This is a genomic window from Nostoc sp. FACHB-888 (assembly GCF_014696655.1).
Lineage (GTDB): Bacteria > Cyanobacteriota > Cyanobacteriia > Cyanobacteriales > Nostocaceae > Nostoc.
This window is the reverse complement of the sequence record NZ_JACJQM010000018.1, coordinates 1-115,343: the sequence shown is the minus strand read 5'-3', so window position 1 is coordinate 115,343 and position 115,343 is coordinate 1. Positions and strand designations below refer to the sequence as shown.

The window sequence follows — 115,343 nt, the reverse complement described above, 5'->3', positions numbered from 1 at the left end:
GCTGGGTAGCTATACTTCGCAGACGAATACTTTCAACTGCAAAAAACACAGTTGTGCCAACTAAAAGCAGTTGACCAAATTGCAAAATCGGATCTAAGCGCCATCCTTGAAACACGAGAATAAAGCCGCAGAGCAAGCCGACTGCCGCAAAAAAAATATCTTGATCCCGTGACAATTCTGGACGCACAGTGCGGAGAAAATACAGTGCTGCCCCAGCCACAGCCAGGAAAATTCCTAGAATACTGGCTGAGTTTGCCCCAAAATTTACCTGAGCCAGAAAACTGGCTGAGTTCAGCCCAAAATTTATCATTGCTGTTTTCCCAATATCAAATCTATGTTAGCGAGTCACAATTAAAATCACTACTGTAATTAGTCACGATATATTAAAGCTTCAAAGCCTCTGGCAAAGAAGCTCTGAAGCTGTTCACCGAAAAATAAAAATACCTATGTCTGTAATCTACAACTACCAGTAGCGGCAAATACTGCTGTTTTTAGTGCAATCATAAATAGCTGACAGACAATAGGTTATGAGAGTTGAATTAACTCTCACAAGCATTATGAACGCTGGATTTTATCTTTTTGGCTAATGAAAATTAGACCAACTGTAGCGGGGATTACAACAATTGCAGTACCCCATAGCAGACTCCAAAGAAAATTTGCTAAAGAAGGCGTCATACTTCTAAACCTTTTTTTTACACACTTCATCTTAATTTTAATAGTGTATTACTTTCTTGAGAAGCCTCTAAATCTGAACTGCCAAACTTGTTAAGTGCTGTGAGGAAGTTTGCTTTTGTATTCCACAAGGAAGTGGCAGCATTTGGTTAAAATGATGATGAGAGTGCTTTACAAAGCTTCAAATTTTTTGGCGTGAGCGAAGCGCGGCTTGCCGTTGCCTAAGTTTTTCTTTACAGATAGTACCTTAAACCGATGACTGGTGTTGACCTGACTGCTTGGATTCTTGGCCCTGTATTAGGGCTGATGACATTTTTATTTATATTTCGGATCATTCTCACTTGGTATCCGCAAGTGAATCTGAATCGTTTGCCCTTTAATTTAATAGCTTGGCCCACCGAACCATTTTTAGTGCCATTGCGAAAACTAGTACAACCTATAGGCGGAGTGGATATTACACCTATTATTTGGGTTGGTATCTTCAGTCTGGTGCGAGAAATATTACTAGGTCAGCAAGGATTGCTGACTATGCTGGCTCGTGTAAATTAGGCATGGGGCATGGGGCATGGGGCATGGGGCATTGGTTCCAGTCCATCTCCCTCATCTTCTCCCACTCCCCACCCCCTAGTACAGGTTGGTGGAAATAAACCTACCATTTCATTACAGCCAGAAAGCCCAAAATTAAAGCTTTTTGACTTTTGACTTTTGACTTCCGCCTTGCGGTACTAGCCGTTCATTTCCTGGACAAAACTTGTGTAGACATTACCCTGCAAAAATTGTGGAGTTTCCATAATTCTTTGATGAAACCCGATGGTGGTGGGTAGTCCAGTGATGGCACATTCCCGGAGTGCGCGTTTCATACGGTTAATAGCAGTGGCTCGGTCTGGGGCCCAAACAATTAACTTCCCGATCAAAGAATCGTAGTAAGGCGGGATTTGGTAATCTGTGTAAACGTGGGAATCAATGCGAACACCAGGGCCTCCAGGGGGAAGATAGCCACTTATGCGTCCAGGAGAAGGTCGAAAGTCATGATCTGGGTCTTCAGCGTTGATCCGGCACTCAATTGAATGGCCCCGCAAAACTACTTGCTCTTGGGTAAGCTTGAGTCTTTCTCCTTGAGCAATCCGAATTTGTTCGGCAACCAAGTCTATTCCAGTAATCATTTCTGTTACAGGATGTTCTACTTGAATCCGGGTGTTCATTTCCATAAAGTAGAATTTACCGGATCTATCCAAGAGAAACTCGATAGTACCCGCCCCACTGTAATTAATGAATTGGGCAGCTTTGACAGCAGCTTGTCCCATTTTCTCACGCAGGTCTTCGTCGAGAGCCGGACTTGGTGCTTCTTCTAGTAGCTTTTGATTCCGGCGCTGAATTGAGCAATCCCGTTCGCCCAAGTGGATAACATTACCGTAGTTATCCGCCAAAATTTGAAATTCGATGTGGCGGGGACGTTCAATAAATTTTTCTATGTAAACACCAGAATTACCAAAAGCTGCTCCTGCTTCCCCTTGGGCTGCTAAGAAAAGTTTGACAAATTCATCTTCAGAACGCACCAGGCGCATACCCCGTCCACCGCCACCTGCTGTGGCTTTGATCATCACTGGATAGCCGATTTCCTTGGCGAATTTTAATCCTTCTTCCTCGGATTCTACTAACCCCTCACTACCTGGTACTGTCGGGACTCCAGCTTTTTGCATGGTTTCTTTGGCAGTGGATTTATCCCCCATCAGCTTTATAGCTTCTGGAGTTGGGCCGATAAAAGCAATATGATGGTCGGCACAGATTTCCGCAAACCGGGCATTTTCTGCCAAAAAGCCATAGCCTGGATGAATCGCAGTCGCATTGCGTGTCAGTGCGGCAGCAATAATATTGGGAATATTCAAATAACTTTTACTGCTAGCAGGTTCGCCAATGCAAACCGCTTCATCAGCAAGCTGGACGTGGAGAGCATTCCGGTCAACGGTGGAATGAACCGCGACTGTCGCAATCCCCATTTCTTCACAGGCGCGGAGAATACGAAGGGCGATTTCTCCCCGATTGGCAATTAATATTTTGTCAAACTTCATTTTTTAGTTTCGATATCATTACCAGTAGATTGACATTTTCTCCGATCCAACTTGAAACGATGCTTTCGCATTATTTCAAATTATCACAGGAGATTCGCCACCCTGATTACTAAGCAAACTCGCATATTGCAGGCTTGCTGCCTCTACTAGTCTTACTAGACTAACAACATTGCTGCTGTAAATCTTGCCTAGCTTACTAAACTGGGCTTTTGTGTAGGCGTATCCCGTTGTAGACATCGCCTACGGCGGGCGGGTACGCCATCGCACCGCACCTCCCACAGTCGCTCTACCCTTTTTAATATCACTTGTGCATCTGCTAAATTTCTGTCAGTCTGATACCGCCTTGAGGAAATTTATATTTTTGAGAAATATAACTTAGATATCACCTTACTATAATTATTTTCTTATGCTATAGTCTATGTTTAGACAAACCGTGCGGATGTGGCGGAATTGGTATACGCGCACGCTTGAGGTGCGTGTGGCTTTGCCTTGCGAGTTCGAGTCTCGCCATCCGCATATTTTGTTTGTTAATAAAGGGTCAATAGTCATAGGTCAATAGACCTTAGACTTTTGACCCTTAAATCTTGGTATAGCTCAGGTTTTTTATGCTTTTATAGAGATACGTGAAGTTTTGTAAAAAGCATTGAGTATTACTTTTACGCCGACAAACAACTTAACACTGCCAGCAGCTTGGCATCGCCTCACTCCGATTTGGCAAGGAGGGGAGGAAGTGATTCAAAAAAGTTTACCTCATACTCAGCTAGCACCTGCTTGGCAGCTAATGCTTTTGGGTGACGGCTCTCCAACACGTCATCTAGAATTGCTTACAGGTGAGCCTGTAGAAGTAGATGTCATTGATATGTCATTAATTGGCATGGACTTGGATGCTGCACCTGACTTGATCCAAGCTGTACCAGGGCCGCGGCTACGGCGACAAGTGTGGCTACGAACTGCTTCTGGTCAACGATTAGCCTATGCTACCTCGTGGTGGGAAGCCAGTCATGTAGATGAGTATTTGCAAAATCGTTCATTACCAATTTGGGCAAGTTTAGCTCGTCTCCGCACAGAGTTATATCGGGATGTTCGAGGGATTTACTATGGTGACTCATCGGCGCTAGAGTCTGGTTTTGATGTAACTGGGCCTTTTTGGGGTCGCCACTACTTGTTTTGGCATCATGGACAACCACTAACCTTAATTTATGAAGTTTTTTCGCCTTATTTAACTAAACATTTGGGAGCGATGCAATTAAATTCCCAAAATCAGTAAAAAGCCATGATGTGGCGCGAATGACTGAAATCGTACAATAAAGTTATCAAAGGAACGTTGAGTTATTGTTGCAGCGATCGCTTCTGGTAGTAGTGCCGTTAAACTAATGAGTTTTCGGTGATTGTTTGCCGTTGTTAGGCAAAACCAAATGTGGTACTGATAGTTGAGAATATTACTTATTTGAAAGGTTAAAAATTACACCCCAAGAAATTTTACAATAAGCAAGAATTTCCTACTGATGGTAGCAAGAAGGACACGAGGAAAGGTTTAATGAATACTGTTGTGCTAAATCTAAAACCAATTGCTCATTTAAGCGATGAGCAATTTTATCAATTGTGTATTGCCAATCGAGATGTCAGTCTGGAAATGAATGCAGCCGGAGAATTAATAATTGTGCCACCAGTAGGAGGAGAAAGCGGAAATCAAGAAGCTGGACTGATCGCTGATTTAGAAATTTGGAATCGTCAAGCGAAATTAGGAAAAGTTTTTAGTTCTTCAACTATCTTTATACTTCCCAACAATGCAAAACGTTCTCCTGATGCTGCTTGGGTAAAACTGGAGCGGTGGGAAGCTTTAACACCAGAACAACGAAAAAAATTTCCGCTACTTGTACCCGACTTTTTGATTGAACTGCGATCGGAGACAGATCGCCTTGCACCAATTCAAGAGAAAATGCAGGAATACATTAAAAATGGTCTGCGTTTGGGTTGGCTGATCAATCCTCAAGATCGTCAAGTTGAAATTTACCGACTTTTGAAAGCTGTAGAAGTTGTGCAAATGCCAGCGATTGTTTCTGGAGAAGATATATTACCTGGATTTGAGTTGCAAGTATAGGTCAATACAATTAAGTTAAGCATTTGTTTCTTCTCTCTGTATTCTCTGCGTCTCTGCGATAGCGTTCGGCAAGCCTCTTTTCGTCTACGTTTAAAAAGAATTTTATTAACCCAAGCGGATTGAAGTATAGGTAGGCAATAAGCGTGACAGCATGGCTTTACTACCGCATTGCCCTAAAAAATACTGTACTTGTGAAGTAGTGCGATCGCAACCGAGCAAAGCCAAGTCGCTGAAATTGACTTGCAGCTTTGTCCAGTTAGTTATATTCTCAAATTGCTTGGAATAATAGATTTACTTGCGGAAACTTCCCGACAGAGGAATTAATCTCAGGGAAACGTCCTACGAAATTCAACAAAGCGTGTTAAAAATGGTAACTGAGCCAAAAACATCCCTTTAAAAGACTAGGAAAACTTGATTACCAAGTACCATAAACATTTAGGGTGGAAAAATTTAATATAATCAGCTGCCCTAAGGGATGGGTAAACCTGTGAGTGTACTTGACTAATCAAGCAAGTAATAAGTTTGCAAGTATAAGGTATAGATTTCAATGGCACCGCCTCTTGTGTCTGTTCCAATGAAGAAAACTAAAAAACCCTCTCTGGTGCTGACGCTCTCGGCTGCTGGGCTATTGATTGGTGCCGGAAGTGTAACATACTGGTTGTTAAGCCAGAGACAAATATCTTCTAGCGATTTGCTAGTAGGTGCAAATATTATTCCTGGTGATGCCCTATTTGCGGTTTCTCTGACAACAGATCCCCAGCAGTGGCAGAAATTGCGGGAGTTTGGCACAAAAGAAACCCAAGCAGAACTGGACAAAAATTTAATAGAATTGCGCGATCGCTTTCTAACTAATAATGGTTATGACTTTCAAAAAGATATCGCTCCTTGGGTAGGCAATGACGTTACGATCGCAATTCTTGCCCCAGCAACAGTGAATAAAGCTTTACCTAAACCAGTTACCACTAATCAAGATGCTGCAAGTAATCAGCAGTCGATGGTAATGGTATTGCCAGTCAAAAATCCAGAAATTGCCAAAAATATTTTGGCACAACCCAAAACCCTTAAACAAGGCAAATGGATTGACCGTACTTATCAAGGGATCACCATTAAACAAATTGAAGGACAAGCAGGCGAGAACTTATCAGCAGCATTATTAGATAGGCGTTTTTTAGTTATAACTGATAGTCCTAAAGCCACAGAAAGAGCGATCAACGCCTACAAAAATCAAACATCCCTAGCCACAACAGGGGGCTTTGCTGAGAATTTTCCAAAAATTGCGAACTACCAACGCTTTGGCCAGTTTTACGTAAATGTGCCTACAGCAGCCAAAATAGCCGCAGCTTCTCCAAATCGCCCTTTACCTGCTCAAGTTCTGGCTCAACTGCAAAATAATCAAGGTTTAGCGGGGACAATGACTTTAGAGGCAGAAGGAATTCGCTTTAAGGGCGTTTCTTGGTTAAACCCTAATAGTCAACGGGTGCTGGCGGTAGAAAACAAAGCTGGGACAATGCAAAGCCGGGTACCAGCAGAAACCTTGATGATGTTATCTGGTGGTAACTTACAGAGATTATGGGAAGATTACGTTTTAACATCTCAGAGAAATCCGCGATCGCCGATCGCACCAGAACAGATCAGAGGTGGTATAAAATCGCTTACCGACCTCGATTTAGATAAGGACTTGCTCAGTTGGATGAAAGGCGAGTTTTCCTTATCACTGATTCCGACTACTCCAAAACAAGGTTCACCAGATGATTTTCTTGTGGGTTTGCTGTTCATGGTACAGGCAAGCAATCGCCAATCAGCTGAAGCATCCATAAAACAGCTCGATGAAGTGATGAGAAGTCAATACCAGTTCCAAGTCCAACCGGCGAAAGTCGCAGGGCAACCCGTTGTTAACTGGGTTTCACCCTATGGTACGTTAACTGCCACCCACGGCTGGTTAGATGGAGATGTTGCCTTTTTAGTAGTGGGCGCTCCCATCACTGATAAAATTGTTCCCAAACCCAACAACATATTAGCTAGCACTCTTCCCTTCCAACAAACAGTTCCTACAGAACCAAATCCGACAAATGGTCAATTTTTCCTGGATGTGGAACGAACTGTGAAAAATTTCCCTTTACCAACTCTAATTCCTAATCAACAAACTTTGCTAGCTGCAACGCGCTCAATTGGGATGACATCTGGTGTCAGCGACAATCGCAGTAACCGTTATGACATTTTTATAGCACTCAAAAAAGTTAGAAACTCTACTGCCTTGCCTAGTCCAGAAAGCAATAAAAGCAACTCTGTTAGATAGGGGAATGGGGAGCAGAGGGAGCAGGGGAAACAAGGGGACAAGGGGACAAGAGGTGAGAACTTGAAACAAGTCTTTCCCCTTGTCCCCAAGTTCTCTTGCCCAATGCCCAATGTACATTTCCCATTTCTCCTGTCCCATGACCCACTAAGCATATAGGATCAGAACAGTCAGAATCCATATTTTAATTCATCCACGGAGAGAAGACTTTATGAATCTGGTTGTACTCCAGAACTGGCTGGACAATGCGTCCTTTGCCATATTATTCCTAACAATGCTCGTGTATTGGGGAGGAGCGGCTTTTCCAAATCTGCCTTATCTAGCCGCTTTGGGGACAGCTGGGATGGCGATCGCAAATTTATGCATGGCGACTCTACTAGGAGCAAGATGGATAGAAGCTGGTTACTTTCCTTTAAGTAATCTCTATGAATCCCTATTTTTCTTAACTTGGGGAATTACCACCGTCCATCTAATTGCTGAAAGTAGTAGCCGTAGCCGTTTAGTAGGAGTTATTACAGCTCCAGTGGCAATGTTGATCGCTGCTTTCGCTACCATGACATTACCATCCCAGATGCAAGCGTCAGAACCTCTAGTACCTGCCTTAAAGTCAAATTGGTTGATGATGCATGTTAGCGTCATGATGTTGAGTTATTCTGCTTTAATGGTGGGTGCATTATTAGCGATCGCTTTTCTGATTGTCACTCGTGGTCAAAACATTCAACTACAAGGTAGTTCTGTAGGTACTGGTGGCTATCGCAGCAACGGCTACCGCTTGCACAAAGCAGCTGAACTAATTTCTCAACCAGCAGCCCCTTCTGCCGAAAATAACGGTTTTACCCGTTTTGAAACTAGTAGCAACGGCAACGGGAACGGTAGCACTGCTGTTTTGGGTTTAGTCACAACAACCCCAATCCAAAATCCACAAGACGCTCGAGGACTCGCTAACGCTTCGCTATCCGAAATCCAAAATTCTGAACCTCTTTCACCTCAGCGCCTTAGCCTTGCCGAAACCCTCGACAATATCAGCTATCGCATCATCGGACTAGGATTTCCCTTATTGACAATTGGCATCATTGCCGGTGGCGTTTGGGCAAACGAAGCCTGGGGTTCCTACTGGAGTTGGGACCCCAAAGAAACTTGGGCATTAATCACCTGGTTGGTGTTTGCCGCTTATCTACACGCCCGAATCACTCGTGGTTGGCAAGGTCGTCGTCCCGCAATTTTAGCCGCTACTGGCTTTGTTGTTGTTTGGATTTGCTATCTCGGTGTGAATCTTTTGGGTAAAGGTTTGCATTCTTACGGTTGGTTCTTTTAAAAACTAGACCTCTTGCATAAATTAAAAATTAAGAACCCCACCCCGCCAAAGCGTAGCTTTGTCTCCCTGCCCCTAATCCCCTGAGCAAGCAAGTGAGGAGGGGTTGGGTATGGGGTGTTAGGGACTTTTGCAAGAGGTCTAATTCTATAAACGCGATCGCTTCGGCTTTTGGGTAAGGCGCATTTAAACTATGATACTTCGCCACTTTTAAGTCACAGCGATAGGCTAAAAACGGCATTTTATTATCCTGAAATGCACGCAGCACCAATGGTGGTGTTTCCAGCCGGATGGTAACTTGAGACATGACTTAGCATCAAATAATTACTAGTTTATAAAAAGCGATCGCTTATTTATGAAGTTACGTTCATATATGCTTATCGGGTTTTTTCTCAGTCTTATCCTAAGTATCGTATCGTTTTCGGGCAATTTCACTAATGCTGCAACACCAACAGCAGTCGCGCCTGTATCTGCTGTCTCATTCACCCAAGGGGTGCAAAAAATGGTGTTGGACAACGGCTTAACGGTGCTTACAAAGGAAGTCCATACTGCTCCAGTGGTGAGTGTACAAGTTTGGTATAAAGTTGGTTCACGTAACGAGGTTAAGGGAGAAAATGGCATTTCTCACCAGCTAGAACATTTGATGTTCAAGGGTACAACTGCCCGTCCAGTACAGTTTGGAAGGTTATTTAGTGCCTTGGGTAGCCAGTTTAATGCTTTTACTAGTTATGACGAAACAGCTTACTTTGGCACAGTACAACGGGACAAACTCGAAGCACTGCTGACACTGGAAGCCGATCGCATGGAAAACTCTTTAATTGGGCCGGAACAACTCACAAGCGAAAAGCGGGTGGTGATCTCCGAGTTACAGGGGTACGAAAATTCACCAGGCTATCGTCTGAGCCGAGCAGTGATGCGAGATGCTTTTCCTAACAGAGCATACGGCTTACCTGTGGGAGGCACAAAAGCTGATGTAGAAAAATTCACGGTGGAGCAGGTGCGGAATTATTACCAAACCTACTACAGCCCAGAAAATGCCACCTTGGTGATTACAGGAGATTTTGCCACAGAACCTGTACTCAAAGTTGTGAAAGAAACTTATGGAAAGTTGGCAAAACGATCAAAACAGGACACGGTGAGGGAAAATCTCGCCACGTCTTCTCCAGTTGCTCCTGCTACTAAAAAAGAACCGATTATTTTGAAGCAACCTGGAAGCGCGGCACTACTGCAAGCTGTGTATCCTCTGCCAGATATCAAGCATCCAGATGTCCCGGCAATTGATGTGATGGATGCCATCCTCACAGGTGGGCGTAGCTCTAGACTTTACCAGGCTTTGGTAGAATCTGGACTCGCTAGTTCAGTTAGTGGTGGTGCTGCCGAACTCATCGAACCAGGTTGGTATGAAATTAATGCTACGGCGGCTCAGGGTAAAGAGTTGGGGAAAATTGTCCAAGTACTCAAAGAATCTTTAGCAAAATTGCAAGAACAGCCAGTTACTACTGAAGAATTGAACCGGGCGAAGACACAACTGCAAGCCTCCTTTGTTTTGGGGAACCAAGACATCACTAGTCAGGCAACCCAACTGGGATATAACCAAATTGTGGCCGGCGATTATCATTTTATTGAACAGTATCTGGCTGCGATCGCTAAAGTTACCCCAGATCAGGTGCAGCAAGCAGCAAAAACTTACCTCAATCCGGCTAAACAAACCATCGGCTTCTTTGAGCCAACTCAACCAGATGGTAAACCAGGGACTTCTAGCGCTGGTTCTGGGCGCACTGTGGAAAATTTCAGCCCCGGTAAACCTGTAGATCCAGCAGAACTGGCTAAATATCTGCCACCTGCCACATCAGCTACAGATTCGGGCAAACAATCACTACCAGAAGAGTTTACCTTAAATAACGGTTTGCGGGTTTTGCTCTTGCGCGATCGCAGCCTTCCCACCATTAACCTGAGCGGACAAATTGACGCTGGTACTGAATTTGACGGCAATCAAAAAGCTGGATTAGCGAATCTCACTGCGACCAACTTAATGAATGGGACGCAGACTAAAAATGCTCTTACCCTAGCAAAAACTTTAGAAGACCGGGGAGCCGATTTGAGCTTTAGTGCCAGCCGCGAAGGAGTTAGCGTTAGCGGTGAGGGACTTTCAGCAAACCTGCCGATATTGATTCAAACTCTGGCAGATGTGTTAGAAAATGCTACTTTCCCCGCTGAACAGTTAGAACTGAGCCGCCAACGGGCGTTAATAAGCCTCAAAGTCCAGCTAGATGACCCCAGAGGTTTAGGAAGACAAGTATTTCAGCAGGCAATCTACCCAGAAAATCATCCGTTCCATAGCTTTCCCACAGATGAGAGTTTAAAGAGCATTACTCGTGATGATTTACTTGGGTTCTACCAGACACACTACCGACCAGATAGCACAACGATCGCAATAGTTGGAGACTTTGAGCCAGTTAAAGTAAAAGCTTTGCTAAATCAGGCGCTTGGCGAATGGTCAGCCACAGATAAGCCACCTGTTCTCAAAATACCCTCCGTGCCATTACCAAAAACTTTGACACGCTTGAACAAAGTTATACCTGGTAAATCCGAAGCTGTTACTTACATAGGCTACAACGGTATCTCTCGGAAAGACCCGCGTTTTTATGCAGCATTGATAATGAATCAAATTTTGGGTGGTGATACCTTATCGAGTCGCTTGGGTACAGAAGTGCGCGATCGCCAAGGTCTAACCTACGGTATCTATAGTAGTTTTGCCGCCGGAATCAATCCCGGCCCGTTCTTGATTCAGATGCAGACTGCTCCTGGTGATACCCAAAAAGCGATCGCCAGTACTCTCGCTTTACTCAAACAGTTGCGCGAACAAGGAGTAACTGAGGCTGAATTCAACACGGCAAAACGCTCAATTACTAATAGCTACCCTGTGGATTTAGCTAATCCTAGTAATGTATCAAGTATCATTTTGGATAATGCTGTCTTGGGACTTTCACGCTCAGAAATCCGAGACTTTCCCCAGAGGATTGAAGCAGTAACTATGGCTCAGATGCAACAGTCAATTGAAGATTTAATTAAGCCGGAAAGTTTGATAATTGTCACTGCTGGCCCTGGAGAGACTGTACCCAAGGGCAGCTAATTACCTCAAGCCAAAACACAAAGGTGCTAAAATTTGCTTTACGCCTTTGTGTTTTAGCTTAAAGCTATTTCGTTCTGGACATAATACTTATTTGAATGAATTATTTTTTTGAAAAATGATCATGAAAATTCGTATAAAATCCCTCAGCAGAAAGCCTATTATTCCACAGGTTTCGGCACTCATGCTGCAAATTTAAGAATTCTTGGTTTGAAAGATTGCTATGGAATTCAGCTACTTTCTCTGCAATATGTGGTATTTCCTTCTCATCTATCCATACGCAATATTTTTTCCAGTCTATTATAGACTCCTCAGGTAAAACGCAGTCTGTATCAATAAAAATTGGAATACGACCACAACTGAGAATTTCATATAATCGAATGGAATAGTTTGCAGAACCACGACAACACAAAATGTAGTCGCTCTCAACCATATTTTTCACATATTCAGCACGAGCCTTCTGTCTTTGCTCTATATCTTGTGTATTTAGAAATACTGTTTCGCCTTTGATGATAAAGTTTGTGTTTACTAAAGAGGGGCTTTCTGCAAGTATTTTCAGAGCCTGACTACGCAGAATTTGCCCCTTGTAAGGCGAAACTCCAAGCTCTAATGATTTGGTTAACATCGCCCCGTGAAATAAAACCGTTTTTAGTTTCTTTTCCCATGAATCCGGTACTGCTAAACCACAAAATCCAACAACAGGTTTATCAGATTTCTGCCTGAGAGATATTTCACCCCCTAAATATTCTTCAACAAAATCTTCGGTAAAAGAAGGCATAATAATATCCTTTTGCCCCTTTTTAGACCGATATACTGCCATTCGGAATACTGTTGCATTCTTAACAGGAATTTCTTCGGCACAACAATCACCTGCAAAAAAAACAACTATTTCTTTGCCGCTATTAGCTACTTTATTTGCAAATTCAATAGATAGATTTTCTGCTTCTTTATTAACTTTACTTCTCCAACTATCTCCTCTGATCAATCTCCAGTTTGTAGGCATAACAACTATATCAGCTTCTTCTAACGAAGTCATTTTAAAAAGGGAATTACTTATTTCTATATACTTGCCATACGCTCTAGACCAAGGGTATTTTTCACTAGGGATAAATTCTTTCCAAAAAGGATAAAGTATTATCACTGGTTCCATCCCTTCTGGAAGGTAATTTCTATCAGAATAGATATTTAATTGCATATCTTAACGTGACTTAAGCTAGTTGAATAACTGAGGGATTATACAATAAATTTAATTGATTTAAAATAACCCTTAACCATGCATTTTTTATACATACTATAAATTCGGGTCTTACACCAATCAAAGCAAACCTAGCATTTATATAGGTACGAGCCTCACCTATCAATTGCATGACTCCCGCATCCGTAGCTCCATCCACAACATAAGCCCCTAAACTTTCGGCTATGGGGGCTAAAACTTCTGTAAATAACCGTTTTTCATTTGTCAAAAATACTGACTGCTTAAGTTTTCCAGGGTAGAACTTCGCAGCCATATTCTGCAAGTGCTGTATTACGCACAATTAATTGCTGAAGCGTTGAGCTTTTTGTCCTACAGAGGAGCGATGTCTCCGACGGGCTACGCCTACGCAACAAGCTTTATTTAGCGCAGCTTCAAAAAGCAACGTTATGATAATTAATCTGTCTAATAATAAATTAAGTTGGCACAACTAAACCCCAATAGTACGGATACGATTAATCGCCTCCGTAGAGCAGTCAAAAATCATTGAACTATAGACTTTGGGCTATGGACTCTTGAGAGTAGACTGTTAGGTGCTGCGCCCAACCAAAATCAGCCGTTGTACAAATTTCCACAAGGATAATTGAAGTGACTAAGACTAACTCAGACTTTCTTACCTCCACCGATCCAGCGATCGCGGAGTTAATCAACGACGAACTACAGCGTCAGCGAGATCACTTGGAGTTGATTGCTAGCGAAAACTTTACCTCTGCTGCGGTACTAGCAGCTCAAGGTTCAGTACTGACAAATAAATATGCCGAGGGATTACCTGGTAAACGCTACTATGGCGGTTGTGAGTATATCGACAAAATCGAGCAACTGGCGATCAATCGTGCTAAACAGATATTTGGTGCTGCTCATGCGAATGTGCAACCTCATTCTGGCGCACAAGCCAATTTTGCAGTGTTCCTGTCGCTGTTGGAACCGGGAGACAAAATTATGGGGATGGATTTGTCTCATGGGGGACATCTCACTCACGGTTCACCTGTAAACGTCTCAGGTAAGTGGTTCCAAGTTAGCCACTACGGCGTTAACGAACAAACAGAACAACTTGACTACGATCAAATTCGGGAGCTGGCGCTGAGGGAGCGTCCTAAGCTGCTAATTTGTGGTTATTCGGCTTATCCCCGTATAATTGACTTTGAAAAGTTACGTAGTATTACTGATGAAATCGGCGCTTACTTACTTGCCGATATTGCCCATATCGCTGGTTTAGTTGCTAGTGGTCTTCATCCTGATCCCATTCCTCATTGTCATGTAGTAACAACAACTACACACAAGACTCTACGCGGCCCTAGAGGTGGTTTAATTTTGACCAGCGACGCAGAATTAGGTAAAAAGCTAGATAAATCTGTTTTCCCTGGCACCCAAGGCGGGCCATTGGAACACGTTATTGCTGGTAAGGCAGTAGCTTTTGGAGAAGCCCTAAAGCCTGAGTTTAAAACCTATTCTGCCCAAGTGATTGAAAATGCTCGTGCTTTGGCAGAACAATTACAAAACCGGGGTTTAAAACTAGTGTCAAATGGCACTGACAATCATTTAATCCTCGTGGATTTACGTTCTGTCAATCTAACTGGTAAGCAGGCAGATCAGTTAGTCAGCACTGTAAATATTACTGCTAATAAAAATACTATTCCCTTTGATCCGCAATCGCCATTTGTTACCAGTGGGCTGAGGTTGGGTTCGCCTGCAATGACCACACGGGGCTTGGGAGTAGCAGAATTTACGGAGATTGCAAATATTATTAGCGATCGCCTGCTTTCTCCAGATTCGGATGTAGTAACCCAAGATTGTCGGCAAAGGGTAGCAGCATTATGCGATCGCTTCCCCTTATATTCTCACCTGGAAATTCCTGTACCAGCACTAGCATAATTGGGCATGGGGCATGGGGCATGGGGCATTGGTTATTTCTCCCCCTGCCTCCCCTGCTCCCCCTGCTCCCCCTGCTCCCCCATCCCCACTCCCCTTTCCCAATCCAATGAGTGCAGAAATTATTTGTGTTGGTACTGAACTGCTGCTAGGAGATATCCTCAACGGCAATGCTCAATTTTTGGCGCAACAATTAGCGCAACTCGGAATTCCCCACTACTATCAAACAGTGGTTGGGGATAATCCAGAACGGTTGAAGCAAGTTATAGAAATTGCTATTTCCAGAGCGCAAATTCTCATTTTCACTGGTGGACTAGGCCCGACACCAGATGACCTCACTTGCGAAACGATCGCCGATTTTTTTAAGGTTCCCTTAGTAGAACGTTCTGACATCATCGAAGACATAACCCAAAAATTCACCCAACGTGGTCGGGTTATGTCACCAAGTAACCGCAAGCAAGCTTTAATTCCCCAAGGTGCAGAAATTCTCCCCAATCGCACTGGAACAGCGCCCGGTATCATTTGGCAACCCCGCCCTGAAATTACGATTTTTACCTTTCCCGGCGTTCCCAGTGAAATGCATCTGATGTGGGAAGAAACAGCCGTGCCATTTCTCAAAAATCAAGGTTGGGGTAAAGAAATTATTTACAGCCGGAGTTTAAAGTTCTGGGGAATTAGTGAATCTGCTTTGGCTGAAAAAGTTTCTTCCTATTTGAAGTTACCAAATCCCACAGTAGCCCCTTATGCAGGTAAGGGAGAAACAAGATTGCGAGTTTCTGCTAGAGCAACTTCAGAAGCAGCAGCAGAAGCCCTAATTGCGCCTATTGAGAAACAAATTAAAGAAATTGCCGGACTAGATTTTTACGGCGTTGATAATGATACTCTCGCTTCCGTGGTTGGTGAGTTATTGCGAGCATCAAAAGAAACGCTTTCGGTGGCAGAATCTTGCACTGGCGGCGGTTTAGGGCAAATGTTGACTGAGATTTCTGGGAGTTCTGATTACTTTTGGGGTGGAGTAATTTCTTATGACAATTCAGTGAAGGTTGGACTATTGGGGGTTAACCAGGAAGATTTAGATAAATTTGGGGCAGTAAGTGCGATCGTTGCAGAGCAAATGGCTATTGGGGTAAAAACTCGCCTGGCAACAACTTGGGGATTGAGTATTACTGGTATTGCTGGCCCAACTGGAGGGACAGATACGAAGTCAGTGGGTTTAGTTTACATTGGTTTAGCTGGGCCAAAAGATGAAGTGACAAGTTTTGAGTATCAGTTTGGTACAGTGAGAGGTCGAGCTTTAATTCGTCATGTCAGCGCGAATGCAGCGTTAGATAATCTGCGGCGGAAGTTGTTGGCGAGGTAGGAGGTATGTTATCTCAAACGAACCTAGCGATGCGAATTAATGCGCGATTAGATGACGAGTATGCTGACAAACTAGCCTTTATTCAACAGCAGACTAATCAGGCAGTAACAGATGTGATTAAGTCTGCTATTGAATTGTATTACCAGCAGCTTCAGCAGGAGCAAAAGAATCCTTTCTCAATGCTCACCCAAACAGGCTTTATTGGTTGCGGTGAGGCACATTCGGATCTATCTGTAAATTACAAATCAATTTTGAGAGATGGTTTAAAAGCTAAGTATGGTTATCGTTGATACTGGCTTTCGGTTAGCATTGGCAAATCGCAATGACTCGTACCACACTCAAGCAAGAACAGTACTTGCCAATGTCAACGAACCTCTGATTACGACTTGGGCTGTCGTTACAGAGACTTGCTATCTACTGTTAATAAAGATGGGGAACCATGCCCAAGTAAGTTTCATTAATAACTTATTTTTAGGGGCGTTTACGGTTTTTGATTTGCAACCCCATCATGGTAAACGCATTTGTGAACTGATGGAAAAATATGCGAACTTACCAATGGATCTGGGCGATGCTTCGTTAGTAGTTTTAGCAGAACATCTGGGGGATGGAAGAATTTTGTCTATAGATTTCAGAGATTTTAATGCTTACCGTTGGAAAAATAAGTATCCGTTTGAAAATCTGATGGTATGTTAAAAAAATCAATTATGAATTACGCAGCTATGAGCAAAATTCCTATTCTTAAACCAAATCAATCATACACTTTTAGAAGCTATTTTGAGATGTCATTTGAGCCAGAAGATATACTGGCTGAATTTGGCTATTCTTTAAAACGTTCCTCTCTCAATCAACTAAAGTCCAGCATTGAATTAGACAGACTTGCAAATCTAAAATTTAGAATCGAGAAAGTAAACAAATAACTTAAGACCTAAATTTATATCGTGTTCCTGCTGACATAAACGACTTGTTTCGGATTTTGGTGGCGATACTGAGCTAAAGATGAAACACTATCACATTAATATTTTCTATAGTGAAGAAGATGATAGCTATATTGCTAATATTCCTGATCTGAAATACTGTTCAGCATTTGGTTCAACTGAAGAAGAAGCACTTCATGAAGCGATCGCACTTATTTAAAAGGTAGTAAAATAAGTGCGATCGCTGGCTCTGTATTTAGTCCAAAATAACTTGTTTGACAGTGATACTTATAGTTTCAAGTTCAAAGTCCTAAGAAATTTGGCTTAGGATTAGTGACACCATTACGACCAACTGCGGGTATTTCCACTAGCTGATCTGTAGCAGTAGGAGTTCCATTAGTATTGCCACTGGCAGTCACTGAATTTTGATTGCCGGGATGTCCATTGGGGATGAACAATTGCGGATGGTCAAAAGGTGCTTTTTCAAGGAGGACTCGCTGATCAGTAAGTCCGTTTTTTAAGAAAGCGACCAAATCAGCTTTTTGAGTATCGGTTAAGTTTAATACTGGTGCGTTACGTCCACCGTCATCACCTCGACCACGATTGTAAAAGTCTACTACTTGCTCTAGAGTTGCCATCCCACCGTTATGCATATATGGAGCTGTCAAGCCGATGTTACGGAGGGCAGGTGCTTTGAACACTGATCTGGTACTGTCTTTTCCGGCTCCTGGGTCATTTGACGCAGGTGTGACACCGAAGTTAGGGAAGAAGCCGTTAGTTGGATTATTAATTAGCGGATCAGTTGAATCAGTTGAAGCTACTCCTGTGGTTCTTCTCACCGAAGCGGTGGTGAATTCTGGAATTGCATGGCAGACGTTACAACTACCACCACCATTAACCCCATTATTGACAAAGACACTCAGACCGCTTTTTTCCTGATCGGTGAGAGCATTGGTATTTCCCGCTTGGAATTGATCAAAAGGTGTCTTGTCAGACACAAGAGTAGATATATACTTTTGCATTGCTAACCCAGAGAATAAAGAGAAATTCCAATCTCTGAGCGAAAACTGATTGGCAGGTAAAGTCTGTCCTTCCTCACTCTCATTACCATCATCATTTTTAGCGAGGATTGTTGGTGTTCCTTTACTGTCAACTTGAATGATTGAATTTGATTTCCACCATTGCTTCTTAAAGGCTTTCCGAATCAGCTGATCATAAGATGCGATTTTCAGCCCGGGCTGACGGGATCGACTGTCAGATCCTAAAACACTGTCTTGCGGATCTACAAGTTGTTTAGCTAAGGGTCTAAGGCTTTTGATCTTCTGACCTTTTTTTCGCAGAAACTTAGCACCGATTTGAGGTAAGGTACGACCATCAGCAGATGTCTCAAATTCACTCAATAGTGGCCCGGTTACTAAAGAAGCTATAGAGGAATTGTTGAGTGAAACGGAAACAGCAGTTAGTTCCTTTGGTTTTGTAGCTTTGTAAACTTTCGCACTAAGGTCTGTTGCTCCTTTTGGATTCACCCCATTGAAGATTTCCTTGGCGCGACCATCCCAAAACTGGAGTTTGTTGAAGATTGCATTAATTACCGTTGGGCTATTACGCGGCGCAACTCGACGCACATTAATTCCATTGACTTGAAAGCCGTCTGGATCAGGCTCAGATGTAGTCGAATCCACTGCTTGACCCGGAACAGTGTTCTTAAGAACACTGTTAAATACACCTTGGGATGAGGCGATATCGTTAGTGTCAGAAATAACTGTACTGGTTCGATCATTAGGATCTGCCAGTTTGTGAAATGGAAAATCTGCCGCAGTGAGTTGATAGTTTGCACCACCACCTACCTGGAAAGTTATATCTTTCAGCGATTCTAAAAGACCACTACCAGGATTGATTTGATTCTTTGATCTGTTATCAGCTCCGGCATGAAAGTGACAACTAGCACAAGACTGAACGCCATCACTACCAAGTTGCATATCCCAGAATAGGGCTTTTCCTAGCTTGAGTAAAGCTGTTTGGTCGTCAACAAAGTCTGCGAGATTGCTTGGTTGAGCCACTGCCGTCAAGAGTGGTGGGTTCGCCGGGTTAGGGTCTCCAGGTGTAGGCAGTGGTAAACTCGTTATGTTATTTAGGGGTGCTGGGTTCGGTGTTACTTGTGCGGATACAATACCTCCACCAGCGATCGCCACAGAAACTATGACGAAAATTGCCAGAGGACGTAAATATCTTGATATTATCGTGGTTTTATACCTTAAATAAATCCACAATAATATCAAAATTAGCATGAATAATATTGCTAATGCAGTATTTGAGCGTATCATTAAGACCTCAGCATACGTATGGAAACCATGAGGTTGAAGCTGACTTAGTAAAGATTCAGCCGTCCTCTATGTAGTATAATAATACTATTAATACATTGCAACAATATAAATAATGCTTTTTAATCGCATAAATGATGGATTGTAACAATATACAAAATACCACACCGCAGTAATGCAATTCTCTATGGATTTCAAGAACAACAAGGTGTCTCGTATCAAACGATACCTTTTTGAAGCATATTATTTAATCCAATCTCTCAAGCTAGTACAACACGGCGGAAATAAATTTATTAGGTAAAGATTGTATAATCATGTAGTTAAATTATTATTTTTAATAATATGTAGTCTTGAATGAATGGCAAAAAAAAGCTGATTCAGGATGTTTAAATCATATATTTTGTTAGGCAAGCGATGTCTACGACGGGCCGCGCCTACGCAGCTTGGTTAAAAGTCGAACTTGACTCTCAAGGATAGGTGTTTACTCTAAAGTCTTTAGCCCATAAACTTCAACGTATGATTGCTAATGCTATGAATGCTGCGACGTTCTCCCTACTTAAATGATTTTGTAGTATTTAATACATAAAGATGTTAACCATCAGTCATCCTATGTCTACCTATCAGTACAATTAATCACGGGATCGCTTGCTGTATTCTTCACAGTTTGTTACAAAAGTACAAAGAACTTCTAGAGACTAAAAACCACATGTTCGGCGGACTTACTGGTTTACAAAATCCTAAAGGCACAGATTGGGGAGAGCGGATGCTCAACACGGTCGCCAGCCAAACGATTCGCCACCTGTTTACCCAAAGCGAGTCAGTAGAAGTCTTTGTGCGCTGCTATCCCTCCAGCAAACTGTTGCAAGGCAGCATTGATAGCTTCAAAATGAGCGGTCGTGGCTTGGTGATTCGGAAAGATTTCGCGGTAGAGGAAATGTCTTTTGAAACCGATGCGGTTGCCATTGACTTCGGCTCGGTCTTAAGTGGCAAACTCAGTCTCAAGCAACCTACTCAAGCGGTCGCACAAGTAATTTTATCAGAAGCAGGCATAAACCAAGCCTTTAACGCGGAACTGGTGAAAAAGCGCCTGCTTAACCTCACCGTACCATCACTGACAGAATTATCTGGCGGTGAACCAGTCTCCTTTACGGAAGTTGAGATACAGCTATTGCCGGAAAATCGCTTACAGCTTGTAGCAAAAGCAGATTTAAATAATGGCGAACTCGTACCCCTGAGCATGATTTTAACTATAGCCATTGAAAGGCGGCGGCGGGTTTCTTTCAAAGATCCGAAAATCCAACTTGATCAAGTGCCAGAAGCACAAAGGGAAATCTCGCAAACCTTGAGTGTGGCGTTGGTAGAAATTTTAGATAATATGGTCGATTTGGATCGTTTTGACCTTGATGGAGTAAAAATGCGGCTCAATCGATTGGAAACTGAAGGTCAAAAACTTATTTTCAGTGGATATGCTGAAATCGAACGTATTCCACATAGCGCTTGACATTAAATTATCACGTAAAAACACAAAGTAAAGTAAAGCTTTAAACAAATTAAATACCGCCTAGAGTATTCTAGGCGGTAGTTTAAATCTTTAGGTTTTGAAGGAAGTTAGGAGTTATTGATTATGGGTTGTAATTAATTTTTATTGATGACTCCTAACTTTTAACTTTCTATCTTCCCACCCCTACATATTGGAATCCAGCCCGGATCATTACTTCAGGGTCGAGAAAGTTACGACCGTCGATGATAACAGGGTTGGTCATCAATTTTGCCATCTTCACATAGTCAAGAGTGCTGAACTGCTGCCATTCGGTGACAAGTACCAAGGCATCGCAGCCATCAGCTAGTCTTTCGGCATCGGTTTCTACTAGCACCCCAGAAAGCCCATGACGTAAACCTGTTTGAGAAACAATCGGGTCAAAGGCTTTAACTTTGGCTCCCAATCGGTTGAGCTGCTCAATTAGGTTGAGGGCTGGGGCGTCGCGCAAGTCGTCAGTATCGGGCTTGAAGGTCAGTCCGAGTAGCCCAATTGTTTTGCCTTTGAGAATTTTCAGAACTTTTTGGAGTTTTTCTAAAGCAATCAATCGCTGGCGTTCGTTGACACTGACAGCAGCTTTGAGTAATTGAGCTTCATAGCCATAATCATCAGCAGTGTGAATCAGGGCGGAGACATCTTTGGGGAAACAAGAACCACCCCAACCAATACCAGCTTGTAAAAATTTGTTACCAATACGGGAGTCTAGACCGATACCTCTAGCTACTTGGGTGACATCAGCACCGACGCGATCGCAAATATTAGCAACTTCGTTAATAAAACTAATCTTAGTGGCTAAAAAGGCATTAGCGGCGTATTTAATCATCTCCGCCGAACTCAGGTCTGTTGCCAGAATTGGCACAGGGGGTAAAGATTGATCCTCAGCGTACTTGCGTTCCACAATTGGGGCATAAAGTTGCCGCATTAAGGCTACTGCTCTTTGACTATTGCCTCCTAGTACAATGCGATCGGGGTTGAAGGTGTCGTGAACTGCCGAACCTTCGCGCAAAAACTCTGGATTGCTAATTACATCAAACTCGGCTGCAAACTCAGGTAATTTTTCATTACTCGGAACCCCTCCTGCGGGTACTAATATTTTCTGCCGTTCAGCAACACCATCTAGAACAAGCATCCGCACCCAGTCACCTGAGCCAATGGGTACTGTAGATTTATTCACTATGACTTTATAACCACCGTTGAGATTTTCCCCAATCCCACGGGCTACAGCTTCAACATAACGAGTATCACTTTCACCCGTGGGTAAAGGTGGCGTTCCCACAGCAATAAACAGAATTTCGCCGTGGGAAACTCCAGCAGCGAGATCGCTAGTAAAATGAATTTTCTCTGTTTGAATGGCAGACTGGATAATTTCTGAAAGTCCCGGCTCAAAAATTGGCGACTGCCCAGACTTCATTAACTTAACTTTTTCTTCGTTGTTGTCTACGCAAATTACATCATGCCCAATATGAGCCAAGCAAGCACCTGTAACTAAACCAACGTAACCAGTACCAATCACGCAAACACGCATTTTTTAAATCCTCACTTTTTTTGGGGTTAGTCTTCAAAAAGAAGTATCAAGATGACACTTGGACACTGGCAGTAAACTCAGCCAATAAGCATACTAGGTACCGATAGGGCGAGCCTGCATGAAAATTTAGAGCAACGCTAGCTGCTGCTTAGGTGGCTGAATTATTTAGATCGCTTTCAATGCGAGCGCGAAAATCTTCTATTGTTAGTTTTAATCCCTCTTGCAGAGGAATGGTGGGTTCCCAATTTAACCAAGTCTTTGCCTTTGTGATATCAGGCTGGCGACGCCGGGGATCGTCCGAAGGTAGCGCTTCAAATTTAATCTGCGCGTCCGGGTTAATCATATTTTGCACAGCTTGTGCCAATTGTAAAATTGTATATTCACCAGGATTGCCCAGGTTGACTGGGCCAACGTAGTCGCTATTCATTAGGCGGATGAACCCTTCTACTAAATCGGAAACATAGCAGAAACTGCGAGTTTGCGAACCATCACCGTACACGGTTAAAGGATTACCCCGCAAGGCTTGAACTATAAAGTTGCTCACTACCCGACCATCATTTTCTAACATTCTCGGCCCATAGGTGTTGAATATCCGAACAACCCGAATATCAACTTTATTTTGCCTATAATAATCAAATGCTAGTGTCTCAGCAATTCTTTTACCTTCGTCGTAGCATGAACGTATCCCAATAGGATTGACGCTACCCCGATACTCTTCAGTTTGGGGATGAACTTCTGGATCACCATATACTTCACTGGTTGAAGCCAAGAAAAACCTAGCTTTCACACGTTTAGCCAGCCCCAACATATTGAGTGTTCCCATCACGTTAGTTTTAACGGTTTTAACTGGGTTGTACTGGTAATGTACTGGTGAGGCAGGACAAGCTAAATGATAAATTTGATCCACTTCTAACCGAATTGGTTCGGTAATATCATGGCGGATCAGTTCAAAGTACGGATGACCTAACCATTTAAGAATGTTCCGTTTGTGACCAGTGTAAAAATTATCCAAGCATATTAATTCATGCCCATCAGCCATTAATCGGTCGATGAGATGGGAACCAATAAACCCAGCACCGCCCGTCACCAAAATTCTCATAGTTTCCTAGTTACTTACAAATATTTTCAGTAGCTATTGCACTTACTTTTAGATTACCCAGCTTGGGGGCAAAATACAAAACTCAAAAAAGAACAAAGTTTAATCAAAAAGTGTTGTTGAACTTACCTATTTCCCTACAGTTATATTTTTATTATATTTTTACTTGGTTACTTAACAATTTCACTAGTAAAAAAATAACAAACATTGTCTAAAAAATGTCGGTTTTCCACCTAAAATTCATCAAATCTTCAACAATATAAAGTGTTTTTGCAGTTATTACTATTTTTAGTTGGATGCATAAATAGGCTGACCTCTTTGCACTTCAAGGTCTTACCATTACCGATATTTTTGTAATAGTCAAGTTGTCGCATTTAACAACATTTCATTTTGTATTTAATTGCAGAGGCTCATATCATTTCACGAAATGAAATTCCTGCTATAAATACATAAGTTTTTAGGAGCGTACATCTGTATATTCCTATAGGCGATTCATTTGTTGCAAAGATTTTTGTCAATGCGATGCTTCTGGCAGAATATACCAACGAGTAGCCTAATTCCACGTAAGTGAACTTAACTATGCTTCATATCATACAGCAGACGTAATGCTGGTAACCGTGTTAGACATAACTACATTTGTGGTTTGAGTGTGTTGCGGTTCTCCAAGCATGACAATGGAGCAGGTAAGTTGTCTGGCTAACTGAGTTGTGACATCACTAATGGCTAATCCTCCAGGGCTAGTACGATTACGTATAAAAGGTAAAACGACTAAATCATATAATCGTGCTGCCTGTAAAATTGCTTGGGCAACATTTTCATGAGCAATAATTTGAATTTCTGGGGTATTGGCCAAAGCTAAATTAGATACTAGTAGTGAGAGATGCGATCGCCTCCAAGCAATTTTACTCGAACTAGTGCGGCGATCGCACACATTCAGTACAGTAATGTGGCTCTGATTTGCCTCTGCCAGCATTTGGGCAAATTGTACAGGCTGTAATGTAGGTGCTGTTAAGTTTTCTACTGGTACTAAGATACGCTGAATTTTTTTTGGTGATTCTACTAAACGTGTCACCGCTACTGGACAATGGGATGCCCAAAGTACACCATCAATCACATTCCCAAATAAACGCGCTCGCAACCCAGTCCGTTTACCCCAACCCATAACAATTAAATTAGCCTTTTGTTCACGAGCAGCTCTGCTAATTCCTTGAGCAAAAGCATCATCAATTCGCAGCACTGGCTCTGCGGCCATACCCAATACTCGACTGTATACTGTGGCTTTAGTTAATAACTGCTCACTTCGTTTTAGAGAAGCTTCTAACTGAGGTGCATCCATCTGAGCAGCAGCATTAGCGATCGCAAGTGGTATAATTTTGCCCTTAGATTGACGCGCTAATAACGCCGCCATTTCAATCAAATACTGCTCGGTGTGAGGATTATACACAGGTACGATTATAGTAAAAGCACTGTTTGTTCTTGGTGCGTTTTGGTCAGGTAAGGGTGGTGCTGGCTCTTCGGCTGGTGATGAATTCAAACCAACAGCTATTCTACTAGTCATCAACGGCCCCAAGGTTGATGTGACAGCCATTAAGACAATGACGCTGTGTAATACTTCTAGTGGCAGCAACCCAGCCCGGTATCCCACTAACGTTGCTGCTAATGTTGTACCAACTTGAGGAAGTGATAGCGACCACATGGTTAGCATTTCTTGCCAGTTATAGCGGTAAATCAGTTTTGTGAACAAAGCTGCAACCAATTTACTGCCAATCAAACCGATTATCATCAACAGCGTTAACTTGAGCGTGTCCAGGTTATTCACAAAGGCGGGTAGATTGATCAGTAAACCCAGATCAACAAAGAAAATGGGAATAAATAGCACACTGCCAATAAATACCACTTTTTCTTTGACTAGTCCTTCTCCTACAGCTTCATTTACCGCCAAACCCGCTAAAAAAGCACCAACAATTTTTTCTATCCCAATCAATTGAGCGCCCACAGCCGCCAGAAACACAGAAAGCAACACAAACAAAAACTTGTTTCCTTCATCGTCTCCAGACCGTTTGAAAAATTCTTTGCCTGCCCAATCAAAGCCTGTAACAACGGCAACAGAGTAAATAGTTAACCGACCGGACAAGGTGAGTAGTTCAGCAAAGCTGAATGCCCTATCATCAGCCATAGCTACACAAACAGCTAAGATCAGCACTGCGCTAATATCTGTAAAAATCTTAGCTCCAATGGTGACAGTAACAGCTTCGTTGTTTACTACTCCCAAACGACTGATTATGGGATATGCCAAAAGGTTATAGGAAGCAAATAAAGAGCCAATTAAGATCGAAGTATTCCAGCCATAGCCTAAAATCAGCCCTAGTAAGGTTCCCATCACCAGGGGTACAGTGAAAGTTAAGCTGGCAAACCCAAAGGCGCGGGTTTTTTGCTGGCGAAACTGTTTTAGATCAACTTCTAGCCCTGCGACAAACAGCAAGTAAATTAACCCAATTTCTGATAGCAGGTTAATCATCGGCGAGTCAGACTGAAATAGATTCCAGCCTGAGGGACCAAGTACCAGCCCTGAGAAAACCAAGCCCAGTAATCCTGGTAATCTTAGTCGCTCAAACATGATGGGTATAACTAAGATGACCACCAGCAAAATAGCAAAGGGAACAATTGGTTCTTTGCCAAGAACTTGGGAAGTTGGTTCCAGAACAAGAACTTGTGATATGAGTTCCATAGGTAGGAATTGAAGGGGCTATGGTAAAACAGCGATTACCTTAAGGGCATCGCTTAATCGATATAAATGGATGGAGAAGCCACCTGAGGAAAAATTAAAAATATTAACTTACACTAACTAGGTAATTGTTTAAGAACTAACTACCTACGGATGGATTTGGCTCAAAATGAACCGCAAGCGATCGTAGTCATCTTTGAGTAGCACACTCAGGCTACGTCCAGCTTTAATTAGCCATTCTCGGTCAGCTTTGCGTAACTGGTATATATCTCGAATGGCTGCTGCGGTCAAAGACTCGACTGGCGCACCGTTAATACAAAGCAATGTTCGCAAAAAATCTAGTTCTTCAGTAAATTTAATGATAGCTTCTGATTCACATCGATAAACAGCTTGATGAATTTGCGGGGGACGGGGTGGTAGATATTGATATACTCTTTGGTTATAACTTTGATTTTGCGAAGATAGTTCAAATCCGACGATCGCAGCTCTAAATTCTGTTCTCAACATGGCAAATATCTGGGGTTGTTCTTCGCGTAAGTCTTGTAATGACAGCCCCAAAGCTCTGGCCCGGTGTACGGAATCTATTGGCATAGTAGTGGCATAATATACCACAGCATAAACTTGATTACCCGATTCTTCGTCTACAGAACAGACCCAACTACCAAAGGGCGGCATAGAAGGAAAGCTCAAATCCTCTGGTTCCAAACACTGAGCTAAAAATTCAGTACTGGTAGTCTCAATCACCTCCGCAATGTGATTGGGATGGCGATCGCCAGTGGCAAATTGTGGTAAGGGGAGGCGCATAATAATTTAGTCATTAGTCATTGGTGAGCCAGCGCGGTCTTCTCCCACTCGTGAGAGGCTAGCGCCTTCGCGGAGCGTCTCGTAGAGAAAGGGGGTTTCCCCCATGAGTGACTGGCGTTAGCGCAGCGCTAGCGTTCGCGCAGCGTCTCGTAGAGAGGCATAAGCGTCACCCTTAAGGGTCATTAGTCATTAGTTTTTGCCAAATGACAAAGGGCAAATGACTAATGACTAATTTTATTTGGCTTTTTTACGTCCGGCTGTAGTCTCTACGAGTTCCAATTCGCTCAGGCGGAAGGTAATTAATTTATCCCAGTTACCACCTTCAAATAATACGGCTACCTTGCCATCACTCACCCGTTGCACGAGTCCTTCGGAGCGATAATAGGTATCTGCGGGATTCTTGACGCGAACAGTTGCTCCAGGCAGAATCATGTTTTTAGCCTCGCTTGTTTCCTTTTAATAGCTTAATACTTGTTAATAGTCATTTGTCATTTGTCATTTGTCATTGGTGAGCCAGTGCGGTCTTCTCCCACTCGCGAGAGGCTAGCGTAGCGGTAGCGTTCGCGCAGCGTCTCGTAGAGAGGTACGAGCATCACCCGAAAAGTCATTAGCAAAGGACAAATGACTAATGACTAATGACGAATCAATAATACTTCTGCTTTTGTCGAAAATTTGCTACCGATTCTACTATTCCCAAGGAAATGAAGTTGGTCAGCATAGCAGAACGCCCATAACTCATCCAAGGTAGGGGAATGCCTGCCACAGGCGCTAAACCAACTGTCATCCCAACGTTCACAATTAGTTGAAACACAATCATGGATAAAACCCCAATAGCCAACAAGGAACCAAAGTTATCTTTGGCGGTTTGGGCAATATGCAGTAGACGGAAGCAAATTAAGCAGAAGACAAACAGCACTACTAAACAACCAACAAAACCGAATTCTTCCCCCACTGCGGAGAAAATAAAGTCTGTATGCTGTTCAGGTACAAAATTCAGTTGCGTCATTGGCCCTTTGAACAGACCCCATCCCCAAATTTCACCAGCACCAATAGCAATGCGAGATTGAATTAGGTGATATCCAGCACCGAGTGGATCGTGATCGGGGTTCATGAATACAGTTAGCCGATCTTTTTGATATTCTTTCAAAATATGGTTCCAAGCGAAGACTCCTAATTCGCCACCTAGTATATTAAGAGTCCATGCACCGATAGCACCTAAACCAAATCGACGCCAGGGAAGAGTTTGCCAGCCCACAATAGCCATCACCACTGACCAAACTATCCCTAATGGGCCAAAAGATAGTTCTTTGAATAAAACTATCGGCTCTGCTAAAGGCCAAGAAATACTAAACAAAATTGCGGCAACCACAGGAGAAATCATCAGAATTAACCAGCCTGGGTTAGCATTTGCCCAGTACAGCATTCCTAAAACGATCGCACCAAATACCAGTGATGTTGCTAAATCTGGCTGTAAAAATATTAATCCCCAAGGTATAGCGGTGATTGCCAGAACGCGGAAAACACCTTCGAGGTTAGAAGCTGTACGCCTATGTAGCAAAGCTGCTAAGGTGATAATCATGCCGACTTTGGCAAATTCAGAGGGTTGGACATTGAAACCAGCAATAGGAATCCACCTCTGTGCCCCTTTGGCGCTAGTGCCAGCAATCATCACAGCAATTAAGCTGAAGTTCGTTAGTGCGTATGTTACCCAGTGCCACTGCATTAAAACTTCATAACGGATACGAGATAAAAACAGGGCTATAAGCACGCCGATACCCGCTACCATCCAGTGCCACCACCAGTCAGTTACTGGCTGCTTCAGTTCCGTACTGAGAATCATGAGTCCACCAAAGATACTGACAGCAATTGGCAAACAAAATAATAGCCAATCTACATTCTGCCAGGGCTTAACCCAAGACTTCCAGCGAATTTTGGGGAGCGATCGTTTTAATAACATTTTGCCAGTTTAGATTTTAGCTTTTAGATTTAAGTGTTGGGCATTGGGAATTGGGCATGGGGACAAGGAGAATTGGGGACAAGGGGAAAGACTTGTTTCAAGTTCTCACCTCTTGTCCCCTTGTCTCCCCTGCTTCCTCATCTCCCTTATCCGCAATCCCCAATCCCTATTATTCCCAAGCTCTAGCCCAGGAAGAAGATTGAAATTAAAATTAATTATGTCAAGGCAGCAACTGATACTTTACCAGCAATGGTAAGAGCGATCGCAGTTAATGCTTTTGCTGAAGCTGAATCTGGATCACCGACAACTATCGGCACACCACTGTCACCGCCAACTCGTGTGGAAATCTCTAGAGGTACGCACCCCAACAGTGGCACTCCCAATTCAGCAGCTGTTTTAGAACCACCACCGGAACCAAAGATGTCATACTGCTTATCTGGTTGATCGGGGGGTATAAAATAGCTCATATTTTCTACGATTCCCAATACCGGGACATTCATCTGCTGGAACATCCGCAATCCCTTGCGAGAATCTAACAGGGCTACGTTTTGCGGTGTAGTGACAATTACCGCCCCTGCCATGGGCACTGCTTGGGTTAAAGTTAACTGAGCATCGCCTGTTCCCGGTGGCATATCTACAATCAAATAATCCAGTTCTCCCCATTGCACTTGATAGAGAAACTGGCGAATTACACCATTGAGCATCGGCCCCCGCCAAATTACTGGCTGATCTCGGTCAATCAAAAAGCCCATTGAAACTAATTTGACGCCGTGATTAAAAGCAGGTTCTAGGATGTCACCTGTTTCAGTGGAACGTACTGAAATTTGGGCATCAGCTAGACCTAGCATGGTGGGGTCATTGGGGCCATAGATATCAGCATCTAGCAAGCCGACTTTCGCTCCAGTTTGGGCTAGAGCCACTGCTACATTCACCGCTACCGTACTTTTACCAACGCCACCTTTGCCACTGGAAACAGCAATGATATTTTTCACCCCAGAAATACCAGTGCGATCGGGCAAACTTTTCTGTTGCGGTGTTTCTGCCGTCACTTCTATACTGACATCTATAACGCCTGGTAGCTTTTTGACAGCTTTCTTACAGTCTTCAACAATAAATTCACGTAAAGGACAGGCGGGAGTAGTCAACACCAATGTAAAACTAACCTTGCCACCGTCAGTTTTCACGTTACGAATCATATTCAGTTCCACCAGACTTTTGCGGAGTTCTGGGTCTTCCACTGGTCGCAATACTTCTAAGACAGAGCGAGAATCGAGAACATCGTACATAAAAATTCAAATTCAAAATGAATAAATACAGTTGCGGAGAACATCTTAGCTATTAACTAGACGCTTTCTTAAGCAAGGTCAGCTGAGTGTTTTCACTGTTACTGCCGTAATAAAACTTAGTAAATGGCATTATTACCTAATAGAATCTTAACTTTCTTTGGGTATTGGGAATTGGGTATTAGTCATTAGCCATAAGTTATTCTTCTTGCCCCCAATCCCCTTTGCCTAAAAATCAAAACAACTGTCATTAAGAGATTTTTTCTTACCAGATACCGCTGGCAATGCCGTCTTTTCTACCGCCTCTACTAAAGACCGTGCTACGCGGTCTGCATAAGGACGGGATAAAGACCAAATCAGGGGCGATAACCATCCGCGTAGCGTTACAGAATAAGACAGGCAAGTACCACAAACCGTTGACTCTACTTGATAAGTTACCCGTTCCTCTATCCCAGGAATCGCCAGCACTCGGATACTCAGCATCTCTTTATGATTGACGCGTTCCACAAAAATACGGATGGGAATCGGTGAAAAGCGTGTTACAGCATGAAAAATCAATCCTGGTTTGGGTACTAATCCGTAGGGTACGTTAGTACTCTTAAGTAGTGGATGCCAGGAAACATCCGTTAAGTCAGCGACTTTTTGCCACAGTTCATCTACAGAGGCAGAACTAATCTCTCTATACGTTCGCACCAGAGAAGCGCAAAACCGACGACGTTTGCGGTGGATGAATTTGGATAACCAATATTGCATTTTCCTAATCCTCCTCCTCGCTAGACACTTTCTGGTAACTCTGGTATTGTGGGCAACTATGCTTAAATCCTAAATTAAAACTTTCTCAGAAATGCTTTAAATATAGCCAGCTACGATTCGGCAAAGACGCCAACAGCCAACATAATAAGGCAAAGAAGCTTTTAACAGGCCAGTCAAACCCTTGATACTTCCAGGTTACGACTAAAGTCTACTGTTTATACCAGAATGTTCCAATTAAGAATTTCAAAAAAAACTCAGTCAATATACAAGCCTATACGTATTTGAGGGAAAATAACTCTAGTGATGCCCATCAATCGTATAAATGCTTAACCAGTAAGAAAAAGCGGGTTGGGCAAATAGAGCTTGATTGTTGGCGCGTATTTCCCCCAAATTTTAAGATAAGAAATTTGTGGCTTTCTAGAAATTGTAATTTAGGTTCGGGAATCTATGTTGACCAACTCGCAAATACCAACTGTACCAGCAGAATCATTCAAGTCTTTACCAGTACCTGACGCTCAGACTAGAGTCAGTCAGTTTATGAAACAACTGCAAGACGAAATTTCCGAATCATTGGCAAAACTAGATGGTGTGGGTAAGTTTCATGAAGATAGTTGGGAACGCCCAGAAGGAGGTGGAGGGCGATCGCGCGTGCTGCGAGAAGGTGCAATATTTGAACAAGCAGGTGTAAATTTTTCTGAAGTTTGGGGTTCCCACTTGCCAGCCTCAATTTTAGCCCAACGCCCGGAAGCCGCAGGGCATGGCTTCTATGCTACGGGTACTTCAATGGTGTTACATCCTCACAATCCTTATGTACCCACAGTTCATCTAAATTATCGCTACTTTGAAGCGGGGCCAGTTTGGTGGTTTGGTGGCGGTCTTGACTTGACGCCTTATTACCCTTTTGCTGAAGATGCAGCACATCTACACAAAACATTAAAACAAGCTTGTGACCAACACCACCCAGAGTATTACCCAGTATTTAAGCGGTGGTGTGACGAATATTTTTACCTCAAGCATCGTGATGAGACACGGGGTGTAGGTGGTCTGTTTTTCGATTACCAAGATGGTCAAGGTGGTCTATATCGTGGGCCAAATCCCAATGGGGAAGCGGCTACTTATAGCAACCAGGTGGGAACACCAGAAACCCGCAATTGGGAAGATTTGTTTGCCTTTGTGCAAGACTGTGGCAAAGCATTTTTACCAGCCTACGTACCAATTGTAGAACGGCGCAATGGGATGGAGTATGGCGATCGCCAACGAAATTTTCAACTCTACCGCCGGGGACGGTATGTAGAATTTAACTTGGTTTATGACCGAGGCACTATTTTTGGTCTACAAACTAACGGACGCACTGAATCAATTCTCATGTCTTTACCACCCTTAGTGCGCTGGGAATACGGCTATCAACCAGAACCCAATTCCCCCGAGGCCGAGTTGTATGAAACTTTCCTTAAGCCTCAAGATTGGATCAACTGGACATCACCTCAATAGGAACTGGGGATTAGGGATTGGGTATGGAAAAGAGGCAGGGGGGCGGGGTGCGGGGGGCAGAGGGGAAAAATCTTCTCCCTGCTTCCTGCTCCCTGCTCTCCACTCCCCATTTAAACTTACTACTCAGTACTATTTTGGTGAGTTAAACTACCAAAGGTAAGCACTTAGCAGAAAAAGGTGACAGTTTTAGCTATAGCTTGTTAATCTCAAGTGACAGCATTAGACAATTCTGTAAGTAGCTAATTTTAAGAGAAATGCCACGGGGAGGGCTTTAGTGATTCATATAGAGCAAAAAAGTTATACAACCCAAGACGGAAATACCGTTATTGTCCTGACGCCAACAGGTCGCTTAGACATTACCACTGCTTGGCAATTCCGCCTGAAATTACAGGAGTGTATTTCCAAACTCAGCCGCCATGTAGTTGTAAATCTGGCTCAGGTAAATTTTATTGATAGTTCTGGTCTTACGTCTTTGGTGGCTGGAATGCGTGATGCTGATAAAGTTAAGGGCAGTTTCCGCATCTGCAATGTACACCCAGAAGCCAAACTCGTGTTTGAAGTAACGATGATGGATACTGTCTTTGAAATCTTTGAAACAGAAGAGGAAGCTTTAGAAGGTGTACCTCGTAGCATCGCTAGCTAAAAAAGAGTTAGAAGTTAGGAGTTAATTGAAACTTCATAACTCGTAACTTATGATTCATCAGTTTATTTTATTAAATACTGATTTTGCTTGGTGTAGCGATAAGGCCCCATAATCGCTCCCCAAGTTGCTTTTCCAGTTGCTGGATCAATTCCTTTGTCGTAGCTGTGAAATTCTATCGCAGTGGCTTCAAATCCCAAAGAAACAAAGATGCTATTTCCAAGATAAGTAAAGCTGCAACGATTTTCTGGTAGTGGGGTAGCAGTAAACTTATAGCGATCGCCTGCTTGTCTTTCGTGCGTAACTGTTAGGATGCAACCTGGTAGTAAATCTAATTGTTCGGGTGTCAGTGTGTTCAGTAGAGCAGGGTTATTACCTGCGCCTCTTAATGCATCTGGATCTTGAGGCATATAATATTGTACTTCCAGAGATGCATCAGAGTTGCTGCACTGGCGCAACCGCATAATTCGCTGACGGTAAGGTTGATCTCGGTTAATGACGTTAGCCTGTTCGGCAAACAGTGTGATGCTATCTTCTGTAAACAGATTAACTGGTCTTTGCCACAGGCACAGGTGGACATACCAAGCTGGTTCTGCTATGGCTTGTTCCTGATTATCAAATTCACCAGCTAGGTACTCACCTAAAGCAATTAACTGTGGCGAGAAGTTCATAAATGCAATAAACGAATCATTAAGGATAAAAATTTTTGGCTAGTTTTTTTGGAATAAACCGTCTTATCCCCTGTGGCTACCAGCTTATAAAATACTTTTGATTTGTCTATATTGTAAATGAAACCGTCACCAGTCAAAAGCTAAACTTGGCAAAGTAGCCTTTAAGCGAGAAAATAGAGATACGTTGCCCTTAACATTTTCTTTGTGAATAACGTCCGTACTGTCTCTGATACAAAACGAACTTTTTACAATCTTCACACTCGTCCGATTAACACTATTTATCGTCGAGTAGTAGAAGAATTGATGGTGGAAATGCATCTGCTGTCAGTAAATATCGATTTTAGCTACAATCCAATTTATGCCTTGGGCGTCGTCACTACTTTTGACCGCTTCATGCAAGGCTATGAACCAGAACGGGATCAAGAATCAATTTTTAACGCCCTATGTCGGGGTATAGAACAAGATCCGCAACATTATCGACAGGATGCTGAAAGATTGCAAGCTGTAGCTAAAGGTTTGCCAGTTAAAGATTTAATTGCGTGGCTGGGCCAGACTACTTACTTAGATCGAGATGCTGACTTGCAAGCACAACTGCAAGCGATCGCCAACAATCCTAACTTTAAATACAACCGTTTGTTCGCAATTGGTGTATTTTCATTATTGGAACAGTCAGATCCCGAATTAGTCAAAGATGAAAAGCAACTCACGGAGGCGCTAAAAGTGATCGCTGCTGGCTTGCACCTTTCTGATGATAAACTCAACAAGGATTTGGAGCTATACCGTTCTAACCTAGAGAAGATGGCGCAAGCACTGGTGGTGATGGCAGATATGCTCTCAGCCGATCGCAAAAAACGCGAACAACGTAAACAACAATCAACCATCACCGTTGCTCCGCCAAGTTCTAACGAATAGTTAGGAGATGGTAGATGGTAGATAAAAATTAAAAGTTAGGAGTTATGAACAACTCCTAACTTTTAATTTTTAGACGCCCAATAACTTATAGATTAAGCTGTTAATTATAGTCAGCGTAAATGCCCCAATAACAGCACTCCAAATACCGTAACGCAAGCGAAAGCCCTCTACTAACCAAGCAGCAATACTAAAACAAACTACGGCAATCATAAATGTGAAAATGCCGGATAGCAAGTCCAGGGTGAGTAAATTTGGTACTGCAAAAACGATACTTAAAATCGGTCTGACTATTGCCGTCACGATACCAAGCACTGCGGCAGAAAGAAAGGCTTTACCAGGAGTATCAATTTCAACTCCTAAAGGTAATTTACTAATTATCAACAAGCTGATAGCTGTTACTACCCAAACAATTAAAAGCGTCACGAAATTCATGCCACAACCCCTGAAACGTGAATGGCAATTGGTTATAAATTACTTTAGTTTATCGGTGGAAAAATCTTTAAAGCTCAACCAATTATTTGTAAATTACCAGAAATGTTATTGCTAACTGAATTTTGTTTTAGATATCTTTAGGATTGGGGATAAGGAGACAGGGGAGGCAGAGGAGGCAGGGGTAGAAATACCAATGCCCTATGCCCTATGCCCCATGCCCCATCCCCCATACCCCTATCTCATCTTTTAAGAGGAGGTTGGGGTTGTTTGGGTGGTACAGGCGCTTGAGATGCTGGTGGGTTGGAAATACCAGGGTTGATAGGATTGATGCCTTGCCCAGTTGGTGGCTGACTTACGCCAGGAAGAGGTACAGGATCAGGTGCTAAGGGAAATTTAGGGGCAAGATTCCCTTCGGGATTGATTCCTGGAAATGGTGCAGTTGTGGGTATCGGTGCAGCACCAGGATCGATTGGGAAAGAGGGGATATTAGGCTGGTTGAGTAAGTTTGCGGGTGGTTGAGATGGGCCAGGAATAATTCCTAAAGAAACGCGATCGCCTCCTACTTGCCGTAGCAAGTCTAATGTTTCAATAACATCATTGTAAATTGCTGTCCGTGAAGCATTCAGCACCACAACCCCATTAGGGTTTGCTTGGAGATACTGTTTTAACGCCACTCCCAAATCGTCCCGTTTTACAGGCTGTTTTTCTATGTAAGTACTGCCAACGGCATCGATAGTTACAATCAGACTTCCACTCTGTGATGTTATTCCAGATACTGAACTGGCGCTGGCTTTGGGCAAATCAACATTTATTGCCTGTTGTCGGGTAAATTGCAGTGCCGCTAACAAAAAAAACGTCAGAATACAAAAAACAACATCAATTAAAGGGATGATTTGAATTTGGACTTCTTCAATTGGGGTATGTAGATTAACTTTCATTTTCTCAATTTAAACGCCTGGTTTGAGGGTTGAATTCTTGACTAATTAGGTAAATTCGGGGGTTCAGGTGGTTCAGGCAATCTACTCTTTCCTGGCTTGCGGGGTGGGGTGAAATTTTCCCGCACAATTACTGATGTACTATTACTAAAGTCAGGCGGGGACTGGTGGTAGAGCAATTCCATTTCATTCCCTGCCTTCCGAAAAACTTTGACTTGGTTGACTACAAAACTTTGAAATAGGCGATAAAATACCAAACTAATAATGGCAACTATTAGCCCTGCTGCCGTACTAATTAAGGATTCACCAATACCAGTAGTTACTCCGGCGGTAGATTCAGTTCCCAAGTCGCCAATCCGAATTGAGCGCAAAGACTGGATTAGTCCCAAAACGGTACCTAACAATCCCAGCAACGGCGCGAGGGCAATCACGGCTTCTAAAAGTTTTTCGCCCCGTCGCATCCCAGCCAATTCATCTTCGGCTGTGGACTCAAGTGCTAGTCGAAAGGTTTCCGCATTACTTTTCGCTAAACGTAAAGGGGCGTAGAGAAAACGCCCGACAGGCTGATGGCTTGCTTGTCTTGCAATGTCCGCAGCTACTTGCCAATTATCCTGGGCAGCATCCAGGATGCGATTGACTATTTGCTTTTCCTGAGTCAAAATTCGCAACCAAAACCATAGACGCTCAAAAATCACACTCAAAGACAGAACCGATAGAACAAGCAGAGGCCACATTGCTGGCCCGCCCTTATAAAATAAATCTAAAATATCCACTGTTTAAGTTTCCTCCCTCCATGACTAAAGCAAATGTGCTAAGGCATTTTAATTGTAGAGATTAATGCAAAATGAGGGACTTCCAAAATATAAATTTACTGAAAAGCTAAAAAGACACTGCAAGTATGGGGTATTTGACTTAGCTGCTGGACAAACTTGCTGCTGGATTGCCATAATTCCGAATTACTACAATCACTAGACGTTGTAATTATCAAACCCTTGCGGTATTAAACTCTTATGGAAAATAACAGAATAGGTATTTGATGACAGATTACGAGTAGCGTCTTCCATACTAACTAGGGCGGTTATTCGCACCGGAAGTTTTTAGGATAATTTGTCAAAATAAAAGATAACTGGAGGTTCAAAATATGAAATTTTCAATCGAATCGCTTTACACCTGGTATCGCAGTGTGCTTCGTAACCCGAAGTACCGTTGGTGGGTAATTTTAGGAACACTCACCTATTTGGTCAGCCCATTTGATATTCTTCCAGATTTTATACCCGTTGTGGGACAGATTGATGATGTTTTCCTTTTGACTCTGCTAGTTTCTGAGGTGTCTGGGCTAGTAATTGAGGGCTGGAAAGCTCGTAAGGGTGAGATGGGTACTGAAGCATCTAATACTGCTGAGGGTTCTACCTCTAGTGCAAGCACTGTTGATGTTGATGCTGTTTCGGTTAAGTAGTTTTAATGAAACCCCTGCTTTTGGGATGTGAGGTGGGGGTATTTTTTTTTAACGCAGAGGAACGCGGAGGGAAGCGCAGAGGTTCGCGGAGAGAGAGAGGGGGGAGAGGGAGAGTTAGAGGTTGTTGGCTACGCGTTTGATACCTTCTTTGAGGTGGAGGACGTTAAAGTTGAGGAGAAGACCTAGTTTACAGTTTGCTAGTTTGAGATAGGTTAAGAGTTGGACGGAGTGAATGGGGTGGAAGGATTCTACAGATTTAATCTCTACAACTATTTGGTTTTCAACAATCAAATCTAATCGATAAACGCATTCCAATTTCACTTCTTGGTAAACCAAAGGCAATGGATTTGCTTACCAACATTCAACCCGGCCTTCTTCAACTCATAATCTAAGCACTCCTCATAAGCCGACTCCAACAAACCAGGCCCCAAAGCAGTATGCACCCTCATCGCACAACCAATAATCACCCCACTCAACTTATTCTCTCTCATCCTCTGCGATCCTCTGCGTTTAAAAATCTTTCACAAATTCCGTCAAGAACCTGAACGCCTTCAAAATATAACTAGCGCAATCTCTAGGAGAAGTATTGTAAAACGATCGCCACGCACTCGCTTTATCCTCATCATAGCGATCGCTGCGATGATTATGATTTTCTAGCCACGCCAATCGTACTGCATGTCCAATTAACACATCCAATACAATATATTCTTCAATTTGCAGTTTGGGATTATTAGCTGCGATCGCACTTAATTCTATTAATGCTTCAATATTAACTTGGCGGTATTCTGGAGCTTCAATTTTATTCAGCAAATGCTCGACTAACAGAGCAAAATTTCTTTCTCCTGCTGTCATTTCCGATAACATTATCTCACTATCTAAACGATTGCGGCGCTCTAGTTTATCCCCAATTACTAGACCCTTGCAATGTTGCATTAATAGCCAAACTTGCTTAAAAAATTCTTTTGGTACACGCCCCGTCGCACCTTCGGCTTGGCGGAACCGTCGCCAACCACCCGGCGGAACTTCTATTCCTTCTCCTATTCCTGGTAACACCACCCAAGCAATATCGCTTTCTTTTTGTTTGACGTGCAGTGATTCTTGCTGGCGCAATAGGTTACTCATGCCAGTATATCCAGTTAATACCTGACGCAAGCGCACTTTAACTTCAAAGGGTGAAAGTTGCATTAAGTAATCGTATGCTTCATCTTGGGTGACGTGTAATTCCTGCGCTAGTTCGCTGGTTATCAATAAGATGAGATAGCCGACTCTCACCGTTAGTAGTCCCTGAAATAGTTCGGGTTCTGAGCGAATTAAGATGCCAACATAGATTAAAATCTCTTGAGTGAGGACGCGATCGCGTATATCTTCACGACAAAAATGATTAATTTTATCGGCAATTTCATCGTGAGACATGGGTACGCTAATCAAGGACGCTTCACTGTAAGCTTTACCCACAGCAATTTGCTTACCCCGCACCAAAATACTCGTTACTGCATCTGATAGGCTAATATCAACCATTTGCCGTAACCCCGCAGCCCGGCGCACTACTGCCCAAATACCTAAATCTCCAGCTTTGGTGTAAACTTCATCAAGTAAATCGCCTACGGTGACAAGATATCCTGGGCCGCCATACCCTGTATCAAATTCCATTCCTTGCAAGCGAGTTAAAGTTTGCAATAACTCGATTTGCTCGTAGATATTTTCTGATGAGCGTAAATAAGAAAGTAATAATCCGAAGTTGGTTTCACACTCCATCTGAAATTCTTGGGTATGTCCTAAGCGCCAGTTTTTCTCAGGATGATAAGCCAAATGATAACAACGTGGACTAGCATTTTTCACTGGCGATCGCGAAAATTCTGCATTGGGTAGAAAATCAATTCTTTGGATTCCAGCTGTCAGCATTAGCTGATTTAGCCGCCCTAATTTCACCCGCACACCGTTACAAACACCATCTTTCAGTTCTTGCATCAATTCCAGTAATGCTTCCGAACCTGCTTCTAACATGGTGTGCGTCAACATTAAAGTCAAGGTAGGACGACCTAAATCGCTCCAATATTTTTGAATGTAAGCGAGTTCGCTTCTAATTTGATCCAGCAGAAAATGGTAATCAAGAGTTAAGTAAAACTGTTGAGAGTCTGAGAATGAAGGCAAAAATACAATTGTTTCACCGCTAATCCGAAAGATTCTCGATGTTGTTAAACTCCGCAGCCGCCGCACTGGCCGCCCAGTTAAACCAAGTTTATCGTTACGTCCAATTTGGGTATAAATAGCGGAAAATTCTCCAGCTTTTCTCACCTGAATCGGTTCTACTTGAGTAGGAGTTTGTGCTTCGATTCCGTGAACTTCTAGTTTATTCTGTAAATTTTCATCTTCTGCTAATAAAGCAATTTGTACTAAAGATTCGCGCTGTTTTCCCACACATAAATGTCTTCCTAAAGGGTCAATATCACCAATTGCCAGTAACCCTTCACTCAACATTTGACCGAGAAAATATAAACTTTGCGCCCACACCAAGGGAACATTTTCATTGGGCAAACGTGGTTGCGTTTGGGGTGCTAACTTTTCTGCTTCTATGTTTTCGGCTGGAACATAATAAAGTTCTGGCAGTAAACGTAAACCACCTTGTTCTATGAGTAATGATTCTAAAAGCTCTTGGTATTTTTTAACTTGTTCTTGCTCGCCGCGAAATAATCCATCGAGAACTAAATAAGTAAAAAATAACGGCCATTCGCATTCAATATGCTCAAATTGCTTGAGTTCCCACGGTTCGTAGTGCAAACGATGATTATCTTCTAAAACGGTTTGGTGTCCATCGCGTAGAAAGCGTTTGCAGCCGTATTTTCCTGCGAGTTTATTGATAATATCGTTTAAGGTGCGATCGCGTAATTGCAAATCTTCCACTGCAAAGGCAGGATAACTAATAATACTTAACAACGCCGCATCAATTTCTTTAGAACCAGATTCTCTCGGTAATAATGATTCCAGGGTAATCCGGGCGCGGGCAATTTCATCTGGTAGCACATGAATCACTGATGCTTGACTACCATGCACACCAAACAAATCCAGTCCATTGATAGCTTCTAAAGCAGCTTTTGCCATACCTACGGAACTGGCATTTAACTCAGCACTACCACGATTAATTTTATTACCACGTTCCCAAATGCCGTAATCTGGTGTGCGGTAAGCTCGTCCAATGTAGTAAACCAAATTTTGGACGAAATTCACTTCATCAATCGTATAAATTATTTGCAATCCCGCAGCCGTCATTTGCCCCAACATCAGCAAAAATATAGATGTGGCATCAAGTTGCAAATGTCCCCATTCGTCATCACCAACAACAATGTCACCAGTTGCAGTATTGTATTTGGCGTGCAGTCCATCCAGTAGCGACTGAGTATGTTTAAATGTCTCTACTTTATGAGCCTGTCGCATCATTGCAAAGAGCAACCCGCGCATCAGTTTGATAACACTGTGTTCTAGTTCATAGGTGCGTCCTTCATCGTCGTCAATTTTGCGGTATGCAAGTCCTAAACCCCAAACTGCCAAAATGCTGTAAACGTTGTCTCGCACCCAGGCGTCGGTATAATCGCCGTGGGCTGTAATCGCTGTACTAGCAGGTAACAAACCAGTAATCGGATTCTGCCGAGTCAGAATGATCGTTTTGATTTGCTGGTAGTAATAGTCCAGACTAGCTCGCAAATTGGTAGATGTTTTCATGATTTGGTTCAGAACTACTTGCAAAATTCGACCCTATAACTGTGAAGTGAATTACCTAAACCAAGCCAGAACAAGTTCTGTAATGGTTGATGGGACAACAGCTAAGGGTGGTGTGAGTTTATTATTATCTCCTGTTAATACCCCTCTGAGTACATTCCCAAGTTAAGTTAACGGCAAAATTGTGCTGGTAAGCTAATCGTCATTCATTTTTCCAGATCGATTCGCTTCTAGTAAGCGGCTCTATCCCTGCTTTTATGCAACTTAAATGCTCATTAGCTTACCATTGGAACTATTGCCGATCTGAAACATAAGTGCTTATTATAACTTTATTTAAAGTCAGTACTGATTTTAGCCTGTTTGGAGTGCCTTCTCATTTAGATTTCTGGAATCTATATTGAGCTACTGTAGTTATCTCTAGAATTTTCTCAGTTAATTGCATTGATATATCACTTTTCCAATGTTTTAACAGGTAAAGTTTCTAATCTTATCATTTTTATACACGACTCGCAGTCAAATTGACTCTAGGGGTATCGTTATCGAGCGACTGGGCATCGTAGATGTGACAAATGAAGTAGGAATACCCATCTGTGAGTTTGGGAAGCCCACATACTCATTTAGTACTCCAAATTAATGTATGGAGGATGTCAACATTAAAGAATTCTACAATTTTTAATTTGCTTAAAAATCAAATTTTTTTCTATTATATAATGACGAATTTGATAGATTTATTGCTGATTAAAAGTTGCTAATTATTTATTTAGAGATGGTAATATTTTGCCTACCATCACAATAAACTTGTTTGCGTTGCTTCTCTAACAACTTAGATAATTCCAACAACCAATGTAAATCTATGTCTAATACTCCTACTCCACCCAATAATCCCAATCCTTTTGAACAACTCCCAGATTTAGTTATAAGATCACTAACTAATCCTCTTATCTTTCAATATGCATCTAGGCATCCCATAATAGGTAACTTACTCACTGCCTTCTTATTATCCTTGTCTGGGCTTAGTGTTTTTCAGTTTATAAATCCTCAAAATGCCTCAAATACTGATTCTAACTTTTTGACAAAAGTCTGTGAAGGATACACTACAAAAGTTAATTTAGGAATTAATGAATTAATAGTAGGCTCCACTTCGTGGAAAACTAACGAAAAAAGTGAAACTAACGAAGAACCATCATTTACTTGTAACTATAAAATAAAAGGAGGAGACAATATTATCTCTTCCACTCCTCGAGAAATTTTAATAATACCTCGAATTTCTTCTAAAGAAGAAGAAGTAATAAACTCAACTCAGATTTGTAATTTGTTTAACGATAAAATAAAAGAAAGTCTAGAGTTAGAAAAAGATGGAAATGAATCTATAGGGAATATATCAGCCGTAAAAGATGAAGAGAATAAAGATAAACAGCAGCTACCCTTTAATTGTAATTATGAAATAAAAAAAGATAACAAGTTATCAACTTCTAAGAGTATTAGTGTAGAGATTAATCCCTTGTTTACTGACTTTATTACCGAATCATATGACGAAGAAAAAATTAATATGAAAGGAGTATGCAAAGATGATAAAATTAGAAGCCAAATGGAGCAAGAAGCTATAGCAAAAAGAACTTATGATAAAACTGCTAAGGATGAGATTGTACCAGGAAAACCAATTTTATTAAATACTAGAAAAGACGTTTATCCAGTATTTCGCTGGGTATGTTCTTACTCTATTAAAAGACTTCAAGAAAACAGATCAAAATATGGTAGAGCAACAGAAGAATACACAATAGGTCTTAATTTAGAGGAATATTGTGAAAGCAAAGCGCGAAAAGAACAAACAGAACGAACCAAACCAACTCATCACAATTACAACGACCCTTACTCCTTGTATTGCGCCAACCCTACTTCTTCTAACTAATAAAATTAAATAGCACTAAGCTCAACTTTATTCAACTATGGAGAGATTGTAGCAATCCGATCGCCTACTCATGATACTCAGAAACATCACACAATCCTGATTTTACAGGATACTGAGTGGAAAGCGATGCCTACGGTGGTCACTGAGCTTTGTCGTACCACTTGCCTACGGCACGCTCCGCGAACGTGGAAGCAAGCTACGCGCAGCGTCTCGTAGAGAAGTGCGGGCTACGCCTACGCCAAAGCTCAAACACCTTACTGCAACTATGAAGTGAAACCTGCCAACCCATTTCTGATTCTCCGTCGTCCAGGTGACTATACATAAAGTTGCTTGATGCAAGAGATCACTTAATAGTGTTGTAAATATTTTAACTCTATAAAGTTTGCGATAAAATTCGTTGATTCGCAAGACACATAGCTTTTAGCAATAGTAAAATCTACTTTAAGCTAGACGGAAATTACCTAAATTCCAGGGTAATTAAATTAGCTATTAGTGGTAAATAGTATAAATACTCAATGCTAAGATTCAGTATTTACCGGAAAGCGCTATTCCGGGTTAGGATGATGACTAGCGATGCCTTAACTTAGATATCGATATTGAGTTGTTGAAATTTTATGGGCAATAGTCCACCAGATGGCAGTATCAACCTCCTCTGAGCTGGCGAGGAAGTCTTCCAGCGCGGGGGAGACTTAGGAGATATATCTCATGCTCACAGAAGATATTCGTGATTTGCTGACAGAAACTACCGATTTAAACCAGTTGAAATGGGATTTAAATCGCTTGCAACCTGTGGATGTGGGAGATTACATTACACAACTGCCTGAGAAAGAACGCGCGATCGCATTCCGTTTACTCAACAAAGCTCAGGCAATCGATGTATTTGAATATCTGCCAACAGAGGTGCAGGAAGAACTACTTAATTCTCTGCATGATGTCCAAGTAGCGCAACTTGTAGAAGCGATGAGTCCCGACGAACGGGCAGAATTATTTGATGAACTACCTGCTGGGGTAATCAAACGGCTACTGCAAGAACTGAGTCCAGAACAAAGGCAAGCAACAGCAACGATTCTCGGCTATCCAGAAGGTACTGCTGGGCGAGTGATGACAACCGAATATGTCCGGTTGCGGCAAGGATTGACTGTAGGTGAAGCCTTAAGTAAAATCCGTCGTCAGGACGAAGACAAAGAGTCGATTTACTACGCCTACGTCACAGACGACAACCGGACGTTGGTAAGAGTAGTTTCACTGCGTCAGTTGTTGTTTACTTTTCCCGATGTTTTCATTAAGGATATTGCTAGCGATCGCGTCATTAAGGTTAGAACCGAAACCCCTCAAGAAGAAGTGGCGCGAATCATGCAGCGCTACGACTTAATCGCTATCCCCGTAGTTGATCGGGAAGATCGGTTGGTTGGCATTGTCACCATTGATGATGTCATGGATATTTTGGAAGAGGAAGCCACAGAAGATATTCAAAAACTGGCGGGTGTGAGTGGTGATGAAGCAGCTTTATCCTCTCCCCTGCTTACCATCCGCAACCGCTTGCCGTGGCTGTTGGGCATTATGGCACTATATATTGGTGCAGCCAGTGCGATCGCGCCTTTTCAATCTGTAATTGCCGCAGTGCCAGTTTTAGCAGTGATCATGCCGATTTTTTCTAACACTGGTGGTACTGTTGGTATTCAATCATTAACGGTAACAATCCGCGGCTTGGGAGTGGGCGAGGTAACACCCAAAGATACAATGAAAATTCTTCGCAAAGAACTTCTAGCAGGTTTAGGCACAGCCGTAGTTTTAGCTGCAACGATGATCCTACTTTCCTTAATTTGGGCGCGGCCCCAAGAGCGATGGGTGGCTTTAATTGCCGGAATGGTAATGGCAACTAATACAATAGTGGCTGTTACACTTGGCACTTTACTGCCAATGGGTTTGAAACGTTTGAAACTTGACCCTGCTTTGGTTAGTGGCCCATTAGTGACTACAATGCTAGATACAATTGGGTTTTTAACATTCCTCAGCCTAATTTCTCTAGCTTTAAACACTTTCCATTTACCAACTTGAAAGGATTGGGAATGGGGCATTGGGCAAGAGGACTTGGGGACAAGGAGAATTGGGGGCAAGGGGAAAGACTTGTTTCAAGTTCTCATCTCTTGTCCCCTTGTCCCCTTGTCTCCCCTGCTCCCTCTGCTGGCCACTCCCCAAAATCTATGCCTACTAATACCTGGAATCGTCATCACATTCTTTCCCTGGCTGACTTTACTACCACTGAATACGATACAGTTTTGCAAACTGCTGCTAGTTTTCAAGAGGTGCTATCGCGGCGGACGAAGAAAGTGCCAACCTTGCAGGGACAGGTGGTGGCGAATTTATTTTTTGAATCTTCTACCCGGACTCGCAGTAGTTTTGAACTCGCAGCGAAACGCTTAAGTGCAGATACCCTGAACTTCGCCGCAGCCACTTCCTCTATGACTAAGGGAGAGACAATTCTCGACACGGCGAAGACCTATTTGGCAATGGGAACTGATATTATGGTAGTCCGCCATCGAGAAGCAGGAGTACCAAATGCGATCGCGGCTGAAATGGATCGTCTCGGTGTAGGAGTTAGTGTCCTCAATGCTGGTGATGGTCAACATGAGCATCCGTCCCAAGGACTGCTAGATTTATTTACCCTTTGTACTCTAATTGACCCAGCTAGTCCCCGGCTGGAACTTTTAAAGGATAAAAAAATTGCCATTGTTGGCGATATTCTTCATTCTCGCGTGGCGCGATCTAATATTTGGAGTTTAATTGCCAGTGGTGCCGAAGTGCATCTGGCAGCCCCACCCACTCTCTTACCCAAATTATTTGCCGAGTATATCTCTGAAGAGTTAGGAGTTAGGAATTATTCCCCCACTCCCCAACTTTTTTTACATTGGCAGCTAGAACCAGCTTTACAAAATGCCGATTTTGTCATGACTTTGCGCCTGCAAAAGGAACGCATGACGGCTCATTTGCTGCCAAGTTTGCGAGAATATCATCAGCTATTCGGCATTACACGCACAAAGTTGCAACTTTGTAAACCTAACGTCAAAGTTTTGCATCCAGGCCCAGTCAATCGTGGTGTTGAAATTAGTTCTGAATTGATGGATGACCCAGAATTTAGTCTGATTCAATCGCAAGTTACTAGCGGTGTCGCCGTTCGCATGGCACTGCTGTATTTGTTAGGTAGCGGCAAAACTTAATAAATATCATGTCCGCAGAATTAGTTACGATTCCCACAGTCATTGCATCCCACACGCAGGATGCTCCACTTGGGGAGAAGACCGCACTGCCCCCCCCTTAATCCCCTCGTCGCTTGCGAAGAGTGGAGACAGCGTAGCTTTGCCGGGGTGGGGTTCTTCGGGTTTAATAACTAATCAAGCAGACATTATATAACAAGATAGGCTCAAGGTAAATCTTGGCAATACATTTTCACTCGATAATCGTGTAGGCAAATTTCGTACTTCCACATTCTGTCTATTCTATAACAGCAGTTTGGGGGTGTCAGATAGCACTTATGCAAAAACTCTCTGAAACTCTTATTCCTTCGCAATAGTCTGCGGACTTATTGCTAACAACCTTTTAATATTAGTCCCATCGGACTACCTTACGGAAGAATACCTACTCTCATAGATATTATATATTCCTCCGATCGCATGAGGGCAGTATTCTGAAATTTTGGGACACTAGGAACGTAGAAGTCAAAATTTTAATGACTTTTAGAAGTGTCAGAGGTAAATATGAAAGCAATTTTTTTGACGGCAGCAGCCTTACTCAGCACGCTATCTTTAGCTGCTCCCCTTTCCGTCAAAGCAGAAAACTCCGCCTCTGTCCGGCGCTTGCTGGAAACTAGAGAATGTTTCGGATGTAATTTAGCAGGAGCAAACCTGAAAGGCGCTCATCTAATAGGTGCTGACCTAAGAAATGCCAACCTAAAAGGAGCTAACCTTGAAAATGCTAACTTAGAAGGTGCTGATTTAACTGGTGCCAATTTGAAGTCTGCTAATCTTACAGATGCTTTTGTCAGTGGTACTAGCCTAAATAATGCTAATCTCACTAATGTTGATTTGAGTAATGCTCATTTATATAATACTGACGTAAATGGCGCAGTTTTGGCTAATATTGATTTAACTGGTGCTGACGTTTTTAATACTGACATTAGCGTAGGTGGTGAATATTAATGATCACTCATTATGCAAAAGTAATGAGTTAAGAGTTTAATTTAACTCCTAACTCTCTACTTTTTAACTTTTACTCACCAGTAATTGACAGTTCATTAACCCAGATTTTCGGGCAAACTCCCCCTGGCGTTAACTCAGCTTCTTTCTCTACATAAATAATTGACTTTAAGAGTTCCAAGAAATCGCCAGCAACAGTTGCTGACTCAATACTCGTCCTGACACCCTTGTTAACTAGCCAACCATCAAATGGCAAAGAGAAGGAACCTTGCAAGGATTTAACTCCAGCATGGAGAGCTTGTAAATCATCAATAAAAATCACATTTTCAGCAGTTTCTAAGCTTAACTCTTCTTCAGGAGATGCTGTTGTAAAAACGTGATAAAAATTGGGGCTAACGCTAACTTTTGCACCAATACTGGCATTACCTGTTGGCTGAGTATTGAACCTTTTGGCAGTGCCTGCACTGTGGAGAAAGCTTTTTAAAACACCATTTTCAATCAGTGAGATTTTACGAGTAGGAGTTCCTTCACCATCAAAACTTTCTGCACCAATGTTAGCTGGGTGAAGTGCATCATCAAAAACTGAAAGCAGAGGAGAAGCAATTTGCTTACCTAAATCATCAGCAGTAGATAAGCTTTGGTTGTCCAAAATACTTTGAGCGTTGAACAAGTTAGAAAAACCACCCAACAGACTTAAGAAAGCTTCCGGTGAGAAAACAACCCGATATTTACCAGTTTTGATTTTTTCATAGTTCAGGTGACTGATAGTTTTATCTGCGGTTTCTTTGATGCAACCATTAATGTCTAGATTGTCTAAACTTTGGTTAATTCTAAAAGCGCCTGCACTGCGAGGTTTTTTCCCTTCTTCCTCAGTTTTGCTGTAAAGATAAACTGATGCTAAGGAGTGAGATTCAGTTCTCACTGCACCGTCACTATTAAGATAAAACCTGTCAATATCTCTTTGCGATAACCCATTATAAGGCACACCTTTAATGGCTGGATGAGCTGCCAGTAATTCTTTTTCAGCTACCAACAATCTTTCTATGAGTTCAGCAACAGGTGCTTGGGGTATTTTATCTTGAGGTTTGTTTGCAATAGGAACAGTAGCTTCTGGACTAAAATCAGGAACATTTTCCTTAACACCAAAAAAACTGGCTTCGTAGGCAGTTTTCAAAGCTAATTCCAGTCCTTTGGGGTGTACATCTGTGGTGCTGGTGACACCCATTGTATTATCTTCATTCCAGACACGAACAGTAACACCAGAGCGATTTGAGGCTTTGACTTGTTTTGGCTCACCTTGGTCTACTTGCACGCTAGTATCATCTACTGTTGAGCCATAAATGTCGAATTTCTTAATGCCAAGCTTATCAGCATTGTCCTTGGCAGAATTTGCAATTTCATTGATATTTGGCATAGTCGATTTTGGATGTTGGATTGTAGATTTTTGATTGGAAGCGATTCTACTTTGAATATTAGATTTTGGATGTTACGGCTTGTATTTATCTCGTAGAGTTATGACTGAGGTAACAGTTCAACAATTTGGGATTTGAGATTTGAGATTTAACTCACACAAAAATTATAGAGCTTGAGCATTTTGGATTTTGAATATTGCAATCCAAAATCCAAAATCCAAATTCTAAAATTCTTATCGTCCACCGACGGTAATAGAATCAACCTTGATGTGGGGTTGTCCTACTGTGGTGTAAATACTGCCACTTACAGAGCCACAAAAACCTGGTGCAATTTCCAAATCTTGGGAACACATAGAAATTTTGTTCATAATTTCCTTAGCTTCACCAATAAGAATTGCTCCCTTTAACGGCTTGGTGATTTTGCCATTTTCAATCAAATAAGCTTCATCTACACCAAAGTTAAATTGACCTGTAGCACCAACGCTACCACCACCCATCTTTTTACAGTAAATACCTTTATCAACAGAGGCAAATAAATCTTCATTGCTATATTCCCCGGAATCGATATAAGTATTACGCATCCGGCTTGCAGCAGCAAAGGTATAATTTTGGCGGCGTCCACTTCCAGTTCTGGGATGTCCGGTGCGTGCAGAACCTGTTCTATCTGCTAAAAAGTTTTTGAGAACGCCTTTTTCAATTAATAGGGTTCTTTGAGCAGGCATACCTTCGTCATCCATGTCAATTGTCCCGAAGGCATTGTCAGACCGACCTTCATCCCAGGCTGTCAGACTTTCGTGGGCAATCTTTTCGCCTTTTTTGTCAGCAAAGGGAGTGGTATTGCGTTCAATTTGAGTAGTTTCTAGCAGGTGTCCGCAAGCTTCGTGGAAAATTACTCCGCCAAAGTGATTAGCCATAATAATCGGGTAAGTACCCGATTCTACGTAATCTGCGTAGAGCATTTTGCCAGCAGATTCTGCTATTTTTTCGGCGGCTTGTTGAGAATCCCAAGTTCTCAAGAAGTTGGCATCGCTAGTATTCCCCGCACGTTCACCGATAGAAGCACGATTAGCACCATCAGCACACAGGAGGTTAAATCCTACTGACTGGGTGAGGCGAATGTCACGAGCAAAAGTACCATCACTGGCGGCGATTAAAACTTCTTGCCAATCTCGGAAATAGCTAGCACGGCGCGATTGGATGTGGCTAGCTTTTTGCTTCAGGTGGGCAGTACCATCAAGGAGGACTTCTCCCATTTCTTGGATGGAGCTACATACTGGTAGCCAGGCATCTTTGCCTCTCTTAGTAGCGTAATCTCTCAATAATTCCAGGTTGATTTCTGGGATGAAAGCTTTAGGGGTAGGTAGTTGCAGTCCCAGGATAGAAAGACCTTTTTCTAAAGCTGCTTTCAAACCAGAAAAAGAAAGGTCATTGGTGCTGACATAGCAATCGGCTTTGCCGCGAAATACTCTGACTCCCGCGCCTGTAGACAGACTGGGTGAAATACTAGTTATGGAGTCGTCTTCTGCAAGAGAACTAATATAGTTGCGACGTTCTAAAAATAATTCGATGAAGTCAGCGCCAGCGGCGCGTCCTAATCCCAGGAGGGTAGCCAGGGGGGCTTCCCAGGTTTCATCGAAACGCTCTGGTGTGGAGGAATATTGGAGGGTGGGAAGTTGATTCGAGAGAAGTAGCGTACTTGTAAGCATGGGTAGCCTCGTCTGCTGGCGTAATTCAGAGATTTGACTGATAAATCCTGGTGTGTTCAAGTCTAACAAATCAGTGAAAGCTACAGTTGGTAAAAAGGCAGTGTGGATTTCCCTCCTAACAAAGGGATTTTGCCCTTTGTCTTAGCTAGAAGTTTGGGGCTATATCAGGACTTACGCACAGCTAACGGAAAATCGTAGATGCATTCACGGAGCGTCTCGTAGAGAAGCGGCTTGCCGCAGGCTACCGCAGAGGACATGGAGAAATAAGAGTTTCAGAAAGTGCAGCCTAAGTCCTATATATAAACAAAGCCCGCAAAGGCGGGCTGAGATTTTGAAAGTTCGCATTTTTGATTGGCGGTGTCGGTGTAAAAAGAAATGCACCTATATATATACTTAACTCACGCTCTTTTCAACGAAGGTAGTCACAGCTAGAAGATGCTCTCACTCTGGTCACAATACAGAAACTTCCTGATTACTTAACTTCTAGGAAATATGCAATCTTGTTTGCTGATTAGCTTAATTTAATCCAGACTATCCTTCTCAGATTTATTTTCTATTTGTCATTTTTAGTGGAATTCTTGCTGTTTCTTGCTGATTGAAAGCATTAGCTAAATTAGAAGTTTGCCCTGTCGATGATAAATTCTTAAACAAGACGTTTAGGGTTCGAGTAATAGTTTTAAGAATTTTCATCTTACTGGCAGTCGGTTTTTGATCGTATCTCAAAACCATTGGAATTTCTACGATTTTTGGTTTGAGCACTTTGGCTTTCAATAGTAAATCTATCATACAAGCAAAACCACTTTCAGTGAATAAACTGTCCCCATAATACATATCCAGTTTACTAACTAAATTACGATTATACAGTCTGTAACCACAAGTGTAGTCTCTTACACCTGGAACACGAGCTGCAATTCTAAAAAGCCAGCTTGCGCCGTAACTCATTATCTCTCTAAATTTTGATAAGCCTATGACTTTAGAGCCTTTTCGATATCTCGATGCGATCGCAATATCATAGCTACCAGCTATCATGGTGTCATACATCTTTATTAACAGTTCTGGTGGTTGAGTATTATCGCAATCCATCGCGGCTAAAAAATCGCCTTCTTTAGAAATTTCTAAGAAAGTCGTGAAACCTGTTTTAATTGCTTGACCTAAACCACCATTTTTGGTGTGTTGAACTAATTTTAATGATATCCCCAGTGATTGAGCTTCATGTATTGCAGTCTGAGCAGTTGTATCCCTACTACCATCATCAACAAGAATCAGTTTTATCTCCATATTAGAGATTTGCTGCAATACCTGGAACTTTTTAAACAAGGGGCGAATTGATTCTTGCTCGTTGTATGCGGGTAAAAGAACAAAAAGACTCATAAGTACCTCGTGTGATTTTCAAAATCTCATTTTCAAATTTCAAGAATTCATTAATGTTGATTTCTTGAGAAATTCATCGACCTGTCGGACGACTGCGTTGTTGTTGACGCTATCATTGACCAACTGTGAGGTATTGACGACGAAAAAATCATCGTTTTCAGTACTCACTTTTGGAACAAGACTTGAATAATTTAAAACTTGTAGTGGCTGTACTTTAATAGCTCGATTAATGTGTGCTGCGACAATATCATCTGCTTTGAGTTCTGGGAACATCAAACGTATACCTTGGAAAAATACTTGGCGCAATTCATCATCGGGCTGTTTTAATAACGGGTCAGTGGAAAGTATATATTTTGGTAGGAATGTCATGTGATATCCTTCTGTTTCTTGCAAAGAAACTAAGTTACTCATACCGATAACTCCAGTAAAGGGAACATTTCTGTCGGCAATATTTACTACGTAATAAGGAACTAAAGCCTTGCGAGTAATAAGTACCATGCAGATTACGCCCAGGTATTCTACTGTTTCTCCAGTGTCTGAAACTTTTACCAGTTCTTTAGCGGCAACCTGTTGCAAAATATTAACTGGGCCAGTAAAGATGACTTTATCAAAATGCTCCTTCTTGCCGTGATATTCTACCCACATTCCACCCTCTGGATGAGGTGCGATATATTCCACCGCAACACCTGTGTGGATATGGCCTCCAGCCGCATAGATTAATTCTTCTATATGGTCAAAAACAGTTTTATAACCGCCTGAGACATAACCTAATTGTTCTTTATTTAATGAAGAATCCCGCGCTGAAAATAGTCGTTTGATATAAGCCCAGATAAAAACTGCTGATATTCGCTTATAGTTCTCTCCTAACTTGGATAAAAGCAAGGGTTTCCAAAGCTTTTCGTATGTGCTTTTACCACCGAGTTTCAATAACCAATCTTCAACTAATATCTTCTCTAAACGCCGCCAATTATTCAGGCGTGAACCATATAAGAGAGTAAAAGCTAATCTGATTTTACCTATAAGTCCAAACAGAGGGAAACGGAGAAATTCTATAGAATTACTGATAGAATAAAATTTTCGATTGTCGTAGAAGCCTGTTAAACTGCGATGCCAACGCAGTTTATCTCCAAGACCAATATCTCTAAGAAAATTTATTAAATGAGTATCAGAAGGGAGGATAACGTGATAAAAGCGATCCCAGGTAAATAAGCCATAATCATGATAAGTGGTAAGTCCACCAAGCTGCTTATTACTATCGAATACAGTTACTTTATGTCCTTGATTTGAAAGACGTTGGGCTAATACTAGTCCAGTTATACCGCCACCAATGATGCCTATATTCATAAATTAAATTGAACTTGTGTAAGGATATTTGTGAGATTTATTTTCAAAAAACTTTAATATTAATAGCCTTGTTTTCTACTTTTGGAGCCATTAATTTACAACAAGAATTACACCAGTTATGATAATAGAAATTCCTAACCACTGGCTAAATATAACCTGCTCTTTTAGAAGATAGTGAGAAGCAATCGGTATAAATGCATACATTAATCCTAAAACTGGAAATGCTTGGCTCAGAGGAATCGTTCGCAACACATAAAGCCACAAAATAGTCATAAATGTATAGCAGATAAACCAAATCCAAAAATAACGAGATAATAATAGATTTTGAATAGATGCGCTTGCTCCTTTAGTAGGACTAGAAATGTGAAGTCCATATTTTAGTGATACGTTAGCTGTTGTTCCGAATAAAACTACAAGCATTAAAACTAACCAAGTAATGATGTTCATTTGTCAATCCTTGTTATGCAATTTTCTATAAATTTATGTGGATTTTTTCAGTGGAATAACCACTAAAAGAACACCCAAAAAAATAGTAATTACTCCTGCTATTCGAGTTAATGTAATTACTTCATTAAAAAAGTAGTATGAGCCGAAAAGTATGCCGACATAATTTAAGCTAGTCAGTGGATAAGCAATACTCAATTTTACAGAGCGCAAAGCTAATATCCAATTTACTATTCCTAAGCAATAAACAGTAATAGCTAATGCTAATTTTTGAAGAAATTCCCAAGTAAATAGTCCCTCACCTGTGTGGCTCATGGTATATTTCATTAGCAACTGCCCAGAAATACTAAATAAAATACTGACAAATAAGATAATATAAGGAATTATTTTAAAGTTGGAAACTTGCGGGATAGATTTCATAGTAAATTTGCCTCAATCGAGATAGCAGCTATGAACCGGGCAGTAAACAGCCCATTGTTTTGAACGTTTCGGATTTCGGTCAAACCTTCTGTGCAATTCGACTTTCACTTCAGTAAATAAACAAAAAAATTAGTAAAGCTATGTTGAAGTGGCTAATATCAAAATAATCATCGAAGCTTATATCCAAGAGTTATCAACTATATACTATATAGCTTGTAAGACGGTTGCTGTATTATGCCAACGTCCGATATTATCGGAGTAGAATATGCTAAATTTGTTCCTGGCTTGGCAATTGGCACAATCATTTAGGCTTTGCTCAATTGCAAATTACAGATATATTACGTATCAGCCAGTTATGCTTCCAGACTAGTTTTAGTGAGATTGCGTATCCGCCCGCCGTAGGCGATCGCAATATCTATATCATAGTAGATGCAGACATAAGGAAGATTGACTGGTTTTCCACAAATTTGTGGACAAAGTTTAGCCCTAAGGCATCGCTTATGCTGAACTTGGATTAGACCCGTATGTTCAACAGAGGGAGTTAAGCGAATAATAATGGATTTCCAGAATTTTTGATTAACCCATCGATTAACTTTCATCAGTTGTATCCTCTGTAGAAATCCTCTTGAAGACACTACTCAATTTCTCAAAGCATTAACTTGTGCATCAAAACTAAGCTAGATTGATAAATGTTCTTAAATTTTCTCCAAAAAATGTTAATTAGTTTACTGACATACCGCAGAATTTATCAAGGCTCACAGACATATCTGTAACCTCGGCTGGAAACTAAGGCGATTAAGAAAAATTTGTACTCAAATAGAGTGTGTATAGGTGTTATTTTCGGACACCGCAACACAAGAATTAACAGAAGTCTGCCTGAAAAGGTCAACTATAGATAGATAATTCCACAGTAATGTAATTTACAGATTTTCAAGTGATTTTACTGAATGTCAAAATGGAATTTTTGACGAGATTAAGGGGTAATGTAAACTAGCTTTTGGTGATCAATCAACTTGCAGCTTACATTGATTTAAGGGAGCTTGAGATTTTTTTACATTATCTTTAGTATTGCTTTAATTTAATTTTTCTAAACTATACGTAATATTAATTAGAGCTTTATCTCATAATTTATTTTTACATATAATCACTTACTAGAATACCACGAGAAAACAGTGTTGCAAATTTATCGCCATACTTCATCAAAAATTCATTTTAAGGAAATATACTTAAACAAAAACTTTATAAAATCTGCACTTTCCCCTCGATGAATCTTTGTTTTTAAGAATTTGTACATTTGTCTACCACTTTCTAGCTAATAACCTTACAGATGTAGGAATTTAGGATCAAACTCTAAAGGTGCAAAGCTAAGAGTTGGGAGAGTAAATTTGAAACTTTAACAACAGCGTAAATAATTGAGACGTTAGTATAAAAATACACTAGATCCAAAAAATTTCTAAATATTAATCGAGAGCCTGAATTGTTTTCTATTTACCCACGAAAATCTTCAAATTCAGATATGTCGGACAAAACTTAGTTTAAAATTAGGTTAGGTTTAAGTAAACCAGAAGGTTGTATTTTGGAATTCTCTTATAGCAATCTTATCTGAGTTGGGAGAAATTTGGATGATGACGAACCGCCAAGTACGCTAAGGATGAAAAGAACAAAAACATCGTTTACAAATCTCATGAATAATTTAGGGTTCCTATAAATTAGCTGTCTTATATAGGACTCATATTTGATTTTCCAAAAAACTCCATACAACTCGAAAAGGCTGATTTCCTATTCTCCACCCTCCGCTCCCTACTTTCTGCCTAAGCAAATAACTTTAGAAATCAAAACAGATTCCTATATCATTTTTAGCAGTTTAAAGTTGAAAAATAACTAGTTCGTGGTAGTTAAAATTATTTAATTTCTCTAGTTTTTTTTCTAGTAGCTTCAGTTTCCTTGGACTCATTTTCCTGTAAAAGTCTGTTAGTAATCATTAAGACAACGATTAGCAATCCAAACTGAATCTGCCAGGGTGCTAATACTAAACTGAAAATAAAGCTAATAACTGCAAATACACTTGCAATATATGCAATTTCATCACTACTCTTTTTAAAGAAGTAGCCAATGGCTAAAGCAGTACACAGTGGTATCAAGAAAAACAAAGGCATCGTACAAATTTCTGAACTAAAAGTTGTTATGGTTATAAAACAAATTGAAATTGTTTTTGGAAGTGTGGTTAATTTTACATCCAATAAGGTTTTAGCGACAACAGTCAAGCGAAATAAATATTATAAAAAGTCAAGATTACGAAACGCTGTAACTTATACCTATTGATATTGCGCTTTTATACTAGTTAGGTATGGCGATACCTAAACTTTGAGGATGTACTCCATCTGATCTAGAAACGCTGTAATGATTACCAGAGAAAAAGCACTCAAAAGCTTGGCAAATAATTTCTTTTTCTGTGATCGATGTTGGACGTAGCAAGCTTTAAGAGTAGGATACACACTTTTTGGTGATGTTTGCTCTGCCGTCCCAACTCAGTATAGCTGCGCTATGCTATATAGACTCTTGTTTACCCACACGGATTGAGTGGATTTTGTCTATTTTACTAATTGCGCTCTTGTGAGCAATCATCTGGTAAATTAGCTTAAAACTTTGACCTTGCGTCAGGATAAGCATCTAGCATATTACCTTAAAAAGTAGCATTTTCATTTTTTCATTTTAGACACTCAATGCTGAACATTCCTCAACTACTGGCAACTGAAATAAATCTCAAACCCCATCAAGTGCAAAATGCGCTGGAACTTTTGGCGGAGGGTGCAACGATTCCCTTTATTGCACGTTACCGTAAAGAGCGCACTGATGAGATGAATGAAGTGCAGCTACGTGAACTGGCTGATCGATATACTTATTTAACAGAACTGGAAGAACGAAAATCTGTAATTTTAAATGCGATCGCAGAACAAGGTAAACTCACAGATGAACTTAAAACCAAAATCTCATCCTGTTTACAAAAAACTGAACTTGAGGATTTATATCTACCCTATCGGCCAAAACGACGCACCCGCGCCACTATCGCCAGAGAAAAAGGACTCGAATCACTGGCGGAATTAATCAAATCATTAAATGTAAAAAATACTACTACAACAATTTCTTTAGAAGCAGAAGCGGCTAAGTATATTTCGGAAGCCAAGGGAGTAAAAACAGCAGAAGAAGCGCTCAAAGGTGCTGCTGATATCTTAGCGGAAGAAGTGGCTGAGAAAGCTGAATTACGCGCATATATCCGCGATTATCTTCTCGAAGAAGGGGTATTTGTCTCCCGCATCAAAGATGATTATCCTGAAGGTACAACCAAATTTGAGATGTACCGTAACTATCAAATTAAGGTAAAAAATATAGCACCCCACAATATGTTGGCGTTGTGTCGGGGTGAAACGGAGAAAGTATTAAGCTTTGAAATTGCTTTTGATGAGGATACAGTACTTTACTATCTTGAGTCGAAAGAAATTAAAACCAAAGTTCGGACAATTCGGGATTTTTATCAAGTGATGTTGAAGGATGCATTCAATCGTTTGATGAAAGTCTCTCTAATGGGAGAGGTAATTTCTGAGATTAAAGTTTATGCAGACATAGAATCAATCAAGACATTTGAAACTAATCTGCGAGAGTTGCTACTGTCTGCACCAGCAGGAATGAAACCAACGCTGGCGATAGACCCTGGATTTAGAACTGGGTGTAAAGTTGCTGTCCTCGACCAAACCGGGAAATTTTTGGAATACCAAGCGGTTTTTCCTCACCAAGCGGCTGAACAACGCGCTAAAGCTGCACAAACGGTCAAAAATCTGATTGAAAAATACAAGATTGAGTTAATCGCCATTGGTAACGGTACAGCGTCCCGCGAGACAGAGGAGTTTGTCACGCAAGTATTACAAACCATAGAACGCAAACCAGTTAAGGTAATGGTAAATGAATCTGGTGCATCTATATATTCTGCCAGTACTGTAGCGCTAGAAGAGTTTCCCGATTTAGATATTACCGTGCGCGGTGCAATTAGCATCGGCCGCCGTTTGCAAGACCCTCTGGCGGAACTGGTGAAAATCGATCCCAAATCTATTGGTGTGGGACAATATCAGCACGATGTCGATCAGAAGTTGTTGAAAAAGAAATTGGATGAGACTGTAGAAAGCTGCGTTAACTACGTCGGCGTAGACTTGAACATGGCCTCCAAAGAACTTCTGACTTCTGTCTCTGGGATTACGGCAACAGTTGCCAATAACATTGTTGCCTATCGTAACCAGAATGGAGCCTTTAAAAATCGCCGACAACTCTTGAAGGTTCCGAAGCTGGGGCCAAAGGCTTTTGAACAAGCGGCGGGTTTTCTGCGGATTCGCGGCGGTGATAACCCATTGGATAATACAGCAGTGCATCCAGAAAGTTATTCTGTAATAGAAGCGATCGCATCTGATTTAAATGTGCCATTAAATCAGGTGACAGAAATTGCCGAAAAACTTAAAAAGACCAACCTGAAGAAATATGTTACCGATAGCGTTGGCGAACCCACACTGCGCGACATCCTTAGCGAACTAGAAAAACCAGGTAGAGATCCCCGTGCAGAGTTTAAGTATGCCACCTTTAGAGAAGGAATTAAAGAAATTAGGGACTTAAAGCTAGGAATGGAACTAGAGGGAATGATCACAAATGTCGCCAACTTTGGCGCTTTTGTGGATATCGGTGTACATCAAGATGGCTTGGTGCATATATCTCAACTGGCTGATAGATTTGTAGACGATCCCAAAAAAGTGGTTAAAGTCGGACAAGTTGTCAAAGTGCAAGTGTTAGAAATCAACGAAAAACTCAAGCGGATTAGTTTGTCGATGAAAGCAGTTAAACAATAGTTAGAAACAGGAAATGGCAGTTTATCAAGTTCGGTTCATCAATCCTACACTGGGATTAGATCGTACCATTCCAATACCAGATGATCAATATATTCTGGATATAGCGGAAGATGCTCGTATCCGTCTACCATCTGGGTGCAAACAAGGCGAATGTTCTGCTTGTGTCGCCAAACTCATTAGCGGTGAAGTTGATCAAAGTGAACAAAAATTTTTACGCCCAAATGAAGTACAGGCTGGTTATGTTGTTACTTGTGTAACTTACCCCTTGTCTAATTGCACTTTAGAAACCCATCAAGAACAAATCTTGTATAAATCGGCTCTTTACTATCAGCCTGAGTCTGGGAAATCTGAGTGATCTCATATTTGCTTGATTGCTTATTAAACCCGAAGAACCCCACCCTGTCAAAGCTGTGCTTTGTCTCCCTGCCCCACTTTTCGAGAGGGATTGGGGTAGAGTTCTTTTTTTATGGGTAATTTGGCGAACATGATATTAATTTTAAATTCGTAGTGGTGCGTTAAATTTGTTTAATGCACCTTTATAAAAAAGGGTTCATGGCACTTGTAAGTTTTGCAATTTGTCAAACAGAGTAGGGGCGCATAGCTATGCTCCCATACAATAATATTACGCCCATACAAAAGCTGTTATTGTTTTCTCAATGATCGGCCTAACGGTAGAAGGAAATTCTATCTTGCAAGAGAGGCTAAAACCTAGCGCATAGTTAAAGATGAGATAAGAAGTTACAAAAAATCTTTAGTGATTAGGTAAGAAAAAATGTTAACACCATTATTAACCGCCCTAGCTACAGCTTTGAGCCTGTTGATTGTTGATTTAGTTGTTCCAGGCGTTAATATTGCTAATTTTCCCGCAGCTATGATTGCTGCTTTAGTAATTGGTCTAATTAACGGTTCAGTTAAACCAATTCTGTCTACTCTTTCTTTACCACTTAACTTTCTATCGTTTGGAGCATTTTCGCTCGTCGTAAACGGTTTGTGTTTCTGGTTAGCAGCAGTATTAGTTCCTGGGTTCGCAGTTCGCGGAATTATTGGTTTCCTTCTTGGTCCAGTAATTCTTACCTTCGCTAATACCTTAATTAACAACTACTTTGTTGAAAAAAATCTTTTAACTGGCAGTGGTGATATTAAAAGCCAAGATCAGTTACCCTCTAGATAAGTATCAGTAGGAGTAGAAATATTAATTATATTCTGTTTCTACTCCATATAAAATCTCTGAATTAAGATAATTCATTAGGTAGATTTCCTAATTCGGTATCTTTATCAGAATGTAATTAAAGAAAATCACAAAATACAGCAAAATCATGAAATTAGTTCGTTTTCTTCTAGGTTTGTTAGTGCCTCCCTTAGGCGTTTTCCTCACCGTTGGAGTTGGTCCAACTCTGTTTATTAACATCTTGCTCACAGTTCTAGGTTGGCTACCCGGTAGTATTCATGCAATTTGGGTCATTGCCAAACATGATGAACAACTCAATAGAGAAGGGAATATTTACTAAATACACAAGATAAATTTTAGTGAATCTTAAGTAGGGTGCGTTAGGCTAAAGCCTAACGCACCATTTTAGTTTTTAGTATAATTGATAAGCTATTCTACATTTAATTTACATAATTAGGGCGGGCAAAAATTCGGCGTGAGCGCTACTTGGATAAGGCTCAGTCTAAATCAGTCAAACGCTGCCCACCCCACAAGGGAATTCCAAATAAAAAAATAATCAATCGCTTTGGTGAGCAGGGGAAGAAGAAATCAGACAGTTGTATTCGACACAGGAATTAAGTAATTTAATTTTTGGATATCCTTAAGAAAGATTTTGATTTAATTAGATTGTGAAGTTTAGATTTTTTCAGCTTATCAAGCAGTGCGTTAAGCTTTGGCATAACACATTCTACAGAAACTGATTATTTAATAATGACATTAATACGTTTGTAGGGACGCTGGTAATATCCGCGCCCCTACAACAATCTATCTATATGTATCAGTATTTTGTCAAAAGAGAGTCCAGTCTATTTATGAATAGTATCCCGCTCTTTAGTAGCAGCGTCCTTATCTTTGAATAAGTCAGCCGCCGTTAAGAGTAACTCCCTTAACGTTTGTTTGATTTGGCGCTCTTTTCTTGCTAGAGATGTACCAGCTTCTCCCAGTTTATCTTCTAGCTGCGATCGCTTTTCTTCTACCTGTACAGCCATAGATTCTGCTTGGGGACGAGCCTTATCATACCAGTGTTTAGCCTCGTCTAGATAATCTTGAACCTCCATATTACGTCCGCCATAGCGTGCAGCTAAGTTAGCTCGAACAATGGCTAGCTGCGCTTGCAGTTGGGCGTAACGTTTCTTTAACAATCCTGCTTCTTCACTATCCTTAAGGGCATTAACAGCAGAATCAATTGCAGTTTTGGTACTAGCAGGTTTTTCCCTACCTGTCTCTTCAATCTCTGCCAAAATTACATCAACTTCTTGCTGGAGTTGTTCCTCTTCACCATCGAGTTGAGCCTGTAGCCTCTTTATATCTGTCTGAGTTTGAGCAATGGTTTCGTGTCTTTTGCTATTAATCCCTTCTAGTGCGCCTTCAATGGAAGCTGTCACTTCATCTTTGAGTTCGCTACCTTTTTCTTGGAAGTTTTCAATTACAGCATAAACAGCATCTTTAACAAGACTACGAACTTCACCTGAGCCTTGTTTAAACTCAGAAGCTACTTGAGAAACTGCGGATTTCACAATTTCTCGAATCCGTTCAGTTCTTAATTGTCCAGTTTCTTTAGCTTGTTGCAGGTCTGCTTGAATTTGTTGTTTGATATTGTTAGGCATTTTTAACTCTTGGGATTTAACTAATTTGGATAAAATTTTCTAGATATGTTCCCACACACCTATTATGGCGTAGTCTGATAATGCTCGGCACTTTCTTTAGATAGAAAATGATAACCCTAAGGAGGTGATGTGTAGCATTATGCCCATTCGTGAGATGATTGATATTTGTTGGTAGTAATTGAGATAAAAATATGTGGCAAGTAAATATTACTTGTTCAGATGATGCTTGGAAACAGTATGGTACTGAATTTAAAGCGATCGCAGAGAAATATCAAGGTGAATTGATTAGTTCCAAAAAAAAGCCAGATGGCACACGCATCATGTCCTACAAAATTGAAGATGTTAATGATGCAGAAGCTTTTCAAGAAGATTGTGCAAATTTTGCTGGATTTACAACTGACTTTGAATCTTTGTAGTATTACTTATGGCACTAATACCTACAACTAGTATGTCAAAGGGAGAAGTGAATTGAAAAAATTACTCACATTAGTGTTAGTAACATTTTTGTTATTGATAAGCAGTTTTAATTTACCTGCTAGTGCAGCAGACACAGTCAACGGTGAACAAATATTTAGTGTTCATTGTGCTGGTTGTCATATCAACGGCAGCAATATAATCAGGCGAGGTAAAAATCTTAAAAAGCAAGCGCTGAAAAAGTATGGTATGGATTCAATAGAGGCGGTTACATCTATAGTTACCAATGGTAAAAATAATATGTCAGCCTACAAAGAACGCCTCACTGAACAGCAAATCCAAGATGTTGCTGCTTACGTTCTTGAAGAAGCTGGAAAAGACTGGCGTTAAAATTTATGAGTCGAGAATTAAGAGGTAGGAGTTAAAACTTTAGTAGTTATTAGCTCTAGCAGCCTTAAATCATTCATAATAAAGTAGAAAAGTTAAAAAGGCTGTAAAAACAGCTTGTAAACTCACTAATTATTAACTCTTCTCACTTCTAACTCCTAACTCTTAACTTCTCCCTCCTAAATTTGAAAATGAACTTACCCACAGCTAGCCGTTTCCAATTTACTCCCGATTTGAACATCTGCCGCATATTAAATGGGATGTGGCAAGTCTCTGGCGCACACGGACGGATAAATCCCCAAGCTGCCATCGAGACTATGTTCAAATATTTAGATGCAGGCTTTACCACTTGGGATTTAGCAGACCATTATGGCCCGGCTGAAGACTTTATTGGTGAGTTTCGCTGTCAACTAATTGATACTCGAGGGAAAGATGCTTTATCTCAGGTACAAGCCTTTACAAAATGGGTTCCTCGTCCAGGCAAAATGACCAAGAAACTGGTTGAGGAAAATATTGATATTTCCTTGAGAAGGATGAATGTGGAATCGTTAGATTTGATGCAATTCCATTGGTGGGAATATCAAGATAGAAATTACCTGGATGCCCTCAAATATATGGCAGAGCTTCAGACTGAGGGAAAAATTAAGCATTTAGGTTTAACTAATTTTGACACAGAAAACCTGAAGATTATTACCGAAGCAGGTATCAAAATTGTTTCTAACCAAGTGCAATTTTCTCTGGTTGACCGCCGCCCCGAAGTTAATATGATGGAGTTTTGTCAACAGCATGACATAAAGCTTTTTACTTACGGTACATTGTGCGGCGGTTTGTTATCAGAAAACTATTTGGGCAAACCTGAACCACGAGGATTTGATTTGTCCACTGCTAGTTTGAAAAAATATAAAAATATGCTCGATGCTTGGGGTGGTTGGCAATTATTTCAAGAGTTGCTGGCTATCCTAAAGGAAATTGCTAATAAGCATGGGGTCAGCATTTCTAACGTAGCAGTGCGTTACATTTTAGATCAGCCAACTGTGGGAGGTGTGATAGTTGGTGCCAGACTTGGCGTATCTGAACATATCGAAGATAACGCTAAAGTATTTAGTTTTAGTTTAGATGCAGACGATCGCGATCGCATCAGTGCAGTATCTCACCAGTCACGAGATTTGTATCAGCTAATCGGCGATTGTGGCGACGAATATCGGCGATAACCATTAACGTTGATGCTGGTTCAGGTATGGCGATAAGCAACTATGATTGTCGTTAGGCTGCCCAGAGAGGAAATGCGATCGCGTTAATCTTAAATTAATTCGTGGCAATGTAAAAAGTTTCTGCAATCAGTCCTCTAGACTCATTCACGAGTATCAAAGACTCGTCAGCGAGTATAAAAGACTCATTCACGAGCATCAAAGACTCGTCAGCGAGTATAAAAGACTCATTCACGAGCATCAAAGACTCGTCGGCGAGTATAAAAGACTCATTCACGAGCATCAAAGACTCGTCGGCGAGTATCAAAGCCTCATTCACGAGTATAAAAGACTCGTCGGCGAGTATAAAAGACTCATTCACGAGCATCAAAGACTCGTCGGCGAGTATCAAAGCCTCATTCACGAGTATAAAAGACTCGTTTGCGAGTATAAAAGACTCATCGGCTGTTTGGTAGAGTATGTTAGCGACAGCATAACGCAGTAAAAACATCTTAGAAGGTGCTTTATGTTCCTAACGCACCTACGAAGGTTATTAATCTGCTTCATACATCTGTTTATGTTTGGCTAAAAGCTTTTGATATTTGTCATTTGTCTTTGCTTCTATCCACTTAGCTTTAAATATTGCTGCTGATTCCGCTTTAACTGGGTCTACTTCATAAGGAAGAATCTCTTTTTTGGAACCTGAATCTTCCGAATTTTGTTTATACTTCCTGCCGCTTTTATGATTAGCATAACGGCGAGAGCGAGTATAACCCATTTGGATAAACTTCCGTGCCATATCTGCGCCGACAAAATCATCTTTCTCTAAATAATCAAGAAACATCTCGTAGATTTTTTCACTCGATTCTCTAGCAATCTCAGGAGTTTTGAACCGCCAGTAGGGAAGAATTTCTGATTTGTATGGTTCAACCAAAAGTACACCCTGCTCACCCTTGCCAACACGATAGAGTTCAGGATGTTGGCGAAAATCGATATTTTTAAAGTCTAAAGAATAATCAAAAGCCATGCTAAGTGTTTATTATGAATAATAAACTTTAAGAAAGAAGTCGAGCTTCTATCTCTGTAGGGAAATTTTGTTTTATTATGCTATCTAGCACCCAATCCGCGAACAGTGTCCTTGCGCCAGGAAATCTGCGTAAAGTGCATCACATAGCCCTCAACGTCCAGGATATGCAAGCTTCCCGCTATTTTTATGGCACAATCCTGGGTTTGCACGAACTCACAGGCGACGAAGTACCCGCAACTCTGACGGAACTTGTCGCATCGGGGAAAGTAGCCAACTTCATCACCCCGGATGGAACGATACTCGATTTATTTGGGGAACCAGAATTATCACCACCAGATCCCAATCCAGAGAAGACATTCACCAGAGCGTACCATCTGGCCTTTGATATCGATCCGCAGTTATTTGAGCAAGCGGTGACAGTGATCAGAGAAAATAAAATAGCGATCGCACATGGCCCAGTCACTCGTCCTACTGGTAGAGGTGTGTATTTTTACGATCCAGATGGCTTTATGATTGAAATTCGTTGCGATCCAGAACCTAGTTAACTTAAAGGTAATAACAAAAGTATCTACTATGACCGCAAAAGTCACGCAAATATTTAAACTAATTGAAGACACAATCAAAAAACCGCCAATTCCACACGAACCATACAAGCAATCATTGAAAGCCTGGGCGATGTATTGTTTGCGAGACAAAGGTTTTATCGTGGTTTATGCTCAAAATGCCGACTTTGCTGTTGAAACTAAAGGCGAAGAAAAGTTATATTTCAAAGTTTCAAATAGCCCCGATGATTTAGATAATTCTATTAGCTGGATTGTTTGGGATAGTGCAACCAAAAGCGCCAGTCTCATTCCCAAAAAAATAGAGTGATACCAGAAAAATGCTGTAACCAAATAATTCGTAATTAATGGTGCAGAGTAACCACCTGTCTTCTATCGAATAATTACGAATTACGTAGCTTGCTTCTCGCCGGAGGCGAGTATTACGAATTAATTCCACTATCTTTCTTCTCCAGACAATTGCCGCACAAACCTTTGATGTTCTGGCGAATTTAATCCCAACCGCAACACAGCCAATACTTGCTGCATATTACCAGCAAGTAAATCTGACATTGACAACCACAAACCAGCGAATATTTGACTTTTGATAATTCCATCTGCGTCCACTTGTAAGGACACGTATTCTCCTTGTTGCAGACTAAACCAATCTAATTTGTTTTCAAATATTTGCCAAACAATATATTCTTTTACCCCATTCCGACCATAGACTTTTTTCTTGTCATGTAAATCAATAGCAACACTGCTAGCTGCTATTTCTATTACGAGTTCTGGCGCACCTTCTATATAATCATCATCGCTAAAACGAGATTGTCCCTTAGCTGTTGGTGTGATTAATAGCACCCCATCTGGCTGCGGTTCATTGTCTCTATCTAAGCGAACTGTTGGCTCAATTCCCAATCTCACACCAGGAGTAGCAATTTGGTATGTCCATAACCAACCTATTAGATGGCCATGTGGTTCAGCGTGGCTTTCAAAGCGTAATGGGGATGCCAAATATACAACTCCTTCAATTAATTCTGCCTTTTGATGACGGGGCATTGCTTGATATCGTCGTTCAAATTCGCAGCGAGTGAGGCGATCGCCATTTTCTAAAGGAGGAATTCGTTGCTTGAGTGATAGGTTGACCATGATTTTCTGCTCTGGCAAGGAGTCTTACTTTATTATCGCTTGGTGCATATTTTTCTACAGATTTACTAAATTACTATATAGCGCTTCTGGGTTGAGTTCAATACAGACCTAACCCCCAGCCCCTTCCCTACATTCGCGCAGCGTCTCGTTGGCGTTCGCGTCTCTGAAAGAGAATGCTCTCGTAGAGAAGAGAGGGAATGGGAGTAAGTATCAAAGCTTCTCTCCTTTTAGGAGAAAGGGATGGAAGTAAGTTCAGAATCAACTAAAATCGCTAGAATCAGGTTTTTCAAATATTATTAAATGCTGTTGAGGTAACAAGTTTTTAGTCTCACGCCAAACCAAACCAACGGCTTGCATTTCTTTACGGACTTGCTTTTGAGTCATCTTGTGCAGACCTTTAATCATAATAAAGGGATTTTCGCCACGATATTCAACCAGCACCACCCGGCCACCTGGTTTAAGCGCTTTCACAATTCCTTGCATCACTTCTTGGGGATACTCAAGTTCATGATAAGCATCTACCATCAATCCCAAATCGATACTTTCAGATGGTAAGTTTGGGTCACTAAGGGTTGCTAAAACAGGCTCAACATTAGTGATATTTTTCTCTTTTTTGAATAACTCAATTATTTCCAACATTTCTGGTTGAACATCTACAGCCAATACTTTACCTGCTGTTAATAGAGGTGCAATGCGAAAGCTTAAGTAACCTGTACCAGCGCCAATATCGGCCACTACATCGTTAGGTTTTAGGTTGAGGAGGCTGACTATTTTACTTGGCTGTTCCTCTCCCTCTCGGCTTGGACGTTCTAGCCACACAGCGCCTGTGTATCCCATAACTTTGGCGATTTCTCGGCCCATGTAATATTTGCCGATACCATCTGGACTATGGATTATCCGCTGTTCGTATGGGGTCGATAAAGAATCTGCTCTTACTATGGAAGTTGGGTAAACTAGCAAGCATTCTACTATTAACAAGAAAATTACTATAAAAGGTAAGATTTTAAGTTTGTAGTTATAACTCATCCTTTTTTGTAGTTTAATCAAATCTAAGTTTTACCCATTCATCTTATTCTTGATAGGGATGAAATTGCGGCGGATGCCAACCAGCTTCTACCCAAAAACGACTAGCAGCTTGAATTTATTTAATGATTTGACATCAGCGCGAAGGCCTAGAAGTGGCTGCTCTTTGCAAATTAGCTAGAGCGCGATTGTAATCCAAAATAGCTGTGACTCGATTACCTTCTGCTCTTGTCAGGTCATTTTCAGCATCAATCACCTCTGTTTGAGTACCCACACCAGCTTGGAACCTCAGCCTTGCTAACTTCAGAGCTTCACTGGCTTGATTTAAAGCCACACTAGAAGTCTGCACATTATTTAAATTGGATTGCAATTGAGAATAGTACTGTTCTACATCAAAGCGAATTAGGTCGCGCTGGCTACCAAATTGAGACTCTGCGATCGCAATATTAGCTCTCGACTGAGCCGCCCTTGCTCTTGCCGCTCCTCCATCAAACAAAGTTAAATTTCCGTCGAGTCCCAATGAATAGCTATCATTAATGCTAATGCCATCATCGAACTGATCTTGCAGATTGTAGTTACCTGCCAAACTAATTTGCGGCCCTAACTGTGAAAGTGCTTGTCGCCGCCGTTGCTCACCAATGTTACGTTGTGCTAATTGCTGTTGCAGTTCTGGACGATTTTGAAAGGCTCGGACAATAGTTTCTTCTAGCGTTGGCTGCCAAAGACCGGCTAATTGTACCCGATCTGCCGCAGTGATATTAACCGACTGTGCCAAACTTAACCGAGTTGCTAACCGACGACGGGCAATTTGTTGCTCCGAAAGAGAATCAGTCAGTTGTTGTTGGGCGTTTGCTAAATTCACCTGAGCTTGCAGCACATCGAACCGCGTACCCACTCCAGCCTGTTCTCTGGCTTGAGTATCTCGCAAACTAGCCTGGGCATTCTCCACAGCAGACCGATTAATTCGTGCTTGTTCATCTGCTTGTTGTAAATCGTAATATTCAGTCGTGACATTCAGCTCGATTTCCTGAGATGCATTCTCAACATCTAATTGATCTATCCGTAGCTGTTCCTCGGCCGCTTGGATATTAGCTTGTCGGTTCCCGGAAGTATAGAGGTCATAATTCAGTTGTGCTGAACCATTAAAAGAGGTGCTAGCTTGGGATGATCTGCTAGTAAAACCATTACCACGATTAGTCAAACTGCTGTCAATATTAACATTAGGAAGCAAGGCGGCTTGAGACTCACGTAGCGCCGAGCGACTGCGTTCTAGCTCTAATATGGCTACTTGTAAGTCTTGATTATTGCGTTTTGCTAGTTCCAAAGCTTGTGCCAAACTGATTGGCACAGTTCCCTGAATCTTTACTTCCTCTGGTTTGGTAGGCAATTGGAGAGGATTAGGATTGGGGTTGAGGTTATTGGGAACCTTTACAGTGCTTGAGGAATTCTGCGGTTCTGGGGGATTCGCTGCACTTGCCAAAGTTGGAAGCAGAATAGCGCTCACTACGCTAACCCAGGTAAAATGTACGAAGAATAAGCTGAAATTCATAATCTAGATGTAGTCATTAATTAGGTTTCTTTGAGGATACATTGAACCTCGCATGACAAGAAGTCACGCGATTCCTGCTTCAACGCTCTCTGCCTGAAGTAATTCAGGACTTACAAGTTCTTCACAGGCGTTTAGAGCCTCCGGGATACCCACGGCGGCTATTAATCTTAATCCCTCACTCAATATGTTCAAAGCTGCGTTATTGTCTCTTAGATTGTAAATACTACATTGTGGGCAAAACCATTCGCGTAGCTTTAAATCTTTAACTAGTGGATTAACAAAACCACAACAATTACAAGTCTGAGACGAAGGATAAAGCGTAGCAACTTTCTGCACAATTCTGTCATGCCATAAGGCTTTATATTCAAGCATGGTAACGAACTTAGACCAACTAGCGTCTGAAATGCTCAAAGCTAATTTATGGTTCTTTACCATGTTGGCAACTCGCAAATCCTCGATACAGATAACACTGTTTTCTTTGATTAACCAAGTTGACAGCTTGTGCAAAAAGTCATCTCTCAGATTCGTAATTCGTTCATAGGTACGAGCCAGCTTGATTTTCGCTTTGACTCGGTTATTACTACCTTTTATACTACGGGATAGTTTCTTATGGCATGAGCGTAACTTACGAGTTTGAGTTCTGTAATATTTGGGGTTATTTACAACTTCACCAACGCTTGTAACAAGATAGGACTTAATCCCCAAATCCAATCCAATATTCTGTGTTACCTGGGGATATTTCTCTACCTCAGTTTCGCACAGGATACTAGCAATATATTTACCTCTGGAAGTGCGAGTAATGGTAACGTTTACAAGCTTCCCAGTAATTTCTTGAGATTTATGAAACTTTACCCATCCTAGCTTGGGAAGCTTTAAACGATTCTCGATTACCTGAATATTGCCGTTGGTTATGTTGGTTTTGTAAGACTGCTTACCCCCATGCTTCTTTTTGAATTTAGGAAAACCTACGTTTTTTCTACCTTTAATTTTCTTTAAATCAGCAAAAAAGTTTTTGTACGCTGTCTCTAAATTCCTAAGTGAGTTTTGTAAGGCAAACTTATCTACCTCTTGGAGCCATTCAACTTCTTTTTTGAGTAGAGTTAATCGCTGACTACAAGCGTTATAGTTTAACGTTTTTTGCTCAGTCTGGTATAGCTCTTGATTTAATGCTAGAAAGTGGTTATACACAAACCTCGCACAACCAATACTCTTATTAATTAAGACTTCTTGGTTGTGGTTAGGAATGAGTGTAACTTTAAACGCTTTCTGCATTTTGGTTTTCTATGTATCTCTTAATTTGTGCTTCTGTATTTTCTGAAACAGTACTTACAAAATATGAAGGATTCCAAAGATGACCTCCCGACAACTTTTTTTTGAGTTCGGGAAATTTTAAAAATAGCTTTCTAGCTGATATTCCTTTTAACATTTTGACTATATTCGGAATAGTGTGTTGAGGCGTTGCAGATACTAAAACATGAACATGATCTTCTACTACCTCAAGACTCTCGACTTTAAATTTATAGATAATTGCCGTCTCAATTAGAACCTCTTTCAGAAACTCAGCTATTCCATCCTTCAGTACCTTGTGTCTATACTTAACACACCATACGATATGATATTCAATTGCATAAACGCAGCCTCTACCGTGTTTTACTTCCATACTTTATCTTACCATGTGCATGACCATAAGAATAAAAATATGGAAATATAGAGTACCTAACTCATGACTTCTAGTCATGAGTGTGCGGCTTGCAGAAATCAAAAGTTTTCATCCTGATTGACTACAGAGATTTAAGTCTTAAATTCTCCCTCTAAAGGTTGATATTAACAAATTAGCCGACAATCAAACCATCCTGAACTCGAATAATCCTTTTGGTTTGAGCAGCTATATCTGGCTCATGAGTGACAATCACAATTGTGATACCCTGGTCATTGAGTTCTGTCAGCAAACTCATCACCTCATGGGAAGTTTCAGTATCTAAAGCTCCTGTTGGCTCATCTGCTAAAACTAATGCAGGTCGGTTGACCAAAGCACGAGCGATCGCTACTCGTTGTTGTTGTCCCCCAGAAAGCTGACTAGGACGGTTAGATATGCGTGCCTCTAGCCCTACTTTTTCCAGAGCTTCTAATGCCCTTTCACGGCGTTTTGGTTTCGCTAAGTTAGCGTAAACCATTGGCAACATGACGTTTTCCAGCGCTGTTGCCCGTGCCAATAGGTTAAATTGTTGGAAAACAAAACCTATTCTTTGGTTGCGGATATAGGCTAATTCATCATCATCAAAAGTCGTCAGGTTTCTGCCTTCAAAAATATAGTCTCCAGTTGTAGGACGATCCAGACATCCCAAAATATTCATGAGCGTGGATTTACCTGAACCTGACGCACCCATAATCGACACATATTCCCCTTCCTCGATGGAAAGTTCAATTCCCTTGAGGATTGGAACACTAACCTCTCCCAAGTAATAGGTTTTGGTAATAGATTCCATCCAAATCATCGTTGTCATATAAATTACGAATATCTAGTACACCACGGCGTAAATAGAGCAACCATTTAAAACATTTAAAATCTCTAAAGAGTTTATTCCATAACACTTTTGCCTTTTGACTTTTAACTTTTGATTTCCGCCTTGCGCTATTAGTCGCTTCTCAAAGCGGTAATTGGATCTAATTTGGCGGCATTCCGTGCTGGAATCACCCCAGCGATTAAGCCAACGGTTAACGAGAGTCCAAAGCCAGCAATGATCGACAAGAAAGAAATAACAAAGGGAAATTTGAAAATGTTTGCAGCTATAAAGGCTAATAAAACGCCAGTCGCCATCCCAATACCTCCACCAGCAATGGAAATCACGATCGCTTCAGCTAAAAATTGATTCAGTATTGCAGAATTGGTGGCTCCTACGGCTTTGCGAATCCCGATTTCTCGCGTCCGTTCAACTACGGAAACCAGCATAATATTGGCAATACCAATTCCGCCAACCACTAACGAAATGCCAGCGATCGCCACTACCATCACTGTAAATAAACCCACAACATTAGTGAAGGTACTAATAATATCGGCTTGATTGGTCAGCCGAAAATCATCAGCTTGTGGCGGATAAATGTTGTGACGTAGCCGTAAGAGATTGGTGACTTGAAACTGAGCGGCTTCTAACTCCTCCTGATTAGCACCTTTGACTAAAATTCCATTTACAGAAACGCCTACCAGGGCATTGTTACCAACTAGCCTTTTGGACATACTAGTTAGAGGAATGAAAATCTGGTCATCTCGATCCATCGGCCCCTGAGAACCTTTAGGTTCCATCACCCCAATCACTTCGTAAGCTTCTCCCTGAATACGAATTCTCTCGCCGATAGGATTTACACCTTGTCCGAAGAGTGTGCTTTGAACTGTAGGGCCAAGAATGGCCATCTGTGCGGCAGTATCTAATTCTTCCTGAGTAAAATACCTCCCTTGCTGAGGGTGGGTATTTCTCACTTCTGGGTAGTTCAAATCTGTGCCATAAATGGTTGTTGAGGTATTCTGTCCTGCATATACAACCTGGGCAGTCCGTTGGAGATAAGCAGAAACAATCTGTGCTGATGGTGCTTGTGTAGCGATCGCCTTTGCATCTTCCCAGGTCAAGGTGCTGCTAGAACCTACTCCTTGTCTAACATTCCCGCTTCTTGCAGCACCCGCCAAGATTTGGATCACATCTGTACCCAACGCTTGTATCTGTTGCTCAACCCCCTTTTGCACTCCCTGACCGACAGAAGTAATGGCAATAACTGAGGAAATTCCAATAATCACGCCCAACATAGTTAAACCTGTGCGTAATTTGTTACTCCACAGAGTCTCTGCCGCCATTGTCAAGATTTCCAGCAACGGTACTGTGCGGGTCTTCTTAGCTTTATAAAAGCCCTTAAATATCTTAAACATAAGGTTTCATTTAAAACTCATTTCTTCCTTAAGGGGAACCACCGCCTGAACGATTTCCGCCACCACCAGTTCCTCTTCCGCCGCCAGCTCCTCTTCCTCCTCCTCCTAAACCAGGAAAAACTCCTCCTCGTGGTGTTGATTGCGGACGTGATCCTGGTGGAAAACTCAGTAATACTCTCTCGTTTCCTGTCAATCCAGACTTAACTTCGGTGAAGTTATTCACGGTAACGCCAGTCTCGATGCGAGTAAACACAGGTTTATTATTTGCTCCAGCCACAAACACACCTGTGGCATTGTCTTGGCGCACTACTGAGGCAGTTGGCACTACTAGAACATTTTCAACTTGACCAACTTGAAAATCTACTTCTACATTCATTCCAGATCGCAGTAGCCTTTGAGGATCTGAAAGTGATACTCTCACTTCAAAACTGGTAACATTTTGCTCTACTATTGCTTGGGCAGCAATTTGACTAACTTTACCTTCAAAGGTTTTTCCTGGGTAGGCATCTGCTTGAATTGAGACTTTTTGACCAAGGCGGATTTTGGAAATATTTGTTTCCGCTAAACTTGCGACAACTTCATTTGTTGAAGCTAAAGACAAGATTGAAGAAGAAGAAGAGGAAGCTACTTCACTACTAGCAGTTGTGGGTGTCACGAAAGCGCCGGGATCAGCAAACTTTTTTGTCACCACCCCATCAAAAGGGGCACGAATTACCGTGTCATTGATTTGGGCTTGGATGTTTTGTAGGGAGCCACGAGCAGATGTTACCTGGGCGCGGGCTGCGTCAATATCTTCTTGGCGCGTTCCGGCTTTCACAAGTGCCAAAGCTTGTTGTCTCTGCTTCACGACAGCTTGTGCTTGTTCGATGTCTTCTGGACGTGACCCAGCTTTTTGCAACCCTAGTGCTTGCTGTGCTTCATTTACACTAGCTTGAGCGCTGTCACGAGTGGCACGGATTTGGTTAAGAGTCTGAAGGGAAATACCGCCTGCATTGTAAAGTTGTTGATTACGGACAAAATCATCTTCTGCTTGGCGAAGGGCGGCTTGAGCGCTTTGCAAGCGTGCCTGTGCTTGGGCAATCTCTTGAGAGCGATTGCCTGCTTGTACCTTTTGCAAATTCGCCTGGGCTTCGTCTAATGCTCCTTGTGCTTGAGCAATATCTTGAGGGCGATTACCTGCGATCGCTTTTTGCAAATTCGCCTCGGCTTGTGCCAATTGTCCTTGAGCAGAGGTGAGTTGCCCCCGCAGGTTGGAATCATCCATATAAGCGACAATCTGTCCTTGTTTGACAATATCCCCTTCCTTAGCTAGCAGTGTTTTCAAGATGCCTGAATTTTTAGGGCTGAGGTTAATTGACCGCTCAGGCTTGACTGTTCCGTTGGCTGAAACTGTGATTGTTAAACTCTGCCTTTGTACAGGTCTTGTCAGCACTCGACGGCTGGCTTCTTGCCGGGAAACAACAGTTACTTGATAGTAAACTGCATAGCCAATTCCACCCAAGAGACAAAAAGCAATTAACCAAGACAGCCAATTACGTCTGCTCTTTTTTTGCTTTACCTCTGGAACCAAAATTGATGAATCTACGGTCTTGGATGTATCAATTTTCATATCTATTTTATTTAAAAAGAATGGTTACCAAGCTAATTTTTCACGGCTAAAACTATAGCCTGGTAGCCCTATACTGACAATTATTTTGAGTTTTTAGTGTTTTAAAGGTTTATTTGCAGTATCAATCCACTAGGAAGTCTGAAATAATTATCACGAACTCTAACTAATCTCCTAGATGGAACAATTTCTTGACTGGGAACAAGAATATCCCCGTTAGGAAGTCTGAAATAACCTTGATTACGCAATCTAACTACGGATCTAGCAGGAGTAATTTGCCCATTGGGATGTCTGATGTCACCATTACGAAGTCTGACTACTCTGCTATGGGGTTGGTTATTACGGTTCCAATTACGCCTATCTCTGGGGTTTCTGACTTCTCTATAGTTGCGTCTGCTGTTGCGATCCCAGTTCTGATTGCGATTGCCAACAACGTAAACTTTCGTCTGTGCAATTGCAGGCGCAGCCAAAAGAATGGGAACAACAATCAGCGCAGCAGCAGCTAAACCTATCGATACACGGTTTGGTTTCAACACGGAATTAACTCCTTATTGCATTAAAGTTCTATTCTGCTGAGGTTTGGATTCAGCAATCTTAGACAGTTGCTTTTGTTTTGATAATATTTAACTCTTCGTATAAATTCATACATTATAATTATTGATCAAAAAGTCCCAGCCTATGTATGACCAAAGTCATTAGTAATTCCAGACTGATGTATGACCAAAGTCATTAGTTTTTAATGGGAACTGAGAGGACAACGGGAATTAAGGTTTCTGTTAATACTTCTTTGTTCCTCCCTCCTGCCTTTGTTTGTAAGATTTTACTGCCGTCAATAGCGGAGATCGTTTAAGCTAGCTGAAAGATTCTTTGATTAGTGGCTTAAAGGCGGTAGTGTGCCTAAATATGTTCGTTTGATTTCTTTTCTAATGGCCTGTAGTTTGTGGAGTATGCCAAAAGCCGCTAACGCGCAGGCATTAATACCCCATACACTGCAATTAGATGCAACAAAGTTAGAGAAGCAGGGGTTGAGCTTGGCACAAGAGGCGGCTCAACTAGCTCAGTTTCAACAGGTTGAATTAGCTTTGCCACGAGCGCGGCTGGCTAGTCAACTAGCTCCGAAGAATGATAAGGTGTGGTTGCTCTTAGGTGGATTGCAACTGCAAACCAAAGAGTTTGACGCAGCGATCGCTAGCCTGAAAAAAGCGCAATCTATCAACCCCAAAAATGGTGATATTTTGTTTGCTATGGGTTCCGCTAATTTTCAGCAAAAAAATTACCAAGCAGCTGTTGTCAATTACCAAGATGGTTTGAAGTTAAAACCCAACGATCCAGAGGGGTTGTTTAATTTGGGTAATGCTTACTTTCTGCTGGGTCGGTTGCCAGATGCAATTACGCAGTACAACACAGCAGTCTCTCAAGATAAAAAATTCTGGCCGGCGCTCAACAATATTGGCTTAATCAACTACGAACAGGGTAATATCCCCGAAGCGATTAAGCAGTGGCAATCTGCTGTAACCCTTGATAAACAAGCCGCAGAACCTTTATTGGCTTTGGCAGTGGCACTGTATACTAAAGGCGAGCGCCAACAAGGACTAACCTTCGGAGAAGCCGCACTCCGCATCGATTCGCGCTATGCTAATTTGGATTTCCTCAAAGAAAATCTCTGGGGCGATCGGCTACTGTCTGATACGAAAAAATTCCTAGAATTACCCCGTATTCAAGCAGCCTTACAGCAACGAGAAAATTCATCATCAGCCCCTGAACAACAACCTACCCAATAATATAGGAGTTAGGAGTTAGGAGTTAAGAGTTAAAAGTAAATATTTCAACTCATAACTCATAACTTTCCTATTACCACTTGCCTAACAGTACCTTTTCGTAGTACATCTATACTAAATAAAAACAGGAGCTAGTCGCCCAAAAACGTTTGCGGACGAGTATTCCTGAAATAAGTCGTCAATTCTCAACAGTCGTCTGTGGGTAGAAATGCGATGATTTGGTCAACAAACTGCTGATGGTCAACAACTGGCTTAGAAATGTAGCCATCAGCACCGCTTTGTTTGAGAAAGTTTTCGCGATCGCCTTCCATAGCATGTGCTGTCACCAAAATAACAGGTAAGTTTGCTGTTTTTGGGTCAGATTTTAACATTTGTGTAATTTTGATTCCATCAACAGACTTACCTTGGTAAACACTTCTAGACAGAGAAACATCCATCAAAATCAGGTCGGCTTCTCCTGATTGGGCAATTTTTATTACTTCTTCGACATTTTCAGTGTGTTTCACTCCCAAGCCGCCACGTTTGGACAAAATCTTGGAAAAAACGCGAGCATTAATTAGATCGTCTTCGACAATTAAAACAGTTTTCATGAGAATTTTAGTTATAGAGGTAGAGGTAACGGGATTAGGCAATTCAAAATCAAAAATGAGAAAATGCAGTCATGGCAAGTATCCTGGCTATGGAGTCTATACAAATTAAGTGTGCAGCATATCATTCGATTAAAACAGCTACCTGCTATCTGTTTCCTTTTTAATAGTCAATGTACATCCTGTCATCAAGGATGATACTACTGCTTTTTCTTTTATGACTATCAATATTTTGTTAGGAATCCCATTTCATCCGTTATGCTGTGGTTGCTGCAATGTTGAGTTCCGACGGCTTTAGTGTAGTTAAATTTCAGGGAAAAAACTCATGGCAAAACAGTTAAACCTTCTCGCAACGGGACAGGTAATTACAACAGCCCTGCATACCGAGATGCAACGGTCTTATCTAGAATATGCCATGAGCGTGATTGTCGGGCGAGCGCTACCAGACGTGCGTGATGGCTTAAAACCAGTGCATCGCCGCATTTTATATGCCATGCACGAACTCGGTTTAGTACCAGATAGACCCTATCGAAAATGTGCCCGTGTAGTGGGTGATGTGTTGGGTAAATACCATCCCCACGGCGACCAATCAGTTTACGATGCCTTAGTGAGGCTAGTACAGGATTTTTCTAGCCGCTATCCTTTACTAGCAGGACACGGTAACTTTGGCAGTGTCGATAATGACCCGCCAGCAGCGATGCGTTACACAGAAACACGCCTCGCACCCATCAGTCATGAGGGAATGCTGACAGAAATTGGCGAAGAAACTGTGGAATTTGTCGGAAACTTTGATAATTCCCAGCAAGAACCAACAGTATTACCTGCTCAGTTACCGTTTCTGTTGCTCAATGGCTGTTCTGGTATTGCCGTGGGAATGGCGACGAATGTTCCACCCCATAACTTGGGGGAAGTTGTCGATGGGTTAATTGCCTTGATCGACAGCCCAGATTTGCCAGATGAAAAATTATTTGAGCTAATTCCAGGGCCAGACTTTCCCACTGGTGGAGAAATAATTGGTGAGACTGGAATTCGAGAAGCATACACCACAGGTAAAGGTGGGATTCTGCTGCGGGGAGTTGCGACTCTGGAGGAAATTCCAGCCGCTAGGGGAAGCAAGCGACGGACGGCAATTATCATTACAGAGTTGCCATATCAAGTAAATAAGGCCGCCTGGATTGAGAAGGTAGCGGACTTAGTAAATCAAGGACGCTTGCAAGGAATTTCTGATCTCCGGGATGAGAGCGATCGCGAAGGGATGCGGGTGGTAATTGAACTCAAACGCGATACCAATCCCCAAGAAGTTCTCCAGCATTTATATCACCAAACTGCTTTGCAAATGACTTTTGGGGCGATTCTCCTAGCAATAGTCAATGGACAACCGCGCCAGTTAAGTTTGCGTCAACTGTTGCAGGAGTTTTTGAGTTTCCGAGAAGAGACGCTAAACCGTCGCTACAATTACGAGTTGGGGAAAGCCCAAAGTCGTGTACATTTGGTGGAAGGTTTACTCAAAGCACTATCTAATTTGGATCAGGTAATTGAAATTTTGCGGCAAGCTCCTGATGGGAGTACGGCAAAAATTAACCTTTGTAGCCAACTAGATTTGACTGAGGTACAAGGAGATGCAATTTTGGCTATGCCGTTGCGCCGCCTCACTAGTTTAGAACAGCAAAATTTGCAGCAGGAATTTGAGCAGATAAGTGAACAAATTAGTTTATTAGAGCGATTACTCAACGATCGCCGGGAATTATTGAAGGTGCTGAAAAAAGATTTGCGATCGCTCAAGCGCAAGTACAGCGATCCCCGGCGTACTAAGTTAGCACCTAACGGCAGCGACACAAGAATACAAGAGGACAAAGGAACAAGAGGAGTAGAGGAAGAAGAATTTAAATCTTCTGAACCGGCAGAGGAAGCGATTTTAGAGTTTAGCCAACGGGGTTATGTGCGCCGCACCCAACCATCTGGGAAAAAGTCAAAAGTTGAAAATGGTTTGCATGATAATGACTTCATTATCCAAACTGTGTTGACTGACACAGAGAAAGACTTGCTAGTACTAAGCGCTAGCGGCAAAGTCTATCCTGTGAATGTGGGAGAAATTCCCCTAACTACTGGGCGTTCTCCACGAGGGAAACCTTTGATTACTATGCTCAGTAGTACTGCTCAAGGCGCTCAAGAAGCTGTGGTTAGCCGCTTTTTGCTGCCGGAAAATCTTGAAATTAAACAGATGATTCTCTTAACAAAACAGGGACGAATTAAGCGGCTGTCTCTGGGAGAATTTACTAACTTGACTCGACGCGGAATCACGATTTTGAAGCTCAAAGATGATGACGAATTGTCATTTACCCAGTTCGCCAAACCAGGGGATCATCTGATTTTAGCTAGTTCCGGTGGGCGACTGTTGCGCTTTGCAGTCAATGATGAACAACTACCGATCATGGGACGCACAGCGATGGGTTTACAAGCGTTTCGATTATTGAAAAATCAGCAAATGGTTGGCTGTGTCACTGTCGGGAAAGATGACCAGTTACTGCTAGTCACTCAAGAAGGATATGCCAAGCGAATGCCTGCGAGTCAATTGAGAGCGGCTAATCGCGGCGATTTAGGCACGCAATCGCTGAAATTTGCCAGCAAAACTGACAACTTAGCTGGTATGGTTATAGCGACGATCGCATCTGGCGAGGTAGCTTTAGTGACGAATAAAGAGCGTGTGGTGCGGATACCTGTGGAAACAGTGCCAATATTGGGCAGAGATGTCAAAGGTGAAAGTATCATCCAACTCAACCGTGATGAAAAAATCATCACCGTCGCTGAAGTGCGATCGTAAATCAGGGTGATGTTCAACTTGCGACAAGCCAACTTGCAGGATTTAGAGGCGCTAATTCAATTGCGTCTCAAACTCCTACGGGAGGCTGGCGATATTAAAGGTGACTCTGACACCGCAAACCTAGCACAAGCAACTCGAAAGTATTTTGCTGAAAAAATGCCGCAGAATGAGTTTTTAGCTTGGGTAGCAGAAGTGGATAGTCAAATTGTTGCCACTAGCGGCTTAGTATTTTTTCAAAGACCCCCTACAACGGTAATCTTTCAGGCTTAGAAGCCTACATTATGAACGTTTATACAATTCCGATGTGGCGAGGACAGGGAATTGCTACAGCACTATTAAAGGAAATTATCAGCTTTGTCAGAGCAACTGAGGTAAAACGCCTCTGGCTTCACGCCACTGAGGATGGTAAACGTATCTACGAGAAGCTTAGTTTTGTCTCAACTTCAAAAGAAATGGAAATTGTCTGGTACTGACCTAAATTATCAATATCTTCTTAATTTAAAATCATAAAATCTATAAATATAAGGCAATACATATAAATTATTTGATAAATAATCTCAATAGTATAATATTGTTTATAAGGCTAAAAGTTTGAGTAACACTTCTTTTATCTCAGTAAATCTCACTAAAGGCTGATGTTTTAATTTGTATAAATAGCTATCGCTGTTTATGTCAACCTATGGCAACAAAAGTATAAAAAATGTTGCTTTTATAAAAATATTTGTTATATTAGTTTACATAAGGCAATAAACCTTAAAAATTAAGTTTGGAGTCAGAACCATGACAAATGCAACTACAACAAAAGTAACCACTCCTGTAATTGAAGATCGCAACGCTTGGCGCTGGGGCTTTACTCCACAAGCAGAAATTTGGAACGGTCGCTTGGCAATGATCGGCTTTTTAGCAGCCGTTTTGGTTGAGCTTTTTTCTGGTCAAGGCTTCCTACATTTTTGGGGCATCCTATAAGTTTTAATATTTAAGATGACCTATAAATAAAAAAACCTGGAGTGCTAATTCACTACCAGGTTTTTATTTGTTTGTTATTAGTCAGTTGTCATTTGTCCTTTGTTTATTTACTAATGACCAATGACTAATGACCAATGAATGGCAATGACTACCGAATATATTCCTTGAGAACGCTGTTGCGATTTGGATGGCGTAATTTGCGGAGCGCTTTCGCTTCAATTTGACGAATCCGTTCGCGGGTGACGTTGAAAATCTGTCCGATTTCCTCAAGAGTCTTCATCCGACCATCATCCAAGCCGTAACGCAGTCTGAGAACATCGCGTTCACGAGGACTAAGACTGTCGAGGACTTTTTCAAGGTCTTCGCGCAGAAGATTTTTGGAAACTTGGTCTTCTGGTGTCTCACCATCGGATTCAATAAAATCGCCTAATCGAGAATCTTCTTCTTTACCAATAGGCGTTTCTAATGAAATTGGCAACTGGGCAGATTTAGCAATGAACCGCAACTTCTCAATGGTCATTTCCATCCGAGTAGCGATTTCTTCTTCAGTGGGTTTACGGCCCATTTCTTGAGACAGTAACTTGGTAGTTTTCTTAATCCGAGATATGGTTTCGTAAAGATGAACTGGAAGGCGAATTGTGCGGGATTGATCTGCGATCGCGCGGGTAATTGCTTGACGAATCCACCATGTAGCGTATGTAGAAAACTTATAACCTTTTTCGTGGTCAAACTTTTCAGCGGCACGAATCAAACCGAGACTGCCTTCCTGAATTAAGTCTTGGAACGACAAACCACGATTCATGTATTTCTTAGCAATTGAAACCACAAGACGGAGGTTAGATTGCACCATCTTGTCTTTCGCCCTGCGACCAACATGGAGGCGATAACGAAAGGCTGGTAGTGGCAGTTGTACTGCTTCTGCCCATTCACTATCTCGAGGATCGCGATCTAACTGTTCTGAGAGTCTTTCCCGCACCCTCTCTAATTCCAGCAAATCAGCGATTTTCCGCGCTAATTCAATTTCTTCGTCTGCCCGCAACAGCCGAATTCTACCGATTTCTTGCAAGTAAAGCCGAATTGAATCTTCGGTATAGTGCTTTTTCTTGCTTTGTGTCCGACGACGCGATTTAGCGGCTTTTCCAGACTTTGCGTCGTCCTCATCAGACTGAGGCTCTAAAAATTCCTCGTCACCTTCATCGATGATCAGCAAGTCCTCTTCATCGTCTATTAAGAGTTCTTCTAACTCGAGCTCAGGCTGATTTATTATTTCTAGGTCAGGCTGATATATGCTTTCGAGTACGTTGTTAGCCTGGTTCATGCCGCGTTCCTCATGCTCCTTGCAGAATCAATTACTCAAGATGTGTTTACTGCTCTTTTAAATGAGCTATTCATCAACCGAAAATAAACTTTTTGGACGATTTGCCAAAGATATTTTCGGACGTTTTACACCTCCGGTCGGAGGTTTTTTACTTTAGTTTAAGCGATTACTAAAAGTGACTTGCTCATCTTAGTAAATGTTATGTGTGTTGCTATCACACACTGCTTTCAACTAACTGGTCAAAAAAAAGACTCGTCTTTATCAAAAAATTTGCCACTCTATACTAATGAGTTCAGACTGTTGGCAGATTTTCCTAGAAAGACTCTTCCGATTGTAGCCTGTTTCACAGAAATTGCACTCTTTTTGTGTATTAATCATGAACGCCTAAAGCAATTATTAGTCACTATTACCAAAAAGACATTAAAAACGGGAGTTATACCCTTAAATTTTTCTCTACCTTTCGGAATTGCAGTGACCCTCTTATTACATTACAAAGTAAGTACCTTTGCTTTTGCCGAATTTCATGTATTTTACACAACATTAGTTACTTAGGAAGAGTGAATTATATGCTAACTCAGATGATAAGTCTCAATCTACCCATTTTACATTTCCTTCACAAATTACGCATTCCTTAGACTAAAGCTGGTTTTGACCTTGGGTAAATACAACAAGGGTGATGGTGCTTGCCTTAAAGCAGTTAACCTTCTGCGTACTAATTAGCTTAACTGAGGAGTTGAGGCTGTAGCAGAATCGATCTGATAGCAGATCAATTTAGGTTTAACTAATTTGGTCTTATTCACACGTTAGCGCACTGTGGCGATTTCAGCCCTATGAAACTTGACAAACTTTTCTTATTGTATACAAGGATATTTTAATCAATTCAAAAATGATTTGTCCTGCGAACTCGCAAATATAGTCCTATTTAAAGCAAAAGTTCATTAGATACATCCGATACAATAGCGATCGCGACGGCAGTACATGAAGATATTAACAAGTTTACTGCCAGATGGTGCCTGCTTCCAGTAGGCATTAGCTCGAACCAAGAGAACCCAAAAGGTTGCCTGATGATTTGGTTACAAGCTTGATGTGCGTATTATTTTTGTAAAAATCAATACTTTTGTTTCGGTAATCTTCAGTCATCTTAATTATGAGAAATCCTTGAAATACTTATTAATTGCTGCCTGATAGATGAGATTCAGTTATTTTCTTAAAGCATAACAAATGTGTTTCTAGCTGGCTGTTGAAATGAATCAGCCAGTCAGTGCAAAAATTATAATCTTAACTAAATTTCCAATAAAGTTGGTAGTTTAGCTAACACTAGAAGATTGAATTTTTGTAAAATATTGACAATAAGCAAATTATATGAATATTCACTAACTGAAAAATTGATAAATTTTGTATCTATGTAGTATTGAACTACACTTGTCTAGTAAGCCAACCTAATTTTTGAATTGATTGTTAGCGCCTAGTTAAGAGTCTGGGTGGCTTTCAAACGTACCCCTTATGAGCCTTGCTGAACTAAGGTGGGGTTGGAGTATTGTTTAGATTTGCGGGAAAATTAGGTGGCAGAAGTACTTGATCAACTATATGAACGATGCCGTTGCTAGCTGGAATGTCTGGCTGAGTCACTTTAACGTTGTTGACTGTGATTGAGTTGTTGGCACGATCAACCGTGATTTGAACAGGACTACCCTCAACTGTTCTAACTTGTCCAGATGTCAATTGCTGGGAGGTAATTGCCCCAGGTATAGTGTGGTAGGCTAGAAGCCTGACTAATTGTTGTTTGTTTGCTGGCTATAAGAGTTGGTTTAAAGTACCTTTTGGTAAAGCAGAGAAAGCGGCGTCAGTAGGAGCAAATACTGTGTAAGGACCAGGTGCAGCCAATTGTTCACTTAAGTCGGCAGCTTGCACTGCTTGGATGAGAGTTTTAAACTGTCCTTGACTAGCTGCGGACTTTGCCAGTTCTGCTAGATTTTGGGTTGCAATGGTAGGAGTTGGCGTGACGGGAGGGACAGTTGCGGTAGGAGTTTCAGCACGCTGGGCGCAGGCAGACAGAGCAACCAAGCTACTTATGCCAATAATATTGAACAATGCTTTTTTTACTATGCCTTTGCTCGCTTTCATCGCTTTGTGTAGAATCCAGTTAAATAGGGTATTAATAATACTTAATGAATTTATAAATATAGTCACTCATCTAACGAAATAGTTTGTAGTATTAAAAATGTCAATACAACTTACTGATATATTACCTAATTTGTAATCAGCCAAAATAAGTACTTTTTATAGTAATTTTGGATATAAAAAAGGTAATGGGTGAAAACGTATCACTCATTACCAATGTTACAAATTATTGGAGTCGTGCCAGAGAATCGATATTAAATATCTAAATCCGTGAAGTTGAGTTTAGAACCATAGGTTTCGATGAATTCTCGTCTGGGGGCGACGCGATCGCCCATTAAAATTGTGAAGATGCGATCGGCTTCAGCAGCGTCCTCAATTTCGACTTGCTTCATTTTGCGGGTTTCTGGGTTCATTGTGGTGTCCCAGAGTTGTTGTGGCATCATTTCACCCAAACCTTTGAAGCGTTGGATGGTGTAGTTAGCATTAGCAGGGAATTTAGCAATTGCTTGATCTTTTTCGCGATCGCTATAGCAGTACTCATGATTACGTCCCCGTTCTACTTTAAACAGTGGGGGACAAGCAATATAAATAAAGCCTTGTTCGATGAGCGCTCGTTGATATCGATAGAAGAATGTTAACAACAAAGTCCGAATGTGCGCCCCATCTACGTCAGCATCCGTCATGATGACTATGCGGTGATAACGCAGTTGGTTGGAATCGAATTCATCACCTTTGACACCTAAACCGAGTGCTGTAATTAACGATTGAACTTCGTTATTTTTATAAATTTTGGCATCGTCGGTTTTTTCAATGTTGAGAATTTTACCACGTAGAGGCAAGATAGCTTGAGTGCGGCGATCGCGTCCTTGTTTGGCACTCCCACCGGCTGAGTCCCCTTCCACGATGAATATCTCAGATTCGCTGGGATCACGAGAACTGCAATCTGCCAATTTACCAGGTAATGGCGAAGATTCCAGTACGGATTTGCGCCGAACTAATTCCCGCGCATGACGCGCTGCTTCTGCGGCTTTGAAAGCTTGGATAGCTTTATCTAAAATTGAGTCTGCGATCGCAGGATGAAATTCTAGGTACTCAGTCAGGACTTCTCCTACCAAAGAATCAACAATCCCTCGAACTTCAGTGTTACCGAGTTTGGTTTTGGTTTGTCCTTCAAATTCTGGATCTGGGACTTTAACCGAAATTACGGCAGTCAAACCTTCGCGGACGTGTTCGCCACTGAGGTTGGGTTCATTTTCTTTAATTTTATTGCGCTTGCGAGCGATCGCATTTAATGTCCTAGTCAGAACCGCTTTCAGCCCTTCTAAGTGCGTACCACCATCTACTGTACGAATATTGTTGGCGAAACCTAGAACATTATCCGTGTAAGCATCAGTACACCACTGCAAAGAAACTTCCACTTGTACGTTGTTGCGTTCCCCCTGCACATAGATAATTTCTTCATGCAGTGGCTGCTTCTCGCGGTTCATGTAAGCGATATATTCTTTAATACCGCCCTTGTAATTGTAGGATTCTACTTTCGGTGTATCGCTTTTTAGTAGTTCTAAACGGTGGTCAGTAAAGGTAATTTTGACACCTGCATTTAGATACGCCAATTCCCGTAGGCGACCTGATAAAGTGATGTAATCAAACTCAATGCTAGTTGTAAAGATTTGGGTATCTGGCTTAAAGGTGACAGAAGTTCCAGTTCTAGCTTCTTTGTAAGGCTTGACTTGCAGTTCACTAACTGGGATACCGCGTTCATAGCGTTGGAGATGAACCTTTTTATCTCGCCAAACTGTAACTTCTACAACCTCAGACAGGGCATTAACAACAGAAATACCAACCCCGTGCAATCCTCCAGAAACTTTGTAACCACCGCCGCCAAACTTACCACCGGCGTGCAGTACCGTCATCACGGTTTCCAAAGCCGATTTCCCGGTACGCGAGTGAGTATCGACGGGAATACCGCGACCATCATCTGTTACAGTTACGGAACCATCAGCGTTGATATCTACCTCTATATGAGTGCAATGACCCGCCAAAGCCTCATCGATTGAATTGTCCACCACCTCGTAAACTAAATGGTGGAGTCCTCGCGGCCCAGTGGTACCGATGTACATTCCTGGTCTTTTGCGGACGGCTTCCAGACCTTCCAGAACTTGAATCTGATCGGCACTGTAACTGCTCGTCATGTAAACTCTCCTGATGCGTGGGGTTGAAATCGCCTAAAGGCAAATAAAAGTAAAAACACTCCAAAATTGTAACACAAAAGCCTTGCTGGCGTCTGTAGGGCATTTTCTAGAGAAGTTTATACTGGGGTTGCACTACCGTGGAAGAGAGGCACAGGATCAGGGGAGGCAGGGGGCAGGCGGAGAATAGCTTAATGACTAATGACTAATGACTAAATTAATTGTGATTTGTGGGGCGACGGCAACAGGTAAATCTGGTTTAGCTTTGGCTTTGGCGATGCGGTTGGGTTCTGTAATTCTCAGCGCTGATTCTCGTCAAGTTTATCGTGAGTTTGATATTGGGACGGCAAAACCAACTGTGGCTGAACAAAAATTGGTGCCGCATTATTTAATAGATATCTGCGATCCAACAGACACGATGACAGTAGCAGACTACCAGGAGCAAACACAAGCCTTAATTGCTTCTGTTGATGTTACACCACTGTTTCTAGTTGGTGGCACTGGTTTATATATCCGTTCCATTGTCCAAGGGATGAAGATTCCGAGAGTTGCACCACAAATTGAATTGCGATCGCAGCTTGAATCTCTCGGTCAACCACAACTCTACGCCATGTTACAACAAGTTGACCCCGTTGCAGCACAAAAAATTCATGGCAATGATTCAGTACGAACTTTAAGAGCATTAGAAGTATATTATGTCACTGGTTATCCAATTTCAGAACAGCAAGGGGAGAATCCGCCCAATTATCCGATTTTGCAAATTGGTTTAGATTGCGATGTTGAAAAGTTGCTTGCTCGTATTCAACAGCGTACTGAGCAAATGATAGCGAATGGTTTGGTCGCTGAGGTGGAATATCTTTGTCAAAAATATGGCGCTGATTTGTCTTTGTTGAATACTTTAGGCTATCAAGAAATTAAGCAATATTTGGCTAGGGATATTTCCTTAGATGAAGCGAAAGAATTAACAATTCTGCATACGCGACAATTTGCCAAGCGACAACGTACTTGGTTTCGAGCATATCCACAAATTGAATGGTTTGATTCAGATGATTCTGATTTATTGGAGAAGGTTTGGCATCGGATCAATGAGTTTATAAGTTGCACAAGTTCGTGAGAATTATAAACTCATGCCAAGACACAAAAAACTTTGCGCCTTTACAGTGAGTGTTCTACAGATTGTCGATATCTACGCCCATAGCCCGTAGCCTATCTGCTAGTAATTGGGTGCATTTATTATCCAACCTCAGTTTGATGAGGCTGAGTGCTTTTATGGTGGGTTAGCCTGGGTAGAGATTGGTGGACAGGGTTACTGTATCGATAAGACTGGGAATTTTATTGATTAATGATTACTGTAAAATCTAATAACAGTTTCATTCCTCACTTTCACCTAACCAAAATTCATCAGGTAAAGGATCATTGAAGATTTAAACCTAGTACCCGTTTCTGGGGTGACTGTTGGGGGTGAGCATATTTTTGTGCTAAAAATTCAACAAAATCTAACACCTGTTGTTGCTGTTCGGATGCTAGGGTTTGCAGCTTTGCAATTAATTTTAAGGTGGAATCTAAAACTTGGTAAGTCATTTCACCCTCTGCTGTTAAATGCCTGACTCTATGTTACTGTAGCCCCACAATTAACAGAATATCTGAATCCTACCATCATTCAACGTACTCCTTAAGAGACATCGCAGCTTCCGTATTTAAATCAAGCGATCGCCTTTTACTCCCCCCTTAGCTGCTATTCTTGCAACAATAGTAAACACAGCCATCAACAGCAGCCTGTAAAATGCCATGACAGACACCGCAGTTAGCATTTCTCCCGCCGATATCGAAACCCTTGAGCAGTTATACACCTTCCGAGAGCATACCGAAGTTTTAGAATTTCTGGATAAACATCCGTTTCTCATCCCCGTGCTGCTAGAAGCACCTGACAAAATTCGCCACTACTTCCCTGACTCCCAACTATTTCTGGAAGTTGTTGTAGATCCAGAAAGTATTGATTGGGTGCAGTTGATACTATCTATTTTGATGAAGCTTGACCCCCATGAAGCAGTTGCAAGGCTCCATCAGTTTGACGAAAATTGGTCAAGAAGTCTTTCACACCAGGTGCATCAGCAATTTTTTACCACTCTCGAATACCCAGATGAGTTTTGATTGGTCACAATATCTTAATCTAGCCAAAGAACTCACCGATCAACCAACTACTCCTGCAAATCAGGAAGCTAAACTGCGTGATGCTATCAGTCGAGCATACTATGCAGCTTTTATCTTGGCGCGAAACTATTTGCGTGATCAAGAAGGAATATCAATTCTGAAAATAAGTGATGCTCACAGATATGTTTGGGAGCAATTCAAGCTTAATCCTCACCCACAACGTCAATTAATTGCCAATAACTTAAAACGATTGCGAGCATATCGCAATCAAGCAGATTATGTTGATAAATTTCCTGGATTGGCTGGCACTACAATAATAGCTTTAGATTTATCTGAGGAAGTAATTTCAATTTTAACCAGCCTGCAACATCTACCTTGAACTTTAAAAAACTATGCTTATCCAAGATAAAAAACAACGCAACTGGAAACCCATTCTCAAAGCATTCGAGGCTGTACTTGGCAAAAATGGTGTGGTGCAACGCCGCGAAGAACTCATTACCTATGAATGTGATGGTTTAACTGGTTATCGCCAACGTCCGGCTGTGGTGGTGTTACCCAGAACTACAGAACAAGTTGCAGAAATTGTGAAAATATGCAACCAATATTCTATCCCCTTCATAGCACGCGGCTCTGGCACTGGTCTATCTGGGGGCGCTTTGCCAGTCAAAGATTCTGTTTTAATTGTCACTTCCTTAATGCGGCAAATCCTTAGCATTGATTTGGAAAATCAACGGACAGTTGTACAACCAGGGGTGATTAATAGTTGGGTAACGCAGGCTGTTAGTGGTGCTGGTTTTTACTACGCTCCTGACCCCTCTAGTCAAATTATCTGCTCTATTGGGGGCAATATTGCGGAAAATTCTGGTGGCGTACATTGTCTCAAATACGGTGTTACTACTAACCACGTTTTAGGATTAAAAATTGTTACGCCAGAAGGGGAAATTATCGATTTAGGCGGACAAATCCCAGAAATGCCTGGTTATGATTTAACAGGTGTTTTTGTTGGTTCCGAAGGTACTTTAGGAATTGCCACAGAAATTACTTTGCGAATTCTTAAAAGTGCAGAATCAATTTGTGTGCTGTTGGCAGATTTTACTAGCATTGAAGCTGCGGGAGCAACTGTTTCTGATATCATCAGCGCTGGGATTATTCCTGGTGGTATGGAAATGATGGATAACTTCAGTATCAATGCAGTTGAAGATGTTGTAGCAACTAATTGTTATCCCCGCGATGCTACCGCCATTTTACTAATAGAAATTGACGGTTTAGAAGTGGAAGTTGCAGGAAATAAGCAGCGAGTTATTGAAATTTGTAAAAAAAATGGGGCACGAAATGTCAGTTCTGCTACTGACCCAGAAACCCGATTGAAATTATGGAAAGGACGCAAAGCCGCTTTTGCTGCGGCTGGACATTTAAGCCCAGATTATTATGTACAAGATGGTGTAATTCCTCGGACTCAGTTGCCTTATGTTCTGCACGAGATTAAGACTTTAAGCGAACAATACGGTTATCGGGTTGCTAATGTATTTCATGCTGGCGATGGCAACCTTCATCCACTAATTCTTTATGATAATTCTGTGCCTGGAGCATTAGAGCAAGTAGAAGAAATGGGTGGGAAAATTCTCAAACTTTGTGTCCAAGTCGGTGGTAGTATTTCTGGAGAACATGGCATTGGTGCAGAGAAAAAGTGCTATATGCCACAGATGTTTAGCGAAGTTGATTTAGAAACTATGCAATGGGTGCGGCAAGTTTTTAATCCTAAAGGGTTAGCCAATCCTGAGAAGATATTCCCTACACCACGGACTTGTGGTGAAGCAGCAAATGCATCGGCTGTTAAGCAATTTGAAGGGGTAGAAAGATTTTAATTTTCCACAAAGTTTCTCTTGTTCCCTGGCATAGCCTGGGAATGCATTAGTAAGAAACTCTGCTTCAAGTTATTATAGAGGCAGAGTGTCATTGCCCGCATTTTAAGTCTCTGACGGGGAACGATAATTTGAGGGATGGGTCTAACTTCAGGAAACCACGCACACTATGGCCTTTTATATTTCACGGAATTAAAAATAACTAAAATTGTTTACTTAGCCACATTTATTAATTTGTATTTTAGCATAAAATCATCATTTTTTTACATCCTCCGGAGGATTACAACTTTATTTTGTAGTTATATATATTCCGATCGCACTAGGTCACGCTTACAAATGAATCGGGTTGCTCGCCGTTGTATTTCTTACTTGCTGTGTTTGGGATTAGTAGTCGCCTTAACAGTTTTTTCACCCTCTTCACCACCAGTTTATTCCCAAAAAACACGTGCTTTAACTACAGAAATTCGCGGCGTTTGGATCACTAATGTTGCTAGTGGTGTACTATTTGTCCCTTGGGGTATTAACCGTGCTATAAGCCAATTATCGGCTCTCAACTTTAATACAATTTATCCTGTAGTTTGGAACCGAGGACATACTTTTTATAAGAGTGCTGTAGCTAAAATGACTACAGGCTCAGATACTCAACCTTTGCTAAATTTCATGCACGGTGGACAGGACGTTTTAACAAAGATAGTAACACTTGCTAAAAATAAAAATTTGAGAGTGATCCCTTGGTTTGAATATGGGTTTATGACGCCGCATTATTCACAATTAGCAATGCGTTATCCCGACTGGCTGACAATTGGGCAAGAAGGTATAAAGTCTACCCAAGATGCCCCTCCAGAAGAATTTGATAATATTTTACTAAGTAAGTTGGCCTGGCTGAATCCCTTACATCCACAAGTGCAAGAGTTTATGCAAGAGCTAATTTTAGAAGTAGTCAGAGATTACAATGTGGATGGGATTCAGCTTGATGATCATTTTGGGATGCCTGTACAGTTTGGCTACGATCACTTCACTATAGAACTCTACCAGCAAGAGCATCAAGGCAAAAGTCCCCCAAGTGATCCTTTTAACTCAGAATGGATGCGTTGGCGGGCAGATAAAATTACTGATTTCATGGCAGAAATCTATCAAGCTGTGAAAGCAGTTAAGCCCAAAGTTAAAATATCTCTGTCTCCTAATTATCAAGCTTTTGCCTACAAATACTATTTGCAAGATTGGGAAAATTGGGTAAAAAAAGGTTTAGTTGATGAGTTAATTTTGCAGGTATATCGGAATGACAAAAACTCTTTTATCGCTCAACTAGAACAATCATCTATAAAATTGGCTCAAAGTTTAATTCCTGTAGGAATTGGGATATCAACGGGAACGGTGCATAATCCTGTGAAAATCGCACAAATTAGAGAACAAGTTCAAGTAGTGCGCGATCGCAATTTTGACGGTATCTCCTTTTTCTACTGGGAAAGTCTCTGGGGTTACATTGTACCGGAATCACCCCAACAGCGACGCAAAGCTTTTCTTGAGATGTTTAATGCTAGAACTGTCAGACTGTTAAAACCAAAGAAACTTTGATGCCATTCGCGCCTGGAAATATTATATTTACCTTTACATCGCTATGGACTTTTGCTACTTTTGGCGGGTTTTTATTAAGTTTACTCTTTATTGAAGTTGGCGAGAAGCCAGATATTGGGGTAGTCGAGGTGGCTATTGGCTCAATTGCGATCGCATTTCCTCAAGGTTGTCTTCTCAAAGAACCTGTATATTGTATCAGGTGGATTTTGTCAAGTCTTTTAGGTTGGAGTATCATCACCGCGATCGGTATTGGTGCGGTGGGTTGGATTGTACCTAGCACTCAAATTCTTCCCTTGAGAATCCTGTCTGGGGCGATTTATGGGGCACTTGGCGGCTTGGGGATCGGGTTAGCACAATGGTTAGCAATTCCCCAGCCTGTGGCGTGGCGATGGATATTTGTCTCTTCGGCAAGTTGGGCTGTTGCTCTCCCCGTGGGTTCTGCTTTCGGGATGATCTTACGCCATCTGACACAGTTATTCTTCGGTGAAGTTATGGGATTAGGTATCACTTGGCTGCTAGTTGGTATCCTCACCGGAATGAATGCTCATAAATTGCGAGCGTGAGTTTCCATTCCCTTGTTCACGCCGACATGATACTGAGCTTTGTCGAACTGTCAAATCCCCATCTGAATCATCCCCCCTGCCTCTTGGTTGAACTGAGGATGAAATTGAAGATCCTTCTGATCTTTTATTGTATCTTTCCATTCTCCACTCTCGCCAACAAGTTTATTAAGAATTGTAAATTTAATTGGCATAACTGGGTGATTGCACCTAGATATATGCAATAATCTTGAAAAACCGTTCAAAAATCATTAGATTTGCCTTAACCTGCAAATGTGTTTTCGCCTTCAAAAAGCAGGATTTGTTAAGCTGACTCCTATTAGCTTTCCTAGATTTCTGACAAGAAGTAGAGAAAGATTCAAATTTCGATGAGCAACAGCTGACAATACTTTGCTATAGGCGCTAAAGTGCATCTACTACAAGCATAGCGACAAGAGAGCGCCTAAAAGAGTCAGTAATACCAGACAGGGACTCTCGCATGAATATAAATCCAGCAGAATCAACTATGGAGTTGACAAAATTATCGCCTCCTCAGATTATCTTCGGCACAGAAGTAGATGATCAAAGCAGTAGTGAGCAGTTTCTACTGAGCATATACGATTCTGTGCAGGCATCAATATTTGTAGTTGATGTTCTGGAGGACGGAGATTTTCGATATGTGGCACTTAATCCCACTCATGAACGGTGGATAGGCATTCGCTCAGATGATCTTCGGGGCAAAAAACCAGAAGATATTCTCTCCCCCATCGATGCTGCTAAGGTGCGTCAACATTATGCTGAATGTGTGCTGTTCGGCAAAACTATTTCTTATGAACAATGTTTGCAATTCCAGGGAATTCCTACTTGGTGGAGTACGACTCTTACCCCACTCAGGGATGCTAACTCCCGGATTTATCGACTGATTGGTACTAGTAGCAATATCACTCCTGTGAAGCAAGCCCAAGAAGCAGTCGGACTCCAGCTTGAACGAGGGCAACTGCTAGAAGCGATCGCCGGACGGATTCACCAATCTGTAGAATTAGAGACAATTCTGCATCAGACAACAATTGAACTGCGACAGTTTTTGAATTGCGATCGCGTCCTCATTTATCGCTTCGAGACTGATAGCAGTGGGGTAATCATTGCCGAATCAACTGTGACTGATCCCTTGTTGGGAAAAAACATCACCGATCTCTGCTTGGGTGGCAAACATCGAGAACACTATGGGCGAGGTTGCATTCAAGTTGTCGAAGATATTTATACAGCCGGGTTGCATCCTTGCCATATAGATTTTCTGGCATCTTTGCAGGTGAGAGCCAATCTAGTGGTGCCGATTTTCAAAGAGCAAGATATGTGGGGGCTATTGATTGCCCAGCATTGCCGCCAATCGCGTCAATGGCAGCAAACAGAAACTGACTTGACTCTTCAATTGGCAACTCAAATCAGCATTGCTACCGGACAGGCAGAACTTCGTCAGCAGTTCAAGGATCTCAAAGCAAAGTTAGAATTGCAAAAACAGAAGCATAAAAATCAGTTGCAGCAGGTGCGAAAGTTTGAAGCCTTGGTGCGACGGATAACAGAACAAATCCGCGACAGTCTGGATGAAAGTCAGGTGTTGCAGACACTTACCCAGGAATTAGCAGAGTTACTAAACCTTGATCGTTGCCAGATTGAACTCTATAGCACCTGTCAAACCTTGGTTACTATTACTTACGAGCACAGCACGAACCTACCCCAGTGTAAAGGATTGACTAGGCAGATTGCAGACCGTCTTGAAGTTTATGAGTCGTTGTTGCAAAAACAACCTTTGCAGTTTTTGGAAATTGTGCCTGGATGGCAACCAAACTTGTTGGTTATGTCCCAGATGGCTTGTCCAATTTTTGATACTCAAGGAATTTTGGGAAATATTTGGTTGACAAGACCGACACAAGAGGCCTTTGATGAATTTGAAATCGAGCTAGTGCAGCAGGTAGCAAATGAATGTGCGATCGCTATTCGTCAAGCTCAACTTTACCAACAAACCCAAGCACAGTTTAAAGAATTAGAAAAACGCGATCGCCTCAAAAATCAATTTCTTAAAAACCTCTCACAAGAACTGCGGACACCAATAACTAGCATCAGCCTTGCAGTCCAAACCCTCGAAAGCGTCCTCACACCAGCAGAAATATTAGAGATAGAAATAGTTCCACAACTCTTGCAGATTCTGCATAATGAGTGTGCGCGAGAAAGCAAGTTGATTAACGATCTACTCACACTCACATATCTCGAAGCCGAACCCGATCCCCCAACTTTGATTGCCATTGACTTACAAAGCTGGCTTTACCCCATTGTCGAGTCTTTTCGAGAACTCACCAACTGCCAACGACAGCTGTTAAATCTGAATATTGATCATGCACTCCCGCTTTTAGAGACAGATATTACCGATTTAGAGAGGATTATCACCGAACTACTCAACCATGTCTGCAAATATACCCCAGCAGGTGAGTCCGTCACAGTCTCTGCTCACCTGACAGGGGATGCAGTAGAGCTTAATATTAGCAATTCTGGGTTAGAGCTTACTAGCAAAGAACTATCACGGATATTTGAGCCTTTCTATCACCTTTCTAAACATGATCCTTGGAAACATAGCGGCACTGGACTCGAATTGGCATTAGTGCAGAAAATGGTCAGACATTTAGGCGGCTCAATTAATGTAGAAAGTGCAGCGGATCAAACCACCTTCACCATCAAATTCCCCCTTTAACTTGTTTTTTAGGCGTGGCACTGGCTAATTGCTTATAAGTCTGCTATGATGGTTATTGGTCTGGGTGACTAGCTCAACGGTAGAGCAGTAGACTCTTAATCTATTGGTTGCGGGTTCGATTCCCTCGTCACCCACTTTTAAAGTATTTTCAAATATACATTAACTAACGAGTGATCATTGTTAACAGATTAATTTCCTCTTTGAGAAATTAATGCAACTCCCGTTAGGAATTATTAAACAGCAGGTTTAAACAAGAGAACCAGAAAATTTAGGTAGAACAATACTTCCAGCAGAGTATGTTTGGGCGATTGCAATAATCTTTTTCGCTAGCAAGCTGTATATATACTGACCTAACTGCGATTCTCCAAACTGATTTGGTGCAGTAAGTGTCTAAACGCTTGCTCTGCTCTTTTTTTCTCTGATGTGCCCTCTATGCCTCTGTGGTAGCCTGGGGCAAGCCGCTGCGCGTCTACGTTCTACCCTTCAAACTTCACTTGATAGACCATTAGTGGGTAAAATCACCCATTTAGGTGAAGGCATGCAGACATTAAATACCTATTATGAAGTAAAATTAAGCAATTATAAAGCTAATTATGCCTCTAGTTGTAAGTTTATTAATAAAGATTTAATCCAAAAATTTTAACAACTCCCCATTCCTGCAATCGCCCTCTAGTATTTATGTTTGCTCAATTAAGCATAATTCCCCCAAAATGCACCCTCACGCCTTTGTCCCTTAAGAGCAAGGGACAAAGGCGCTACTTTGGCTTTTTGGGGGAATTATGCTATGGGCAATTCGACGGACATCATCATATAACTACAGGCTACTCCAATAAAGCAAGATTCATAGGCTTTTAGACATGGCTACACACATAGAAATTCCTGTTATTGGCAAAGTTAAGTATCCATCACGCTGGCTGATGGGGCTGATAGCAGGGGGTGTCTTGGTTGCTGGTACATTCACAACCTACACCCTGGTAAATCAAGGAACAAACAAAGAAGACATTGCTCAATTAACTGTGCCAGTAGCAGCTCAAAATGTCACTTTGCGGATTACAGCGAGTGGCAAAGTTGTGCCAGTTCAGAGTGTAAATATTAGTCCGAAGAACCCCGGAGTGCTGTCGCAATTATATGTGGAACAAGGCGATCGCATTCAACAAGGGCAAATTCTCGGCCGTATGGATAGCGCCGGCATTGAAGCCCAAAGGAGCCAGTATCGTGCCAACTTAGCCCAAAGTCAAGCACAACTAGCCGAAGCCCTTGCTGGTAGCCGTCCTCAAGAAATTGCTCAAGCTAGAGCGCGATTGGCACAAGCTCAAGCCCAACTTACCTCAGCTAAGGTTGGTAATCGTCCCCAAGAGATTGCTCAAGCTCAATCCCAAGTGGATGCGGCTCAAGCAAGGGTGAATTACACCAGTGAACAGGTAAAGCGTTATCAATATCTATATAAAGAGGGAGCAGAGAAAAAACAATTACTCGATCAAGCCATCAGCGAAGACAAGAGTGCTAGAGCCAACTTAGAAGAAGCTAGAAAACGATTGTCGTTAGTCCAAAGTGGCACTCGAACTGAGGAAATCGACCAACGCCAAGCCTCTGTGAATGAAGCACGAGCCGCACTGCTCTTGCTAGAAGATGGCACCCGTTCTGAAGAAATTGTCCAGCGTCAAGCAGCAGTTGCAGCGGCTGAAGCTCAATTAAAGGGTGTGCAAGTGCAGTTGGACGAGACTATTATTCGCGCTCCATTTTCGGGAATTGTGACGCAAAAGTATGCTAACGTGGGCGCTTTTGTGACACCCACAACCTCTGCTTCTACTAGCGCGTCGGCAACTTCCAGTTCAATTGTCGCTGTAGCACGCGGTTTAGAAGTATTAGCTCAAGTTCCTGAAGCCGATATTGGCAGAATTAAGCAGGGACAGCAGGTGGAAATTGTTGCTGATGCCTATCCCGATCAAGTTTTTAAAGGTAATGTGCGCCTGATTGCTCCCGAAGCAGTGGTTGAACAAGGCGTGACATCCTTCCAGGTGCGGGTTGCTCTCGATACTGGCACAGATAAACTGCGTTCTGGCTTAAATGTGGATCTGACTTTTTTGGGCGATCGCGTTAATAATGCCTTAGTATTACCAACAGTCTCAATTGTCACCGAAAAGGGTCAAACTGGCGTACTTGTACTAGATGCAAACAATAAACCCCAGTTCCGCGAAGTTACAGTTGGCGCACAAATCCAAGACCAAACTCAGATTTTAGGGGGAGTTAAAGAAGGCGATCGCGTTTTTGTGAACCCACCCAAAGATTACAAAATTGAAAAGGCGAAAGAACAGAATAAAACCTAATTCGTAATTCGTAATTTAAAACATGAATTTTTTAGAAAGTGTCCAAATGGCGGGGAAAACCCTGCTGTCAAATAAACTGCGTAGTGCCCTAACAATGCTGGGTATAGTTATTGGCAATGCCTCGGTTATTGCCATGATTGGCATTGGTGAAGGTGGGCAAAAGTACGTTAATAAACAGCTGGAGTCATTAGGCCCAAATGTGCTGTTTGTACTACCAGGTAATCGAGAAACTCAGCGTATCTCCTTTGAAGTGCCAAAAACTCTGGTATTACAAGATGCGGAAGCGATCGCTTCTCAAGTACCAACTGTAGTAGGAGTTGCGCCAGAATTAAATAGAAGACAGGTAGTTACATACCGCAACAGAAACACTGATGTTAACATCATTGGCACAACTCCCAGTTTCATATCTGTGCGGGATTTTGAAACTGATAAAGGCAGGTTTTTCAGCGATGTAGACATCAAGCGAAGTAACCAAGTCGTGGTGCTAGGTGGAGACTTGGCAGAAAAACTATTCGGTAATAGTAACCCTATAGGTGAGCAATTGCGAGTTGGAAATACCAGCTTTCAAGTGATTGGGACGTTAATAGCCAAAGGTTCCAGCGTGGGAGCAGATTATGATGATGCTGCTTTAATACCAATTACAACTTCAGCAAACCGACTTGTGGGAAAGAATTCTCCTTATGGTATCGCCTTAGATTACCTCGTTGCAGCCGCTCGTGATTCAGAGAGCGTAGATGCAGCAGAATTCCAAATCACTAATTTGTTGCGTCTACGGCACAAAATTAATGGTGAAGATGACTTTACTATTCGTTCTCAAAAAGATGCTTTGCAAACTGTCGGTCAAATTACAGGTGCATTGACAATTATGTTAGCTGCAATCGCTGGTATATCGCTGTTTGTCGGCGGTATTGGCATTATGAATATTATGCTTGTCTCCGTCACCGAACGCACCCAAGAAATTGGATTAAGAAAAGCGATCGGAGCAACTGAACAAGATATTTTGCTCCAGTTCATCATTGAGGCAGTGATAGTTTCCGCAGCTGGCGGTTTAGTTGGGACTGCGGTTGGTATCAGTGGCATTCTATTAGTGGGAGCGTTGACTCCTTTAGAAGCAAGTCTTTCTCCTGTAGCGATTAGTATGGCAGTTGGTGTCTCTGGTGGGATTGGTTTATTTTTTGGCGTTGTTCCCGCACGTCGCGCTGCTAAACTCGATCCCATTGTGGCTTTAAGAAGTGCTTAGTAATGGGGATGGCGAAACTCAATCTTCTTGATTAGGTTGAGGTAAAGAGATATTTCGTAAATAATTTACTAATAACTAAATTCTTATGACAAACACTATTTCAATTACCGATTCTCTAGTTCCCAATCCCATCCCTAAATCAACAATTATTCGTTTAGAGAATATTTTTAAAATTTATGGCAGTGGTGAAACTGAAGTTAAAGCACTCGATGATGTGAATTTGACTATCCATAAGGGCGAATATTGTTCAATTATGGGGCCTTCTGGTTCAGGCAAATCTACAGCTATGAATATTATCGGCTGTCTAGACCGCCCTACAGGCGGACATTATTACTTAGATAATATTGATGTAGCGCAAATGGATGATAAATCCTTGGCACACATCCGCAACAAAAAACTGGGGTTTGTATTCCAACAATTTCATTTATTGCCCCAACTTACAGCATTAGAAAATGTGATGCTGCCAATGTTGTATGCTGGTGTGAATTCAAAAGAAAGAAGCGATCGCGCCACCGAAGCACTGACGCGAGTGGGTTTAGCAAATCGCCTCAACAACAAACCAACTCAACTATCTGGTGGACAACAACAAAGAGTAGCGATCGCACGAGCCATTGTCAATCGCCCCGTGGTACTCTTAGCCGATGAACCCACCGGCGCACTTGATTCACGCACAACCCAAGAAGTATTGGATATTTTTGGCGAACTCAATACCAGTGGAATTACTGTAGTCATGGTAACTCATGAACCAGAAGTTGCTCGTCAAACCCAGCGCATTGTTTGGTTCCGTGATGGCCAAGTAGTACACTCGAATCTGACAGCATCTGACTTGAGTCAGCTGGCTGTCTCATAAATTATTTAAAGTCCGCATTACCCTTAGCGTTCCCGCAAGGTAGGCGGACTTTTTTTGTGTTGTGTAACCAAGCCAGGGCGGATTACAAACTTGGCGTTTTTCCAGTTTCTGCTTGCGTCTCAATCGGCTTAACATCGGTGTAACCCACTTCACCAGCTATTGTTCGGAATACCGAAATTTGCTCGTCAAAATCTAGTCCTTCAATTTGGGAAATCAGATCATTAATTGCCTTAGTTGGCTCGTAGCTAGCTGGTAAGTCAACTACCGTATCGCCCATAGCTACCGCCCAAGCATACCAAACTAAAAGCTGGTTATTTTCTTTTATCGCCCCATAAGCACGGGAATATTCTGTGTCTTTGCGGTTAACAATATCCCGCATAATATCTAGTTGTTGCTCATCTGATAACTCAAAATAATCTTTTAGCAGAAGTGGTGCTAACTCAGGTTCGGCCGCAGCAGGAGCAGCTGGTGTGATAGAATCGCCCATTTTTTTATAAACTAAATAGAACCAGGCTAATTTTGCATCGGTATCTAAATTGTTAAATGCATCTACCAAATTTTGGGATTCATTGCTCTGGGCTTGAGAAATACTTTTATCGTAACTTGCAGTCATAATTTTATTTCCAAGGGAATTTTACACGCCAAACTAAGGCTTACCAAAGTTTGAGCATCAGATTCTACTATCAAGAGAATGAGTTATATTAATTGTAAATTACAGCTTTAATCTATCTTTTAATAGAGGTAAAGTCTCTCCTAAAGGAGCATGGAAAGAGTTAATTACTTTGCTATGCTCTTTCAAGTAAGCAATAAAAATTTAATCTAAGGATTTTAATTATGCCTGATGAAGTAAAGCCCAATGTTAATGAAGCTCCCACTCATGATGCTCAATTAGCTGCCGAAAACATAGCTAGTGGTGAAGAAAAAGCACCAAAGGTCGATTTTGATGCTGATTATGCAACTGCACAACAATTCAGCGTTAGTGAAGTTGATCGCACAGGTGAAGGCGCAGCAGCAGCAGAAGCAGCTACTGCACCTAAATATAAAATCTCTCAACCAGAAGAGACAACAACTCAAGCGCAGTCAACTGGTAACCCTGATGATTATATGGAGTTAGCAAAGGAAGTTGGGAATTCTAAGACTGAGGGTGTAACTAATGTCAGTGATGATTTAGTAAAACAAGCTTTAGAAAAGGGTGAACGGAAAAATTAAGTTTTCCTAATATCTTGCTATTTTGTAGGGTGGGCATTGATATACATGACCCACCCTATTGTTTTGCAAAATCGTCAATAGTTAATATTTTCACTATTGACTTTTGACTATTGATTAATTAATGACGATTCATCACTTCTAGTAGTTCATTAGGTCGCTGAATTAAATAATCTGGATTTTGCTTGGCTAGTACTTCCGGTGAATTAAAGCCCCAAGTTACTGCAATAACTTGAATATTTGCTTTCTTTGATGCTTCTATATCTCTGGTTTCATCTCCGACATAAATAACTTCTTGAGGTTGGAGTTGATTTTGCCTTAATACATTATTGATTATGGTTGTTTTACCAAAAATCGTAATTCCTGAGTAGATAAAATCAAATAGGTGATTTAAATCATTGATTTTCAGAAATTGTGTCACATTGTCTTTAGAATTAGAAGTGATAATTCCCAGTTTATATCCTTCATTTTGGAGTTCCGTTAATGCTTCTTTAATTCCCGGAATTGGTTTTAATTCTGGGATTTTGTTTTTTAATTCTCCTTTAACTTTTTTAACTAAAAAAGGTATCTTAAATAGAGAAACTCCTGAATACTTAATAATTTCCCTAGATGTTAAGTTTTTAAGGAAGGATAATTGCTCTGGGCTTATTTGTCTATAACCAAAGTCTACAGCTAGACGATTGGCAATACTTACAAGGGCATCTACTGTATCAGCAATAGTGCCATCAAAATCAAAAATAATTACTTTTGGGGTCATTATTTCGCCTGGATGCGTCAAGATTAGCTAGGGCGTTGCGTCGTAACATTTCTGGCTTAATCCGCCGCAAGGCAGATGCTGGAAATCGTTTATCCCACTCCTGATCTGAGATTTGGGCTAATTCTAGCAGGTGGGGAGCAATATTCCCAGGATAAGGCTGAAACTCTTCAATATCACTTGTTTGGGCAAAACGTTGATTCCAAGGACAAACATCTTGGCAAATATCACAACCAGCAACCCAGCCTTGTAAATGAGGTGTCACTGTCTCTGGTAATTCCTCTGCCCGATTTTCAATTGTATGATAAGCGATGCAGCGATTAGCATCCACAATAAAAGGTTGAGTAATTGCACCCGTAGGACAAGCCTGAAGACAACGAGTACAGCTACCGCAGTGTTCTGTGTGCGGGCGATCGCTTTCTAATTCCAAATTGGTCAACACTTCTCCCAAAAATACCCAAGATCCGTATTCTCGTGTAATCACATTCCCATTCTTGGCAATCCAACCAATTCCGGCAAGTTGAGCCAACACTTTATCTTGTACCGGGCCAGTGTCTGCATAATAACGAGCCGATACACCTTCATCAAGTGATTCTAGCCATGTGGCTAGCTGCTTAAGTTTTTTATGCATTACCTTGTGATAATCCCTTCCCCAGCCATAGCGAGAAATTTTGGCGTATTCCTCGCCTACAGGACGTTGATGTGGGGTGTAATAATTTAGCGCCACACATATTAGCGATCGCGCTTCTGGCATCACTAAGCGGATATCCTGACGTTTTGGGTTAGCCATCCATTCCATATCGGCGTGATAACCCAGTTCAATCCATGCTTGTAACCTCTGTGCTTCTGTGGCATCTACCTCATCTACACCAGCAATTCCAACTTTGTGAAAGCCCAACTCGCTGGCTTTTTCTTTCACCACATTGCTGCTTATTACGGAATACTGATTCATTTTTTTATCTGGGCTTTGCCTACATAAAGGCATTTTTATTTTACATTACGTAGTCAATACTTTATAAATATTTGTTGCTTATGTTATCTATCAACTTTATTTATATATAGGACTGATATTTGATTTTTGAACAAAACTCAGTACACATTTATTCCTTCTTCCCAGTCCCTAGTCCCTTACCTCTACGAGTAATTCAGAAATCAAATTGGATTGCTATATTGACAACTAGTTATTGAGACTTTATGTGTAAAATCCCCGCACTTCAGTCGGCGGAACATAAGCGAATAGCTGAATTTATTCAGTATTGCCATAGTGATTTAGTTCCTCATCAACTGAGTAACGGTAGAATATACCTAATTTCTAATCTTCATAGCTTCAAAAGCCTAACCATGACGATGCATTCCACACTCCAACGTGCATTTAATAACCGCCGCGTTCTAAAAGTGATTAGCGGTTTAAATAACTTCGATGTCGCTAGCGTCGCCGCTACCGTTAAAGCTGCTGAATTTGGCGGTGCTACCTTTGTCGATATTGCCGCCGATCCAGCTTTGGTACAATTAGCTAAAAGTTTGACAAATTTACCGATTTGTGTATCGGCAGTAGAGCCAGAAAAATTTGTACAAGCTGTGGCAGCTGGTGCTGATTTAATTGAAATCGGGAATTTTGATTCCTTTTATGCTCAAGGACGACGCTTTGAGGCTCCAGAAGTGCTAGCGTTACTCAAGCAAACCCGCACTCTCCTACCCGAAATCACTTTATCTGTTACCGTTCCCCACATTTTGGAACTAGATCAACAGGTACAGTTAGCAGAAGAACTGGTGAAAGCTGGAGCAGATATTATCCAAACCGAAGGCGGTACTAGTAGTAATCCAGTTCACCCTGGAACTTTAGGATTAATTGAAAAAGCTGCTCCCACCTTGGCAGCAGCTTTTGAAATTTCTCGTGTGGTGTCAGTACCAGTATTGTGTGCTTCAGGCATTTCTAACGTTACCGCACCATTAGCGATCGCTGCTGGTGCTGCTGGTGTTGGTGTTGGTTCCGCCATCAACCAACTCAATAGCGAAGTAGCAATGATTGCGGCTGTTCGTGCCTTGGTGGAAGTCTTAGCGACTGCAAATGCAGTAATGAAATGAGTTAGGAGTTAGGAGTGATGAGTTATGAGTTGAAGAAACTTATTTATCCAAAACTCCTAACTTCAAACTTCTAACTCATAACTTCTTTCAACGCATAAATCACCTGATCTTGCTGCTGTTGTGTTAATTCTGGGTACATAGGCAAAGATATAACTTCATGGCAAGCTTGCTCTGCTATTGGTAAATCTCCAATTTGATAACCCAGATTTTGATAAACTGGCTGCAAATGTAAAGGGTAGGGGTAGTAAATCATCGAACTCACACCCTGCTCTTGCAATTGACTACGCACCCAATCTCGATATTTGGCGCTAGAACCATTTCGCCCTTCGCCTGATATGCGAATAGTGTATTGATTCCATACCCCAACACCCTCAGGTAATTCTTGGGGCGGGACAATCCCCGGAATTTGACATAAGAATTGGTAGTAATAATTGGCGATATCTCGTCGGCGATCATTCCAAATATCTAAATAACGTAGCTTAATCTGCAAAATAGCCGCTTGGAGAGCATCCAAGCGGCTATTTACACCAATTTCCTCGTGTAAATATCGAATTTTACTACCATGATCTCGTAATATTCGCAGTTTAGTGGCGATCGCAGGGTCATTAGTCGTTATTGCCCCGCCATCACCGCAACCACCAAGATTTTTGGTAGGGTAGAAACTAAAGCAACCAATATGTCCAATACTTCCTACTTTTTTATCAGCCCAACTTGCGCCTGTAGACTGAGCGCAATCTTCAATTATTGACAAATTGTGAGATTGAGCGATCGCCATCAATGATGTCATATCCACAGGTAGTCCAAATAGGTGAACCGGGATAATCGCTTTGGTTTTGGGTGTAATCGCCGCCGCTACTTGCTCCACATCCAAATTAAATGTAGTAGTATCAATGTCAACGAAAACAGGCTTTGCACCGACGGCGCTAATCACTTCAGATGTAGCAATAAAGGTGAAAGGCGTTGTAATCACTTCATCGCCTGCACCAATTTCCAAAACTCGTAAAGCTAAGTAGAGCGCATCAGTACCAGAATTACAAGCCACACATTCAGTAGCAGTATTATAAGCAGCAAACTGTTGCTCAAAACCTTGGACTAAGGGACCACCAATATAGCGGCCGGAAGCTAGAACCTCTAAGACCGCTGCACTTACTTCTGCTTCGATGGTGGTGTATTGCTGTTTGATATCAAAGGCAGGGATAGGATTTACACTTTGGATCATGAGTTCTTATTTTATTGGAAGATACAAAGGATACACTTCGAGAGTCAATTTTTGCTAGTTGAATTATTAATCAAATAGGAGCTATTAAAAGACTATCGCCTAAGATACGCATCTATTAGGGTTTTTACTTAAATTGTGGCGCGAGAAACTACCGCATATTTAATTTACAGATAGTAGGCATACTAGGTGTTTTCCATGTTAAAGTTGTACAATTTTTGAATTGATAAAGGTGATATATATCAACCAAGATCCAACACATCGGAGCAAAGTTCCTCTTATGTGGGCTGCTTTGAGAGGAAAATACCAGGAGATAGAGAACCCATGCAGGATCTGATCAAGCTGGATTTGGTAGATTTAGTTATTGCTGTGGGATTGATGGCGATCGCCATTGGTTTATCTGCCTGGGAAAAATTAGGACTAGAGTTAAATTTAGCCCTTGCTACTGGGAGAACCATCTTACAACTACTTGTATTGGGATACATTTTAGATTTCATCTTGGCTGTAGACAATGCTTGGGCAGTTTTGGCGTTATTAGCAGTCATGCTGACAATTACGGCGATTGTCGCACGAAATCGCATCAGCCAAAAAATTCCTTATGTGTTGCCTTTGGTGTGGGGTGCAATTTTAATTAGTACCGTCCTGACAGTGTTCTATACCAACTTTTTGATCGTTCAACCAGACAGATGGTATGAGCCACAGTATATAATTCCCTTAGCAGGGATAGTTCTAGGTAATGCTACCAATGCAGCTGCGATCGCAGGCGAACGTCTTGTCAGTACTATTAATTCCAGCCATATCGAAATAGAAACCCATTTGAGCTTAGGCGCAACTCCCCAGCAAGCAGTTAGCCAGTATCGCAAAGATGCCATCAGAGCCGGATTGATTCCGACTCTCAACCAAATGATACTTATAGGTATGGTCGCAATACCAGGAATTACCACCGGACAGTTACTCGCTGGTGTCCAACCCCTAGATGCTGTATCTTATGAAATTTTGATTATATTTATGGTTGCTTTCGCTAACTTGTTGACAACACTTTTAGTGACGAAAGGGTTGTGTCGTCAATTTTTCAATTCCGTAGCGCAGTTAGTTAGGTGAAGTGGTTAATCGACATCCATGCTAACCGCTATACCTGTGTTTAGACAATGGCAGAGTTTTTAATAAAAGGTGAATTAAAATGGCATTTATTAATTACAAAAGTATTAGCGCAGTAATGAAAAAATTTCAAATCAAATATGTACAGTCTAATTTTATATTAGAAGTAAAGTTTCCAGTTAAACAGTCTTTTAAAGAAGAATTAGATTTGCTATTTACAGATGGAGTTATTGATAATTCTGAAGATGCTATTTGTGAAAATCTAATTTATCCAGTATTGAAAGAAGTATGGAAAAATTACCGAAGTAAACTAAGACTTTGGAGTCATGAAACATTAGCTTACGATGAAGATTTATCAGGCGTTCCAGACTATACAGTTACACAGCGAAACCCTTTAAGTACGATTGTTTTTGATAAACCTTATTTTTTAACAGTTGAAGCTAGACAAGACAAATTTGAAGAAGGCTGGGGTCAGTGTTTAGCTGAAATGATCGCAGTGCAGCGAATTAATGATGATTTTGCCAGCGATATTTTTGGGATTGTTTCTAACGGTAAAATATGGCAATTTGGAAAATTGATTGCTGATGTGTTTACTCGGAATAAAAATTTGTATATAATTCAAGATTTAGATAAATTATTTGCGGCAGTTAATTATATTTTTAAACAATGTGAATTAAAAACACAAAGACAATAATATCGTGTCATCTTCCGATAAAAGTAGAGTTATTTTTTGGTTCGATGCGTAAATTGTGTGGACTAACACAGCATTTAAGCTAATAAGTCTAGTATCAAGTAAGCTAGCTGTAAGTATAGATTCTTAAACTATTCTGGATTTAGATAGCCGACTTCTTCAAGAAGCCGACTATCTAGTTAAGGACGTAATAATTTGAATAATCTTATCTTTGGTTTCCTATTTTCTGGAGTGCCTCTACTCATGTACCTTATATACTTCTAACTCCTTACTCTTAGCTTTTCTACCCACCCAAAGTCCGTGTATAAATTACTTGACCTTGAGAATCGTAGAGAAAAAGGGACAAGTTGGCATTTTCACCAATTACAGCTAAGGCTTCTCGTAAGATTTGCAAGTGATTGGTAACATCAACAGTAGTAGCTGAACCCGAGTTCTCAGAATAAGGATTAGCCAAGTTATTTTGCCTGATTTGGTCATATTCAGGCGTTAACCGGACAATGATTCCTGCATTGTCTATACTAAATGTGCAAATCCGAATTTCATTAATACAGATTTTATCTAGATCGGTACGGGTTTGTTGCAAACTACTAACAACTTGTACTTTTTCTTGTGCTTGTTTGAGGGCTACTGAATAAGGTTCAATGAGAGACTGAGCCTGAGTGTAGTACAAGCTATCTTGGGAAATCTGTTTAGCTGTTTGCAAAGCCTGATCCCAATATGTCGCAGCTGCAAGCCATTGGTTTTGTTGCTCATATACTTTGGCTTGCTTGGCAGTGCTAACGGCTTGTTGGTAGGCTTTAATAGCTAATCGTTCTTTAGTAGCGCGATCGCGTGCTGCTACGAACTTAGGTTTATAATCTACCAAAAGCTTTTCGGCTTCTTGGTATCCAGGGCTAGTCCGGGGAATGCTATTCAAGGCATTAATCGCCACCAGCCAAGTAGACTGCACCTTTTGCCAGTCATTCAAAGATTTAGCAGTAGCTTGTCGGTTCTCGGCTGCATTAGCTACAGCTTTTGCTGCTGTTAATTTCTTCAGCCATTTTTCCTCAACAAATATTTGCTGATTCACAGCGTGCAAACGGACACGATAATTAAGTAATTTCCCTTGCACTAGCCCATAGAGTTCACTATCAGGACTTATAGTTTCTAGTGGTGCTATAGCCTGTCGCCATAAGTGTTGCCTAGCTTGTAATTCCTCTAGGCTATATGCAGGAGTTTGAGCTTTTTGTGTCGCCAAGTATGCCGTCTGCAAAGCCTTGACCACCTGGTTGATTTTTTCTGACCGTCCAGACAAACTTGCTTTTAGTTCTTCTGATACCTGAGAACGGGGCGACCAACTAGGAATTACATTCAGGGCTACGCTGGCTGCTGCAAGTTGCTGTTGTAGAGCTACTAATTCTTTTTCAGACTTAGCGCGGCGCATCAGTTGCGGGGATTTTGTTTTTAATTGCTCGGCGTTTTGTATTTCTTTACACTCAGACATCACACAAGGGGGAGTCAATAAGTAAGCACCGCCGCCTAAGATGACAATTCCCACCAAAGCTGCACCCAATAAGATGAGTTTGATTTGAGATGCTGGCTTTGAAGTCGGCAAACTCGGCGCATATGCAAACGGGTCAAATAGTTCCTCCTCCTCAGCCTTATCAAGTGATGGAGAATAGGTCAGAGCAGATGAAGAAATAGGAGAAAAGTATTGCCCCTCTGCTCCTCTTGCTTCCCCTGCTTTCTCATTTCCCCGGCCTCCCCTCTGTTTCAGAACTAAGAAACATTTGGTATAAGGAACTTGTTCACCAAAAACTCTAAGGAAACATTGCACTCGCTGCTCTCTGTGGGGCGCTAAAGACTGAAGTACCTCCTCAATTACTGCAAAGATGATCTGAGCATCAACTATTACATCTGATTCGTGTTGCGTTAAAATCATTAGCTCGTCTTTATTGACGGCGCACTTAACCTCGAAGACTCCAGCCGATGAGACTTCTACAAGTAATTGTTCCTGCAAAGTTTTGGCTAAAAGCTGTAAATCTTCCTGCTGGACTGCTACTTTCATAGAGCTTTCCCGCTCAATTTCTATATTGTTTTGATTATCCTTAAGAGGATGAAATGAACTTTTTAGGTTTGTTGAATGCAAATGCACAGTTTAACTAACCACAGCCTGAAAATCTGAACGACCAACTTTCTAACACACATTCTGACTTTTAACCAAAAAGAAAAAAAAGCAATTATGTTCGCACCGCTACATTTTTAAAGTGCGAGATGCAAAATTAAATAATCTGCCTTTAGATGTAAATTACAAATAAAAAATGGGAATAATAGAGTCTTTAAAATGGGAATAATAGATTTATTGAGTATTTTCACTAGATTATTTGGGGACAATAAAATACACAAGAGTTAATGTGCTGCAAAATTCTAGTTGCAGAGCAGTTGTGACTAATTTATCCAAAAATTAAAGAAACTATGCTAAGTCAGAGGGTTTTGACAGAAATGGTACTTATCTTCTATGCTAGGAAACTTACTGAATAGATTAATTATGTGTTGTGGCTCTAGCACCAACAGGTTAGCTATCGAAATTAATGTGCCTCATTTGCTGAATCAGATAAAATTAACCGTGAAAAATAAATTTTTATAGCTGCCAAAAGCTTAATTCTGAAAGAAAAGTGCTGCAAAATATTAAGACAGGACTAAGCAAAGGCTAGGAAAGTGTAAATATAAGGTGTTTCAATGGATCTATTAGAGTATCAAGTTAAAGAATGGTTTGGGAAAATAGGCATTCCTGTATTGCCTTCCCAACGAATTGACCATCCTACAGATTTGAAACGTTTAAAAATTCGTTTTCCAATTGTACTGAAATCTCAAGTACATGGAGCGGAACGGGCAAAAGCAGGTGGAGTCAGGTTTGCGGAAACAACAATTGATGCGATCGCAGCTGCTCAAAATATCTTTAGTTTACCAATATGGGGCGAATTGCCAGAAGTTGTGCTGGCAGAATCGCAATATGACGCCAACCAGGAATTTTATCTAGCGGTGGTTTTAGATACTGCTGTTTGCCGACCAGTACTTTTAGGTTGCAAGGAAGCAAACATCGATTGGGAATCTGCTGGGGAAAAAATGCACTATGTTGTCGTAGAACAGGAATTCTCGCCATTTTATGCCCGACGATTGGCTTTAAAAATGGGTTTGCAGGGGACGCTGATGCAGTCGGTAAGCAGCGTTGTCCAAAAGATGTACCAGTTATTTGTGCAAAAAGACCTGGATTTAGTCGAAATAAATCCCTTGGCAGTCAGTGCAACTGGTCAAGTTATGGCTCTTAATGGTAAAGTCAGGGTCAATCAACGCGCGATCAAGCGTCATCCTGACCTTGCCGAAATGGCGGCAAAAATTATCAGCCGTAATACCAATACTGAAGCCAATGGTATGTTGGGCAACTGGGATGGTCTGAAAATGCACGGGAAAATCGGGATTTTAGGTAATGGTACTGGTTCAGTGTTGGCAACTTTGGATTTAGTCGCTAATGCTGGCGGCAACCCAGGTGTTTGTTTGAATCTACGTCATGCTTTTCTTACAGATACTACACCAACTACTTTCCGCGATCGCCTAGAGACAGGTCTAAAAATCCTAGAGACTGATAATAGCATTCAAGTAATATTAATTAATCTTCTAGGTAACATTCCTCAAACTGAGGAAGTGGTTGAAGTTATAGCCAGAGTTGTGCAGCAAGACAACAGTGAACTTCAATCACAGGTTGTGCATTCTAATGGTAATAAAAGTCGACGAGAGCAGAATTTTTCACCCTTAGTTATCCGTCTTGCTGGTTCTGAATTTGACGCTGCTAGAAAGTATTTAGCAACACTAAAGACCCCCAGCAATGCGCTCCTTGTGGTAGAAAATTTAGATGAGGCAGTAGCGGCAGCAGTTCGTCTTGCTAAACCAATGGTTAGAAAGAAGTAGTAACTGTGACTTCGTTCCAATTGAAAAATCAAAAATTATTAACTTTTACCGCAAAGCGTAAATTTTTGAATTAAACACCCAAAATAAGTAACTACTAGTCTTTGGGAACTAACTAAATAGTGCATTCTAACTTAATATTTCTACCTAGAGGTGGGTTGACCGACTTTTGGGACACTCAGCCTCAAGGCCAGTTTTTGGAATGTAAAAATTGAAACGACACTGTAAATATGTCGTTTTTATGCCAAGTGTCTTAGACCACTGGGTTGCCAAACTTACGGTAATTTTTTATGAACCTAACGCCAGACAGCAAAGTGTTAATTCAAGGCTTTTGTGAATTCATATCAGGCACTCATGTTGCTCAAATGAAAGCTTATGGTACGAACTTGGTAGCCGGTGTCAATCCTGGATGTGGTGGGCAGTTCATGCATGAACTGCCAGTATTTGACTTAGTAGAAGAGGTAATAGAACAATTTGGGGTAATTGACACGACAATTATCTGTGTAGATCCTTACGACGTGCTAGATGCGGCATTAGAAGCGATCGCATCTAATATTCGCCAAATCATTATTATTACTGCTGGCGTGCCGCCTTTGGATATGGTGCAATTACTCCGCAAAGCCGAAGCCTGTGAAACTTTGATAGTCGGGCCAAATAGTCCGGGGATCATTGTGCCGGGAAAAATTCTCTTAGGTACTCAGCCTAACGAATTTTATACCCCTGGGCCAGTGGGGATCGTTAGTCGTAGTAGCACGCTCACCTACGAAGTTGCTTACGAGTTAACAAAAGCGGGTTTAGGGCAGTCCATTAGTGTCAGTATTGGTAGCGATGCGATCGTCGGTTCCTCATTTCTCCAATGGTTGCAAATTCTCGATGAAGATGAAACTACAGAGGCGATCGTTTTAGTCGGTCAACCTGGTGGTGGTAGTGAAGAAGCAGCAGCTCGGTACATTACTGAGGCGATTGATAAACCAGTAATTGCCTATATTGCAGGAAGACTTGCACCGCCAGGAAAAACTTGGCGTCAAACTGGGACTTTAGCAACGGTTATTGGACGCGATCCTAACTTCGGCACAGCTCAAAGTAAATTAGCTGCTTTAAAAGAAGCGGAAGTTCCAGTAGCTGAACGCCCTTCTCAGATTCCAGAATTATTGAGAAAGGAGATTCGCTTATTACAAAAAGCGAAGTAATAATCGAGCTTCGTCTGCCAGTTTTAGTGTATGAGTAATAGCGATCGCACTCACGCTCAATCAACAATAGAAGCTTCCTTGCAAGCGCTCAGGGGCAAATTTTCTTAGAGGAAAGTAAGCGATCGCCACACCTAGATGTAATGTATCATCACGACAATTGTCAGGGGACGAAGCATTTTTGTCCGGCTGTTCACATTGCTGCTCAAGCTAAAATTAAATATTTAGATCACGCAGAGCAAGACGAATTTGCTCCAAACGCCTGCGATTAACACCAAGATCCGACTCTCCCAAGCGGGCTGCCGAGCGCAGATGAATTACTGGCTCATTGGCAGGAAAATAAAACTCTACATCATCAATAAATTTGAAGATGCGGCTTTTAGAAAGAGCATGGATGTAATTATCTGTCTGTTCTATAACTTCTGTGCGTGGAACGACAGTGAGAACTTTTAGTAAGGTTTTTCGTGCTGCATTACGATCTATATGATAGGGAATTGGGTCAATGGCGTGTTTAGGATCACCATCTTGACTCACAACACAATTGTCTGAAGCCGGACAAGAACTAAGATGACCATTATCAACTCCCAAACTAGAAGAGGCAGCCCAAGTGGCGGCAGGAAGTATTAAAGTATTAATCAAAGTTAGCAAGATTACAAAAGTGATACTCCGCAGGAGTCGTTTTGCGAAGGCTGTTAGCAAACGAGACATTATAAATTCACTCCTCAAGGTTTGAATAAGACTTAATTATTTTCGGTCATTTCGGGGGGAACGCTGCTAGTTGCCAGTTCGCCCTCGCCCTATACAGTATCATTCATCTAGCCACATTCTGAGTTATCTCTGAATCCTGAATCGGTGTTTTAGTAGAGTATCATCCCTTGGTTATAAGCATTTACAAAACTCGTGTAGTCATACTCAACTTGAGTTGCATAGTTCACCGCAAAGTTAACAATTTCGTCTTTGAATACAGCCTTGTTACCGCTAACAATATCAGTCACTTCTTTGTCAACACTTACGGGAATAATGGCAGCATCATAGTCTTTATCAGAGATTGCATGGTTCTTGGCAACGACCTTCCCTGCATACCCCATCGCATCCATGAATTTTGACTTAGTGGTTAGTAGACTTGTTGGGTAATAAGCTCAAAAATCCTTGAAATCTGCTTGTGGCAAGCTTTTTATTGATTTCTGACCAAAATTATTGAAACCCAGACTCCCTAAGCCTTTCAGCGATTTTAGTCACTATTTCCCGACAACTCTAGTAATGTATAGTCAAAGTCCACTTGGTAGGGTGATTTTTCATGTACCATAAAGGGGATACCATTGACGGTAGTGTAGCCAACCAAGGGGTTAGTATTGAAGAGCATTGCTTTAATAGCAATTGCAACTCTCGCACCTTCTTGGTTCTCGTAAACTGAAGTTGGCAGCAGACCTGGAACTGCGATAGCAACTGCGCTACTACCTTCCTGCTTCATCTCCAAAATGCGATCGTCGTCGGTTCCTGAACTTGGTCCCTCAATCAGTAAGTAATATCGGTACTTACCAAGACTACCAATGCCTGAACCTAATTTTAGCCGAATGTCTTTGAGAGCATAATAACTATTGTTGTAGCACTTACTGCTAGGAATTGAGGCAATGTAGCTGGTCATAGCCCCAGCAATGTCAGAATAGGTACTGTTGGATACAGGCTGAAGTTTTGAGGTGGTCTGGAATACTCGATTTTTACTGTTATTTAACTGCGTGTATTTACTTAGCAAGCTAGAGCGGTTCTTGTTTGATGTTTTTTGAATCAAATCTTTGACCATACCATTCGTATTGCCAGATTCCAAACGGTATGACAGTTCATTATTGGTTCCCTTAAAGTCGCTCATCTTGTTCAGATAAGTATCCAAAAAATTACGGACGATATCTTGAGTGTCACTTGAGCTAAGACCGTTCTCTTTGGCTGCCAACAGAATGGACACTCCCATCCGTCGCAAGTCCCAAACGTAGGGGCCAAAATAGCCTTCATCAAAATCGGTGGTGTCAAAAACGTTGTTGTCGTTGCTATCTTTCATCCCTCCAAGATTTTGCAGATGCATATCTCCCTCTAACCAGATGGCTGAGGTTGAAGAATTCACAAATCCTGAACTTGGCAAAGTCTGCATATCACGATAAAAAATGTGATCTGTTCCCCGATAAAAGGCAAAAGGGCTAGCCTTCATCTTTTGCATTTTTATTGCCAATTCTTGAGGCAATTGAGAAGCAAAGGGATGATTGTATTGGTAAATTTCATTCTCCACCCAAGTTGAACGGACAGTTGCAGCTTGAACTGGAGATGCAAACCCAGAAATTAAAATTAAGACAAATACGATTGCAGATATGTATTTGAGCATAACAGTTGCTTATGTCTAAAAAAATAAACTCTTGTGTAGAGACAATTATTCAACAACAATTTTCTTACCACCTTGAACCATAGCTTAGAAAGTAAATTAAAGCACAATATAACAACTATTCATGGTAAAGAATTCAAAAAGGTAAAATTATAAAGAACCGTCATAATGTAATCATGTCAGCTATCCAAACAACTGTGGTTCTTGCGATGACGGCCGATGGAAAAATTAGTGCCGTAGATCCTAAAGCGCCTCGTGATTCTGATCCAGTTGATCAAGCACACTTAGAGTATCAAGCCTCCCTTGCCGATTTAATCCTAGTAGGAGCAGGGACAATTCGGGCTGAAGGGGTGACCTTTACAATTCGTAATCCCGAACTGTTGGCAGCACGCGAAATTCGGGGTCAGTCTCCCCAGCCCATTACCTGCGTTGTCTCAGGTTCCCTTGACTTATCGCCGGACTTGCCTTTTTTGAGCCAAGACATTGAGCGATGGATATTTACGACACGGACTGGTGTGGAGCGCAATCCTGATGCAACAACGTTGGAAAAGCTGGCTGAATTAATCGATTTGGGAGAGACAGACCTGAACTGGGATCGGGCCTACAGCTTGATGGCAGAGCGGGGTATTCACAAGGTCGTTGTTTTGGGAGGCGGCTCTTTAACAGCTGCTTTAGTAAAAGCAGGGCGAATTGACGATTGGTGGTTGACAATTTGGCCCGTCATTTATGGAGGAAAGCAGGCCCCTAGCCCAGTTGAGGGAGAGGGTTTTCTTCCCGATGCTGCTCCTAATCTCCAACTCGTAGAAACTCGTCAGGTTGGAAGTCAGTTGTTTTTACACTACCGCACGATCAACTAATACCAATTTGAAAAAAGAATGCGATAGATGGGTAAGGGCACAACATTGTTGTGCCCTTACAAATAATTGATGTGTCGCAAACATTATTTGAATTGGTATAAGAAGGCGCTGTCAGAATTACGCGCTATTATCATTAATACTAAAAAGCGCCCTCCCTTTTGGAAGAGCGCTTTTTAATAAGAGCGAAACTTCAGAATTAACCGTTGATAGCAGGAGCGCTCATTGCCACAGGAGCAACATCACCAGCAGCTAAATCTAAGGGGAAGTTGTGAGCATTACGCTCGTGCATTACTTCCATACCCAGGTTAGCCCGGTTGATTACATCAGCCCAAGTGCTGATCACGCGACCGCT

General features: G+C 41.5%; 103 protein-coding genes, 2 tRNA genes and 4 pseudogenes (1 of these 109 running past the window's edge). 54 read left to right on the top strand and 55 right to left on the bottom strand.

Annotation, left to right across the window (positions count from 1 at the left end):
• A protein-coding gene (locus tag H6G26_RS14180; protein ID WP_190729865.1) for a Ycf66 family protein crosses the window boundary here: on the bottom strand, positions 1-310 show its start. Its footprint begins 614 nt before the window's first position; the window shows 310 of its 924 coding nt (coding positions 1-310); the start codon lies at positions 308-310; its stop codon lies off the left edge, out of view.
• 245 nt (positions 311-555) lie between these two features.
• Positions 556-675: a photosystem II reaction center X protein gene (locus H6G26_RS14175; RefSeq protein WP_174709687.1), complete on the bottom strand. Its 120-nt coding sequence runs from the start codon at positions 673-675 to the stop codon at positions 556-558.
• Between the two features lie 252 nt (positions 676-927).
• On the opposite strand from H6G26_RS14175, the gene H6G26_RS14170 reads away from it, so the two are divergent.
• Positions 928-1,221, top strand: a complete 294-nt coding sequence (locus tag H6G26_RS14170) for a YggT family protein (RefSeq protein ID WP_190729864.1) — start codon at positions 928-930, stop codon at positions 1,219-1,221.
• A gap of 176 nt (positions 1,222-1,397) precedes the next feature.
• On the opposite strand, the gene accC is transcribed toward H6G26_RS14170, so the two are convergent.
• On the bottom strand, positions 1,398-2,741 hold the full coding sequence (gene accC / locus H6G26_RS14165) for an acetyl-CoA carboxylase biotin carboxylase subunit (protein ID WP_190729863.1): 1,344 nt from the start codon (positions 2,739-2,741) through the stop codon (positions 1,398-1,400).
• A 435-nt stretch (positions 2,742-3,176) separates the two neighbouring features.
• Here accC and H6G26_RS14160 point away from each other — a divergent pair.
• The 5 genes from H6G26_RS14160 to ccsB all read left to right on the top strand — a co-directional run bounded on the left by H6G26_RS14160 (position 3,177) and on the right by ccsB (position 8,450).
• Positions 3,177-3,257: transfer RNA gene (locus H6G26_RS14160), tRNA-Leu, on the top strand.
• Between the two features lie 127 nt (positions 3,258-3,384).
• Positions 3,385-4,008, top strand: a complete 624-nt coding sequence (locus tag H6G26_RS14155) for a chorismate lyase (protein ID WP_190729862.1) — start codon at positions 3,385-3,387, stop codon at positions 4,006-4,008.
• Positions 4,009-4,278: 270 nt separating this feature from the next.
• Positions 4,279-4,842, top strand: a complete 564-nt coding sequence (locus H6G26_RS14150) for a Uma2 family endonuclease (protein ID WP_190729861.1) — start codon at positions 4,279-4,281, stop codon at positions 4,840-4,842.
• Between the two features lie 547 nt (positions 4,843-5,389).
• On the top strand, positions 5,390-7,138 hold the full coding sequence (locus tag H6G26_RS14145; protein ID WP_190729860.1) for a DUF3352 domain-containing protein: 1,749 nt from the start codon (positions 5,390-5,392) through the stop codon (positions 7,136-7,138).
• Positions 7,139-7,346: 208 nt separating this feature from the next.
• Positions 7,347-8,450, top strand: a complete 1,104-nt coding sequence (gene ccsB / locus H6G26_RS14140) for a c-type cytochrome biogenesis protein CcsB (protein WP_190729859.1) — start codon at positions 7,347-7,349, stop codon at positions 8,448-8,450.
• Positions 8,451-8,478: 28 nt separating this feature from the next.
• On the opposite strand, the gene H6G26_RS14135 is transcribed toward ccsB, so the two are convergent.
• Positions 8,479-8,754 (bottom strand): hypothetical protein, encoded by a 276-nt coding sequence (locus tag H6G26_RS14135; protein ID WP_190729858.1) that lies wholly within the window; start codon positions 8,752-8,754, stop codon positions 8,479-8,481.
• A 48-nt stretch (positions 8,755-8,802) separates the two neighbouring features.
• Between H6G26_RS14135 and H6G26_RS14130 the strand changes: the two genes are divergently transcribed.
• Positions 8,803-11,580, top strand: coding sequence for a pitrilysin family protein (locus tag H6G26_RS14130; RefSeq protein WP_190729857.1), 2,778 nt, complete (start codon positions 8,803-8,805; stop codon positions 11,578-11,580).
• Positions 11,581-11,680: 100 nt separating this feature from the next.
• Here the strand turns inward: H6G26_RS14130 and H6G26_RS14125 are convergent, their stop codons facing one another.
• Both H6G26_RS14125 and H6G26_RS14120 read right to left on the bottom strand, forming a co-directional pair.
• Positions 11,681-12,772: an exostosin family protein gene (locus H6G26_RS14125; RefSeq protein ID WP_190729856.1), complete on the bottom strand. Its 1,092-nt coding sequence runs from the start codon at positions 12,770-12,772 to the stop codon at positions 11,681-11,683.
• A gap of 13 nt (positions 12,773-12,785) precedes the next feature.
• Positions 12,786-13,040, bottom strand: a complete 255-nt coding sequence (locus H6G26_RS14120) for a hypothetical protein (protein ID WP_242053713.1) — start codon at positions 13,038-13,040, stop codon at positions 12,786-12,788.
• Positions 13,041-13,417: 377 nt separating this feature from the next.
• Here H6G26_RS14120 and glyA point away from each other — a divergent pair, with 377 nt between their 5' ends.
• The 5 genes from glyA (at position 13,418) to H6G26_RS14095 (ending at position 17,192) form a co-directional block, all read left to right on the top strand.
• Entirely contained in the window at positions 13,418-14,701 is a 1,284-nt protein-coding gene (gene glyA, locus H6G26_RS14115) for a serine hydroxymethyltransferase (protein ID WP_190729854.1), read from the top strand.
• Positions 14,702-14,807: 106 nt separating this feature from the next.
• Complete coding sequence (locus tag H6G26_RS14110; protein WP_190729880.1) at positions 14,808-16,058, top strand: competence/damage-inducible protein A; 1,251 nt, start codon at positions 14,808-14,810, stop codon at positions 16,056-16,058.
• A 5-nt stretch (positions 16,059-16,063) separates the two neighbouring features.
• Entirely contained in the window at positions 16,064-16,348 is a 285-nt protein-coding gene (locus H6G26_RS14105) for a CopG family transcriptional regulator (RefSeq protein WP_229560406.1), read from the top strand.
• Entirely contained in the window at positions 16,335-16,751 is a 417-nt protein-coding gene (locus H6G26_RS14100; protein ID WP_190729853.1) for a PIN domain-containing protein, read from the top strand. Before H6G26_RS14105 ends, H6G26_RS14100 begins: the two co-directional genes overlap by 14 nt.
• Positions 16,752-17,054: 303 nt before the next feature.
• Entirely contained in the window at positions 17,055-17,192 is a 138-nt protein-coding gene (locus H6G26_RS14095; RefSeq protein WP_229560409.1) for a hypothetical protein, read from the top strand.
• Between the two features lie 82 nt (positions 17,193-17,274).
• Here H6G26_RS14095 and H6G26_RS14090 read toward each other — a convergent pair whose 3' ends face one another.
• Positions 17,275-19,260 (bottom strand): cytochrome c peroxidase, encoded by a 1,986-nt coding sequence (locus tag H6G26_RS14090; RefSeq protein WP_190729852.1) that lies wholly within the window; start codon positions 19,258-19,260, stop codon positions 17,275-17,277.
• Positions 19,261-19,999: 739 nt separating this feature from the next.
• Between H6G26_RS14090 and H6G26_RS14085 the strand changes: the two genes are divergently transcribed.
• On the top strand, positions 20,000-20,794 hold the full coding sequence (locus tag H6G26_RS14085) for a DUF2993 domain-containing protein (protein ID WP_190729851.1): 795 nt from the start codon (positions 20,000-20,002) through the stop codon (positions 20,792-20,794).
• 169 nt (positions 20,795-20,963) lie between these two features.
• On the opposite strand, the gene H6G26_RS14080 is transcribed toward H6G26_RS14085, so the two are convergent.
• The 8 genes from H6G26_RS14080 to H6G26_RS14045 form a co-directional block, all read right to left on the bottom strand.
• Positions 20,964-22,355 (bottom strand): UDP-glucose/GDP-mannose dehydrogenase family protein, encoded by a 1,392-nt coding sequence (locus tag H6G26_RS14080; RefSeq protein ID WP_190729850.1) that lies wholly within the window; start codon positions 22,353-22,355, stop codon positions 20,964-20,966.
• 148 nt (positions 22,356-22,503) lie between these two features.
• The gene (locus H6G26_RS14075) at positions 22,504-23,454 is read right to left on the bottom strand and encodes a UDP-glucuronic acid decarboxylase family protein (RefSeq protein ID WP_190729849.1); all 951 of its coding nucleotides are present in this window, start codon (positions 23,452-23,454) and stop codon (positions 22,504-22,506) included.
• Positions 23,455-24,040: 586 nt separating this feature from the next.
• Positions 24,041-26,179 (bottom strand): cation:proton antiporter, encoded by a 2,139-nt coding sequence (locus tag H6G26_RS14070; protein ID WP_190729848.1) that lies wholly within the window; start codon positions 26,177-26,179, stop codon positions 24,041-24,043.
• A gap of 144 nt (positions 26,180-26,323) precedes the next feature.
• Positions 26,324-26,980, bottom strand: coding sequence for an HAS-barrel domain-containing protein (locus H6G26_RS14065; protein WP_190729847.1), 657 nt, complete (start codon positions 26,978-26,980; stop codon positions 26,324-26,326).
• A 234-nt stretch (positions 26,981-27,214) separates the two neighbouring features.
• The gene (locus H6G26_RS14060) at positions 27,215-27,412 is read right to left on the bottom strand and encodes an NAD(P)H dehydrogenase subunit NdhS (RefSeq protein WP_190729846.1); all 198 of its coding nucleotides are present in this window, start codon (positions 27,410-27,412) and stop codon (positions 27,215-27,217) included.
• Positions 27,413-27,623: 211 nt separating this feature from the next.
• On the bottom strand, positions 27,624-28,937 hold the full coding sequence (gene rodA / locus H6G26_RS14055) for a rod shape-determining protein RodA (RefSeq protein ID WP_190729845.1): 1,314 nt from the start codon (positions 28,935-28,937) through the stop codon (positions 27,624-27,626).
• Positions 28,938-29,152: 215 nt separating this feature from the next.
• Positions 29,153-30,223: an Mrp/NBP35 family ATP-binding protein gene (locus tag H6G26_RS14050; RefSeq protein WP_190729844.1), complete on the bottom strand. Its 1,071-nt coding sequence runs from the start codon at positions 30,221-30,223 to the stop codon at positions 29,153-29,155.
• Positions 30,224-30,448: 225 nt separating this feature from the next.
• Entirely contained in the window at positions 30,449-30,973 is a 525-nt protein-coding gene (locus H6G26_RS14045) for an SRPBCC family protein (RefSeq protein ID WP_190729843.1), read from the bottom strand.
• A gap of 447 nt (positions 30,974-31,420) precedes the next feature.
• Here H6G26_RS14045 and hemF point away from each other — a divergent pair, with 447 nt between their 5' ends.
• Positions 31,421-32,464, top strand: a complete 1,044-nt coding sequence (gene hemF / locus H6G26_RS14040; RefSeq protein WP_190729842.1) for an oxygen-dependent coproporphyrinogen oxidase — start codon at positions 31,421-31,423, stop codon at positions 32,462-32,464.
• 274 nt (positions 32,465-32,738) lie between these two features.
• Positions 32,739-33,107, top strand: coding sequence for an STAS domain-containing protein (locus H6G26_RS14035; protein WP_190729841.1), 369 nt, complete (start codon positions 32,739-32,741; stop codon positions 33,105-33,107).
• A gap of 62 nt (positions 33,108-33,169) precedes the next feature.
• Here H6G26_RS14035 and H6G26_RS14030 read toward each other — a convergent pair whose 3' ends face one another.
• Positions 33,170-33,775 carry a chromophore lyase CpcT/CpeT gene (locus H6G26_RS14030; RefSeq protein ID WP_190729840.1) on the bottom strand — a complete coding sequence of 202 codons (606 nt, stop codon included), beginning with the start codon at positions 33,773-33,775 and terminating at the stop codon, positions 33,170-33,172.
• 204 nt (positions 33,776-33,979) lie between these two features.
• Here H6G26_RS14030 and psb29 point away from each other — a divergent pair, with 204 nt between their 5' ends.
• A complete protein-coding gene (gene psb29 / locus H6G26_RS14025; protein WP_190729839.1) occupies positions 33,980-34,687 on the top strand; it encodes a photosystem II biogenesis protein Psp29 in 708 nt (235 codons plus the stop codon).
• A 69-nt stretch (positions 34,688-34,756) separates the two neighbouring features.
• On the opposite strand, the gene H6G26_RS14020 is transcribed toward psb29, so the two are convergent.
• The 3 genes from H6G26_RS14020 to H6G26_RS14010 all read right to left on the bottom strand — a co-directional run bounded on the left by H6G26_RS14020 (position 34,757) and on the right by H6G26_RS14010 (position 36,827).
• Positions 34,757-35,119: a phage holin family protein gene (locus tag H6G26_RS14020; RefSeq protein WP_190729838.1), complete on the bottom strand. Its 363-nt coding sequence runs from the start codon at positions 35,117-35,119 to the stop codon at positions 34,757-34,759.
• 239 nt (positions 35,120-35,358) lie between these two features.
• A complete protein-coding gene (locus tag H6G26_RS14015; protein WP_190729837.1) occupies positions 35,359-36,057 on the bottom strand; it encodes a biopolymer transporter ExbD in 699 nt (232 codons plus the stop codon).
• A gap of 41 nt (positions 36,058-36,098) precedes the next feature.
• Positions 36,099-36,827, bottom strand: a complete 729-nt coding sequence (locus H6G26_RS14010; RefSeq protein WP_190729836.1) for a MotA/TolQ/ExbB proton channel family protein — start codon at positions 36,825-36,827, stop codon at positions 36,099-36,101.
• A gap of 368 nt (positions 36,828-37,195) precedes the next feature.
• On the opposite strand from H6G26_RS14010, the gene H6G26_RS14005 reads away from it, so the two are divergent.
• Complete coding sequence (locus H6G26_RS14005) at positions 37,196-37,510, top strand: YkvA family protein (RefSeq protein ID WP_190729835.1); 315 nt, start codon at positions 37,196-37,198, stop codon at positions 37,508-37,510.
• Positions 37,511-37,624: 114 nt separating this feature from the next.
• Here the strand turns inward: H6G26_RS14005 and H6G26_RS14000 are convergent.
• Both H6G26_RS14000 and H6G26_RS13995 read right to left on the bottom strand, forming a co-directional pair.
• Positions 37,625-38,001 (bottom strand): annotated as a pseudogene (locus H6G26_RS14000) (GxxExxY protein).
• A 19-nt stretch (positions 38,002-38,020) separates the two neighbouring features.
• The gene (locus tag H6G26_RS13995) at positions 38,021-41,227 is read right to left on the bottom strand and encodes a glycoside hydrolase family 15 protein (protein ID WP_190729834.1); all 3,207 of its coding nucleotides are present in this window, start codon (positions 41,225-41,227) and stop codon (positions 38,021-38,023) included.
• 850 nt (positions 41,228-42,077) lie between these two features.
• Between H6G26_RS13995 and H6G26_RS13990 the strand changes: the two genes are divergently transcribed.
• The 4 genes from H6G26_RS13990 (at position 42,078) to H6G26_RS13975 (ending at position 47,329) form a co-directional block, all read left to right on the top strand.
• Complete coding sequence (locus H6G26_RS13990) at positions 42,078-43,133, top strand: hypothetical protein (protein WP_190729833.1); 1,056 nt, start codon at positions 42,078-42,080, stop codon at positions 43,131-43,133.
• A gap of 705 nt (positions 43,134-43,838) precedes the next feature.
• Positions 43,839-45,191 carry a magnesium transporter gene (gene mgtE, locus H6G26_RS13985; RefSeq protein ID WP_190729832.1) on the top strand — a complete coding sequence of 451 codons (1,353 nt, stop codon included), beginning with the start codon at positions 43,839-43,841 and terminating at the stop codon, positions 45,189-45,191.
• Positions 45,192-45,337: 146 nt separating this feature from the next.
• Positions 45,338-46,351, top strand: a complete 1,014-nt coding sequence (locus H6G26_RS13980) for an aspartate carbamoyltransferase catalytic subunit (RefSeq protein ID WP_190729831.1) — start codon at positions 45,338-45,340, stop codon at positions 46,349-46,351.
• A gap of 537 nt (positions 46,352-46,888) precedes the next feature.
• A complete protein-coding gene (locus H6G26_RS13975) occupies positions 46,889-47,329 on the top strand; it encodes a pentapeptide repeat-containing protein (protein ID WP_190729830.1) in 441 nt (146 codons plus the stop codon).
• Positions 47,330-47,399: 70 nt separating this feature from the next.
• On the opposite strand, the gene H6G26_RS13970 is transcribed toward H6G26_RS13975, so the two are convergent.
• From H6G26_RS13970 to H6G26_RS13935, 8 genes are all read right to left on the bottom strand, one after another.
• Positions 47,400-48,740, bottom strand: coding sequence for a TldD/PmbA family protein (locus tag H6G26_RS13970; RefSeq protein ID WP_190729829.1), 1,341 nt, complete (start codon positions 48,738-48,740; stop codon positions 47,400-47,402).
• 231 nt (positions 48,741-48,971) lie between these two features.
• On the bottom strand, positions 48,972-50,444 hold the full coding sequence (locus H6G26_RS13965) for a TldD/PmbA family protein (RefSeq protein WP_190729878.1): 1,473 nt from the start codon (positions 50,442-50,444) through the stop codon (positions 48,972-48,974).
• Between the two features lie 546 nt (positions 50,445-50,990).
• Positions 50,991-51,815 carry a glycosyltransferase family 2 protein gene (locus H6G26_RS13960; protein WP_190729828.1) on the bottom strand — a complete coding sequence of 275 codons (825 nt, stop codon included), beginning with the start codon at positions 51,813-51,815 and terminating at the stop codon, positions 50,991-50,993.
• 39 nt (positions 51,816-51,854) lie between these two features.
• A complete protein-coding gene (locus H6G26_RS13955) occupies positions 51,855-53,159 on the bottom strand; it encodes an NAD(P)/FAD-dependent oxidoreductase (RefSeq protein WP_190729827.1) in 1,305 nt (434 codons plus the stop codon).
• A 90-nt stretch (positions 53,160-53,249) separates the two neighbouring features.
• Positions 53,250-53,606, bottom strand: a complete 357-nt coding sequence (locus tag H6G26_RS13950) for an EamA family transporter (RefSeq protein ID WP_190729826.1) — start codon at positions 53,604-53,606, stop codon at positions 53,250-53,252.
• A gap of 33 nt (positions 53,607-53,639) precedes the next feature.
• The gene (locus H6G26_RS13945) at positions 53,640-54,023 is read right to left on the bottom strand and encodes an EamA family transporter (RefSeq protein WP_190729825.1); all 384 of its coding nucleotides are present in this window, start codon (positions 54,021-54,023) and stop codon (positions 53,640-53,642) included.
• A 353-nt stretch (positions 54,024-54,376) separates the two neighbouring features.
• The gene (locus tag H6G26_RS13940; RefSeq protein ID WP_190729824.1) at positions 54,377-54,622 is read right to left on the bottom strand and encodes a hypothetical protein; all 246 of its coding nucleotides are present in this window, start codon (positions 54,620-54,622) and stop codon (positions 54,377-54,379) included.
• A gap of 1,302 nt (positions 54,623-55,924) precedes the next feature.
• Positions 55,925-56,287 (bottom strand): hypothetical protein, encoded by a 363-nt coding sequence (locus H6G26_RS13935; RefSeq protein ID WP_347242463.1) that lies wholly within the window; start codon positions 56,285-56,287, stop codon positions 55,925-55,927.
• Positions 56,288-56,746: 459 nt separating this feature from the next.
• On the opposite strand from H6G26_RS13935, the gene H6G26_RS13930 reads away from it, so the two are divergent.
• The 4 genes from H6G26_RS13930 (at position 56,747) to H6G26_RS13915 (ending at position 60,417) form a co-directional block, all read left to right on the top strand.
• On the top strand, positions 56,747-58,909 hold the full coding sequence (locus H6G26_RS13930) for a Tex family protein (protein ID WP_190729823.1): 2,163 nt from the start codon (positions 56,747-56,749) through the stop codon (positions 58,907-58,909).
• A 13-nt stretch (positions 58,910-58,922) separates the two neighbouring features.
• Entirely contained in the window at positions 58,923-59,264 is a 342-nt protein-coding gene (locus H6G26_RS13925) for a 2Fe-2S iron-sulfur cluster-binding protein (protein WP_190729822.1), read from the top strand.
• A gap of 417 nt (positions 59,265-59,681) precedes the next feature.
• A complete protein-coding gene (locus tag H6G26_RS13920; protein ID WP_190729821.1) occupies positions 59,682-60,080 on the top strand; it encodes a phage holin family protein in 399 nt (132 codons plus the stop codon).
• Positions 60,081-60,225: 145 nt separating this feature from the next.
• Complete coding sequence (locus H6G26_RS13915) at positions 60,226-60,417, top strand: YqaE/Pmp3 family membrane protein (protein ID WP_094353212.1); 192 nt, start codon at positions 60,226-60,228, stop codon at positions 60,415-60,417.
• Positions 60,418-60,922: 505 nt separating this feature from the next.
• Here the strand turns inward: H6G26_RS13915 and H6G26_RS13910 are convergent.
• On the bottom strand, positions 60,923-61,723 hold the full coding sequence (locus tag H6G26_RS13910; protein WP_190729820.1) for a histidine kinase: 801 nt from the start codon (positions 61,721-61,723) through the stop codon (positions 60,923-60,925).
• A gap of 191 nt (positions 61,724-61,914) precedes the next feature.
• Here H6G26_RS13910 and H6G26_RS13905 point away from each other — a divergent pair, with 191 nt between their 5' ends.
• From H6G26_RS13905 to H6G26_RS13895, 3 genes are all read left to right on the top strand, one after another.
• Complete coding sequence (locus H6G26_RS13905) at positions 61,915-62,139, top strand: hypothetical protein (RefSeq protein WP_190729819.1); 225 nt, start codon at positions 61,915-61,917, stop codon at positions 62,137-62,139.
• A gap of 52 nt (positions 62,140-62,191) precedes the next feature.
• The gene (gene petJ / locus H6G26_RS13900; RefSeq protein WP_190729818.1) at positions 62,192-62,527 is read left to right on the top strand and encodes a cytochrome c6 PetJ; all 336 of its coding nucleotides are present in this window, start codon (positions 62,192-62,194) and stop codon (positions 62,525-62,527) included.
• A 188-nt stretch (positions 62,528-62,715) separates the two neighbouring features.
• Positions 62,716-63,735: an aldo/keto reductase gene (locus H6G26_RS13895; protein ID WP_190729817.1), complete on the top strand. Its 1,020-nt coding sequence runs from the start codon at positions 62,716-62,718 to the stop codon at positions 63,733-63,735.
• A 94-nt stretch (positions 63,736-63,829) separates the two neighbouring features.
• Here the strand turns inward: H6G26_RS13895 and H6G26_RS13890 are convergent, their stop codons facing one another.
• Together H6G26_RS13890 and H6G26_RS13885 are read right to left on the bottom strand one after the other, a co-directional pair.
• Positions 63,830-64,222, bottom strand: a complete 393-nt coding sequence (locus H6G26_RS13890) for a hypothetical protein (RefSeq protein WP_190729816.1) — start codon at positions 64,220-64,222, stop codon at positions 63,830-63,832.
• A gap of 42 nt (positions 64,223-64,264) precedes the next feature.
• Positions 64,265-64,738, bottom strand: a complete 474-nt coding sequence (locus H6G26_RS13885; RefSeq protein ID WP_190729815.1) for a DUF4385 domain-containing protein — start codon at positions 64,736-64,738, stop codon at positions 64,265-64,267.
• A gap of 77 nt (positions 64,739-64,815) precedes the next feature.
• Between H6G26_RS13885 and H6G26_RS13880 the strand changes: the two genes are divergently transcribed.
• Entirely contained in the window at positions 64,816-65,283 is a 468-nt protein-coding gene (locus H6G26_RS13880; RefSeq protein WP_190729814.1) for a VOC family protein, read from the top strand.
• 28 nt (positions 65,284-65,311) lie between these two features.
• The gene (locus H6G26_RS13875; protein WP_190729813.1) at positions 65,312-65,608 is read left to right on the top strand and encodes a hypothetical protein; all 297 of its coding nucleotides are present in this window, start codon (positions 65,312-65,314) and stop codon (positions 65,606-65,608) included.
• A gap of 128 nt (positions 65,609-65,736) precedes the next feature.
• Here the strand turns inward: H6G26_RS13875 and H6G26_RS13870 are convergent, their stop codons facing one another.
• The 9 genes from H6G26_RS13870 to H6G26_RS13830 all read right to left on the bottom strand — a co-directional run bounded on the left by H6G26_RS13870 (position 65,737) and on the right by H6G26_RS13830 (position 75,056).
• Positions 65,737-66,426, bottom strand: a complete 690-nt coding sequence (locus H6G26_RS13870) for a Uma2 family endonuclease (RefSeq protein WP_190729812.1) — start codon at positions 66,424-66,426, stop codon at positions 65,737-65,739.
• A gap of 258 nt (positions 66,427-66,684) precedes the next feature.
• Positions 66,685-67,452, bottom strand: a complete 768-nt coding sequence (locus H6G26_RS13865; protein WP_190729811.1) for a methyltransferase domain-containing protein — start codon at positions 67,450-67,452, stop codon at positions 66,685-66,687.
• Positions 67,453-67,585: 133 nt separating this feature from the next.
• Positions 67,586-68,998, bottom strand: a complete 1,413-nt coding sequence (locus H6G26_RS13860; RefSeq protein ID WP_190729810.1) for a TolC family protein — start codon at positions 68,996-68,998, stop codon at positions 67,586-67,588.
• Between the two features lie 63 nt (positions 68,999-69,061).
• Entirely contained in the window at positions 69,062-70,270 is a 1,209-nt protein-coding gene (gene tnpB / locus H6G26_RS13855; RefSeq protein WP_190729809.1) for an IS200/IS605 family element RNA-guided endonuclease TnpB, read from the bottom strand.
• A complete protein-coding gene (gene tnpA / locus H6G26_RS13850; protein WP_190729808.1) occupies positions 70,254-70,658 on the bottom strand; it encodes an IS200/IS605 family transposase in 405 nt (134 codons plus the stop codon). The genes tnpB and tnpA overlap by 17 nt, the downstream gene beginning before the upstream one ends.
• Before the next feature lie 172 nt (positions 70,659-70,830).
• On the bottom strand, positions 70,831-71,502 hold the full coding sequence (locus H6G26_RS13845) for an ABC transporter ATP-binding protein (RefSeq protein ID WP_277883851.1): 672 nt from the start codon (positions 71,500-71,502) through the stop codon (positions 70,831-70,833).
• A gap of 131 nt (positions 71,503-71,633) precedes the next feature.
• Positions 71,634-72,905, bottom strand: a complete 1,272-nt coding sequence (locus tag H6G26_RS13840; protein WP_190729875.1) for an ABC transporter permease — start codon at positions 72,903-72,905, stop codon at positions 71,634-71,636.
• Positions 72,906-72,942: 37 nt separating this feature from the next.
• Entirely contained in the window at positions 72,943-74,523 is a 1,581-nt protein-coding gene (locus H6G26_RS13835) for an efflux RND transporter periplasmic adaptor subunit (protein ID WP_190729807.1), read from the bottom strand.
• Positions 74,524-74,624: 101 nt separating this feature from the next.
• On the bottom strand, positions 74,625-75,056 hold the full coding sequence (locus tag H6G26_RS13830) for a hypothetical protein (RefSeq protein ID WP_190729806.1): 432 nt from the start codon (positions 75,054-75,056) through the stop codon (positions 74,625-74,627).
• A gap of 357 nt (positions 75,057-75,413) precedes the next feature.
• Here H6G26_RS13830 and H6G26_RS13825 point away from each other — a divergent pair, with 357 nt between their 5' ends.
• Positions 75,414-76,301, top strand: coding sequence for a tetratricopeptide repeat protein (locus H6G26_RS13825; RefSeq protein ID WP_190729805.1), 888 nt, complete (start codon positions 75,414-75,416; stop codon positions 76,299-76,301).
• A 182-nt stretch (positions 76,302-76,483) separates the two neighbouring features.
• Here the strand turns inward: H6G26_RS13825 and H6G26_RS13820 are convergent, their stop codons facing one another.
• Positions 76,484-76,888: a response regulator gene (locus H6G26_RS13820; RefSeq protein ID WP_190729804.1), complete on the bottom strand. Its 405-nt coding sequence runs from the start codon at positions 76,886-76,888 to the stop codon at positions 76,484-76,486.
• A 322-nt stretch (positions 76,889-77,210) separates the two neighbouring features.
• On the opposite strand from H6G26_RS13820, the gene gyrA reads away from it, so the two are divergent.
• The 4 genes from gyrA to H6G26_RS13800 all read left to right on the top strand — a co-directional run bounded on the left by gyrA (position 77,211) and on the right by H6G26_RS13800 (position 80,672).
• The gene (gyrA, locus tag H6G26_RS13815) at positions 77,211-79,706 is read left to right on the top strand and encodes a DNA gyrase subunit A (protein ID WP_190729803.1); all 2,496 of its coding nucleotides are present in this window, start codon (positions 77,211-77,213) and stop codon (positions 79,704-79,706) included.
• 9 nt (positions 79,707-79,715) lie between these two features.
• Positions 79,716-79,976 (top strand): hypothetical protein, encoded by a 261-nt coding sequence (locus tag H6G26_RS13810; protein ID WP_190729802.1) that lies wholly within the window; start codon positions 79,716-79,718, stop codon positions 79,974-79,976.
• A gap of 11 nt (positions 79,977-79,987) precedes the next feature.
• Positions 79,988-80,179, top strand: a complete 192-nt coding sequence (locus H6G26_RS13805; protein ID WP_190729801.1) for a GNAT family N-acetyltransferase — start codon at positions 79,988-79,990, stop codon at positions 80,177-80,179.
• Between the two features lie 307 nt (positions 80,180-80,486).
• Positions 80,487-80,672, top strand: a complete 186-nt coding sequence (locus H6G26_RS13800; protein WP_109009401.1) for a chlorophyll a/b-binding protein — start codon at positions 80,487-80,489, stop codon at positions 80,670-80,672.
• 148 nt (positions 80,673-80,820) lie between these two features.
• Here H6G26_RS13800 and rpoD read toward each other — a convergent pair whose 3' ends face one another.
• The 3 genes and pseudogenes from rpoD to gyrB all read right to left on the bottom strand — a co-directional run bounded on the left by rpoD (position 80,821) and on the right by gyrB (position 86,303).
• Entirely contained in the window at positions 80,821-81,990 is a 1,170-nt protein-coding gene (gene rpoD, locus H6G26_RS13795; protein ID WP_100898539.1) for an RNA polymerase sigma factor RpoD, read from the bottom strand.
• Positions 81,991-83,508: 1,518 nt separating this feature from the next.
• Positions 83,509-84,114 (bottom strand): annotated as a pseudogene (locus H6G26_RS13790) (fasciclin domain-containing protein).
• A gap of 251 nt (positions 84,115-84,365) precedes the next feature.
• Positions 84,366-86,303, bottom strand: coding sequence for a DNA topoisomerase (ATP-hydrolyzing) subunit B (gyrB, locus tag H6G26_RS13785; RefSeq protein WP_190729800.1), 1,938 nt, complete (start codon positions 86,301-86,303; stop codon positions 84,366-84,368).
• A 205-nt stretch (positions 86,304-86,508) separates the two neighbouring features.
• Here gyrB and miaA point away from each other — a divergent pair, with 205 nt between their 5' ends.
• The gene (gene miaA / locus H6G26_RS13780) at positions 86,509-87,414 is read left to right on the top strand and encodes a tRNA (adenosine(37)-N6)-dimethylallyltransferase MiaA (RefSeq protein WP_190729799.1); all 906 of its coding nucleotides are present in this window, start codon (positions 86,509-86,511) and stop codon (positions 87,412-87,414) included.
• Between the two features lie 106 nt (positions 87,415-87,520).
• Complete coding sequence (locus tag H6G26_RS44255; RefSeq protein WP_190729798.1) at positions 87,521-87,643, top strand: WG repeat-containing protein; 123 nt, start codon at positions 87,521-87,523, stop codon at positions 87,641-87,643.
• A gap of 70 nt (positions 87,644-87,713) precedes the next feature.
• On the opposite strand, the gene H6G26_RS13770 is transcribed toward H6G26_RS44255, so the two are convergent.
• Positions 87,714-87,881, bottom strand: coding sequence for a DUF2281 domain-containing protein (locus H6G26_RS13770; RefSeq protein ID WP_242053712.1), 168 nt, complete (start codon positions 87,879-87,881; stop codon positions 87,714-87,716).
• 207 nt (positions 87,882-88,088) lie between these two features.
• Here H6G26_RS13770 and H6G26_RS13765 point away from each other — a divergent pair, with 207 nt between their 5' ends.
• From H6G26_RS13765 to H6G26_RS13720, 10 genes are all read left to right on the top strand, one after another.
• A complete protein-coding gene (locus H6G26_RS13765; RefSeq protein ID WP_190729797.1) occupies positions 88,089-88,451 on the top strand; it encodes a hypothetical protein in 363 nt (120 codons plus the stop codon).
• A complete protein-coding gene (locus H6G26_RS13760; RefSeq protein ID WP_190729796.1) occupies positions 88,441-88,830 on the top strand; it encodes a HEPN domain-containing protein in 390 nt (129 codons plus the stop codon). The genes H6G26_RS13765 and H6G26_RS13760 overlap by 11 nt, the downstream gene beginning before the upstream one ends.
• 13 nt (positions 88,831-88,843) lie before the next feature.
• Positions 88,844-90,316, top strand: coding sequence for a glycolate oxidase subunit GlcD (gene glcD, locus H6G26_RS13755; protein WP_190729795.1), 1,473 nt, complete (start codon positions 88,844-88,846; stop codon positions 90,314-90,316).
• 333 nt (positions 90,317-90,649) lie between these two features.
• Positions 90,650-91,888 carry a glycoside hydrolase family 10 protein gene (locus H6G26_RS13750; RefSeq protein WP_190729794.1) on the top strand — a complete coding sequence of 413 codons (1,239 nt, stop codon included), beginning with the start codon at positions 90,650-90,652 and terminating at the stop codon, positions 91,886-91,888.
• Positions 91,888-92,451 carry a hypothetical protein gene (locus tag H6G26_RS13745; RefSeq protein ID WP_190729793.1) on the top strand — a complete coding sequence of 188 codons (564 nt, stop codon included), beginning with the start codon at positions 91,888-91,890 and terminating at the stop codon, positions 92,449-92,451. Before H6G26_RS13750 ends, H6G26_RS13745 begins: the two co-directional genes overlap by 1 nt.
• A gap of 475 nt (positions 92,452-92,926) precedes the next feature.
• A complete protein-coding gene (locus H6G26_RS13740; RefSeq protein ID WP_190729792.1) occupies positions 92,927-95,170 on the top strand; it encodes a GAF domain-containing protein in 2,244 nt (747 codons plus the stop codon).
• Positions 95,171-95,232: 62 nt separating this feature from the next.
• Positions 95,233-95,304: transfer RNA gene (locus H6G26_RS13735), tRNA-Lys, on the top strand.
• Between the two features lie 723 nt (positions 95,305-96,027).
• Positions 96,028-97,497 (top strand): efflux RND transporter periplasmic adaptor subunit, encoded by a 1,470-nt coding sequence (locus H6G26_RS13730; protein ID WP_190729791.1) that lies wholly within the window; start codon positions 96,028-96,030, stop codon positions 97,495-97,497.
• 22 nt (positions 97,498-97,519) lie between these two features.
• A complete protein-coding gene (locus H6G26_RS13725; RefSeq protein ID WP_190729790.1) occupies positions 97,520-98,737 on the top strand; it encodes an ABC transporter permease in 1,218 nt (405 codons plus the stop codon).
• An 85-nt stretch (positions 98,738-98,822) separates the two neighbouring features.
• On the top strand, positions 98,823-99,587 hold the full coding sequence (locus H6G26_RS13720; RefSeq protein WP_199326860.1) for an ABC transporter ATP-binding protein: 765 nt from the start codon (positions 98,823-98,825) through the stop codon (positions 99,585-99,587).
• An 82-nt stretch (positions 99,588-99,669) separates the two neighbouring features.
• Here the strand turns inward: H6G26_RS13720 and H6G26_RS13715 are convergent, their stop codons facing one another.
• The gene (locus tag H6G26_RS13715) at positions 99,670-100,200 is read right to left on the bottom strand and encodes an orange carotenoid protein N-terminal domain-containing protein (protein ID WP_190729789.1); all 531 of its coding nucleotides are present in this window, start codon (positions 100,198-100,200) and stop codon (positions 99,670-99,672) included.
• A gap of 221 nt (positions 100,201-100,421) precedes the next feature.
• Between H6G26_RS13715 and H6G26_RS13710 the strand changes: the two genes are divergently transcribed.
• Positions 100,422-100,796, top strand: a complete 375-nt coding sequence (locus H6G26_RS13710) for a hypothetical protein (RefSeq protein WP_190729788.1) — start codon at positions 100,422-100,424, stop codon at positions 100,794-100,796.
• Between the two features lie 118 nt (positions 100,797-100,914).
• Here the strand turns inward: H6G26_RS13710 and H6G26_RS13705 are convergent, their stop codons facing one another.
• Together H6G26_RS13705 and queG are read right to left on the bottom strand one after the other, a co-directional pair.
• On the bottom strand, positions 100,915-101,550 hold the full coding sequence (locus H6G26_RS13705; RefSeq protein WP_190729787.1) for an HAD-IA family hydrolase: 636 nt from the start codon (positions 101,548-101,550) through the stop codon (positions 100,915-100,917).
• Positions 101,525-102,499 (bottom strand): tRNA epoxyqueuosine(34) reductase QueG, encoded by a 975-nt coding sequence (gene queG, locus H6G26_RS13700; protein WP_190729786.1) that lies wholly within the window; start codon positions 102,497-102,499, stop codon positions 101,525-101,527. Before queG ends, H6G26_RS13705 begins: the two co-directional genes overlap by 26 nt.
• 389 nt (positions 102,500-102,888) lie before the next feature.
• Here queG and H6G26_RS13695 point away from each other — a divergent pair, with 389 nt between their 5' ends.
• On the top strand, positions 102,889-103,632 hold the full coding sequence (locus H6G26_RS13695) for a DUF561 domain-containing protein (RefSeq protein ID WP_190729873.1): 744 nt from the start codon (positions 102,889-102,891) through the stop codon (positions 103,630-103,632).
• Positions 103,633-103,702: 70 nt separating this feature from the next.
• On the opposite strand, the gene H6G26_RS13690 is transcribed toward H6G26_RS13695, so the two are convergent.
• Entirely contained in the window at positions 103,703-104,851 is a 1,149-nt protein-coding gene (locus H6G26_RS13690) for a DegT/DnrJ/EryC1/StrS family aminotransferase (RefSeq protein ID WP_190729785.1), read from the bottom strand.
• A gap of 321 nt (positions 104,852-105,172) precedes the next feature.
• On the opposite strand from H6G26_RS13690, the gene fetB reads away from it, so the two are divergent.
• Positions 105,173-105,949 (top strand): iron export ABC transporter permease subunit FetB, encoded by a 777-nt coding sequence (gene fetB / locus H6G26_RS13685; protein WP_190729784.1) that lies wholly within the window; start codon positions 105,173-105,175, stop codon positions 105,947-105,949.
• Between the two features lie 79 nt (positions 105,950-106,028).
• Positions 106,029-106,640, top strand: coding sequence for a hypothetical protein (locus tag H6G26_RS13680; protein ID WP_190729783.1), 612 nt, complete (start codon positions 106,029-106,031; stop codon positions 106,638-106,640).
• 280 nt (positions 106,641-106,920) lie between these two features.
• On the opposite strand, the gene H6G26_RS13675 is transcribed toward H6G26_RS13680, so the two are convergent.
• Entirely contained in the window at positions 106,921-108,684 is a 1,764-nt protein-coding gene (locus H6G26_RS13675; protein ID WP_190729782.1) for a hypothetical protein, read from the bottom strand.
• Positions 108,685-109,355: 671 nt separating this feature from the next.
• On the opposite strand from H6G26_RS13675, the gene H6G26_RS13670 reads away from it, so the two are divergent.
• Positions 109,356-110,582, top strand: a complete 1,227-nt coding sequence (locus tag H6G26_RS13670; protein WP_190729781.1) for a succinate--CoA ligase subunit beta — start codon at positions 109,356-109,358, stop codon at positions 110,580-110,582.
• Between the two features lie 287 nt (positions 110,583-110,869).
• The gene (locus tag H6G26_RS13665) at positions 110,870-111,769 is read left to right on the top strand and encodes a CoA-binding protein (RefSeq protein WP_190729780.1); all 900 of its coding nucleotides are present in this window, start codon (positions 110,870-110,872) and stop codon (positions 111,767-111,769) included.
• 213 nt (positions 111,770-111,982) lie between these two features.
• On the opposite strand, the gene H6G26_RS13660 is transcribed toward H6G26_RS13665, so the two are convergent.
• The 3 genes and pseudogenes from H6G26_RS13660 to H6G26_RS13650 all read right to left on the bottom strand — a co-directional run bounded on the left by H6G26_RS13660 (position 111,983) and on the right by H6G26_RS13650 (position 114,137).
• Positions 111,983-112,474, bottom strand: a complete 492-nt coding sequence (locus tag H6G26_RS13660; protein ID WP_190729779.1) for a DUF1499 domain-containing protein — start codon at positions 112,472-112,474, stop codon at positions 111,983-111,985.
• Positions 112,475-112,623: 149 nt separating this feature from the next.
• Positions 112,624-112,866: pseudogene (locus tag H6G26_RS43760) on the bottom strand (DUF2252 family protein); the annotation flags it as partial.
• A gap of 131 nt (positions 112,867-112,997) precedes the next feature.
• Positions 112,998-114,137: a DUF2252 family protein gene (locus tag H6G26_RS13650; RefSeq protein WP_277883843.1), complete on the bottom strand. Its 1,140-nt coding sequence runs from the start codon at positions 114,135-114,137 to the stop codon at positions 112,998-113,000.
• A 173-nt stretch (positions 114,138-114,310) separates the two neighbouring features.
• On the opposite strand from H6G26_RS13650, the gene H6G26_RS13645 reads away from it, so the two are divergent.
• The gene (locus H6G26_RS13645) at positions 114,311-114,991 is read left to right on the top strand and encodes a RibD family protein (protein ID WP_190729778.1); all 681 of its coding nucleotides are present in this window, start codon (positions 114,311-114,313) and stop codon (positions 114,989-114,991) included.
• A 196-nt stretch (positions 114,992-115,187) separates the two neighbouring features.
• Here H6G26_RS13645 and H6G26_RS13640 read toward each other — a convergent pair.
• Positions 115,188-115,343, bottom strand: a pseudogene (locus tag H6G26_RS13640) (photosystem II q(b) protein); the annotation flags it as partial.

Coding starts and splice junctions, on each gene's coding strand:
- H6G26_RS14175 (WP_174709687.1), bottom strand. CDS start 675: ATGACGCCTTCTTTAGCAAATTTTCTTTGGAGTCTGCTATGGGGTACT.
- H6G26_RS14170 (WP_190729864.1), top strand. CDS start 928: ATGACTGGTGTTGACCTGACTGCTTGGATTCTTGGCCCTGTATTAGGG.
- accC (WP_190729863.1), bottom strand. CDS start 2,741: ATGAAGTTTGACAAAATATTAATTGCCAATCGGGGAGAAATCGCCCTT.
- H6G26_RS14150 (WP_190729861.1), top strand. CDS start 4,279: ATGAATACTGTTGTGCTAAATCTAAAACCAATTGCTCATTTAAGCGAT.
- H6G26_RS14145 (WP_190729860.1), top strand. CDS start 5,390: ATGGCACCGCCTCTTGTGTCTGTTCCAATGAAGAAAACTAAAAAACCC.
- ccsB (WP_190729859.1), top strand. CDS start 7,347: ATGAATCTGGTTGTACTCCAGAACTGGCTGGACAATGCGTCCTTTGCC.
- H6G26_RS14135 (WP_190729858.1), bottom strand. CDS start 8,754: ATGTCTCAAGTTACCATCCGGCTGGAAACACCACCATTGGTGCTGCGT.
- H6G26_RS14130 (WP_190729857.1), top strand. CDS start 8,803: ATGAAGTTACGTTCATATATGCTTATCGGGTTTTTTCTCAGTCTTATC.
- H6G26_RS14125 (WP_190729856.1), bottom strand. CDS start 12,772: ATGCAATTAAATATCTATTCTGATAGAAATTACCTTCCAGAAGGGATG.
- H6G26_RS14110 (WP_190729880.1), top strand. CDS start 14,808: ATGAGTGCAGAAATTATTTGTGTTGGTACTGAACTGCTGCTAGGAGAT.
- H6G26_RS14105 (WP_229560406.1), top strand. CDS start 16,064: ATGTTATCTCAAACGAACCTAGCGATGCGAATTAATGCGCGATTAGAT.
- H6G26_RS14100 (WP_190729853.1), top strand. CDS start 16,335: ATGGTTATCGTTGATACTGGCTTTCGGTTAGCATTGGCAAATCGCAAT.
- H6G26_RS14095 (WP_229560409.1), top strand. CDS start 17,055: ATGAAACACTATCACATTAATATTTTCTATAGTGAAGAAGATGATAGC.
- H6G26_RS14090 (WP_190729852.1), bottom strand. CDS start 19,260: ATGCTAATTTTGATATTATTGTGGATTTATTTAAGGTATAAAACCACG.
- H6G26_RS14085 (WP_190729851.1), top strand. CDS start 20,000: ATGTTCGGCGGACTTACTGGTTTACAAAATCCTAAAGGCACAGATTGG.
- H6G26_RS14080 (WP_190729850.1), bottom strand. CDS start 22,355: ATGCGTGTTTGCGTGATTGGTACTGGTTACGTTGGTTTAGTTACAGGT.
- H6G26_RS14075 (WP_190729849.1), bottom strand. CDS start 23,454: ATGAGAATTTTGGTGACGGGCGGTGCTGGGTTTATTGGTTCCCATCTC.
- H6G26_RS14070 (WP_190729848.1), bottom strand. CDS start 26,179: ATGGAACTCATATCACAAGTTCTTGTTCTGGAACCAACTTCCCAAGTT.
- H6G26_RS14065 (WP_190729847.1), bottom strand. CDS start 26,980: ATGCGCCTCCCCTTACCACAATTTGCCACTGGCGATCGCCATCCCAAT.
- H6G26_RS14060 (WP_190729846.1), bottom strand. CDS start 27,412: ATGATTCTGCCTGGAGCAACTGTTCGCGTCAAGAATCCCGCAGATACC.
- rodA (WP_190729845.1), bottom strand. CDS start 28,937: ATGTTATTAAAACGATCGCTCCCCAAAATTCGCTGGAAGTCTTGGGTT.
- H6G26_RS14050 (WP_190729844.1), bottom strand. CDS start 30,223: ATGTACGATGTTCTCGATTCTCGCTCTGTCTTAGAAGTATTGCGACCA.
- H6G26_RS14045 (WP_190729843.1), bottom strand. CDS start 30,973: ATGCAATATTGGTTATCCAAATTCATCCACCGCAAACGTCGTCGGTTT.
- hemF (WP_190729842.1), top strand. CDS start 31,421: ATGTTGACCAACTCGCAAATACCAACTGTACCAGCAGAATCATTCAAG.
- H6G26_RS14030 (WP_190729840.1), bottom strand. CDS start 33,775: ATGAACTTCTCGCCACAGTTAATTGCTTTAGGTGAGTACCTAGCTGGT.
- H6G26_RS14020 (WP_190729838.1), bottom strand. CDS start 35,119: ATGAATTTCGTGACGCTTTTAATTGTTTGGGTAGTAACAGCTATCAGC.
- H6G26_RS14015 (WP_190729837.1), bottom strand. CDS start 36,057: ATGAAAGTTAATCTACATACCCCAATTGAAGAAGTCCAAATTCAAATC.
- H6G26_RS14005 (WP_190729835.1), top strand. CDS start 37,196: ATGAAATTTTCAATCGAATCGCTTTACACCTGGTATCGCAGTGTGCTT.
- H6G26_RS13995 (WP_190729834.1), bottom strand. CDS start 41,227: ATGAAAACATCTACCAATTTGCGAGCTAGTCTGGACTATTACTACCAG.
- H6G26_RS13990 (WP_190729833.1), top strand. CDS start 42,078: ATGTCTAATACTCCTACTCCACCCAATAATCCCAATCCTTTTGAACAA.
- mgtE (WP_190729832.1), top strand. CDS start 43,839: ATGCTCACAGAAGATATTCGTGATTTGCTGACAGAAACTACCGATTTA.
- H6G26_RS13980 (WP_190729831.1), top strand. CDS start 45,338: ATGCCTACTAATACCTGGAATCGTCATCACATTCTTTCCCTGGCTGAC.
- H6G26_RS13975 (WP_190729830.1), top strand. CDS start 46,889: ATGAAAGCAATTTTTTTGACGGCAGCAGCCTTACTCAGCACGCTATCT.
- H6G26_RS13970 (WP_190729829.1), bottom strand. CDS start 48,740: ATGCCAAATATCAATGAAATTGCAAATTCTGCCAAGGACAATGCTGAT.
- H6G26_RS13965 (WP_190729878.1), bottom strand. CDS start 50,444: ATGCTTACAAGTACGCTACTTCTCTCGAATCAACTTCCCACCCTCCAA.
- H6G26_RS13960 (WP_190729828.1), bottom strand. CDS start 51,815: ATGAGTCTTTTTGTTCTTTTACCCGCATACAACGAGCAAGAATCAATT.
- H6G26_RS13955 (WP_190729827.1), bottom strand. CDS start 53,159: ATGAATATAGGCATCATTGGTGGCGGTATAACTGGACTAGTATTAGCC.
- H6G26_RS13950 (WP_190729826.1), bottom strand. CDS start 53,606: ATGAACATCATTACTTGGTTAGTTTTAATGCTTGTAGTTTTATTCGGA.
- H6G26_RS13945 (WP_190729825.1), bottom strand. CDS start 54,023: ATGAAATCTATCCCGCAAGTTTCCAACTTTAAAATAATTCCTTATATT.
- H6G26_RS13940 (WP_190729824.1), bottom strand. CDS start 54,622: ATGAAAGTTAATCGATGGGTTAATCAAAAATTCTGGAAATCCATTATT.
- H6G26_RS13930 (WP_190729823.1), top strand. CDS start 56,747: ATGCTGAACATTCCTCAACTACTGGCAACTGAAATAAATCTCAAACCC.
- H6G26_RS13925 (WP_190729822.1), top strand. CDS start 58,923: ATGGCAGTTTATCAAGTTCGGTTCATCAATCCTACACTGGGATTAGAT.
- H6G26_RS13920 (WP_190729821.1), top strand. CDS start 59,682: ATGTTAACACCATTATTAACCGCCCTAGCTACAGCTTTGAGCCTGTTG.
- H6G26_RS13915 (WP_094353212.1), top strand. CDS start 60,226: ATGAAATTAGTTCGTTTTCTTCTAGGTTTGTTAGTGCCTCCCTTAGGC.
- H6G26_RS13910 (WP_190729820.1), bottom strand. CDS start 61,723: ATGCCTAACAATATCAAACAACAAATTCAAGCAGACCTGCAACAAGCT.
- H6G26_RS13905 (WP_190729819.1), top strand. CDS start 61,915: ATGTGGCAAGTAAATATTACTTGTTCAGATGATGCTTGGAAACAGTAT.
- H6G26_RS13895 (WP_190729817.1), top strand. CDS start 62,716: ATGAACTTACCCACAGCTAGCCGTTTCCAATTTACTCCCGATTTGAAC.
- H6G26_RS13890 (WP_190729816.1), bottom strand. CDS start 64,222: ATGTTTTTACTGCGTTATGCTGTCGCTAACATACTCTACCAAACAGCC.
- H6G26_RS13885 (WP_190729815.1), bottom strand. CDS start 64,738: ATGGCTTTTGATTATTCTTTAGACTTTAAAAATATCGATTTTCGCCAA.
- H6G26_RS13880 (WP_190729814.1), top strand. CDS start 64,816: ATGCTATCTAGCACCCAATCCGCGAACAGTGTCCTTGCGCCAGGAAAT.
- H6G26_RS13875 (WP_190729813.1), top strand. CDS start 65,312: ATGACCGCAAAAGTCACGCAAATATTTAAACTAATTGAAGACACAATC.
- H6G26_RS13870 (WP_190729812.1), bottom strand. CDS start 66,426: ATGGTCAACCTATCACTCAAGCAACGAATTCCTCCTTTAGAAAATGGC.
- H6G26_RS13865 (WP_190729811.1), bottom strand. CDS start 67,452: ATGAGTTATAACTACAAACTTAAAATCTTACCTTTTATAGTAATTTTC.
- H6G26_RS13860 (WP_190729810.1), bottom strand. CDS start 68,998: ATGAATTTCAGCTTATTCTTCGTACATTTTACCTGGGTTAGCGTAGTG.
- tnpB (WP_190729809.1), bottom strand. CDS start 70,270: ATGCAGAAAGCGTTTAAAGTTACACTCATTCCTAACCACAACCAAGAA.
- tnpA (WP_190729808.1), bottom strand. CDS start 70,658: ATGGAAGTAAAACACGGTAGAGGCTGCGTTTATGCAATTGAATATCAT.
- H6G26_RS13845 (WP_277883851.1), bottom strand. CDS start 71,502: ATGACAACGATGATTTGGATGGAATCTATTACCAAAACCTATTACTTG.
- H6G26_RS13835 (WP_190729807.1), bottom strand. CDS start 74,523: ATGAAAATTGATACATCCAAGACCGTAGATTCATCAATTTTGGTTCCA.
- H6G26_RS13820 (WP_190729804.1), bottom strand. CDS start 76,888: ATGAAAACTGTTTTAATTGTCGAAGACGATCTAATTAATGCTCGCGTT.
- gyrA (WP_190729803.1), top strand. CDS start 77,211: ATGGCAAAACAGTTAAACCTTCTCGCAACGGGACAGGTAATTACAACA.
- H6G26_RS13810 (WP_190729802.1), top strand. CDS start 79,716: ATGTTCAACTTGCGACAAGCCAACTTGCAGGATTTAGAGGCGCTAATT.
- H6G26_RS13805 (WP_190729801.1), top strand. CDS start 79,988: ATGAACGTTTATACAATTCCGATGTGGCGAGGACAGGGAATTGCTACA.
- H6G26_RS13800 (WP_109009401.1), top strand. CDS start 80,487: ATGACAAATGCAACTACAACAAAAGTAACCACTCCTGTAATTGAAGAT.
- rpoD (WP_100898539.1), bottom strand. CDS start 81,990: ATGAACCAGGCTAACAACGTACTCGAAAGCATATATCAGCCTGACCTA.
- gyrB (WP_190729800.1), bottom strand. CDS start 86,303: ATGACGAGCAGTTACAGTGCCGATCAGATTCAAGTTCTGGAAGGTCTG.
- miaA (WP_190729799.1), top strand. CDS start 86,509: ATGACTAAATTAATTGTGATTTGTGGGGCGACGGCAACAGGTAAATCT.
- H6G26_RS13770 (WP_242053712.1), bottom strand. CDS start 87,881: ATGACTTACCAAGTTTTAGATTCCACCTTAAAATTAATTGCAAAGCTG.
- H6G26_RS13765 (WP_190729797.1), top strand. CDS start 88,089: ATGACAGACACCGCAGTTAGCATTTCTCCCGCCGATATCGAAACCCTT.
- H6G26_RS13760 (WP_190729796.1), top strand. CDS start 88,441: ATGAGTTTTGATTGGTCACAATATCTTAATCTAGCCAAAGAACTCACC.
- glcD (WP_190729795.1), top strand. CDS start 88,844: ATGCTTATCCAAGATAAAAAACAACGCAACTGGAAACCCATTCTCAAA.
- H6G26_RS13750 (WP_190729794.1), top strand. CDS start 90,650: ATGAATCGGGTTGCTCGCCGTTGTATTTCTTACTTGCTGTGTTTGGGA.
- H6G26_RS13745 (WP_190729793.1), top strand. CDS start 91,888: ATGCCATTCGCGCCTGGAAATATTATATTTACCTTTACATCGCTATGG.
- H6G26_RS13740 (WP_190729792.1), top strand. CDS start 92,927: ATGAATATAAATCCAGCAGAATCAACTATGGAGTTGACAAAATTATCG.
- H6G26_RS13730 (WP_190729791.1), top strand. CDS start 96,028: ATGGCTACACACATAGAAATTCCTGTTATTGGCAAAGTTAAGTATCCA.
- H6G26_RS13725 (WP_190729790.1), top strand. CDS start 97,520: ATGAATTTTTTAGAAAGTGTCCAAATGGCGGGGAAAACCCTGCTGTCA.
- H6G26_RS13720 (WP_199326860.1), top strand. CDS start 98,823: ATGACAAACACTATTTCAATTACCGATTCTCTAGTTCCCAATCCCATC.
- H6G26_RS13715 (WP_190729789.1), bottom strand. CDS start 100,200: ATGACTGCAAGTTACGATAAAAGTATTTCTCAAGCCCAGAGCAATGAA.
- H6G26_RS13710 (WP_190729788.1), top strand. CDS start 100,422: ATGCCTGATGAAGTAAAGCCCAATGTTAATGAAGCTCCCACTCATGAT.
- H6G26_RS13705 (WP_190729787.1), bottom strand. CDS start 101,550: ATGACCCCAAAAGTAATTATTTTTGATTTTGATGGCACTATTGCTGAT.
- queG (WP_190729786.1), bottom strand. CDS start 102,499: ATGAATCAGTATTCCGTAATAAGCAGCAATGTGGTGAAAGAAAAAGCC.
- H6G26_RS13695 (WP_190729873.1), top strand. CDS start 102,889: ATGACGATGCATTCCACACTCCAACGTGCATTTAATAACCGCCGCGTT.
- H6G26_RS13690 (WP_190729785.1), bottom strand. CDS start 104,851: ATGATCCAAAGTGTAAATCCTATCCCTGCCTTTGATATCAAACAGCAA.
- fetB (WP_190729784.1), top strand. CDS start 105,173: ATGCAGGATCTGATCAAGCTGGATTTGGTAGATTTAGTTATTGCTGTG.
- H6G26_RS13680 (WP_190729783.1), top strand. CDS start 106,029: ATGGCATTTATTAATTACAAAAGTATTAGCGCAGTAATGAAAAAATTT.
- H6G26_RS13675 (WP_190729782.1), bottom strand. CDS start 108,684: ATGAAAGTAGCAGTCCAGCAGGAAGATTTACAGCTTTTAGCCAAAACT.
- H6G26_RS13670 (WP_190729781.1), top strand. CDS start 109,356: ATGGATCTATTAGAGTATCAAGTTAAAGAATGGTTTGGGAAAATAGGC.
- H6G26_RS13665 (WP_190729780.1), top strand. CDS start 110,870: ATGAACCTAACGCCAGACAGCAAAGTGTTAATTCAAGGCTTTTGTGAA.
- H6G26_RS13660 (WP_190729779.1), bottom strand. CDS start 112,474: ATGTCTCGTTTGCTAACAGCCTTCGCAAAACGACTCCTGCGGAGTATC.
- H6G26_RS13650 (WP_277883843.1), bottom strand. CDS start 114,137: ATGCTCAAATACATATCTGCAATCGTATTTGTCTTAATTTTAATTTCT.
- H6G26_RS13645 (WP_190729778.1), top strand. CDS start 114,311: ATGTCAGCTATCCAAACAACTGTGGTTCTTGCGATGACGGCCGATGGA.